Source organism: Methylobacter sp. sgz302048, assembly GCF_052162025.1.
In the GTDB taxonomy this organism is placed as follows: Bacteria; Pseudomonadota; Gammaproteobacteria; order Methylococcales; family Methylomonadaceae; genus Methylobacter.
The window spans coordinates 904,097-1,019,439 of record NZ_CP197401.1 but is presented as its reverse complement, the minus strand read 5'-3'; the positions used below and the strand labels follow the sequence as shown (position 1 = coordinate 1,019,439).

At 49.6% G+C, this 115,343-nt stretch carries 107 protein-coding genes, 1 tRNA gene and 1 other annotated feature (1 of these 109 cut by a window edge); of the genes, 17 read left to right on the top strand and 91 right to left on the bottom strand.

Annotated features, from left to right (window positions below; translation table 11 throughout):
* From eno to ACTNE6_RS04940, 13 genes are all read right to left on the bottom strand, one after another.
* Window positions 1-463: the 5' end (the start) of a phosphopyruvate hydratase gene (gene eno, locus ACTNE6_RS05000; RefSeq protein WP_442498824.1), read on the bottom strand. The gene continues 818 nt to the left of window position 1, outside the view; the window shows 463 of its 1,281 coding nt (coding positions 1-463); its start codon is at window positions 461-463; its stop codon lies beyond the left edge, outside the window.
* 19 nt (window positions 464-482) lie between these two features.
* A complete protein-coding gene (kdsA, locus tag ACTNE6_RS04995) occupies window positions 483-1,316 on the bottom strand; it encodes a 3-deoxy-8-phosphooctulonate synthase (protein ID WP_442498823.1) in 834 nt (277 codons plus the stop codon).
* A complete protein-coding gene (locus ACTNE6_RS04990; protein ID WP_442498822.1) occupies window positions 1,316-2,947 on the bottom strand; it encodes a CTP synthase in 1,632 nt (543 codons plus the stop codon). Before ACTNE6_RS04990 ends, kdsA begins: the two co-directional genes overlap by 1 nt.
* Before the next feature lie 137 nt (window positions 2,948-3,084).
* Window positions 3,085-4,404 (bottom strand): tRNA lysidine(34) synthetase TilS, encoded by a 1,320-nt coding sequence (tilS, locus tag ACTNE6_RS04985; protein ID WP_442498821.1) that lies wholly within the window; start codon window positions 4,402-4,404, stop codon window positions 3,085-3,087.
* 68 nt (window positions 4,405-4,472) lie between these two features.
* Window positions 4,473-5,441, bottom strand: a complete 969-nt coding sequence (gene accA / locus ACTNE6_RS04980) for an acetyl-CoA carboxylase carboxyl transferase subunit alpha (RefSeq protein ID WP_194969346.1) — start codon at window positions 5,439-5,441, stop codon at window positions 4,473-4,475.
* Window positions 5,442-5,996: 555 nt separating this feature from the next.
* Window positions 5,997-7,301 (bottom strand): replication-associated recombination protein A, encoded by a 1,305-nt coding sequence (locus tag ACTNE6_RS04975; protein ID WP_194969020.1) that lies wholly within the window; start codon window positions 7,299-7,301, stop codon window positions 5,997-5,999.
* Between the two features lie 57 nt (window positions 7,302-7,358).
* Complete coding sequence (gene lolA, locus ACTNE6_RS04970) at window positions 7,359-7,988, bottom strand: outer membrane lipoprotein chaperone LolA (RefSeq protein WP_194969021.1); 630 nt, start codon at window positions 7,986-7,988, stop codon at window positions 7,359-7,361.
* A gap of 12 nt (window positions 7,989-8,000) precedes the next feature.
* On the bottom strand, window positions 8,001-10,337 hold the full coding sequence (gene mrcB / locus ACTNE6_RS04965) for a penicillin-binding protein 1B (protein ID WP_442498820.1): 2,337 nt from the start codon (window positions 10,335-10,337) through the stop codon (window positions 8,001-8,003).
* 158 nt (window positions 10,338-10,495) lie between these two features.
* Window positions 10,496-12,238, bottom strand: a complete 1,743-nt coding sequence (locus tag ACTNE6_RS04960; protein ID WP_442498819.1) for a putative bifunctional diguanylate cyclase/phosphodiesterase — start codon at window positions 12,236-12,238, stop codon at window positions 10,496-10,498.
* Window positions 12,239-12,585: 347 nt separating this feature from the next.
* On the bottom strand, window positions 12,586-13,578 hold the full coding sequence (locus tag ACTNE6_RS04955) for a zinc-dependent alcohol dehydrogenase family protein (protein WP_442498818.1): 993 nt from the start codon (window positions 13,576-13,578) through the stop codon (window positions 12,586-12,588).
* Window positions 13,579-13,668: 90 nt separating this feature from the next.
* Complete coding sequence (locus tag ACTNE6_RS04950) at window positions 13,669-14,823, bottom strand: carboxynorspermidine decarboxylase (RefSeq protein ID WP_442498817.1); 1,155 nt, start codon at window positions 14,821-14,823, stop codon at window positions 13,669-13,671.
* Entirely contained in the window at window positions 14,823-15,455 is a 633-nt protein-coding gene (locus ACTNE6_RS04945) for a 5-formyltetrahydrofolate cyclo-ligase (protein ID WP_442498816.1), read from the bottom strand. Before ACTNE6_RS04945 ends, ACTNE6_RS04950 begins: the two co-directional genes overlap by 1 nt.
* Window positions 15,456-15,481: 26 nt before the next feature.
* Entirely contained in the window at window positions 15,482-16,492 is a 1,011-nt protein-coding gene (locus ACTNE6_RS04940) for an isocitrate/isopropylmalate dehydrogenase family protein (protein WP_442498815.1), read from the bottom strand.
* A 135-nt stretch (window positions 16,493-16,627) separates the two neighbouring features.
* Here ACTNE6_RS04940 and ACTNE6_RS04935 point away from each other — a divergent pair, with 135 nt between their 5' ends.
* Both ACTNE6_RS04935 and ACTNE6_RS04930 read left to right on the top strand, forming a co-directional pair.
* Complete coding sequence (locus ACTNE6_RS04935) at window positions 16,628-17,536, top strand: NAD(P)-dependent methylenetetrahydromethanopterin dehydrogenase (protein ID WP_442498814.1); 909 nt, start codon at window positions 16,628-16,630, stop codon at window positions 17,534-17,536.
* A 54-nt stretch (window positions 17,537-17,590) separates the two neighbouring features.
* Window positions 17,591-18,496 carry an NAD(P)-dependent methylenetetrahydromethanopterin dehydrogenase gene (locus tag ACTNE6_RS04930; protein WP_434484168.1) on the top strand — a complete coding sequence of 302 codons (906 nt, stop codon included), beginning with the start codon at window positions 17,591-17,593 and terminating at the stop codon, window positions 18,494-18,496.
* A 50-nt stretch (window positions 18,497-18,546) separates the two neighbouring features.
* On the opposite strand, the gene ACTNE6_RS04925 is transcribed toward ACTNE6_RS04930, so the two are convergent.
* Window positions 18,547-19,191 carry a response regulator gene (locus tag ACTNE6_RS04925; RefSeq protein ID WP_194969030.1) on the bottom strand — a complete coding sequence of 215 codons (645 nt, stop codon included), beginning with the start codon at window positions 19,189-19,191 and terminating at the stop codon, window positions 18,547-18,549.
* 869 nt (window positions 19,192-20,060) lie between these two features.
* Between ACTNE6_RS04925 and ACTNE6_RS04920 the strand changes: the two genes are divergently transcribed.
* Window positions 20,061-20,456, top strand: a complete 396-nt coding sequence (locus tag ACTNE6_RS04920; protein WP_194969031.1) for a cupin domain-containing protein — start codon at window positions 20,061-20,063, stop codon at window positions 20,454-20,456.
* Between the two features lie 64 nt (window positions 20,457-20,520).
* Here the strand turns inward: ACTNE6_RS04920 and ACTNE6_RS04915 are convergent, their stop codons facing one another.
* The 6 genes from ACTNE6_RS04915 to ACTNE6_RS04890 form a co-directional block, all read right to left on the bottom strand.
* Window positions 20,521-21,744, bottom strand: coding sequence for an aminotransferase class I/II-fold pyridoxal phosphate-dependent enzyme (locus tag ACTNE6_RS04915; protein WP_442498813.1), 1,224 nt, complete (start codon window positions 21,742-21,744; stop codon window positions 20,521-20,523).
* 10 nt (window positions 21,745-21,754) lie between these two features.
* The gene (locus ACTNE6_RS04910; RefSeq protein WP_442498812.1) at window positions 21,755-22,711 is read right to left on the bottom strand and encodes an NAD-dependent epimerase/dehydratase family protein; all 957 of its coding nucleotides are present in this window, start codon (window positions 22,709-22,711) and stop codon (window positions 21,755-21,757) included.
* A gap of 98 nt (window positions 22,712-22,809) precedes the next feature.
* Window positions 22,810-23,979, bottom strand: a complete 1,170-nt coding sequence (locus ACTNE6_RS04905; protein ID WP_442498811.1) for a lipocalin-like domain-containing protein — start codon at window positions 23,977-23,979, stop codon at window positions 22,810-22,812.
* Entirely contained in the window at window positions 23,976-26,498 is a 2,523-nt protein-coding gene (locus tag ACTNE6_RS04900) for an FtsX-like permease family protein (RefSeq protein ID WP_442498810.1), read from the bottom strand. The genes ACTNE6_RS04905 and ACTNE6_RS04900 overlap by 4 nt, the downstream gene beginning before the upstream one ends.
* Complete coding sequence (locus tag ACTNE6_RS04895; RefSeq protein ID WP_442498809.1) at window positions 26,482-27,180, bottom strand: ABC transporter ATP-binding protein; 699 nt, start codon at window positions 27,178-27,180, stop codon at window positions 26,482-26,484. Before ACTNE6_RS04895 ends, ACTNE6_RS04900 begins: the two co-directional genes overlap by 17 nt.
* Before the next feature lie 29 nt (window positions 27,181-27,209).
* Window positions 27,210-27,401, bottom strand: a complete 192-nt coding sequence (locus tag ACTNE6_RS04890) for a hypothetical protein (RefSeq protein WP_194969037.1) — start codon at window positions 27,399-27,401, stop codon at window positions 27,210-27,212.
* A gap of 484 nt (window positions 27,402-27,885) precedes the next feature.
* Here ACTNE6_RS04890 and ACTNE6_RS04885 point away from each other — a divergent pair, with 484 nt between their 5' ends.
* The gene (locus ACTNE6_RS04885) at window positions 27,886-28,911 is read left to right on the top strand and encodes a hypothetical protein (RefSeq protein ID WP_442498808.1); all 1,026 of its coding nucleotides are present in this window, start codon (window positions 27,886-27,888) and stop codon (window positions 28,909-28,911) included.
* A 235-nt stretch (window positions 28,912-29,146) separates the two neighbouring features.
* Window positions 29,147-29,788: a hypothetical protein gene (locus ACTNE6_RS04880; protein ID WP_442498807.1), complete on the top strand. Its 642-nt coding sequence runs from the start codon at window positions 29,147-29,149 to the stop codon at window positions 29,786-29,788.
* Window positions 29,789-30,153: 365 nt separating this feature from the next.
* Here the strand turns inward: ACTNE6_RS04880 and ACTNE6_RS04875 are convergent, their stop codons facing one another.
* The 22 genes from ACTNE6_RS04875 to ACTNE6_RS04770 all read right to left on the bottom strand — a co-directional run bounded on the left by ACTNE6_RS04875 (window position 30,154) and on the right by ACTNE6_RS04770 (window position 48,579).
* Window positions 30,154-30,555, bottom strand: a complete 402-nt coding sequence (locus ACTNE6_RS04875; RefSeq protein ID WP_442498806.1) for a hypothetical protein — start codon at window positions 30,553-30,555, stop codon at window positions 30,154-30,156.
* Window positions 30,552-31,034, bottom strand: a complete 483-nt coding sequence (locus ACTNE6_RS04870) for a hypothetical protein (protein WP_442498805.1) — start codon at window positions 31,032-31,034, stop codon at window positions 30,552-30,554. The genes ACTNE6_RS04875 and ACTNE6_RS04870 overlap by 4 nt, the downstream gene beginning before the upstream one ends.
* Window positions 31,035-31,673: 639 nt before the next feature.
* Window positions 31,674-32,015 carry a hypothetical protein gene (locus tag ACTNE6_RS04865; protein WP_442498804.1) on the bottom strand — a complete coding sequence of 114 codons (342 nt, stop codon included), beginning with the start codon at window positions 32,013-32,015 and terminating at the stop codon, window positions 31,674-31,676.
* Complete coding sequence (locus ACTNE6_RS04860; protein ID WP_442498803.1) at window positions 32,005-32,223, bottom strand: hypothetical protein; 219 nt, start codon at window positions 32,221-32,223, stop codon at window positions 32,005-32,007. The genes ACTNE6_RS04865 and ACTNE6_RS04860 overlap by 11 nt, the downstream gene beginning before the upstream one ends.
* A 19-nt stretch (window positions 32,224-32,242) precedes the next feature.
* A complete protein-coding gene (locus tag ACTNE6_RS04855; RefSeq protein ID WP_442498802.1) occupies window positions 32,243-34,063 on the bottom strand; it encodes a lytic transglycosylase domain-containing protein in 1,821 nt (606 codons plus the stop codon).
* The gene (locus ACTNE6_RS04850) at window positions 34,063-35,304 is read right to left on the bottom strand and encodes a hypothetical protein (protein ID WP_442498801.1); all 1,242 of its coding nucleotides are present in this window, start codon (window positions 35,302-35,304) and stop codon (window positions 34,063-34,065) included. Before ACTNE6_RS04850 ends, ACTNE6_RS04855 begins: the two co-directional genes overlap by 1 nt.
* A 12-nt stretch (window positions 35,305-35,316) precedes the next feature.
* Window positions 35,317-35,766 (bottom strand): hypothetical protein, encoded by a 450-nt coding sequence (locus ACTNE6_RS04845; RefSeq protein ID WP_442498800.1) that lies wholly within the window; start codon window positions 35,764-35,766, stop codon window positions 35,317-35,319.
* Between the two features lie 15 nt (window positions 35,767-35,781).
* Window positions 35,782-36,849: a hypothetical protein gene (locus ACTNE6_RS04840; protein WP_442498799.1), complete on the bottom strand. Its 1,068-nt coding sequence runs from the start codon at window positions 36,847-36,849 to the stop codon at window positions 35,782-35,784.
* A gap of 98 nt (window positions 36,850-36,947) precedes the next feature.
* Window positions 36,948-38,093: a hypothetical protein gene (locus ACTNE6_RS04835; RefSeq protein WP_442498798.1), complete on the bottom strand. Its 1,146-nt coding sequence runs from the start codon at window positions 38,091-38,093 to the stop codon at window positions 36,948-36,950.
* Window positions 38,094-38,219: 126 nt separating this feature from the next.
* A complete protein-coding gene (locus tag ACTNE6_RS04830) occupies window positions 38,220-38,648 on the bottom strand; it encodes a hypothetical protein (RefSeq protein WP_442498797.1) in 429 nt (142 codons plus the stop codon).
* 12 nt (window positions 38,649-38,660) lie between these two features.
* Window positions 38,661-39,797, bottom strand: coding sequence for a gp53-like domain-containing protein (locus tag ACTNE6_RS04825; RefSeq protein ID WP_442498796.1), 1,137 nt, complete (start codon window positions 39,795-39,797; stop codon window positions 38,661-38,663).
* Window positions 39,798-41,393 (bottom strand): hypothetical protein, encoded by a 1,596-nt coding sequence (locus ACTNE6_RS04820; RefSeq protein ID WP_442498795.1) that lies wholly within the window; start codon window positions 41,391-41,393, stop codon window positions 39,798-39,800.
* Complete coding sequence (locus ACTNE6_RS04815) at window positions 41,374-41,721, bottom strand: hypothetical protein (RefSeq protein ID WP_442498794.1); 348 nt, start codon at window positions 41,719-41,721, stop codon at window positions 41,374-41,376. The genes ACTNE6_RS04820 and ACTNE6_RS04815 overlap by 20 nt, the downstream gene beginning before the upstream one ends.
* The gene (locus ACTNE6_RS04810) at window positions 41,721-42,869 is read right to left on the bottom strand and encodes a hypothetical protein (protein ID WP_442498793.1); all 1,149 of its coding nucleotides are present in this window, start codon (window positions 42,867-42,869) and stop codon (window positions 41,721-41,723) included. The genes ACTNE6_RS04815 and ACTNE6_RS04810 overlap by 1 nt, the downstream gene beginning before the upstream one ends.
* A gap of 9 nt (window positions 42,870-42,878) precedes the next feature.
* Window positions 42,879-43,502 (bottom strand): phage adaptor protein, encoded by a 624-nt coding sequence (locus ACTNE6_RS04805; RefSeq protein WP_442498792.1) that lies wholly within the window; start codon window positions 43,500-43,502, stop codon window positions 42,879-42,881.
* A gap of 18 nt (window positions 43,503-43,520) precedes the next feature.
* Entirely contained in the window at window positions 43,521-43,850 is a 330-nt protein-coding gene (locus ACTNE6_RS04800) for a hypothetical protein (RefSeq protein WP_442498791.1), read from the bottom strand.
* 6 nt (window positions 43,851-43,856) lie between these two features.
* Window positions 43,857-44,159, bottom strand: a complete 303-nt coding sequence (locus ACTNE6_RS04795; RefSeq protein WP_442498790.1) for a hypothetical protein — start codon at window positions 44,157-44,159, stop codon at window positions 43,857-43,859.
* Window positions 44,160-44,246: 87 nt separating this feature from the next.
* Complete coding sequence (locus ACTNE6_RS04790; RefSeq protein ID WP_442498789.1) at window positions 44,247-45,218, bottom strand: DUF5309 domain-containing protein; 972 nt, start codon at window positions 45,216-45,218, stop codon at window positions 44,247-44,249.
* Window positions 45,219-45,442: 224 nt separating this feature from the next.
* Complete coding sequence (locus ACTNE6_RS04785; protein ID WP_442498788.1) at window positions 45,443-45,784, bottom strand: hypothetical protein; 342 nt, start codon at window positions 45,782-45,784, stop codon at window positions 45,443-45,445.
* Window positions 45,781-47,003 (bottom strand): IS3 family transposase gene (locus tag ACTNE6_RS04780; RefSeq protein WP_442498787.1). Its coding sequence is split into 2 segments (ribosomal slippage): window positions 45,781-46,712 and window positions 46,712-47,003, totalling 1,224 coding nucleotides; the frame shifts between segments, so codons are not numbered across the junction. Before ACTNE6_RS04780 ends, ACTNE6_RS04785 begins: the two co-directional genes overlap by 4 nt.
* Window positions 46,603-46,719: a sequence feature (AL1L pseudoknot), on the bottom strand. Its footprint overlaps the gene before it by 117 nt.
* A complete protein-coding gene (locus ACTNE6_RS04775) occupies window positions 46,960-47,493 on the bottom strand; it encodes a hypothetical protein (protein ID WP_442498786.1) in 534 nt (177 codons plus the stop codon). Before ACTNE6_RS04775 ends, ACTNE6_RS04780 begins: the two co-directional genes overlap by 44 nt.
* Window positions 47,494-47,553: 60 nt before the next feature.
* Window positions 47,554-48,579, bottom strand: a complete 1,026-nt coding sequence (locus ACTNE6_RS04770) for a tyrosine-type recombinase/integrase (protein ID WP_442498785.1) — start codon at window positions 48,577-48,579, stop codon at window positions 47,554-47,556.
* 325 nt (window positions 48,580-48,904) lie between these two features.
* Between ACTNE6_RS04770 and ACTNE6_RS04765 the strand changes: the two genes are divergently transcribed.
* A complete protein-coding gene (locus ACTNE6_RS04765) occupies window positions 48,905-49,483 on the top strand; it encodes a hypothetical protein (RefSeq protein ID WP_194969038.1) in 579 nt (192 codons plus the stop codon).
* Between the two features lie 30 nt (window positions 49,484-49,513).
* On the opposite strand, the gene ACTNE6_RS04760 is transcribed toward ACTNE6_RS04765, so the two are convergent.
* Window positions 49,514-49,900 carry a hypothetical protein gene (locus ACTNE6_RS04760; protein ID WP_442498784.1) on the bottom strand — a complete coding sequence of 129 codons (387 nt, stop codon included), beginning with the start codon at window positions 49,898-49,900 and terminating at the stop codon, window positions 49,514-49,516.
* Between the two features lie 773 nt (window positions 49,901-50,673).
* Between ACTNE6_RS04760 and ACTNE6_RS04755 the strand changes: the two genes are divergently transcribed.
* The 3 genes from ACTNE6_RS04755 (at window position 50,674) to ACTNE6_RS04745 (ending at window position 53,753) form a co-directional block, all read left to right on the top strand.
* Entirely contained in the window at window positions 50,674-51,195 is a 522-nt protein-coding gene (locus ACTNE6_RS04755) for a DUF1264 domain-containing protein (RefSeq protein WP_442498783.1), read from the top strand.
* Between the two features lie 313 nt (window positions 51,196-51,508).
* Window positions 51,509-51,964: a pilin gene (locus ACTNE6_RS04750; RefSeq protein ID WP_442498782.1), complete on the top strand. Its 456-nt coding sequence runs from the start codon at window positions 51,509-51,511 to the stop codon at window positions 51,962-51,964.
* Window positions 51,965-52,244: 280 nt separating this feature from the next.
* On the top strand, window positions 52,245-53,753 hold the full coding sequence (locus ACTNE6_RS04745; RefSeq protein ID WP_442498781.1) for a hypothetical protein: 1,509 nt from the start codon (window positions 52,245-52,247) through the stop codon (window positions 53,751-53,753).
* A gap of 38 nt (window positions 53,754-53,791) precedes the next feature.
* Here ACTNE6_RS04745 and ACTNE6_RS04740 read toward each other — a convergent pair whose 3' ends face one another.
* Window positions 53,792-54,295 carry a CinA family protein gene (locus ACTNE6_RS04740; RefSeq protein ID WP_442498780.1) on the bottom strand — a complete coding sequence of 168 codons (504 nt, stop codon included), beginning with the start codon at window positions 54,293-54,295 and terminating at the stop codon, window positions 53,792-53,794.
* 38 nt (window positions 54,296-54,333) lie between these two features.
* Here ACTNE6_RS04740 and mutS point away from each other — a divergent pair, with 38 nt between their 5' ends.
* Window positions 54,334-56,901 carry a DNA mismatch repair protein MutS gene (gene mutS / locus ACTNE6_RS04735; protein ID WP_442498779.1) on the top strand — a complete coding sequence of 856 codons (2,568 nt, stop codon included), beginning with the start codon at window positions 54,334-54,336 and terminating at the stop codon, window positions 56,899-56,901.
* Window positions 56,902-57,120: 219 nt separating this feature from the next.
* Here the strand turns inward: mutS and ACTNE6_RS04730 are convergent, their stop codons facing one another.
* The 9 genes from ACTNE6_RS04730 to rpsB all read right to left on the bottom strand — a co-directional run bounded on the left by ACTNE6_RS04730 (window position 57,121) and on the right by rpsB (window position 65,301).
* Window positions 57,121-57,843: a DsbC family protein gene (locus ACTNE6_RS04730; protein WP_442498778.1), complete on the bottom strand. Its 723-nt coding sequence runs from the start codon at window positions 57,841-57,843 to the stop codon at window positions 57,121-57,123.
* A 151-nt stretch (window positions 57,844-57,994) separates the two neighbouring features.
* Entirely contained in the window at window positions 57,995-59,347 is a 1,353-nt protein-coding gene (gene rseP, locus ACTNE6_RS04725; RefSeq protein ID WP_442498777.1) for an RIP metalloprotease RseP, read from the bottom strand.
* Between the two features lie 8 nt (window positions 59,348-59,355).
* Window positions 59,356-60,543 (bottom strand): 1-deoxy-D-xylulose-5-phosphate reductoisomerase, encoded by a 1,188-nt coding sequence (gene ispC, locus ACTNE6_RS04720; RefSeq protein WP_194969046.1) that lies wholly within the window; start codon window positions 60,541-60,543, stop codon window positions 59,356-59,358.
* Entirely contained in the window at window positions 60,540-61,412 is an 873-nt protein-coding gene (locus ACTNE6_RS04715) for a phosphatidate cytidylyltransferase (RefSeq protein WP_194969047.1), read from the bottom strand. The genes ispC and ACTNE6_RS04715 overlap by 4 nt, the downstream gene beginning before the upstream one ends.
* Before the next feature lie 27 nt (window positions 61,413-61,439).
* Window positions 61,440-62,207, bottom strand: coding sequence for an isoprenyl transferase (locus tag ACTNE6_RS04710; protein WP_442498776.1), 768 nt, complete (start codon window positions 62,205-62,207; stop codon window positions 61,440-61,442).
* Window positions 62,208-62,220: 13 nt separating this feature from the next.
* Window positions 62,221-62,778 (bottom strand): ribosome recycling factor, encoded by a 558-nt coding sequence (gene frr, locus ACTNE6_RS04705; RefSeq protein ID WP_442498775.1) that lies wholly within the window; start codon window positions 62,776-62,778, stop codon window positions 62,221-62,223.
* A gap of 10 nt (window positions 62,779-62,788) precedes the next feature.
* The gene (pyrH, locus tag ACTNE6_RS04700) at window positions 62,789-63,502 is read right to left on the bottom strand and encodes a UMP kinase (protein ID WP_194969050.1); all 714 of its coding nucleotides are present in this window, start codon (window positions 63,500-63,502) and stop codon (window positions 62,789-62,791) included.
* 63 nt (window positions 63,503-63,565) lie between these two features.
* Window positions 63,566-64,447 carry a translation elongation factor Ts gene (gene tsf / locus ACTNE6_RS04695; RefSeq protein WP_442498774.1) on the bottom strand — a complete coding sequence of 294 codons (882 nt, stop codon included), beginning with the start codon at window positions 64,445-64,447 and terminating at the stop codon, window positions 63,566-63,568.
* A gap of 110 nt (window positions 64,448-64,557) precedes the next feature.
* Window positions 64,558-65,301 carry a 30S ribosomal protein S2 gene (rpsB, locus tag ACTNE6_RS04690; RefSeq protein ID WP_194969052.1) on the bottom strand — a complete coding sequence of 248 codons (744 nt, stop codon included), beginning with the start codon at window positions 65,299-65,301 and terminating at the stop codon, window positions 64,558-64,560.
* A 299-nt stretch (window positions 65,302-65,600) separates the two neighbouring features.
* On the opposite strand from rpsB, the gene map reads away from it, so the two are divergent.
* Window positions 65,601-66,365 carry a type I methionyl aminopeptidase gene (map, locus tag ACTNE6_RS04685; RefSeq protein ID WP_442498773.1) on the top strand — a complete coding sequence of 255 codons (765 nt, stop codon included), beginning with the start codon at window positions 65,601-65,603 and terminating at the stop codon, window positions 66,363-66,365.
* On the top strand, window positions 66,362-69,001 hold the full coding sequence (gene glnD, locus ACTNE6_RS04680; protein ID WP_442498772.1) for a [protein-PII] uridylyltransferase: 2,640 nt from the start codon (window positions 66,362-66,364) through the stop codon (window positions 68,999-69,001). The genes map and glnD overlap by 4 nt, the downstream gene beginning before the upstream one ends.
* Before the next feature lie 16 nt (window positions 69,002-69,017).
* Here glnD and ACTNE6_RS04675 read toward each other — a convergent pair whose 3' ends face one another.
* Complete coding sequence (locus ACTNE6_RS04675) at window positions 69,018-69,410, bottom strand: PilZ domain-containing protein (protein WP_434483769.1); 393 nt, start codon at window positions 69,408-69,410, stop codon at window positions 69,018-69,020.
* A 498-nt stretch (window positions 69,411-69,908) separates the two neighbouring features.
* Entirely contained in the window at window positions 69,909-71,135 is a 1,227-nt protein-coding gene (locus tag ACTNE6_RS04670; protein WP_442498771.1) for an FAD-dependent monooxygenase, read from the bottom strand.
* Between the two features lie 243 nt (window positions 71,136-71,378).
* On the opposite strand from ACTNE6_RS04670, the gene ACTNE6_RS04665 reads away from it, so the two are divergent.
* Both ACTNE6_RS04665 and ACTNE6_RS04660 read left to right on the top strand, forming a co-directional pair.
* Window positions 71,379-76,862 carry a glutamate synthase-related protein gene (locus ACTNE6_RS04665; RefSeq protein ID WP_442498770.1) on the top strand — a complete coding sequence of 1,828 codons (5,484 nt, stop codon included), beginning with the start codon at window positions 71,379-71,381 and terminating at the stop codon, window positions 76,860-76,862.
* Between the two features lie 80 nt (window positions 76,863-76,942).
* A complete protein-coding gene (locus ACTNE6_RS04660) occupies window positions 76,943-78,688 on the top strand; it encodes a sulfite reductase subunit alpha (protein WP_442498769.1) in 1,746 nt (581 codons plus the stop codon).
* Window positions 78,689-78,764: 76 nt separating this feature from the next.
* On the opposite strand, the gene zapE is transcribed toward ACTNE6_RS04660, so the two are convergent.
* The 21 genes from zapE to nrdR all read right to left on the bottom strand — a co-directional run bounded on the left by zapE (window position 78,765) and on the right by nrdR (window position 98,635).
* Window positions 78,765-79,925 (bottom strand): cell division protein ZapE, encoded by a 1,161-nt coding sequence (gene zapE, locus ACTNE6_RS04655; protein WP_442498768.1) that lies wholly within the window; start codon window positions 79,923-79,925, stop codon window positions 78,765-78,767.
* A 240-nt stretch (window positions 79,926-80,165) separates the two neighbouring features.
* Entirely contained in the window at window positions 80,166-80,771 is a 606-nt protein-coding gene (locus ACTNE6_RS04650) for a TetR/AcrR family transcriptional regulator (RefSeq protein ID WP_194969059.1), read from the bottom strand.
* A gap of 80 nt (window positions 80,772-80,851) precedes the next feature.
* Window positions 80,852-81,409, bottom strand: coding sequence for a CDP-diacylglycerol--glycerol-3-phosphate 3-phosphatidyltransferase (gene pgsA / locus ACTNE6_RS04645; protein WP_194969060.1), 558 nt, complete (start codon window positions 81,407-81,409; stop codon window positions 80,852-80,854).
* Complete coding sequence (gene uvrC / locus ACTNE6_RS04640) at window positions 81,399-83,240, bottom strand: excinuclease ABC subunit UvrC (RefSeq protein ID WP_442498767.1); 1,842 nt, start codon at window positions 83,238-83,240, stop codon at window positions 81,399-81,401. Before uvrC ends, pgsA begins: the two co-directional genes overlap by 11 nt.
* Window positions 83,237-83,881: a uracil-DNA glycosylase gene (locus ACTNE6_RS04635; RefSeq protein ID WP_442498766.1), complete on the bottom strand. Its 645-nt coding sequence runs from the start codon at window positions 83,879-83,881 to the stop codon at window positions 83,237-83,239. The genes uvrC and ACTNE6_RS04635 overlap by 4 nt, the downstream gene beginning before the upstream one ends.
* Window positions 83,882-83,933: 52 nt before the next feature.
* Window positions 83,934-86,009, bottom strand: a complete 2,076-nt coding sequence (gene pnp, locus ACTNE6_RS04630; protein WP_442498765.1) for a polyribonucleotide nucleotidyltransferase — start codon at window positions 86,007-86,009, stop codon at window positions 83,934-83,936.
* Between the two features lie 100 nt (window positions 86,010-86,109).
* On the bottom strand, window positions 86,110-86,379 hold the full coding sequence (gene rpsO, locus ACTNE6_RS04625) for a 30S ribosomal protein S15 (protein ID WP_194969064.1): 270 nt from the start codon (window positions 86,377-86,379) through the stop codon (window positions 86,110-86,112).
* Window positions 86,380-86,503: 124 nt separating this feature from the next.
* The gene (gene truB / locus ACTNE6_RS04620) at window positions 86,504-87,415 is read right to left on the bottom strand and encodes a tRNA pseudouridine(55) synthase TruB (RefSeq protein WP_442498764.1); all 912 of its coding nucleotides are present in this window, start codon (window positions 87,413-87,415) and stop codon (window positions 86,504-86,506) included.
* Window positions 87,416-87,421: 6 nt separating this feature from the next.
* Window positions 87,422-87,784, bottom strand: a complete 363-nt coding sequence (gene rbfA, locus ACTNE6_RS04615) for a 30S ribosome-binding factor RbfA (RefSeq protein WP_194969066.1) — start codon at window positions 87,782-87,784, stop codon at window positions 87,422-87,424.
* Between the two features lie 5 nt (window positions 87,785-87,789).
* Entirely contained in the window at window positions 87,790-90,501 is a 2,712-nt protein-coding gene (infB, locus tag ACTNE6_RS04610; RefSeq protein ID WP_442498763.1) for a translation initiation factor IF-2, read from the bottom strand.
* Between the two features lie 10 nt (window positions 90,502-90,511).
* A complete protein-coding gene (nusA, locus tag ACTNE6_RS04605) occupies window positions 90,512-92,029 on the bottom strand; it encodes a transcription termination factor NusA (protein WP_194969068.1) in 1,518 nt (505 codons plus the stop codon).
* Entirely contained in the window at window positions 92,019-92,504 is a 486-nt protein-coding gene (gene rimP / locus ACTNE6_RS04600; RefSeq protein WP_194969101.1) for a ribosome maturation factor RimP, read from the bottom strand. The genes nusA and rimP overlap by 11 nt, the downstream gene beginning before the upstream one ends.
* Before the next feature lie 127 nt (window positions 92,505-92,631).
* Window positions 92,632-92,708 (bottom strand) — tRNA-Met (locus ACTNE6_RS04595).
* A 91-nt stretch (window positions 92,709-92,799) separates the two neighbouring features.
* A complete protein-coding gene (locus tag ACTNE6_RS04590) occupies window positions 92,800-93,312 on the bottom strand; it encodes a phosphatidylglycerophosphatase A family protein (RefSeq protein ID WP_442498762.1) in 513 nt (170 codons plus the stop codon).
* On the bottom strand, window positions 93,296-94,231 hold the full coding sequence (gene thiL, locus ACTNE6_RS04585; protein WP_442498761.1) for a thiamine-phosphate kinase: 936 nt from the start codon (window positions 94,229-94,231) through the stop codon (window positions 93,296-93,298). Before thiL ends, ACTNE6_RS04590 begins: the two co-directional genes overlap by 17 nt.
* Before the next feature lie 98 nt (window positions 94,232-94,329).
* Window positions 94,330-94,773 carry a transcription antitermination factor NusB gene (gene nusB / locus ACTNE6_RS04580; protein ID WP_194969071.1) on the bottom strand — a complete coding sequence of 148 codons (444 nt, stop codon included), beginning with the start codon at window positions 94,771-94,773 and terminating at the stop codon, window positions 94,330-94,332.
* Entirely contained in the window at window positions 94,773-95,249 is a 477-nt protein-coding gene (gene ribH, locus ACTNE6_RS04575) for a 6,7-dimethyl-8-ribityllumazine synthase (RefSeq protein ID WP_442498760.1), read from the bottom strand. Before ribH ends, nusB begins: the two co-directional genes overlap by 1 nt.
* A gap of 8 nt (window positions 95,250-95,257) precedes the next feature.
* Window positions 95,258-96,412, bottom strand: coding sequence for a bifunctional 3,4-dihydroxy-2-butanone-4-phosphate synthase/GTP cyclohydrolase II (gene ribBA / locus ACTNE6_RS04570; RefSeq protein ID WP_442498759.1), 1,155 nt, complete (start codon window positions 96,410-96,412; stop codon window positions 95,258-95,260).
* Window positions 96,413-96,420: 8 nt separating this feature from the next.
* On the bottom strand, window positions 96,421-97,077 hold the full coding sequence (locus tag ACTNE6_RS04565; RefSeq protein WP_442498758.1) for a riboflavin synthase: 657 nt from the start codon (window positions 97,075-97,077) through the stop codon (window positions 96,421-96,423).
* 13 nt (window positions 97,078-97,090) lie between these two features.
* Entirely contained in the window at window positions 97,091-98,182 is a 1,092-nt protein-coding gene (ribD, locus tag ACTNE6_RS04560; RefSeq protein WP_442498757.1) for a bifunctional diaminohydroxyphosphoribosylaminopyrimidine deaminase/5-amino-6-(5-phosphoribosylamino)uracil reductase RibD, read from the bottom strand.
* Complete coding sequence (nrdR, locus tag ACTNE6_RS04555) at window positions 98,183-98,635, bottom strand: transcriptional regulator NrdR (protein WP_194969076.1); 453 nt, start codon at window positions 98,633-98,635, stop codon at window positions 98,183-98,185. It lies immediately after the preceding gene.
* A gap of 177 nt (window positions 98,636-98,812) precedes the next feature.
* Here nrdR and ACTNE6_RS04550 point away from each other — a divergent pair, with 177 nt between their 5' ends.
* From ACTNE6_RS04550 to ACTNE6_RS04540, 3 genes are all read left to right on the top strand, one after another.
* A complete protein-coding gene (locus ACTNE6_RS04550; protein ID WP_442498756.1) occupies window positions 98,813-99,463 on the top strand; it encodes a class II aldolase/adducin family protein in 651 nt (216 codons plus the stop codon).
* Between the two features lie 35 nt (window positions 99,464-99,498).
* The gene (grxC, locus tag ACTNE6_RS04545) at window positions 99,499-99,759 is read left to right on the top strand and encodes a glutaredoxin 3 (protein ID WP_442498755.1); all 261 of its coding nucleotides are present in this window, start codon (window positions 99,499-99,501) and stop codon (window positions 99,757-99,759) included.
* Window positions 99,760-99,861: 102 nt separating this feature from the next.
* Window positions 99,862-100,248, top strand: coding sequence for an acyl-CoA thioesterase (locus tag ACTNE6_RS04540; protein ID WP_194969079.1), 387 nt, complete (start codon window positions 99,862-99,864; stop codon window positions 100,246-100,248).
* 68 nt (window positions 100,249-100,316) lie between these two features.
* Here ACTNE6_RS04540 and ACTNE6_RS04535 read toward each other — a convergent pair whose 3' ends face one another.
* The 15 genes from ACTNE6_RS04535 to ACTNE6_RS04465 all read right to left on the bottom strand — a co-directional run bounded on the left by ACTNE6_RS04535 (window position 100,317) and on the right by ACTNE6_RS04465 (window position 115,340).
* Window positions 100,317-101,504, bottom strand: coding sequence for an O-succinylhomoserine sulfhydrylase (locus tag ACTNE6_RS04535; protein WP_194969080.1), 1,188 nt, complete (start codon window positions 101,502-101,504; stop codon window positions 100,317-100,319).
* A gap of 59 nt (window positions 101,505-101,563) precedes the next feature.
* A complete protein-coding gene (gene purF, locus ACTNE6_RS04530; protein WP_194969081.1) occupies window positions 101,564-103,072 on the bottom strand; it encodes an amidophosphoribosyltransferase in 1,509 nt (502 codons plus the stop codon).
* 27 nt (window positions 103,073-103,099) lie between these two features.
* Entirely contained in the window at window positions 103,100-103,594 is a 495-nt protein-coding gene (locus ACTNE6_RS04525; protein WP_442498754.1) for a CvpA family protein, read from the bottom strand.
* A 40-nt stretch (window positions 103,595-103,634) separates the two neighbouring features.
* Complete coding sequence (locus ACTNE6_RS04520; protein ID WP_442498753.1) at window positions 103,635-104,447, bottom strand: SPOR domain-containing protein; 813 nt, start codon at window positions 104,445-104,447, stop codon at window positions 103,635-103,637.
* A gap of 9 nt (window positions 104,448-104,456) precedes the next feature.
* Window positions 104,457-105,728 (bottom strand): bifunctional tetrahydrofolate synthase/dihydrofolate synthase, encoded by a 1,272-nt coding sequence (gene folC / locus ACTNE6_RS04515; protein ID WP_442498752.1) that lies wholly within the window; start codon window positions 105,726-105,728, stop codon window positions 104,457-104,459.
* Between the two features lie 38 nt (window positions 105,729-105,766).
* Window positions 105,767-106,759: an acetyl-CoA carboxylase, carboxyltransferase subunit beta gene (gene accD, locus ACTNE6_RS04510; protein ID WP_442498751.1), complete on the bottom strand. Its 993-nt coding sequence runs from the start codon at window positions 106,757-106,759 to the stop codon at window positions 105,767-105,769.
* 116 nt (window positions 106,760-106,875) lie between these two features.
* Window positions 106,876-107,679, bottom strand: coding sequence for a tryptophan synthase subunit alpha (gene trpA / locus ACTNE6_RS04505; protein WP_194969086.1), 804 nt, complete (start codon window positions 107,677-107,679; stop codon window positions 106,876-106,878).
* Window positions 107,676-108,878, bottom strand: coding sequence for a tryptophan synthase subunit beta (trpB, locus tag ACTNE6_RS04500; protein WP_442498750.1), 1,203 nt, complete (start codon window positions 108,876-108,878; stop codon window positions 107,676-107,678). The genes trpA and trpB overlap by 4 nt, the downstream gene beginning before the upstream one ends.
* Before the next feature lie 4 nt (window positions 108,879-108,882).
* Window positions 108,883-109,509 carry a phosphoribosylanthranilate isomerase gene (locus ACTNE6_RS04495; protein WP_331818004.1) on the bottom strand — a complete coding sequence of 209 codons (627 nt, stop codon included), beginning with the start codon at window positions 109,507-109,509 and terminating at the stop codon, window positions 108,883-108,885.
* Between the two features lie 161 nt (window positions 109,510-109,670).
* Window positions 109,671-110,552: a DUF2231 domain-containing protein gene (locus ACTNE6_RS04490; protein WP_442498749.1), complete on the bottom strand. Its 882-nt coding sequence runs from the start codon at window positions 110,550-110,552 to the stop codon at window positions 109,671-109,673.
* 88 nt (window positions 110,553-110,640) lie between these two features.
* On the bottom strand, window positions 110,641-111,444 hold the full coding sequence (gene truA / locus ACTNE6_RS04485; RefSeq protein ID WP_442498748.1) for a tRNA pseudouridine(38-40) synthase TruA: 804 nt from the start codon (window positions 111,442-111,444) through the stop codon (window positions 110,641-110,643).
* Window positions 111,445-111,503: 59 nt separating this feature from the next.
* Window positions 111,504-111,989, bottom strand: a complete 486-nt coding sequence (locus tag ACTNE6_RS04480; protein ID WP_194969091.1) for a L,D-transpeptidase — start codon at window positions 111,987-111,989, stop codon at window positions 111,504-111,506.
* 39 nt (window positions 111,990-112,028) lie between these two features.
* Entirely contained in the window at window positions 112,029-113,300 is a 1,272-nt protein-coding gene (locus tag ACTNE6_RS04475; RefSeq protein WP_442498747.1) for an MFS transporter, read from the bottom strand.
* Window positions 113,301-113,412: 112 nt separating this feature from the next.
* The gene (gene rlmD / locus ACTNE6_RS04470; protein WP_442498746.1) at window positions 113,413-114,750 is read right to left on the bottom strand and encodes a 23S rRNA (uracil(1939)-C(5))-methyltransferase RlmD; all 1,338 of its coding nucleotides are present in this window, start codon (window positions 114,748-114,750) and stop codon (window positions 113,413-113,415) included.
* Window positions 114,751-114,752: 2 nt separating this feature from the next.
* On the bottom strand, window positions 114,753-115,340 hold the full coding sequence (locus tag ACTNE6_RS04465; RefSeq protein WP_442498745.1) for a YdbL family protein: 588 nt from the start codon (window positions 115,338-115,340) through the stop codon (window positions 114,753-114,755).
* Window positions 115,341-115,343 lie beyond the last annotated feature (3 nt).

The window sequence follows — 115,343 nt, the reverse complement described above, 5'->3', positions numbered from 1 at the left end:
GCGAGCCGCCATTGATGATGTTCATCATCGGCACCGGCATGATGAACTCGCCGCTCTTATTCAAATGCCGGTATAAAGGCACGCCGGCTTCCTTGGCCGCCGCATGGGCAGCCGCCATAGAGACGGACAAAATGGCGTTGGCGCCTAAACGGCCTTTATTGTCGGTGCCGTCCAGTTCAAGCATTTTTTGATCGATGCCGACTTGGTCGTCCGCATCCATGCCGATAACTGCGGCGCGAATTTCAGTGTTGACGTTGGCTACGGCGTTCAATACGCCTTTGCCCAGATAACGGCTTTTATCGCCGTCGCGCAGTTCTATCGCTTCGCGCTCACCCGTTGATGCGCCGGAAGGCACCATGGCACTGCCTGTCACGCCGGAAGCTAAAACAACCTCCGCTTCGACAGTTGGATTACCTCGCGAATCAAGAATTTCTCTAGCGCGAATATCGACTATTTTGGCCATGCTGATGACTCCTTTATTGTTATAGGGTTGTTTCTATGAGATGAGTGGATTTAACGGCCCGATCGATCGTGGCTAAGGTTTCCAGCAGTTCCTTCATCCTGCGCAGCGGCCAGGAATTCGGGCCATCGCTCAAGGCTTCAGCCGGACTCGGATGCGTCTCCATGAACAGTCCGGCAATGCCGACGGCCATGGCCGCTCTTGCCAGTACCGGCACAAATTCGCGTTGTCCGCCGGAAGACGTGCCCTGCCCGCCCGGCAACTGCACTGAGTGTGTCGCGTCGTAAATGACCGGGCAGCCGGTGTCTCTCATGACCGCCAGTGAGCGCATGTCGGACACCAGATTGTTGTAGCCGAACGATACGCCGCGCTCGCAGACCATAATCTGCTGGTTGCCTGTCGCCTTGGCTTTATTGGCCACATGGATCATATCCCAAGGCGCCAGAAACTGGCCTTTCTTGATATTGACCGGAATGCCCTGCCTGGCTACGTCCTGAATGAAATTGGTCTGCCGGCATAAAAAGGCCGGGGTCTGCATGACGTCGACTACCGAGGCCACCTCCGCCAAGGGCGTGTCTTCATGCACATCGGTCAATACCGGCACATGGATCTGCTGTTTGACCTTTTCCAGGATTTTCAGCCCCCGCTCCACGCCGGGCCCGCGGTAACTTTCATGCGAAGAGCGGTTGGCCTTGTCAAAGGATGACTTGTAAATGAACGGAATGTTCAATGCCGACGTGATTTCCTTGAGATGACCCGCCGTATCCAGCGCCATTTGCTCGCTCTCGATGACACAGGTGCCGGCGATCAGAAAGAAAGGCTGATCGAGGCCGGCTTCAAAATGGCACAGCTTCATTATAGCGTTCCCTTTTTGTGTTTGGATGCGGCAACGACGAATCCGGAAAATAATGGATGACCTTTTCTCGGCGTTGAAGTGAATTCAGGATGGAACTGACAAGCCAGGAACCATGGATGATCAGGGATTTCAATGACTTCCACCAGACGGCCGTCGATCGATTTGCCCGAAAAGCGCATGCCGGCTTTCTCGAGTTTTTCAACATACTGATTGTTAAACTCATAGCGATGACGATGCCTTTCAGTAATGACGTCTTTCTGATAAAGCTGGAAAGCCAGCGAATCAGGCTGCAGCAGACATTGCTGGCCGCCCAGGCGCATGGTGCCGCCTAAATCGGAGTTTTCGTCGCGCGTTTCGATCTCCCCGCTTTCGGCCATCCATTCGGTAATCAGACCGATGACGGGGTGCGGTGATTTCGGCAGGAACTCCGTACTGTGCGCGCCTTCAAGGCCGGCCACGTCACGCGCATACTCGATCACAGCAACCTGCATACCCAGACAAATGCCCAGATAAGGAATCTTGTTCTCACGTGCGAACCTGACTGTGGCGATTTTGCCTTCCACGCCGCGCTCGCCGAAACCGCCCGGCACCAGGATCGCATCGACATTTTTCAAACGCGATACGCCTTCGTCCTCGATGATTTCGGAATCGATGTAATGGATGTTGACTTTATGACGCGTGCGGATGCCGGCATGAATCAAAGCTTCACTCAGCGACTTATAGGCATCGGTATGATCGACATATTTGCCGACGATGGCAATATCGACCTCATCGGTCGGGTGAGTCAACGCGTCAACCACATTTTGCCATTCGGTCAAATCGGCCGGCGGCACATCCAGCCGCAATTTATGCACGACGATGTCGTCCAGGCCTTGATCATGCAGCAGCAGCGGAATGCGATAGATCGAGTCGGCATCGACGGCCGTGATGACCGCTTTTTCCTCGACATTGGTGAACAAGGCGATTTTGCGCCGCTCGCTGATCGGCACCGGCTGTTCAGAACGGCAGATCAGGATATCGGGCTGTATGCCGATAGTACGCAATTCCTTGACCGAATGTTGAGTAGGTTTGGTTTTGATTTCGCCGGCGGAACGGATATACGGAACCAGCGTTAAATGGATGAACAATGATCTGTCGGCGCCCAACTCGACGCGCAACTGACGGATGGCTTCCAGGAAAGGCAGCGACTCGATATCGCCGACCGTGCCGCCGACTTCGATCAGCGCCACATCCATGCCTTCGGCGCTTTGATAAACACGGCGCTTGATTTCATCGGTGATATGCGGAATGACCTGAACCGTCGCGCCCAGGTATTCGCCTTTACGCTCCCGGCGCAGCACGCTTTCGTAGATCTGGCCGGTCGTGAAATTATTTTTCTTGGCCATGGTGGTTTTAAGAAACCGCTCGTAATGACCCAAGTCCAGGTCCGTTTCGGCGCCGTCTTCGGTAACGAACACCTCGCCATGCTGAAAAGGGCTCATGGTGCCCGGATCCACATTGATATAGGGGTCCAGCTTGGTCATGGTGACTTTAAGGCCACGGGCCTCAAGAATAGCCGCCAGCGAAGAAGCCGCAATACCCTTGCCAAGAGATGATACGACGCCGCCGGTAATGAAAATGTATTTTGTCATGTAGAATTTTTAGACTTCAGATGATAACTGATGAAGTTATGGCAATTTGCTCCTGTTGCCCTGTCCTCCCATCCATGGAACCGCAAAACATGCCCATTTTAATCGACAATGCGAAATTCGTCATGGTCTTTCAAGCTTTATTCCTGTCCTTGCCTGCACAGCCTGATGCAGGCATCTGTTTTTTCAGCGTAAAATTCGGCACTGATCCATTTATCGCCGACAGCCGCGAGCTTGTCATCCAAATAAATCAGCGGCATGACCTCTCGTTCCCATGGTGGAATGCCTGCCTCCTGGAACAGATTTTTAAGGACGTGGCGACCTTTACGGCCCGGCAATGAAATTTTTTCGCCGCCGCGTCGAAATCTGACGACCACGTTGGCATTCAGCCAGCGCTCGCGCAATATGCCGGTCGATGAAGGCAAACAAAGCCAAACCTGATCATCGGTCACTCTTAATGAGGCTTGCCCGGCAGACCAGCTGACATCCTGCAACGCCTGCTTTGGCGACTGCTTCAGGCAATACAGCTTATCCCGGTAGCGCCGCACATCGTATCCCCGGCCGGACAGCACGGGATCACTCCCGACTCTTGCCGCAACAATCTGGCTCAGAATCCGTTCAACAAAATCCTGGGCCGGCATTTTCAAGCCCAGCGTCTGGAACCAATGCCTGATGACCAACTGCTGTCTGGGCTTGTTTAATAGCTGCAAGCTGCTGATCGACAATGTTTTGTCGGCTTCATTGAAAACGGCATGAAACAAATCGCCGGCAATGACCGAGATCAACGCCTGCGCCTCGGCGCAATGTCTGGCCGAACGGGCAACCGTTTTGTCGCATGCCGGCCAGCGCTGTTTGATCAGCGGCACGATGATGTTGCGCAGGAAATTGCGGTCGTAATCGATATGCAGATTGCTGGGGTCTTCCACCCAGCTCAGCTTGTGCGCCTCTGCATAGTGCCTTATCGCTTGCCTGGACACATTTAGCAATGGCCTGAGCATCAAGCCCCGGCCAAAAACCATGTGCTCGGGCATGCCGGACAATCCGCGCAGGCCGCTGCCGCGGAACAGCTGCAGCAGCACCGTCTCCAGCTGATCATCCCTGTGCTGTGCCACCAGCAGCACATCGTCTGCATCCATCAAAGCCTTTAACGCGCTATATCGGGCGTTTCTTGCCGCTTCCTCGGGACTTTCTCCGGGCGCGGCAACGGCATTGACATAGAGCGCCTTAAAACTAACACCGAGCGCTCCGGCCGCATTCCTGCAATGCTCAGCCCAGGCATCGGCTTCCGCCTGCAGGCCATGATGGACATAGACCGCCGTTATTCTACCGGCGAGTCCCGGCATGGAGGCGCATAGATGCAGCAAAACATGCGAATCGACGCCGCCGCTATAGGCTACATAAAGATGCGCGCCCGGTTTAACCTGATCCAGCGCCGATTCTATGACTGATGATGACAGCATGCCGTATAGCCTGAAAAAACAAAAGGCCGGCAAAAGCCGGCCTGAAGATCGGACCGATAAGCCGGAATTTAACGGCCCTCCTCGACGATAAAGGAACCGAAGCTCATAAGCCGCTGATAACGTTTTTCCAGCATTTTCTCAACGGATTGCTGCTTTAATTCATCCATATGGCGGATCAGCGCTTCCCTTAAATTCAAGGCAGTCGCCTGGAAATTTCTGTGCCCGCCGCCCAATGGCTCTCTGACCACTTCGTCCAGCAAGCCTTGCTCGCGGATACGATCGGAGGTAATGCCCATCGCTTCCGCCGCCAACTGCGATTTATCGGCGCTTTTCCATAGAATGGATGCGCAGCCTTCCGGCGAAATAACAGAATACGTGCTGTACTCGAGCATGATCAACCGATCGCCGACGCCGATGGCCAAGGCCCCGCCGGAACCGCCTTCGCCGATAATCGTACAGATAATGGGCGTTCTCAGCTTCGCCATTTCGAACAGGTTTCTGGCGATCGCCTCGCTTTGGCCGCGCTCCTCGGCGCCGATGCCCGGATAAGCGCCCGGTGTGTCGATCAGGCAGATAATCGGCATTTTAAAGCGCTCGGCCATCTTCATGATCCGCAGCGCCTTGCGGTAACCTTCGGGGCGCGGCATGCCGAAATTGCGATAGATCTTTTCCTTCGTATCGCGGCCTTTCTGATGGCCGATAACCATTACCGGCTGGCCTTCCAGCCTGGCCAGGCCGCAAACGATAGCAGGATCGTCGGCATACGTGCGATCGCCGTGCAACTCGTGGAAATCGGTAAACATATGCTCGATATAATCCAGCGTGTATGGACGACCGGGATGTCTGGATAATTGGGAAATTTGCCAGTCGGAAAGATCGGAAAAAATCGACTCGGTCAATGCGAGACTTTTTTCTTCGAGATGCTTAATCGCTTCTGAGATATTAATATTGTTATCAAACTCCACATTGCGGAGTTCTTCAATTTTCGCTTCTAGCTCAGCGATGGGTTGTTCAAAATCGAGGAATTTTAGATCCATGGAGACTTGGCTGTTAAATATTGCTGAAAAGGGGATTTTATAGAAAAACCGTTTTTAATTCTAAAAAATTTCCTGTTTGTTTAAGTACATCTGATATTTTCATTCAATAAAAGCAGCTGATGTTACGCAGTAAGTTGAATTCAGATCAGTTTAGTAAAGTGTCGCTGGCGCGACGGATTATTTTAATCGGGTTCTCGCACCCGAAGGCGAGTTCCTTTTCTTTGCGCGGCCCCGGCAACTGCTCCTGCGTTGCTCTAACTCCTGCATCCATGCAGTCGAAAGAAAAGGAACCAAAAGAAAGGCCGCCCGGTTGCCGCTTGGCTCACTCGGCACATCCATGTACCTCGCCCTTCGGGTGCAAAGCATGCAAATCGGCTATCCTGCCGATTTGTCCTGCGCTCCTCGCTTTCGACGAGGGTTGCCAGAAGGGCCATCCTTGGCCCTCTGGCAACGCGCTGCATCCATGCAACGCCCCTGCGGGCTGTTCTCGCCGAAAGCTGCGGTACTCGGCGCGGCAAACGGGAAAGGGTGCCTATCGTAACATCAGAAAGCAGGTTACTTTACGCGCTTATCCAACTCTTTCAAATGCCTGAGCTTTTCCTTGATTTTAATCTCCAGCCCCCTGTCGACCGGTTGGTAATACTGAGTCCCTGCCAGCTCATCGGGAAAGTAGTTTTCGCCGGCCGCATAGGCTTCCGGTTCATCATGCGCGTAACGGTATTCCTTGCCGTAATCGAGCGACTTCATCAATTTGGTCGGCGCGTTGCGCAGATGCACCGGCACGCTCAGGCTGCCGCTTTGTTTGGCGTCACGCATGGCCGCGTTATAGGCCATGTAAACGGCATTGCTCTTAGGCGCGCAGGCCAGATAAACGACGGCCTGAGCCAATGCCAGCTCGCCTTCGGGGCTGCCTAGCCGCTCCTGCGTTTCCCAGGCATTGACGGCTATCTGCAAGGCCCGAGGGTCGGCATTGCCGATATCTTCCGAAGCCATTCTAACGATGCGCCTGGCCAGATAGGTCAAGTCGCAGCCGGCGTCGATCATGCGGCAGAGCCAATAAAGCGAGGCATCGGGTGAACTTCCGCGCACCGACTTGTGCAAGGCTGAAATCTGATTGTAAAACTCCTCGCCCTGATTATCGAACCGCCGTACGCCGCCGGTCAGCACTTCCTTGGCCGTTTTTTCATCAATTACGCGACTGCCATTGGCTGCGGCAAGCTCCACGGCGATTTCGAGCAGATTCAACAACCTTCTGGCATCGCCATCGGCCGCTTCGGCAAATTGCCGTTTAACGTCCTCTGCCATTTCGACATTCAGGCTGCCCAATCCCCGCTCCGTGTCGGTTAATGCCTTGTTCAACACGCCCAGCAGGTCTTCGGGCGTCAATGCGTTGAGTACATAAACGCGAGCCCGCGACAATAACGCATTGTTGAGCGCGAAAGACGGATTTTCAGTCGTCGCGCCGACGAAATAGACGGTGCCGTCTTCCACATGCGGCAGGAAAGCGTCCTGTTGCGATTTATTGAAGCGGTGCACTTCATCGACGAATAAAATAGTCCGCCGATGCTGTTGCTGCTGAATTCTTTGCGCTTCGCCAACGGCCGCGCGGATTTCCTTGACGCCGGCCAAGACCGCGGAAATAGGCATAAATTCGGCATCGGAATGATGGGCGATAAGCCGAGCCAGCGTTGTTTTGCCTGTGCCAGGCGGCCCCCAGAAAATCATCGAATGCAGCTTGCCTGAAGCGATGGCTTCATACAAGGGCTTGCCAGGCTTCAAAACATGCTGCTGGCCGACATAGTCTTCTAACGACCTTGGCCGCATCCTGTCGGCCAAGGGTTTGGTCAAGTCTTCAAACATATAAAGGCGGAGAAAGATGAAGGGCTCAAGCTGCCTGTCATGCGCCGGTCTTCCTGATTATTCGGAGAAGACATCGGCGCCTTTAGGCGCATTGAATTGAAACAGATCCGGCTTGACTTCACGATTGGTCACCACATTGGAAAAATAAATGCGCGTCAGCTGGCCAAAATTGTCGCTTAATTCCATGCCGCCCAGTGTGCCGCCACTCAGGCCGATCAGCACATATTTAAAACCGCTTTCCTCGTGTTTGGGCAGCAATTTTACCCAGAGCAGGCCTTCGTCTTCGCCCTGTTTCTCCATCGTAAAGTTATCCTCCAGGGATACCTCGCCGCTTAACAGTAGAGCCGGCGTGGAGCCCACCGACTCATCGAGTTTTTTAACCGTGACCTGTTCCAGGTCCGGATCATAAAACCAGACTTTTCCGGCATTGGATATAATTTGCTGCTGAATGGGCTTTTTATAATCCCAGCGAAACTTGCCGGGCCGCTGCAGATAAAACTCTCCGAAACTGGTTTGTACCGGATCGCCGGCTTCATTGATCAGCACCTGTTTAAAATCGGCCGTCAATGTCCTTGTGGCGCTCAGAAATGCTTTCAGTTCCCGGACCGGTCTGTCTTCCGCATAGCCGGCACCGCTAATAAAGACCAATACCAGCAAGATCAGACGAAAATAATTAATTTTATTCATAAATGCCCTAACTTATTGCGGAAAAAGATTGTTGAAAAAGGTGTTAACCCCATCGGCCGGCGCGGTTTCCGCACAGGCCGCATACTCAATCGGAGCAGAACCGGCAATGTAAGGATATTCCCGCGCGCCCTCGCAGGTTTCATTCGCCAGCAAACCGCTATAAGGATCAACCCAGGCCATTTTGATATTGTCCGGCGGAACCAAATTCACCGGCTGCGTCGAAATCTGCCGCATCAGCGATATCCAGACTTGCAGGGCACCGGTCGAACCGGTCAGGCCGATAGGTTTATTATCGTCGCGGCCCACCCAGACCACCGATAAATAATCACCGGTGTAGCCGGCAAACCAGCTGTCTTTCGAATCATTGGTCGTGCCAGTCTTGCCGACCAGGCCATAATCATACGGGAACACCGAATAGGCGGCGCGCCCCGTACCTTCGCGCATGACTTCCTGCAACATTGTGTTGACGATATAGGTAGCGGCGGGGTCGACTGCCTGCCTGACCGTAAACGGATAACTTTGCAGGCGTTCGCCATTGGCCGCGACTACGGCCCTGATGCCCCGCAACGGCGTTGAAAAACCGTCGCCGGCCAGCGTCTGGTACATCTGAGTGACTTCCATCGGCGTCAATTCCGCAGCCCCCAGCAAAAACGAAGGAAACAGATCGACAGGCCGCGTCACGCCCATATTTCTTAAAGTCTTGACTGTTCTGGCAATCCCGACATCCATACCGATGCGCACCGTTGCCAAATTGTAGGAATGCGCCAGAGCAGTATGCAATCCGACGTTGCCGTGCTCCCTGTGATCGTAGTTTTTCGGCTCCCAGATCTTGTCTCCGCTTTTGATATGGATGGCCGTGTCGCTGATCGGCGTCGTGATTGTATATTTGTCCGGATACTCCAGCGCCGTCAAATAAACGACCGGCTTGATCAAAGAACCGATCGGCCGGACCGCATCCAGTGCGCGGTTAAATCCAGCCGCCGAGTTTTCCCGCCCGCCGGTCAGCGCGGCAATTTCGCCGCTATCCCTGCGGGTCACGACGACCGCCGTTTCAAGATCATTGGCTTTGGGCAGTTTCTCCAGCTGGTCCAATTTAGTGGCGACGGATTTCTCCAGCGCGTCCTGAACCACGGTATCCAGCGTCGTAAAAATAGCCAGACCTTCGGATGTTAAATCTTCCTCGCGGTATTCCTGTCTCAACTGCCGTTTAACCAGGTCAAGAAAGGCTGGATAGCGGTTTGCCGAGCGATGCGTCCGATCAACCACATTCAGCGGCTTTGCCTTCGCCGCAGCCGCCTGCTCAGGCGTAATGTAAGCTTCCGCCGCCATCTCATCCAGAACCAGATTGCGCCGTTGCAGGGCGCGCTCGGGATAACGCCGTGGATCATAATAAGAAGGCCCGCGAACCAGGGCAACCAGCGAAGCTACCTGTTCCAACGGCAAGTCCTTTAAACTGCTGCCGAAATAAAATTCACTGGCCAGCGCAAAACCATGAACAGCGCTGCCGCCGTCCTGGCCGAGGAAAACCTCATTCAAATAAGCTTCAAGAATCGCATTCTTGCTGAAGCGGGCTTCCAGTATCAGCGACATGAAAACTTCATTGACTTTACGCCACAGGCTGCGTTCAGACGTCAGGTAAAAATTCTTGACCAGCTGCTGCGTGATGGTGCTGCCGCCCTGCACGATGCCGCCGGCTCGGACGTTAGCCCACATGGCGCGGGCGATGCCTTTCAGTGAAATGCCGAAATGGTCGTAGAAATCCCGATCTTCAGTCGCCAAGAGGCCTTTAATCAGCGTCTCGGGCGCATCCTGCCATTTGATCAGGATACGGTCTTCCTTAATGGTGGGATAAAAACTGCCGATCTGCACCGGATCCATGCGCACGATGGCCACTTCTTTCGATTGGGCCAGATCGACGATATTGGCTATGCTGGAATCGGTAAAGCCCACGCGCAAAAGGCTGGATGACTGCTGCTGATCCCAAAAGGTAAAACTGCGGGTCTTCAGGCTGACATAGGGGCCCTGTCTGAAATAAGTGCCTTCCGATGATAACCGGGCATCCTTGCGATAATGCAGCGTCTGTAATAAATCTTCAAATTTTGCCGCGGAAAGGCCATAGCCGGCATAGAGCTCAACCGGGCTGGCGTAGACACGGGCGGGGATGGCCCAGCGGTTCCCTTCAAACTGCTTGCGTACGTTGTAATCCAGATATCCCAGATAGCTCAGCAGAACAAACGTGAATCCGGCAATAAAGGCCCAGATCGACTTTCTAAACCAATGAGAAGCCGGCCTGTTCACCTTTTTTTTCTGGACATATCGAACCCCGCGCTTTTTCGTTTTTTCTACCATAGCCTCTTACAATATTCATTTTCATAATTATCATCCTGACAGCATTTCTTATTATACATAAATAGGATTGCCTGAATCAGCAACCCTCAATCTATCTGTATAAAATGAACGATAAATGAATAATACAGGCTGGCTTTTAAAAAACGATTAAATCAGGCTCAGCTGGCACAGCGGGACTTAGTCAAACCGTGCCTTCGAAAAGCGCTTCGGGACGAGAGCTGCTCGTTGGGCTTGCCGAAAATGTGGCCTTGACCATAATTGATCCCGATTTCCTTCAGAATTTTGATCGTTCGGGGGCATTCGACATACTCGGCAATGGTTTTCTTGCCCAGCTTTCTGGCTATCTGCTGCATTGAGCGGACCAGTATCTGGTCGGTTTCATCATTGACCAGATTCTGTATAAATTGGCCGTCGATTTTCACATACTCAACGGGGAATATTTTCAGATAATTAAACGAGCAAAAGCCGGCGCCGAAATCATCCAGGGCAATCTGGCAGCCCAATGCACGGATCTGATTGATCATGGACAGGGTCTGTTCAAAATTACCCACTGCCGCCGTCTCAGTGATTTCGAAGGTGAGACGGTCGCCGCCGACCCAGGACGTATCCAGTTTCTGCTGAATGAAGGCGGCGATCGAATCATCCTGAAAGGCCATGCAGGACAGGTTGATCGCCAGCTTTACATGCGACAATTCCTGTGGCAGCGAAGCCAAAAAGTCTATGGCTTTATCGACCACCCAGGCATCGATGCTGTAGATAAGCCCCATCCTTTCCGCAACCGGGATGAACTCGCCCGGGTCAATCACATGTTCGTCGCTGCCTCTCATTCTGATCAAGACCTCATAATGGGAGATTTCGCCGTCGGATAAACCCACCACTGGCTGAAAAACAAGAAAGAATCTGTCATTCAACAGCGCATCCCGGATTAAGGACATCCAGTGGATATCACGCTGCCTTTCCTTGAAAGCCTGATCGTCTTCGCAATACAGCCATACTCTGTTGCGGCCTTTGTTTTTGGCTATCGAGCAGGCCTGATGCGCTCTGGATATCAGCTCTCCGGGATACTTGACAATTTTGGAAGATTTTAAAGAAGCGATGCCGATAGAGGCCGTGATGTGGTAACAGGCATTGTCTATGGTAAAGCGAAATTCATCCAGTCTTTTACAAATACGCTCCGCAATAACCATCGCATTATCGAGGGTCGAATTTTCCAGATACAGACATAACTCGTCCGATCCGACCCGGGCGAACAGGCCTTTTGCCTGAATCGCCTTTTTAATAACGGCCACTACTTCAACCAGCAATCCGTCAGCGGCCGCAAACCCTTCCAAATCATTGATCAATCCGAATCTGTCCAGATCGATAAACAATAACACGCCATTTTGCCGGGATTTGGCATGTTCATGCAGCTCCAGATAAAGATGCTGCTCAAGATTGCGCCGGTTCAGCAAGCCGGTGAGATCATCATGGATAACCAGATATTCTAATTTCGCATTAAGCAATTTGCGTGCAGCCAACTGGGAAATCAGTTCTTCTTTCTGCTTATAGCGCAGAAAACGCTCGTCCTTCAAGACTAAAAGAAACTCAACCAGCATGAGCAATTCGGTAGCAAGGTACGGACGAACCAGCTCATAAAACTGGCATTTGCCTCCTAATGCCAGAGTCTTGTTCTTCGGCGGCTCATCAACAAGCACAATGAAGGGCAGGAAAATCCCTTCATCCTCATGCGGCAAGACTTGGCACAATCCCTCAATCTGACAGTGGGGCAATTTCTCATCAATGATAACCGCCCCCAATAGCTCCGGTTCATGTTGATAGGCGCGCAATATTTCATGGATCTGATCGCCATCGGCGGCAATAGCCACGTTATTGAATCCCCGCGCTTGCAGAAATTCTATCATTTCAATTCTTGAGGCAGGATCTGCATCAGCAACAATAATTTTTCTTTGTTTTTGTAAACTGCTCAACATCTTTGACCTGCCTTAACACGGCGTTAACTTTTCTGATATTTAAAAACATTTCATACACTGCCTGACAAAGTCAAGGCGGATTGAAATAATTGAAAAGCTTAACTATCGTTAATGTAACACTTGAAAAATCAATAACATTTTTCAGTATAAATAAGAAACCTTAAATTCCCATGATTTTTCTCAGTTACAACCTTATAACTGGTGTGCCCACGCTGGCTGACGATGCCCACTATGCAAATCTGTTCAGCTTTAATCCTTATCAAACAGGGTTGGCCGGTTTATATTTCGAGCACAACCTTTCCGGTCATGTGCCCTTCCCCTAATAGCTTATGCGCATCGGCTGCTTGATCGAGTTTCAATACATGGCTGACGCGCGTCTTTAGATCCCCGCGGTCAATCAGTTCGGCGCATTGCTTTAAAATCTCCACATGCTTTTCGCGCGCAGCATCAAGCTCTCTCAGCATGGGCGTCAACATCAATTCAAAACCGATCTTCAAATTGCGCATGCGGGCCTCCGCCAGGCTGATCATGCCGGGGTCCAGCAACGTCACGATACTGCCGAAATGAGCCGTAGCTTCTATACTGGCTATAAAGACCTCAGGGCCGACCGTATCGAAAACCAGATCGGCGCCTTTTCCTTCGGTCAAGCTGTTGATGCGATCCTGCAGATTCTCATCCCGGTAAAAAATAACGTCATCAGCGCCCAAATCGCGCACAAAATCGGCTTTTTCCCGGGAACTGACCGTCGTAATGACACGGGCGCCTTTTTGTTTTGCCAACTGTATGGCCACATGCCCTACGCCGCCGGCGCCGGCGTGGATCAGAACCGTTTGTCCTGGCTGCAGACCGCCTCGCTCGAACAGGGCGCCCCATGCCGTAATCAAGACCAGCGGCAGGGCCGCCGCTTCGGTAAACGAAATGGTTTTGGGTTTCAAAGCTACCCAGCGGCTGTCGACCACCGTATATTCGGCATAATTGCCCTGCTCTTTCCCCAGGCCGCCATTGCAAAACCATACCTCATCGCCGATCTTATAATTTGTCACGCCATCGCCTACGGCAACGATGGTGCCGGCGCCATCGCAACCCAGCACGGCCGGCAGCGCATCCTTATAGAAGAGCCCGTTGGCCCGCACCTTGGTGTCGATGGGATTGATGCCGGCTGCCTTAAGGCGGACTTTTACCTGAGCCGGATGAGTTATTTCCGGTTCCGCTATGTCCTGTAACTGCAGAACTTCCGGACCGCCTTTTTCAGTCATTAATACTGCTTTCATCGTCATAACTCCATTGCTTAATTTGAACTTTAAAAACTGTTACCGTGTGCCTGTTTCGGTTACTGACACTGATTTCTTCCAACAAGTTGCCTAGGATACAGTCCCATTCCTCATCCACTGGCTGCGGTAATCCGCATAGTCATAGCGCTTTAATAAAGTGACTTTTTCTGACGATGCCTCATAGACATCAGGCAGATTGTGGCCGTTAAACCGGTTGGCCTTGATCAGGCTGTAGGCTCCAACATGTTTGAAAACCACGCGGTCGCCCATCTTCAACGGTTTATTGAACCGATATTCGCCGAATATATCGCCGGCCAGACAGGTGCAGCCCGCCAGAACGGCCGCATACGCGCCTTCCGGCTCATGCTCGTGCAGTTCGGGCTGGCGCTGATATTCGAACACTTCCGGATTATGATTGATTGATGTATCAAGTACGGCAATGGCTTTGCCGTCGCTGGCAAACGTATCGATCACGGTAGCAATCAAATGCCCTGCCTGCCCAACCACGGCCTTGCCCGGCTCGATATAGATATCGATGCCGAAATCGTTTTTCAGCCGGCGCACCAGATCAATAAAGCGGCTGTGATCTTCGATCCGGTTAAACAGATAGCCGCCGCCCAGATTCAACCATTTCAGGTGTGTGAATCCTGCCCCCAAATGAGACTGAAGTTTTTCTATCGTTTTAATTAGCGGCGTGAAATCCGTTGCTGAAAAAACGGTATGGAAATGCAGTCCACTGATCTGGTCAAGAAAGTTCGAACGGCACAATTCATCGATATCGACGCCCAGTTTCGAAAACGGCCGGCACGGATCGAAGCGATCATCATCAAGGAAGGACAACTTGGGATTCAGCCTCAAGCCGACCGAAGATTCAGCCCTGGCCGCCTCGCCAAAGCGCTGATACTGATTTAAAGAATTGAAGCTGATGTGCGTGCACAGGCTTGCAATGTCATCGATCTCATCGGGCCTGATGCCGGGAGTCGTTAAATGTATGCTACCCTGTCCTGTCAGAATTTCATCAGCCAGCCGCGCTTCAAACAGAGAACTGACCGAGAAGCCGTCGACAAAAGGTCTTGCCAACTCAAGCACAGAGGAAAAAGGCAGCGCCTTGATCGAATACAACACTTTGCAGCCGCACTGATTGCGTAGCGTATCCAACACTTTCAAAGTATTTACGATCTCGGCGGCATCCAGAACAAAAGCCGGCGAGGAAGCAACGCTGTTTTTTAGCGCCTGAAAATCCATTAGCCTGCAAGCGGCCGGCCAGGGCCTGCATAAATCGCTTTTTCCGTCATCACAAAATCCATGGCCACATCATGAGATGCCATGGCGATCCGATCCAGTAATTGGGATTCATAGCACACGCCGATCAACACGGCATCGGCCCTGACGCACCGCAATAAACGGTCATAGTAGCCGGCGCCGTTGCCAAGGCGCCCGCCGCGCCGGTCAAAAGCCACGCCCGGCACAATAATGCAGTCGAGCTGTTCCGGTGCAATTTCCTTGCCGGCCTCGCCCCAGCATTCCTTTGGCGGTTCCAGAATCCCCCACATGCCGGGCGCTAATTCGGCAAAGTCTTCCAGCCACCATAGACCTAATTTGTTACGGCCTTGCTCATCTTTGGTACAGTAGGGAATGATGATACGTTTGTCGGTCGAAATTTCGTGCCTTAGCGTCGGCTCGGTTCTGACTTCCGAGCGGCAGTGGATGTACCACATCACGGTTTTGGCTTGCTGATAGGCCGGATGCGCTGTAATTTGATTGCAAATGACCCGGCTGGCCGCCTCTTTATCCGCTTGTGCGTTGCGGGCATCATAAGCTTTGCGGCGCTGCCGGGCTTTCAGATCATTCATCATGAGGATAGCAGGGACGACCATCAGGCCGCCCCGCATTAATGACAGTTTTATCGCATGGCCGCAATAATGGCATCGCGCATTTCGGTAGTGCCGGCCTTTGAATTCCGGTTCAAATCCGGCGTGACCAACTCGCCATCGCCGATGACTTTTTCAGTCGCGGCCTTGATGCGATTCGCAGCCTCATGCTCGCCCAGATAATTCAGCATCATGACGCCTGCCATGATAACAGCCGTCGGGTTGGCGATATTTTTGCCGGCGATATCCGGCGCGCTGCCATGCACCGCTTCAAACAGTGCCGCATCGCTGCCGATATTGGCGCCCGGAATCAATCCCAGGCCGCCGACCAGGCCGGCCGTCAAATCGGAGAGAATGTCGCCGAACATATTGGTCGTCACGACTACGTCGAACTGAGTTGGGTCCATGACCATATGCATGCAGATGGCGTCAACAATTTTTTCGTCGCACTCGATGTCCGGATAGCGCGCAGCCACTTCTCTGGCAACATCCAGAAACAAGCCCGACGTGTACTTCAGAATATTAGCTTTATGGCAGATCGTGACTTTTTTGCGGCCGTTTTCACGCGCGTATTTAAAAGCATACTCAACGATGCGTTCCGAGCCCTGGCGCGTCACGACAGCCAGACTTTCGGCGATATCCTTTTTAGGGGTCAGAAAGTGTTCCAAACCGGCATACAAGCCTTCCGTATTTTCCCTGACGACAACGATGTCGACATTGTCGAAGCGGGTCCGCGCACCTTTCCAGGTTTTGGCCGGGCGGACATTGGCGTAAAGATCATATTGCTGACGCAAGGCGACATTGATGCTTCTGAAACCTTTGCCGACCGGCGTCGTCAGAGGGCCCTTGAAAGCCACGCGGTTTTTTTCTATCGAGGCCAGGGTTGCATCAGGAATCGGCGTGCCGTGTTTTTCAAACGCGGCCATGCCCGCGTCGGCTTCTTCCCAGTTTATCTTGGCGCCGGACGCATCGATAATCTTGACCGCAGCCTCCATAATGGAAGGACCGATACCATCGCCTTTAATCAACGTAACGTTGTGCATTCATTTCTCCGAAAAATAAAAATGCCTTGATAATACAAGATTCACCATTTTTTTAAAAATCCAAAAAGCCCATGACGGTGTTATTCTGCCATTTTTTCTTTTATACTTGCCTGCTCAACACATCAAGGGGATATCATGGAAAAACCATTCATTTTACACATGCTGACCACTGCAAAAAACCTCAGCCCGTTTGACGTCAACATGGCGATGGATGCCGGTTGGGTTTCAGCAGTCCCGTATATCAATGTCGAGCCCAGCGAAGTTCAGGGACTGGTGCAGGACGCCATTTTCTCGCGTAGCCAGAAAAACCTGAAAAGAACCGCCATCTTCATCGGCGGCCGCGATACCAAGCAAGCGATGGACATGCTGAGAGCAGCCAAACACGCCATGGTGCCTCCCTTTGAAGTCTCCGTTTTCGCTGACCCCAGCGGCGCATTCACGACCGCAGCCGGCATGGTTGCAACCGTCGAGCGCGAATTAGCCACCAAATTCAACACCACACTGGCAGGCAAAAACATTCTGGCATTGGGCGGAACCGGCCCGGTCGGTCAGGCAGCTGCCGTGATTGCGGCGCAGGCAGGCGCCCATGTAAGGATTATCGGCCGCCAACTGGAAAGAGCACAAAGCATAGCCGACATGTGCAGCAATGAGTTCGGCGACGGCAAAATCACCATTGAAGCCGGCGCCGATGCCGACAAGGCCGAATACATCAAAACGGCCGACGTAGTCTTTGCAACAGGCGCTGCCGGTATTGAGTTGCTTAGCGCAGAGCTGGTTGCGTCAGCGCCTCAACTGAAAGTGGCCGCCGATGTCAACGCCGTGCCGCCATCAGGCATTGCCGGCGTCGATGCCTTCCATGACGGTACACCGATTCAAGGCTCGAAAAGCGGCGCTGTCGGCATAGGCGCATTGGCTATAGGTAATATCAAATACCAGGCTCAAAACCGCTTGCTGAAAAAAATGATTGCTACCGATAAACCTGTTTACCTGCATTTCGAGCACGCTTTCGAAGTTGCAAGGGATTACATTAAATCAAAAGCTTAATTTACAAGCGGGTTTCATTTCAGTTTAACCCGCCTTAATGAAAGAGGATCTCTAATGCAGAAACGCAGCATTATTCACATGCTGGACCCCATGCCGAACAACAGCCCGTTCGATGTCAACATGGCAATGGATGCGGGCTTTGATGTGCTCGTGCCTTACAGTAACGTCAAGCTGGACAAGGTTTATGGCCTGACTCAGGACGCCATATTCTCTCGCGGTCCGTCCGGGGTTAAACGCACCGGCATTTTTATCGGCGGGCGCGACCTAGGCCTGGCCATGGACATGCTGGATACTTGCAAACAGGCTATGGTTCCCCCTTTTGAAGTCTCTGTTCTTGCCGACCCCAGCGGCGCTTTCACGACAGCGGCCGCATTGGTAGCCTGCGTGGAAAAAGAGCTGAAAGCAAAGCACGGCAAGGAACTGAAAGACTGCAATGCCGTCGTCTTTGGCGGAACCGGCCCTGTCGGCGTCGCTACAGGCGTCATCGCATCCCTGGCCGGCGCAGACACGGCATTGGTCGACCATTTGTCAATCGATACCGCCCTGGATATGGCCAAGGAATACAATCGCCGTTTTGGCTGCAACCTCAGAGGCACGTACGCCAGTTCCGAAGCCGATAAAGCCCGTCTGGTCGCCAATGCCGACATCATCTTTTGCACAGCAAGAGCCGGCATTCAGGTTTTGAGCGCCGATGTTCTGAACGAAGCGAAACGCTTGAAAGTAGCGGGTGATGTGAATGCGGTTCCGCCATTGGGAATCGAAGGCATCAAGCTCAAAGACATGGGCGCGCCATTAACCCATGCCGTCAATGCACCGGGTGCGGTGGGCGTAGGCGCTTTGGCTGTCGGCAATGTTAAATACCAGCTGCAGCATGAATTGCTGAAATCCATGCTGGAAACCGATAAGCCATTGTATCTTGATTTTAGAGACGCCTTTAACAAGGCCCGGGAGCTGTTATAAGCGACCGGAGGAGGGGCGCATCCTGGCGCCCCTCCATTTGAACAGGCCTGCTAAATCAAAGCAGAGTCGATATGACCGAATTTAACCGCCAGGCGCGTTAATTCAACATCATTTTTTATGTGAAGTTTGTCATAGAGGCGATAGCGGTAGGTATTAACGGTTTTATCGCTCAATATCAGCATATCCGCCATTTCCTTGATAGTTTTTCCCTGAAGAATTAAAGTCACCACTTCGGCCTCTCTCTGAGATAGCTTTGAAAATGGCGATTCACTATTGCCGGACAACCCTTGAAAGGCTAAATTATTGGCCACTTCCGCGCACAGATAGCGCTTGCCTTCCATCACCTTACGGATTGCGCTCACCATTTCTTCGGCCGAAGAGCCCTTGGAAATAAACCCCAGGACGCCCAGCTTGAGCAATTGACGTGGAATAGGTCCATCATTATGGACTGATAGCGCAATTATTTTTACTTTAGAATCATGCTGTAAAATTCTACGACATGCCTCTACGCCGCCAATGCCGGGCATATTCACGTCCATCAGCACCACATCCGGCGACAGATTAACAACTGCATCGACAGCTTCTTCTCCAGACTTGGCCACACCGACAACTTTAATATCTTCAGCAGCGTTCAACAATGCTTCGATACCGGTCCGGACAAGTTCATGATCATCAACAAGCAAAACACTAATCATACATTTTTTGTTGTTTTTTAATTAGTTACAAACCAATTATTTGAATAGGAATTACTGTCAACACTCTTTTAACAGTCTTTCTATTATAGCGTGACATATAAGCTATTATACATACGTAGCTTTACTTATGTTCGATAATATACGTCATATTCAATCTCCACCCAGATTCTCACTAATCAATATTTGCACGATTATAAGGTTACATTACCATCTTAAGATAAAGCATTAATAAATCGATAAAATATTTTACAAAACAATAAATTACCGTTTTACTCCAGGGATTTTACCGCTCATCTTCATCATAAGTCTTACGGCGCGACTTTCTTTCTCGATCATCGTTTATGAAAGTGTTTAAATCGATAGCTGTGTTTTCTCTAAATATTAAACCTGAATTTTTACAAAAAAGTGAATAGCATGCCTGCAAAAGCGCGGATGTAACCATAAAAGCTATCAAACATATAAGACGATCATAATAATAAAAACCCTCACTCAGATTGGATCACTCAGATTGGATATAAAGTTACCTTAAAATTTATAATAAAATTTTATCCATATTTTTTAATAAGCCTATTGATTTATGTCAAAATAAGGCAAATGTTATCGCCATACGCACTTGATACACTGCGCAAAGGCCCGGCAAGCGAATCTGTAATTGGCTATACCGGAAGCGACCTGTTTGTATTGGTCTCTTTCATCCAACCCATTAACAATACGGCGCTGAATACCGAAGATAGCCTGTCTAAACCGATTATAGCCGGGCAAACTCAAACAGATGCCGAAATAACTGGAAACTTGTAGCAGCAAACCGATCCAAATCCGCTTCAACCTGCAAAACTGATTCCATAACACATAAAAAACGAGGCAAGCACATGATCAAAATTCAGACTATTACCCCCGCTGGACTAACCTTGATGTCACTGACGGCACTATTCGCCGGGCACATGAACACGGCCTCGGCGGAAGAAAAGCCGGCATTAGGCAGAACCGTGCTATTGGAAAACAAGGTGGAACTACCCAGCAAAAACATCAATGCCAGGACAATACGAGTCACTTTCCCTCCCGCTTCTAAAACGCCCGAACATACGCATGAAGGCCCAGGCCCCCGCTATGTAACCAAGGGCAGGCTGAAAGTGATCGAGGGCGGCAAAACCCATATTTATTCTGCTGGTGACGTGTTCTGGGAATCCGGCGAATTAATGTCGGTAGAGAACGTAGGAAAAGTGCCAGCCGAAGTGATCATTTTTGAAATGGTGCCGACCGAATAAAAGCCAGCAAGCGCGACTTTAGCCGCCCTTCCCCAAATAGAAAAGCCGTACCTGCATTGGAGCGCTATTGCTTAAACTCGGCCAGCACAGCCAATAAATAATCCATATCCTTTTCGGTATGATCAGCCGATACCTGCAGCCTGATTTCCTGCTCGCCTTTCGGCACGACCGGATAATTGAGCCCCGTAGCCAGAATCTGATGCGTGAACAAGTGTTCCACCAAAGCCGTGGTTTTTTCCGTATCTCTGATCAGAATGGGCACGATAGGATGCTCGTCGGGCAAGGTTTCAAAGCCCAGCCGTATCAGTCCGGCCCTGAGCCGCGCGCTCAGGCTGCGCAATTTCTCCAGCAGATGCATACCTTCCGGACTGTCTGCAATGTCTAGCGCCGCCATGGCCGCAGCCGCCTCGGCCGGCGTGATCGGATTCGAATAGATATATAAAGGAGCTGTTTCGCGCAGATAGGCAATGACGGCCGAGCTCGCCACCACATAGCCGCCGTTCACGCCGAAAGCCTTGCCGAGCGTGGCAATCAGGATATCGGCCTTGCCGCCGGTATATTCTTCGGTGCCGCGCCCGGTCCGGCCGAAAGCGCCGACCCCGTGCGAATCATCGACAACGGTGATAATGCCCTCGTCATAGCCGGCTTCATGGCGCCGGCAGCAGGCGCTGATCCGGTCAAGCGCCGCATGATCGCCGCGCATGCTGAAAATGCCGTCCGTCACGACGCAGACGCGCCTGATCTGGCCTTTATTGGCATCCAGAATGCGCTCCAGCGCATCAACATCGGCATGCGCATAAACTTCTTTCCTGACCGGATGCGACAGGCGAATCGCATTGATGATGCAGTTGTGGTTCAGCGCATCGCTGACAATCAGCGTCTCGTCAGAGATAAACTGCGGCAGCACGCCGATCATGGTCGCATAGGCCGCGCTCATGATCATGGCGGCCTCGCGGCCGTGAAATTCGGCCAGCTTTTTCTCCAGTTCGACATGCGGCCGGTAAGTGCCGCTGATGAAGCGCACCGCACCGGGCCCCGTACCGAATTTTTCCGCCGCTTCAGCTTCTGCCTTAATTAACCCAGAATGCCCTGTCAAGCCCAGATAGGAATTGGAATTCATACGCAAAAACGCCTGATCCACGCAGCCTTCCAGAAAATAGCGCGAACCGAAACCGTCCGTTGGAGCCCGCCTGCCGGTAATGATTTTCTCGTTACCCTTGCTTATGCCCTGCTGTTGCAACTGTGTTAATTTCGCATTGAATAACTGCTCGACTTTTGTCAGCGACATAAATACCTCCTTAGCCTTTACCCAGTTTGACCGCTATTTTCTCCAGCATATCCTCGACCATATTCGGCAGATCGAAACGCGGCTGCCAGCCCCATTCCGCTCTTGCAGCACTGTCGTCCATATGTCGGGGCCAGGAATCGGCGATCGCCTGACGCACCGGGTCGATACGGTAACCGATCGCAAATCCCGGCAGATGCTTTTGTATTTCCGCCGCCAGCTGCCGGGGCGTAAAACTCATGGCCGTGATATTGAAGGCATTGCGATGGCGCAGCTTTCGGCCGTCCGCCATCATTAACCGAATCGCGGCATCGATCGCATCGGGCATATACATCATGTCCAGTTGCGTGTCGGCCTCAAGAAAACAATCGTAATGCCCGTTTTTGACGGCCTCATAAAAAATATCCACGGCATAATCCGTCGTGCCGCCGCCCGGCAATGCAACATTCGAGATCAGCCCAGGATAGCGCAAGCCGCGCGTGTCGACGCCGAAACGGCGATAATAATAATCGCACAGCAGTTCCCCTGAGACCTTGGTAATGCCGTATAAAGTGGCAGGGCGCTGAATCGTGTCCTGCGGCGTATCGACAGCGGGCGTGCCGGCCCCGAAAGCGCCGATGGAACTGGGAAAAAATACGGCGCAGCCATGCACGCGCGCCGCCTCCAGCACGTTGAACAGACCGTTCATGTTGATATCCCAGGCCAGCTGCGGCTTTTCTTCCCCGACCGCGGACAACAACGATGCCAGGTGAAAAACCGTATCGATTTGATAATCTTCGACGACCTGACGCAATGTCGGAGCATCGCGCACATCGAAACTGCAATAAGGCCCAGTCTGCTGCAACTCGCTGAGCGGCGGCCTGCCATGCCCGGCCGCCACGACATTATCCGCGCCGAATCGATCGCGCAGAGCCATTGTCAATTCGGAGCCTATCTGGCCTGTAGCCCCCGTAACCAAGATCTTTTTCATAGCCATCCTCGCTTTTTTATGTTTTTTGTTCATTAGCGGTCAGGCTGGGTTGATAAACCCGGCGTTTCGGAATTACCCATACCCACACGCAATGCGTATCAATACCCTGTCAACTCAACATAGCCCTGGCCTGAAACCGGCCTGCCGTTTTTTGTCCCCTTGACGCTGACCGCGCCTTCCCAATACCGGACGCTGACATTGAGTTCCTGATCGTTTATCAGCGGCACGACATCAAGCTCAAGCCGCTGGCCGGGCACGCTCAAGCGCCACAATGACGGATAGCGGATCTTCGAATGCGGGCTCGTCCAGGTAGCCAAAACTTCGATCGCCGCATCCTGCGCCGTAAGCGGCACTTTGACATTGTCGGCCAGCACGATGGAACCGGAACTGTTGCGGTCAACCCTACCATCCTTGCGTCTGAGCTGGTAAAACATCAATTCGCTGCCATCGGAGAGCTGCAACGCGAACCAATCCCATCCGGCCTGCTCCTTAGACAATGAACTCGTGCTCCATTCCCTGTCCATCCAACTATTGCCAATCACCGAAAACAGAGTGTCGCCGATGCGCACGCTGCCCTCGGTCGCCAGCCGGGTATAGGAATAATAATACGAGGCGTTGCCGGGTTCATCACTTTTCCGGCTCAGGCCGTGCTCGCCCTGAAAAATCGGCCCCTTCATTGGCGTCAGCATAAAATCGATGGCGAATTCATCGCTTTTTGCGGACAGACGCAACGGAAAATCCGGGCCGTCCCGGGCAGAAGCCGACCAGTCATAAAGCCAGACCCGATACTGTTTATCAGAGGCGCCGGCCAAGCCATTGGCGGCGCGGCTGAAGCGCTCGTCGGTATAAAAACGGTCTTTTTCGGCATCGGTCAGGGTCAAATGAGCCATGTATACTTGATTGCTTCGCCAGGCTGACTTCGATACTAGCGCGTCAGGACTCAATGCAAAGCGGAAAAACGTCAGCTCATAGCCGAATCTACGGCCCTCGGCACTGCTCAGATTGCCGGTGAAGTACCACCATTCGGTCCGGTATTGATCGTGCGCGCCATGATCGAGAGGAAACGAGAACTTACGCGGCTTTAGAGCCCTTGCAAAGCCTTTGTCGCTTTCGGACAATACATTACTGAAGGCATCGTCTTTTTTCGACAAAGTTTTACCGAAAGACTTGTCAGGAAGCGGCTTGAGATCAAACGGGAATTTGACAGGCAGCCACCAGAGGACCGCCAGCACTATGAGCAAACCAAAAAAAATCAGTTTTTTCATCATTCGTTACGCAACGCTTCGGCCGGCCGGGTCCGCGCCATTTTCAGCGCCGGCAGGACGCCCGCCAGCAAAGCGGCGCCAAACGCCAGCGCCAGCCCTTGATAAACAACGGCCGCATTGGAATAAAACGCCATTGTCCAGCCGAACGAACGCAGGTAAATGACGAAAATCAGCACATACGCGACAACATAGCCGACCGGCACGGCAAACAGGCCGGCCACCAGCCCCATCAGTCCCGTTTCGCCGATGATCAGCGCCGTCAGCTGCGCCGGCGTGACGCCTATGGCCCGCAGCACGCCCAATTGCCGCGTCCGCTCGAACTGTAAGGCCATCAGGGCGCTGAAAACGCCGACAAACGCGATAATGGCCGACAGCCAGCGCAAGGTTTCCGTAATCGTGAACGTCTGCTCGAACAAACCCATCGATGCCTCATAAATCGCCCGGTTCGACTGTATCGACTGCGGCGGCTTAAGCCACTGACCCAGCTGGTCTTCCAACCGTTTCAAGTCCACGCCGGGTTTGGCGTAAATGCCGATGCCCGAATACCCCAGATCGGGCCAGTAGCGTCCATAATTGCGCCGGCTCATCACCAGATGCCCCTGGTCGCTGTAGTCGGCTTCAACCGCGATCACCTCAAAAGGCTGCTGACCTTTTTCCGTGCGCATCATGATCGTCTGGCCGACTTTGACATCATGATGATACGCATAAGGTTCCGTGACAATAACCGTCTGTTCGCGCTCGAACCGGTCCCAGACTGCACTGGCCGCCTGCTTGAAAACAAAGCCGCGTCTGGCCTGGGGATTCAGCTCATACACCGACACTCTGGTAAGCGCATCATTGGCGATCAGGTTCACAGCCAGCAAACTGCTCAGCATTTGCACATCGGCATGCGCGGCCAGTTTTGCTTTCAGGCGATGCGCTTCGGATGCGGAAGCCGGCGTCTTCTCGGCCGGCAACGCTACATACAGATCGGCGCGCAGCGCGCCTTGCAGCCATTCCTGCACCGTGTGCCGAAAACTGCCTATCATCAGATCCATGCCGATCGTCGCCGCAACAGCCATCATCAGCGCCGCAATAGCGATGCCGGTCCGGCTGATCTCGGCCGATACCATGCGCGCCGGCAAGCGCCCCAAAACGCCTGAAATACGCCCGAACACGCGCTCGACCAATTTCATGACCATCAGCGTGAAAACCGGCGTCAGCAAGGCGAAGCCGAACAGCAACAGAAAAATGCCGACCAGCCCCAACGAAATGCTTTTACCGGACCACAGCGCCAGCGCCAGGCCAATCGCTATGAACAGGCCGCCCGCCATGCCCGTCACTTTGATCAACCGGCGCACGCCCGATTCCAGCTGCGACCTGATCAACACCGTCGTTGGCGGCAAGCGCGTCGCTTCCAAAGCGGGCGGCAACACGGCCAGCAAGGTCGCACCGAGCCCCAGCAGGATGCCTTTGCCCAATTGCATGGGCGTGATCATTAAAGAAGCCGCGTCGAGACGGAAATAAACCGCGTTGATGGTGCCCGAGATCAGATGCAGCAAGCCCTGCGCCAGCAGGATGCCAAGCGCGATGCCGATCGCCGTGCCGGCTACCGCCAGCCAGAAGGTCTCATTGATAATGAGCTGAAAGATCTGCCGCCGCGTGACGCCCAGGGCGCGCAAACTGCCGATGAGGCGCCGGCGCTGCACGACCAGAAACGTCATCGTGTTATAGATCAGGAACAGCCCGACCAGCAGCGACAGCAGCCCCAAGGCCTTCAGGTTGATCGAAAACGCGCGCGTCATCTCGCGCATGGCTTGCGACTGGTCGTCTGCCGAAAGCAATAAAGCATTGGTCGGCAACGCCTTGCGTATCCGGGCCAGCGTATCGGATACGTCTTTATCGATCAACGCATCGATGTAACTGAGCCTGCCATACAGGCCCAGCACCTCCTGCGCCGTGGCGATGTCGGTTATGATCAATCCCGACAGCGCCTGTTCGGAGATGGCATGGGATGGCGACAACAGGGCGATGATTTTTAACCGGCGCTCGCCGTTACCGGTCTCGACCGTGATTTCGTCACTAACTTTCAGATGCAGGCGCGCTGCCGTCTGCCCGCTGACCAGCGCCGTGCCGGGCTCGGCGATCAGGCGGGCAAGAAAGCCGACATCGCCGTACTGTTTTTGCCAGGCCGACTGAAAGGATTTCTCAACGAACGGATCGATGCCGATCAGCCTGAAGCTGTCATCGGACCGCCGCACATAACCGCTTACGATCGGCGACAACTGCTGTATGCCCTGCTCCACGCGCAGCCGCGTGTAGAATTTTTCATCGAGGCCGCCGTCGCCGGCCACGATACGATGCGTTGCCGCCCCCGAAAAAGCCTTGCGCGTCTGGTCGAAGGACGCCAGCGCGCTTTCCATCGCCAGTTCGATAGAAACCACGACCGCGACGCCTAGGGCGATACCCAGAAGCGCCAGGACTAGCTGCCAGGGATGCCGCCATAGAAAATTGCGGCTGGCCCGGTTAAGGACAGATCTCATCAACCGGAACCAGTGATTGATCGCGGATTGAAACAATGCGGTCGGCCTGACCGATGACTTCGCGGCTGTGCGTCGCCATGACCAGAGTCTTGCCGGCTTTTTTAACCAGCGTATCGAGCAGCGCCAGAACTTGGCTGCCGGTTTCCAGATCCAGATTGCCGGTCGGCTCGTCGGCGAGAATCAGGTCCGGATCGTGAATCAGTGCTCTAGCGATGGCGACGCGCTGTTGCTCGCCGCCTGACAGGCGGTCGGGATAAGTATCATGACGGTCGGCAAGGCCAAGCTTGTCCAGCAGCGCCGCGACTTTATCGCGGTCCACCCGTGCCAGGGGCCTGATCAGTTCCAGCGGCAACAGCAGGTTTTCAGCCACGGTCAGGGTGGGAATCAGATTATAAGACTGGAAGATAAAACCCAGATGATGGCGGCGGAACAGCGTGCGTCCGTGCTCGGAAAGCGCCGTGATATCGGTGCCGTTGATGATGACGTTGCCGGCATCGGGAGGGTCGATGCCGCTGATCAGATTCAGCAAGGTCGATTTACCGGAGCCGCTGCGGCCGAGCAGCACGATAAACTCGCCACGGCTCACCTCCAGGGTCAGATCAGTGAAAATGCTATGCCGCTTGCCTGATTCCTCATAGCTTTTGCTCAGCTTTTGTATCGATATGGCCGCTTCTGTTGGCATAAAGGTAGCGCCTTGAATTCCCTCCGGCGCTAGGCCAGAAAATTGTCATCCCTTTTGGCAAGCTCGGCCTGTTCTTTCTTCTGGGTCCTGTGCATCAGGACAACGAAATAAAGCGCCAGCCCGCAAAGAATCCAGGCTTTGAGACGAAAAAGGAACATCATCTCGGCGAGCAGTGTCGGATGACTGTGCAGATAAAGATTAATTGAATCGAAGATTTCCATTAAACCCTCCTATGCAAATCTCGTTAAAGCCTTAATAGAACTGATTTTGATCAAAGAATTCAAGATTAATTTCATAAGCTCATTAACACCTGATAAATCAACGAGTTAAAACGCTTTTAGTGGGGGTGGTGGGGATTTTTTACAGATTCTAACTTTTTTGAAAAATCCTAAGAAAACAATCAATTACCTATGACAGTTTTTGATTTGAATCTGACATAATTGAAAACAAACTCAGACTTATGCTGACATTAAAAGATGAATATCTGCTGTCGGCAAAATTTACCATTCAGAGTTAATGCTAAGTTAGCTTCTGATGTTATCCCGAAACTGTCTTTTGTGCCTATTGAGCTTGTGGTCCAGCTAAGATAATTGGATTTGAAAGATTATTTTATCTGATCAGGTTAAGATAGAATGTATATTATTTAAATTATAATTTTTTAGCTTGATGGAAATTCTTTTCTCTTTCCCTAGGCTCGACGACTTCATGATAGTTGAGCAGATGCTTATCACCGATGACATCCTGTTAAATGCATCAGATTTGGATGGTGAGCAACAATATCGATTGGTGAACTACCAACTCCATGATTTTGAGAAAATCGCTTGTCTACTCGATCGCAATATCGTTACCGATCTCGTGAAGCTCATCAGGGGAGCCCACATCCCTGACGGTGCAGCAGGCCAAAGCTTAAGAGTCGTCGCTGGATTGCAGGCATTTCTAAATGCAGCCGATATTCTATCTGATCCTGGCCTGGCTTATAATGAATTCATGGATTCTGCAGGGCTTTCGACTGCGGATACTGAACTGGCGTTGTTTCGAAGTGCAGATAATCTTGACGCTAATATCTATCTCGATATAGCTCTTGGCCTAAGATCATCAGTCCCACCGGGAGCGGTTCCACATTTTGAATCAGGGGAGCTTCAATCAAAGACAATACCACCAAAGCTCAAGCCATTCGAAAGAAATATTGTCACAATCAAAAAAGCTTTAGCTATCAAGGCATCTGAAGTAACAGATTATCAGGTAATGCTGCAGCTCACGGATTGGCTATTTGAAAAATACATGTTCACGCCTCCGGCGTTCTTCTTTTTATGTCTGTATTTAAGTAACGGACGTATCAGTCGTATGCTCAAATCACATGAGTTGAAAGACGTTCGGAATGCAGCATGGGATCTTTGCTTCTTGCAGCATTGGTACGATTTGATAAAGAGGGACCAAAATATTCAATGGCTCGCCGCAACTCGAGACCGTGCTATTCGAGAAGTCGCGAGGATAATGTTCATCAAAAACAGTGAGTCAGAAGCAGAATATTTTGAACGTCTAAGCAATGTATTCAAGCTCTTTTGGGGAGTCAAGAACCGCAATGGTATGGAACTGTTGGAACGGATTAAAAGCTTCCAATCGCGAATAGATCACCCTCAACGGAGCATAGTGTGTGCGGACTCGCACTATATTGAACAACTCAGTAAGGAAGTTGATGATGAATATAGCGCCATTTGTACTCGAAGTTAAGCAGTAAAAGTCTGGACTTAATCTGACAATAATTAGCATTATAGTGGTCATTTGTAGAACTGCTTGGACAAGTCAGTTGTAAACATAAGTATTGAATTTATCTGGATCTGTTTGTAGTGAAAATTAAGCATGTTATTCCGTTTAACACTACAATGTTTTCAGAAAAACTGTTCTAATGCCGTGGTCCAGTAAGTAAAATATGTAGATCTAGAGAATCACTTATTAGCGATTAATCATGAAAGACCTACTCAGTTTCCTGCAGGATTGGCTTCCGATTTTGAAGGACTTTATTCTTACCGGAGCAGCAATAGTTGGTGGCTATGTTGGATGGAATGGACTTAATACATGGCGGAGGCAATTGAAAGGCAACACAGAATATGAGTTAGCCAAGAAGCTACTACGCTCGATATATGAGTTGCGCGAGGCTATTGCGAGTGTAAGGCATCCTTTCATGCAATACTCTCAAGAGCCTGAAATGCCACAGGAGAAGCTAAAGGAACTGTCAGGAAAAGAAAAGCAGTGGCATGCAATGGCTCAGGCATATCAAAAAAGGTGGGAGTCCGTTCCAAAATCAAAATTATCACTTGATACTGCTCTGCTTGAGGCGGAGGTGGTCTGGGGTCAAAGAATAGTTGAAATCACTTCTCCTTTAAACGGATTGATTGGAGAGCTACTGTGGGCAATCGAGGATCACCTGGAGGCAATGAATCCGAATAGCCACTACGAGAACCCTGGAGCAGAGGAGATTAAGAAACGAAAGCGTATAATGTATGCACGTGGAGCGTCTGATCAAGATGAATATAAAAAACGCCTTGAAGATATTATCAAGTCAATTGAGAATGAGCTTAAACCGCATATTGAGCAATATCACCGCTAACGTGGTACTACAACTGACATCGGCGCTATCTCCCCTTCTTGATTGATCGCGGCGTTACGAAAGAATTGCTTGCCGATGTTAACCAGCCAGTCATCTGATATCTATGATCGTCCATTCATAGCCGATAGCGGCTACTCATGTTCATTTTTTTTAAATACTGTTAGCATAAGTTTGAATTTGATTTCTTTTATATCAAATCAGATCCAGAATTTTACAGGGAGGGAGCTTTCTTCCATGCTATTGAAATGTAAAACGCCGTTAGCTTTTAGTTGATTTGACCATTCAGGCTAAGCTCAATGGTGATGGTGGTTCTCTTTTCTCTATTAAAGAAAAGGGCCTTTTTACAGGCCCTTTTCGAACAGTTGCTACTCTATCAGTTCCTCAGCACTTGACCATTCATAATACCCACGGTCAGACATTACAGTTTTTATCCTGTACTTTCCACCTTCCCACAAGTTTTCGACTATCAATTTGCCGGCTGGACTAAAAACAGCAGCTTGATAAGTCTTTGGTTCAGTATCACCTATAGGCAAGTAGGTACAATAAACAACACTATATCTATTACCTCTTTGAGACACCTTGGTCTCACCCCAAATCTGCTGCACCAAAATGGTCAAATCTCGATTCATATCTGCCAGCAACTCTTCACGAGTCATTTTTGGTGCGAATGAATTTGGGTCCGCTATCTGCTCTTTACCTTCGAGCCCTTCAAAGCTTTGTTGAAATCTGTTCTTTAATTGGGCTAGTGTGGTTTTATTGGCGCTCATACAGCACCTCCAACAAATGAAGGTGTTATGACGAACTGTCTTTCAATGCTACCTAACTTGGTGTCCATTGCGCCAACAGGCGATAAGACAATTTTTTGTATTCTTACGTTATCAGGTAGTTCCCAATCAAATTTGAGCAATTTGTTGCATATTTTTCCAAACTTACCGATTTCATGTAAATGCTCAATGATGTCGAGCTGAGGCTCATAATCATCCACGGGTACTCTTAATACTCCGAATATAGATTCGCATTCTTCCTCCGTATCAGCGAATTCAACAAACACTTCAAACGGTATGTGGACCCCTGCATCAAACTCATCATCATTAATATAGGCTTCCAGATATCCAAAATCAGCAAATTCCAGCAATTGGATTTTGTGCTTTTTACTGAAAGTGTAGATTGAAACAGTGTCAGGAGTTGTTTCTGGCATGTTTTGGAGGTTATGAGATTGATGGGTGTGTTTTTGAAATTTAGTCATTTTGAGACTCCTTAATAAAAATTAAAATTTTTAACCATTGTTCGCATCGGAACCTTTCGGTGTCCGAGTATGTAAGGCACTAAAAAATTAGTGCTTAGGTGCCAGCAACCAACCCAATGATTGACTGACAACAACAATGTGGAGCTGGTAGTTAGTGAAATGACTAACGGGTCTTAACCCCCTGTACTGTGCTAAGCAGCTATCTCTACATTGCCGAGCATGAGCTCGATGTGGCAAAGATTAGCAGAAATTTTTAAAATGTCAATAAAAAATTAATTCTATGGCACTGATATTTTACATTACGAAATAATCATCCTAGAAACTATATTTTTCAGTAGAAAAATAAGTATAACCTATTTTTCAACTCAATAAATTGTAACTATTTGATAAAACAAATAATTTAAATAAAAGTTGGAATATTTGCCTTTCAAAAAAATTCCAGATGGTTAAATTAGCAAGGCAATGATTGCGTCAAATTCGCCTCTCAGTGATGCATGAGACTCACAAATCTAAAAAAAGCCCTACCTATTGGCTCAGATTTGTATATCCGCAGACGAGATTTTTTATATTCAATAAATTTTTAAAGCCTTAGACCAATTCTGAGGTTATGCCTAAAACTCTGTAAGTTATCTGCCCCAATCAGCTCGCTATAAGGGGCAATACTTTTGAAGCAACAGCCCACAAAGCAGCCAATATTGCACCTAATACCATTCCGCCAATGGTGATGGTTTTCCAAGCTGTTTTAACTGTTGTTTCAAATGTTTCAAATTTGGATACAGCTGAATCCAGAGACACACACAATTTTTCAAAGGCTACATCTACTTTTTGCTCGTGTTTTTCTTGACGTTCTATTAAGTTGACTGAAGCCTGTTCCATTGTCTCCATCTTGTTTTCTAATACTGTTATACGTTTGTCCGTTATATGGTGCTGCTCCCAACAATCATGATTGTTGGGGTTAAAGTCTTCTACTCTACTTTTCATCTGGTATTCCTTTGGTTTTTGACCAAACAATTGGCTGTTTGGTTATAGTTCGCAACCAGATATTTATGACCCCTAAAGCTTGAGCTTGTAGAGCTTCATCAACCACGAATCCATATTTCCGCTGAATGATAAAGCCACCAATAGCGACAATGTTGACCCAAAATGTTCTACTCGTAAAAATATCCTTGAAATCCTTTTCTTCTGACATATGCAAATTCCTTTTTTATTTAATTGTTAGCGGTCGCTTTGTTGTAAATCCATCCTCCAGCAGTTCCGATACCCAACAGCTTCAATATATCAAAGGCTCTCTCACCTAATTCCTTGGTCTTGCCTCTAGCATAATTGACAGCAGTTTTATTGCCGGATACATCTTTGAAATATTGAATCAACCGTTCTTTATCTTCTTGAGGTAAATGCTTACCGTCTTTTAATAGCCAATTCTTTGCGTAATGGGCAAATTTCTGTGGATCAAACCTTGCTTCGTTATCAACGTAGTTGAATGATTTGTCATACAAACTTTTCAAATCGTCGAATGAATGCAGCTTAGCGTAATTGGCTTTTGTCTCTTTCCATGCGTCAGTTACATTGGAACGATTGTTGAAGGTTCCGTAATTATCAATATCTTGCTCTAAAGCTTTCTTGATATTGTTCCAATAAGCCACATCCTTGCCTTCTGTTTTCAATGAACGGATTTTTTCATTAATGTCTTTATACAGGTTCAATGAATCATCAAAAGACGTGGTGTTCTTTAATCCTTCAGCAAATTGGCTTAATTCACTTTTCGCCTCAGCACTAGGCAATCTCGATAAACCCGAACTACGCTTGTTTAATAAATCCGCAACTGCCCGTTGAGTATTGCCCACAATAACTTGAGGTTCAGCTTGGTTGGGATTTGAAAATAACCGTTGAAGATTGGCATTCATGTTATTTTCAGTAACACTTCTGTATTCCGTATTTGTCAGCTTTTTGGCTTGGTCTTTTATAACATCCAATCTATTTGCCGTCGTTGCGCCTGACGTATCGATTTTCGGACGCCAAGATGAAGGCAGCATGCTTTCAATAACATCATTAGCCTTTTCAGTAATGATGTTATTTTGCTTATTAGGTGTTAATGCTTGGTAAGCCTTACCTAATCCATTACCAACTGCACCAAGACCACCACCCATCACTGTGCCAATCAAAGCGTCTTTTGGCATGTCTTCGACTTCTTTAGCATTACCAGCACCATAGATAGCTCCCGATAAAGCCCCCTGCTTTACCAAGCCAGCGCCTTTGGCAACTTTGTTAATTGGACTAAGAACGCCACCAGCAACAGCACCTGTACCATAAGCAACAGGATGTTCATTCCAAGCTGATTCGGTACGATCTCTATAAGCATCTCTAGCCATCTTATAGTTTTCATCCCAGCCGTTTTTTCTCAGGTCTTCGTTCAATAACATCCCGATACCAGCATTTAATCCGCCGACTATTTCATCGGCAAAATTGCCAGTACCCCAGTTAGCCGCACCTTGAGCTAAAGCTTCAATAGCGGATGTTTCGTTCTTTTTAGGTTTTGACTCATCATCCCAAACAATCTGACTGGTTTGTTGAACCGGTTCTTTAGGCTGTTCATCATCCCAGGTAATAGCTTCTGGCTTAGGTGATTGATATGGAGTTTCATCGGCACTAGCCGGTGAAATGATAAAGTCAGCAAATTTGTTAACGTACTTTTTAGTCTCAGACGGCAACATATCCCAATTACGAGTAGTTACCGCTTTGTTGTTTGGTCCAGCGTTATAGCCAGCAATAGCCTGGGCGTAATCGCCACCAAACTTGTCTAAATTACGTTTTAAATAGCGGGCTCCACCTTCAATGTTTTGATAGGGGTCTTGTGGATCAACGCCTAGTTCTTTAGCTGTATCAGGCATCAATTGAGTCAGGCCAATAGCACCTCGTTTTGAAACTGCTTCGTGATTCCCACTGCTTTCTACTTCTATCAATTTTTGCAACACGCCAGGTTTTAACTGATATTGCTGCTCCATCCTTGTTATAAAATTAGATAAATCCATTAATCTAATACCTCAATCTGATTCGCACCAACAACACGTATCCGCTTACCACCCATCATCCCTGTGGAACCGATGGCTTTGCCGTTTGTGGGTATCGATATAATATTGTTTTTAGACTTGGAATTACCTTTCGGTAATTCAAGACCTAACATATCGTAGTTATAGTTGCGTTTGGTTTGATATTGTTGGTCTGCCAATTCAGCTTTCTTGCGTAAACTTTGAATAGCTTCCAACTTCGTTTCATAAGGTGTTTTCGGATCAAGAATCGTTGAATTCAGAGCTTCCCTTTCAGCATTACTATCAAATATCTTGCTTGAGCCCCCTGCTTGCGCCATTTGTCTTATTAAATCGAATACCTGAGCGTTAATATCGCGCTTTAGCAACCCGTTATTTTTATCTTCGGTAACATTCGAACGAATAGTGTTGGTAATACTGTTGTCAGGCAAATTGCCCCATAGCCAATCATTCTTTCTGAAGTTTTCATCACCTTTTAAGTGCGATTCCATTTGATCTAAGGCATCAAAAATTTGCTGTCTGTTGGAATCATAATTCTGATCATTTGCGACGAACTCTTGAGCAGTACTTCGTTGTTTAGCCAGATTATCAACATCAGCCTTTACCTGAGCTTCTTGGTATAGCTGTTTTGTTTTAGGCGACATACCGGAAACATCAAATAGGTTTCTTGGTCGAGCGACACCTGGATTTACGGATGCAGTTGGAGTTGTAACATTTGAATATGGTGTAGGAACTTCTGTAGCAACAGGCGCAATTTCGCCAGTGCTGGGATTGAATTTAACGAATCCGCCATTCACTTGATCATTTTTCAATTCCCACTGCTTATCGCCATTCAGTTTTCCAGATAATACGGAACTGATCGCACTAGGGTCATATTGAGCAACCAATTTCATCATGTTTGATTGCTTTCCATCTAATCCCAACGCATCAATAACGCTGTTTATCTGATCACGTTGTTTGGCTGTTTGCTCATCATCAATTTGCTTTTTGTATTCATACAAGGCCTTTTGATTGGATAAAGCATCTTGCAACTGTTGTTGCCGTCTTTTCTCAATGAGTGCTTCATTCTGACGGTTACTGATGTCATCAATAGCCACTTGAGAAGCCAATTGCATTCCGTTACCAACAGAACGACCAAATGTAGGTTGATTCATCATGCCAGCGCCTAGAGCCAGCATGTATTTCTGAATCATTGGGTTTTCAAAAAATTTAGATAATCCGTCCATGGATAATTTTCCTTATTTTGATAAATTTGAACTGCCTAAAACAGCTTGTAATGTAGCTAATATTTCGGGTGAAGCACTTTGTGGTCCACTAAACATCCCGCCTTTATATTGTGGCGCGTATTGTGGAGTGATAAGTCCTGGCCCTACTGGTGGGCTATAATCATTTATAACGCCCCAGTTAGCTTGCGGCCCTGATGGTGCTACAAATGCGTTATTGCCTTGCGTAATCAATTTTTGAATATCAGGTAACGAGGCCAGAATCTCCTCATTAGTCATTTTGTTGGTATTCTTGGATAAAGCAGGCTCCAAGGATTTAAGGTAATCCGCTGCCGAAATATAACGTGCATCCTGCGTTGGTTCATAAGAAGGTTGACTTGAGCCTCCACCTCCAGAACTACCACCCATATACAATGGGAACACATGCGGAAAATAGGTCTTTAAAAAACGTTTTAGAAATTTCATGTATTAATCCTTTAATTAACTTTGTGATAATCCACCCATTAAACCACCAGCAACCGCGCCAATAGCAGTACCCCAAGGGCCAAACATGCTACCCATACTTGCACCAGCAGCCGCGCCGCCCAATGCCCCACCCATCGCATTGCCTTTAGTGGGTGTTGCTGTGCTTTTGCCAATCGTATTGGTAGTGCCCCATGAAGGATCGGGATTGATAAGGTTGCGGTACTTAACCAGATTGTCGTAAGCGGCATTCTGATTGAAGTTCCATCTGTTAGTCGCATCATTAAGCTGAGCTTGAGTATAATTTTGCTGAACACCACCCATTTGATTAAGCGCCCCCAATAAGGTCAGCGGTGTATTGATTACCGGACTATAGTTGCTTAATCCCATTGATTTGGATGTGGTATCGAAGTTGGCGTTATTGTTTAACAAGCTGCCGATAATATTCATTTGCGATTGCTTGTTGTTGTTTGCCAAATTGACAGCATTCAATCTATTCGCATTTTGATTGATGTACGCATCGCTCAGCATGTTTGTTGCTGAGTTAGCCATATTTATTGAATGAGATTGATCAGCGATTTTTTGACCAAAGCCGCCTTGGTTTTGAATCATCCCGGCCAACTTGTCATAAACACCATTAGCTTGTTCAGTTGCACCCGTTACATTATTTATTAACGATGGATCGCGAGTATCTTGATATAAAAATCGATTAATACCTTGTGAAGGATCGTTGACATTGTTGCTAGATAAGTATCCTGCAAGATTGCTCTGACCCTTGTTAGAAAGCGCTGTATATGGATTATTTACGCCGTTTAATAACCGCTGCACGGTATTCGACGCACCATTCATATAAGCTTGAGTGCCTGAAGCGTTTACATAGCTATTGGTTGAATCAATCGCAGCATTTTGATCACCGTTTAATTGAGCCACTTGCGACCAAGGTGTGTATTGAGCCGGACCTTGTGAATATAGACGAGCAGCATCCCTATAGCCATTGATGATATACGGTTGAGCCGCTGCCCAAGGTTCATTACGACTTTGGGCATTTGTATCCTGAGAGCTGCTACCACTTGAACCACCACTCATACGTACCCCCAAGAGCTAATGTCCGTATACAGGGGGAAATCTGTTTTGAAAGTCTGTTTTATTTTCATTAATCAATTCCTTTTGATTCTGTTTATTGGTTAGAACTTAACCATACTGCCCAAGTTATTTAGGCTGGTATTGTTCATGTTGATGCCGTTCACCGTACCACCACCAGAACTAAATAAATTACCTACTCCACCTCCTTTTAACTGGCCGTATAAGGCTCCAGCTTGTAACAATCCACCAAGGACATTGCCCGCAGTATTTGAAGAATGAGTTGGATTGGTAACATTGTTCGAACCCGATGTTGAACCACCATAGCTGGCTGTTGGATCAATCAATTGTTTGAATTTAGTTAAGTTGTCCCAGGCATTATTCTGGTTAAAATTCCAACGATTAGTCGCATCATTAAGCTGATTTTGTGTCTGGGTGTATTTCTGATTACCCACTTGCATTAACTGATCAATCATCGTTAATGGCATACCCATTGTGCTGGTGTAATTGCCTAAACCGGTTTGAATGTTATTCAGGTATTGTTGAGCACCTTGACCAATTAAGTTGTTTTGGAATTGGGCTTGGTTATTGAGGTAATCGCTGGCTTGCCCTAATGCGTTCAGACGATTACTTTCTTGCGTGTTGTAATCGTTTTGATACATCTGAGCTGAAGTTTGCTGTAACTGATTATCCAGACCCGCCAAGGCTTGCCCTTCCATCATTTCATTTCGGCTTGAGCCATAACTACCATCACCGATAGCTTGTCTTCTTAATCCAGGTAATGTATTGGTTAGAAAATTGTTGGATAAGGTTTGTAACGCGCCATTAACTTGAGTTTTTAGATACGGATTGGTGTTATCACCATAAGCCATCTGGTTGACAGCATTTCCTGTGTCCATTAGGTTGTTATTTGAAACATATCCTGCTAATCGGTTAGCTCCATACTGCGCCATATCGGATACGCCATTTTGACCATTCATTAAACCTTGAGCTGTATTGGATGCTTTGTTCATGAAGTTTTGCGTACCAGGAGAATTGATATAACTGGTTATGCCGTTCATCGCATTGTTTTGAAGTGGGCTAAACTCTGCCACCTGTGACCAAGGCGTGTACTGAGCTGGACCTTGTGAATATAACTTAGCCGCATCTTGCATCCCTCGTTCAAGGTAAGGCATAGATGGTGCCCAAGGTTCTTGTTTGTTTACTGTGCTAGAGTTCTGAGAACCGCCGCCGCTTGAACCACCACTCATAAGCGACCTCCAGAACTAGGGAATAAATTGATTTTTCGATTCATTGTTCATCCTTGAAACGTATATTTAATATTTATCGATTTATGTAACCATAGGGATATCCTTGGTTAGTGAAGTGATGATTTTTTATAGGGCTAAAGTAACGGCCAATTCGAACAGCGCATCCAGTTGTTCAGGTGTTTGACCGATAAGATTTCCCATCTCAATTACCTTCGGATGATTTCTAATGAAGTTTTGCGCGTAATTCCAAGCATCCTTCAAGGCGGTGTCTGTGCTATTAGCCACAGCAGTCTCAACTTGTTCGCGCAATCCTAATTGAGTTAAGGCTTGTCTGATTTGATAAGCGGTACAGCTTAATGGGGCTGGGGTAAGATCAGGAGCTATCAATGTTGGGAGTCCGTTATCATCACCAACAATCCGGTAACCTAAAGTTTGTGCATCCAATAATTCCCAATGCCTTTCACTGGTAATCTCTAACGCATCAGGAGGCAAAACGCATCTGGATAATGAATCATCGTAAAAACCATTAGTTGTTTTTGAGAAAAATATTGCCATGAGTAAATCCTTTTAATAGCCAATAGCCATCCATCTAATAGAGATTCCTGAAAGATAAGAACCAGCACCATTGGATACTGAGAACGTGACAGTGGATGTTGTACTAGCAGATACCAGTACTAAGTAAGCTGCGGCGCTAGTACCAGCGATTACGGCTGTTGCTGAATACAATGCGGTAGATACAGACGTTGGAAGAGTAACAGCACAGTTATTGGCAGCAGTACCTGAAGAAGTTGCTTGGCCCCATTGAATTATTATTCCCGTAGGCAGTTCCTGATATCCGTTAGTGCTGGCTGATTTAGGGAAGTAAGTAGGGAGATTCCCTGAATGAAATATTTCATATTGAACGTTGCCTAAACTCCATCCACCAACACTTAACTTATTGTTGGTGCCTAGCCCAAAATGTACTGCATATGATCCTGGTCTATGAAAACTTATGTAGGAGGCAGACGTAGCGCCACCATCACTTCTAATTTCAAGTCCTTTCGTACCAGACGTGGTGACCGACATCTGCCCTGATGATTCCATCGGGTAAATTACGCTGCCTGTAGTAAGTGTTCCTCCAACATAAATATTTCCAGAGAGAGTTAAATTACCATCTGAGTAATTATCAATTCTAAATGTGTAATCAGCAGTACTTGCATCAGTACTATGAAAATCAATATACCGGCCAATTTCCATAACACCATTAGATGCATTAATGACAGGATAACCACCTGAAAACCAATTACCGGATGCTGGAGAGGTAGGTTTACCCGTAACATTCGACCAAGCAGGAGTAAGTAAATTAGTGGTAGCACTGTTCCCGCAATCGGCTAAATCTATGTAACACCCCCTAGTACTACCGCCGCCTTCAAAAATTCTAAGATTGGTGCCCAATATATCTATTATCGTGTCGTATGAGAGGCCACCAGAAGCTGCTTTTGCTAAATGAATTTCACCGCCTTCTGAACCAGTTACACCACCAGCAAAGGTGGGAACCGCATCAGTGCGAGCAGCATTAGTGATGCCATAACCCTGTACGGTGGTTGGTGTGCCAGAAGTGATTTTTGACCAATCAAAGTCAGCATTGGATATGTTGTTTAGTTCTAGCGATAAGTAGCTTGATAGCTGGTTAATATCTTGAGGTATTAAGTTTGGGGTATACATTTACCATCTTCCTTTTTCGATGAATTCCACATCGAAATTTTCCATGGACCAATCACAATCCGTGTTGGTTAAAAACTTTAAGCTGACGTACCTACCGGTAGCCATTAAATCCACTTTATGGTCAGTTTCCATATTGAACTGATACGGACCTTGCCAAGATACAGACTGGCCTAAGGACATTTGAGCACCGACATAGATATTCAGTACTTTGTTGACCGAAGAACCCGCTACCGTGGTCTTGGGATAGATGCGTTTGATCGTTTTTATAGTCTGGTCAGCACCAATAGGTAAGTTTTGGCGCTCAACAAAACAGATCATTTCAGTACCATTTTCGGTAGTTACTGATTGATCCATTAAATACAGTTTGGAGTTGTTTTTATCGGCGACTATTAACGACCAAGCCGTTTTGTTGTATTTGCTGTAATCAAATGGAAATGTGGCGTCCGCGAAAAGTGTTGATGAATAGCTATCTATGGTTCCTACCGTAGCAATATCGACAAAGCTTTCGTTTATGCAAGGTGTATCAGAGGGCAATACTCTACGAGTCCAGGTATTTTCTTCGTAGTTGTATACCAAGGCTTGATCAGGGAAAGTTGATACCCCCGTAGCAAAGCAAATCCATATTTCAGAACGGGCATAGTTAGGCACCACGAATGTTCTTTGCAAGGCACTTGAATTTATAGAGGTAAACAAGAAACGCTTATTTTTATTGTCTATAATCGACTGGTAAGTAAATCCATCATGGATAATTACATCATCGTTGGTAACAACAAAATGTTTGCCTTTGAAATGAGTTGCGCAGTTCTTAGCCAGCATCCCGATATTGGGGAAGGCTTTTACGATACTGAATATTTTTGTTCCGCCTACATAGGACATAACATAGGTGGAGGTACTCTTGTAAATGACATTGACATCCTTTAACGGAAGCATGTCGATAATGTCACCTTCAGTATCAGATAAATCTTGATAACCTGCATCTTTGGTAGTATCAGTTTCATCCCATGAGGTAGGCAATGCTCCAGGCAAGGCAGATGCTGACCACATTACCCTAGAGCCTAAATGCTGTGGTGTTGCTGTAGTTACATCAGCAGCCACCAAATAGGCTTTGAATGAACGAATAACTCTAGCGGTATAGTTAGTTTTCCAACCAGACAGGTTAGCCATTCGCGTTGATTGGTTAACGGCCCAGGATTGAGGCGCATCAACACCGTTATTGAATACCGGCAGGCCGTTTAATAAGGTGTAAGTCCATAACCGATCATTGTTGCAGTTATAGTTAACATCAACACCCGCTGATTGTCTGGTTATGTTGTAATGACTGCCCGAATAGTAGCAGTACATTTTATTCAACCCACCATAAACATAAAAACTGCTGGAGTCTTTTTGTATGCGGGTATAGAAATAAGGAGCGATAGTTGATGAGGTATCAATTAACGTTTCGCAACCGGGCATCTTGACGATTGACCCGCCTTTGAAACGCATATTTTGAGCATCAGTCCAAGCTAAACCTACTTTATTGTCTGCTGGTAAGTTTTCTGATTGAACGTCTTTTATAACTCCAAGTGATGCTATGTTGTTAAATGATGCGATTGTCATAAGTTGGTAGTTCCTTTACCGGTTTATCTTTATTTATCGCGAAATTAACTGCTGTAGCCAATATTTCATTGGTCTGGGCGGCTTGATTGACAGTTTCGTTCCTGAAGCTTTCAATAGCGGCAGTTTGGCCTAGGTTTGTTTTTGCAGTCTCGACTAACATAATGGGCATCCAAGCCAGAGAGCAATTCCATTCCTCTTTGATCAATTCACCCGTTTGCGGGTTAGTTCCACCTAAAGCGGTATACCAAGCACAACGATGAATTTTGTTGTCTTTGACTTCTTCGCAAGTGTGTCCAAGTGGACAGGTATGTACTATTTCAATTGCCATTAGTTTTTAACCGCTAGAATGGCTGTGGCGTACTTTGGCGTGAAGTTCGTACCTGAGTTGTTAGAAACTGTGGTGCTAACAGTGATACCAGTCCCGCTTACACTGGTAACGGCGGCTGCGCTGCTATCATATGGAGCAGTACCACCACTAGCTGGTTTTTGGTTTCCAGCACTATACGCATAAGTGTAACTGTGTGAGTGACCAGGATCGCTAACAGAAGATGATGCGCTGTGGTTGTGGGTTGCAACATATGGGTTATAAACCGGTGTATGAGAACCACCATACCAGTTACCGTATGTAGCTTGCTGGGTTGCGGTGGTAGCACCACCTGTAGCAGTCGATGGGTTTGCAGACCAGATAAATAAAGCTCGTCCATCCAACGAAGTATCCAGTGTCCATCCAGTAGGCGCTGAGTTTTGAGCAAACAGCATACGTGTACCAGAAGGAAAGGTATCAATCGATCCGGCACCAGAAATTGTTGGTTTTGATGCGAATGATGTTGAACCGTTGAATGCGGCTGATCCGTTGAATGTGGCGGTGCTACTCACGCTCGCCGTACCTGTGATAGCTACTCCAGTAGAGGTAACGCGGAATGATGAAGCTCCGTTAGTATTCAGGTAGATGCTTCCGGTTGATGTGTTTTTTATAGTTACATCAGTGCCAGATGCAGGTGTAACGTTAATTTCATTACCTTTAAACCTAGTATTTCCATGTGATAATAACTGGAATGAGGTCCCATCGAATCGAACTGTATAAACACCTCCAGCGATAATAGTCCCAGCTGGGACGGCAGTTCCGTCTTGTCCGACTACTGAAATTGTAGCCAAGCTGTTTACTTTGATTATAGTAGCGCCGGTATTGGAATAAGCGGCTTTAAAGGTAAATCCTTTGCCCGCGCTATAGGCTGTCCAAGCAGGAGAAGGTGTAACCACAATCGCGTTGGCAATACCGGTATCTGCAAGGTAAGTGGTAGAACTCAGGTCATCATGTGATGCTGTGGTAGCACCGGTAACACGAGTAAAAGTATTCTGTATTGTAGATTTCACTAACCTAATGTGATCATCTGCCGTTGATACGAAGTCGATTGATCCATCAGGATTAAGTGGATTTAATTGGTTTATATAGGTAGCTGACTCTAATCCGCTCATTGTATTTCCTTATACTATGTAATCACTAAAGGCTCTCAATGGACTTCCACTAAAGCTTTCCAGTGCGGAGTTTTCCCACATATCATTGATGGCTGCGTCAAATTTTTCCTGATAAAACGCAACCATATCTGGGTCTACTGTGTAAACACAGGCTTCTATTAATGCGCCGTACAAATAAACGTAAGGATATTCAGTCAATATCCAGTTCGTTGGGTTTGTAGAGCTTAATGAAACGACATCCTGATAATAGGTGTAACTAACTGTGTACTCACCATCAGGTATTGGTGAAAATAATATTGAATTACCAGCGATACTATAAAATTGGGGCATACCTGTTGAACCATTGGCGTTGTAAGCCAAAATAGTCTCATCCGGCAATAGCGTTAAAACGCTATTGGGTGAGCCTAATACTTGAATGTTCTTTAATGAAGCGTAATCGGCTGGTAAATCCACAGTAGCAACACCGACAGCTGTAGTTGCGGTTCCTGCTATTTCTAATTCCCTGGCTCTAATGTTATTACTGATCTTTCTTTCAGCCAGATAGATGAACACTGGTATTTGTGTCCCTAAATCTGTTCTGTGTATCCAATCGGCAACAGTATCTTGTAATTCTTGGTAATTGGTTAATGCCATTCCTTGGCCTCATCTTATTTAAAACTTGCCTGAGCAAGTTACAAAACCGCGATTATCTCTATCGCGTAACCACATTTTTAACCGTGGCATATGTTCTGGGTTAAACACATCAATACCATGCTCGGTTAATAATTTTTCTACTGTCACCATATCCAATTCAGCGATATGGCGAAGCCCTCTATCTCTGGTAAATCCGTTATTTTCAGAGTTGCGCAGTTGGAGGTTATGTTCCATTAACCCAGACAAATCAACAGCATTTCTTAAATGCAACGTGCCTGTTGAATAATCATAATGCGCTTCCTCGATAACACCCTCTTGATTTACCGTTCTATCTAACAGCCTAGCCATAAAAAATCACCATTCGATCGGTACGATATTTATTTTGGCTGCGGCTGAACCTTGAATGTGGGCAATATGTGTACAACCATTAACATCCAGTATGAGTTGCTCATTAGCAGTCACAGCAATACAATCTGCGGTTGCTGTTGTTGTTGATGTCCCTGGTTTGATGTATGCGTAGGCACTAGGCACTGGGCAAATAACACGAACAATACGAGCAGTTTTACCTGATGCTGTGTTTGGAATTGCTGTGGCTGCTGACGCGGCACCTGTTGTTACCGTGATACCTGTTGCAGTAATTTTGATTGCTTCTTTCATGATTGATTGTCCTTAACTAATTGATCCTTTTTTAAAGATTCCACTAGAAGCCACAACATGTTGTGGCTTCTAACGATTCTCTTCCCCTTACTGGGTTAAATCCCTAATACTGCCGTGAGCGCTGTTAGCATCAACTTTCAACGCTAATTCGGCCAAGATTTCTTTAGCCTCATAGTCACCGGTAACAGCCAAATCTTTTGTTTGGAAATTACGTAAGTACGCAGAGGCTAAACGACCAGTTTCCATCACATATACAGTGCCTTGGTTGGCAGTATAAGTTGTTGAACCAGAAGTTAAGTCTTGGAAACGGTTGGCAACGATTTTCAATGTACCGAAGTCGGATTCGTAGATTGAAATTGTTGACACCAATGTTTTATCAGCAACGTCTTGAAAACGTGTATTAGATGAACTGAAACCAGAAATAACCTGACGTTGTTTTGGATTGGTCATAATCACATCTGGATCACCACCAGCAGCGTAAACTTGCTGGATCACGTTTTTCAATAACGATTCAGTTAAAGCACGGTTGCCAGCCGCAGTACGGGCTGTATTAGTGCTGTAAGCAGGCATAGTAGCGCCAGCACCAATATCGTAGTTGGAATCAATCCAGCCAGCTAAACCACGAGTTTGACGTGCAGTAGTAGCGTTGCCAGCGTTTTGAACGTCATTGTTAATCAATGCCCATTCGATATCGCGTTTTAATTCTTTGGTTTTTTTGGTTAACTGATAAGCCAACTCGTCTTTGCCACGACCGGCTTTATTGGTTGCTTTAACAGTACCTGATACAGAAGCTGTTTTAGCAAAGATTTGAGTGTAACCACCAACACGAGTAGTGGCGCTAAATACTGCTGAAGGCGCAACATCACCTTCTAATTGAGCATTAGCTGATGGAGCCGCTAATGAATCCATTTGCCATTCAGTATAAGTAGCGTCTGCTTTGTCCTTTCTCAACATTTTGGTGAAAGGGCAATCAGTTGGAGAGATGTTGGCGATAAGATCAGATAAATCTTCTCTTGTACCAATAGTGTTATAGGTATGATCTGCTGCTTGTAAAGCCATATTAAAATCCTTTTAAAAATGGTTGGTATATTAAATTTAGGTTTCTGCGCTTTAATATAACAATCACTACTCGGTGCTAGGGTCCGTTGCTGGTTATCCATCCGTGAGTCTTTGCTTCCCTTCAATTCGGCTTCAACTAATAATCGCGCTACTTTTATCAGTTGGTGTTTCTTGCTTGATTGTCCGTGTTGGGTTCAAACAAGAAACGTAAACTATATTTATATTTATAAGAGTTCAGCCATTAATGCTGCAATTGCTCTATCATCACCACTTCTTATCGCGGCTGATTTGCGTTTGTTGAAATTATCACGTTCAGTGGTTGTTTCATTTTCTGGTTGTAGAACTCTTGGTGGGACGTTTTGAACCTTTTTAGCGGCAACGTTTTGTTTTGCCATTAATTCATCGTACATACGTGCTTTATTTATAACGTGCACATAGGTTGGGTTCAGTAAAACCGCCCGCATGTCTTCTTGTGACAAGTTAAGTGAGTTGGCGTACTTTCCAATATCATCGACCAATGTTCTGAACCGCCCCGGATTTTTCGGAGGCCGATGGTTGTGAGTCATGCCGCCTGAGCAGACTCAGTCAGTCGTTGATAATACTTTTCTTCAGCCTCTGCCGGTGGAATGTTACCGATTGGTTCCAGCAAGCGTCGATGGTTAAACCAATCAACCCAGGCCAGTGTCGCCAGCTCCACGGCTTCCCGGTTTTTCCAGGCCTGTCGATAAATCACCTCGGCTTTATACAAGCCATTAATGGTTTCGGCTAGCGCATTGTCATAGGAATCGCCTACGCTCCCTACTGAGGCTTCGATACCGGCTTCGGCCAAACGCTCGGTATAGCGGATCGACACGTACTGCACGCCTCTGTCGCTATGGTGAATTAAACCACCTGCCGGTCTCCTGGCATAGACCGCTTGTTCGAGTGCATCCAAGACGAAATCAGTGCGAGCGGAAGCGGAAACCTTCCAGCCGACAATAAACCTGGAAAAGACGTCGATCACGAAGGCGACATAGACAAAACCTTGCCAAGTGGAAACATAGGTAAAATCGGCTACCCACAACGCATCCGGACGCTCTGCCTTAAATTGCCGATTGACGCGGTCCAATGGATAAGCCTCATCAGGGCGGCTGATCGTTGTCTTGACTGTTTTGCCGCGCACCACGCCTTGTAACCCTAGCTGGCGCATCAAACGTTCCACTGTACAACGAGCCACGTTTTTCCCTTCACGCTGCAATTGTCGCCAGACCTTACGCGCACCGTACGCTTGGAAATTGTCCTCCCAAATCCGGCGGATCTGATGGCCTAAACTCTCATCCTGTTTAGCACGGGCTGATCGCAGATTAGGATTGGCCTGACACACCGCATGCCGATAATACGTCGACGGGGCAATCGGCAATACTTTGCAGATCGGCTCGACCCCATAGACATCACGGTGATCGTCAATAAAGGCTTTCATCGTTTGAACGGGCGGTCGAGCTCCGCCTGGGCAAAATAAGCGGACGCCTTACGCAGAATTTCATTGGCTTGCCGGAGCTCACGTACTTCGCGTTCCAAGGCTTTCAACCGCTCTCGCTCTGACGTTGTCAGCTGTTCTTGTGCACCACTCGTTTTTTCGGTTTCACGTACCCAGCGACGCAGGGTTTCAGCGGTACAGCCGATTTTAGCGGCAATTGATTGAATGGCGGCCCATTGTGAGGCATATTCGCTTTGATGTTCATGCAGCATTTGAACTGCGCGCTCACGGACTTCCGGTGAAAAGTTGGTGTTGGTTTTCTTGGTCATAGCTCCATTTTCTCATAAGTTGGAGCCTCCGAGAAAATCGGGGCGGTTCAATCTGTTCTTTTGAAAGAGTACATATGCCTTTTTTGGTATTACTAATCTTTGATTTTTGTTCCTGTGACATAGAAATACCCTTATTTGGGGACGTCCTACCTTTGTGTAATTCAGACATCGCTTTGCTTCGTAGTCTACGAAGCCAACCATATATCTTAACTCCTCCTCCAGCACTTCCTAACACGTTACAAGCATGAACGAGCTTCTTGTGTTCTGGATACATTTTAACGAGCAACTGATGTGCTAAATAATGTTCTTCTGGTGTAAGTGCAACTACGAAAGGATTATTACCAAACAAACATTTCGGAAACATGTGATGTTTTTCAACGTATTCGTTCTTTGGTAGTTCTCTATATAATGCTCTGTTTATCAACTTCCAATAATGATTAGCCCATTTCTCTTGATTTTTCGTATTGTACGTATGTGAAATTTTTACCATAAAAAAATACCTCCATATAGGAGGTATTTATGTAAAAAATAACAGATGCTCTCACCAACATTAACTATCCAAAATGTCTCTCACTTTATCCATCACATCATGAGTCGTTAAATGTTGGTAGCGTTGTAAACTTTGTAAGTCGGCATGACCTGATATGGCTTTAATCTGTGCTAGTGAAAGTCCAGCTTGTGTTAACCTGGTTAATTGTGAATGCCTGGTAGTATGAAAAGTTACCCCATCTATACCTGCTCGCTCACAAGCTTTCTTCCACGCTGTTGATGAATAGCCACGTGGAGCTTCTCCTGTTTTGTTGGGAAAAACCCACTCACTGGTTTTGCCTCTGTTAACTAACAATTCATAAACTCGTTTAGACATTGGAAGAACACCAGCTGTAGATGTCTTTGATCTCCATACTGTTATGGTGCGTTTTTCAAAATTAATTTGCTCCCACTTTAAGTTAGCTATTTCGCACCAGCGACATGCAGTATCAATCAGAACTACTGTAAACACATATAGTGTCTCTCTGTTTTTTCTGTGGGATGGCCCTCCCCTGAAGTTTTCATCAGGTCGTAGCTCCTTCAGTAGTCTTTCCTCTTCTTCTTTAGTAAGAACACGAGTTTTAACGTTTTTGACTTTAATGGTAGGGCTTTCAACTTGACATATGTCATATCCAAGTTTTCTCATTAACTTTATAGTACCCGTCAATATCAACAGATTCTTCTTTACAGTAGCTGGCTTAAGACCTCTCGCGAACCTTTTCTCAACAAACGAGTGCAAGAAAGCATTATCGATTTTTGACATTGGCAAACTTGAATTCATATTTTGGTTAATCCAATCAACAACAAAACCAATCTCTCTTTGATATTTTTCGTTGTCTCGTTTTGATTGTTTAAACAGTTCCAATGCGTCTTTGAGGGAAATACTTTTCCCACCTAACTTGGATTGCTCAACAGCTTCATCGTAATACTGACGGTCAATTTTCGCAGCTAATGTTCTATTTTTGGTTTTGGTGCTTTTTACGAATCGTTTGCCGTTGAGAACAAATTCTGAATAAAAGTATTGAGAATTAGGTCTTTTAGTGATCATTGATAGTTTCTCCTTTTTATTATATTTATGGAGACTATCCAGTAATAATCACATGGCAGACAACGAGTTAGACTAAATTCTTTTTAAGTTAAAGTGGGGGTGATTTTATAAAACAGCCTCAAAATACCCACGCCGCATACTATGTGGTGTTGATAGGATAAGTGAAGATTCAACGATTTTAACTTATTGATTTAATTGAAGTAAGCCCTTGGTTTCTGCGGATTATAGGATCGTAAAGGGGTTCTTCAAGATTAATTTCATTGCTGTAATATTTTGACGTTAGAATCAGAAACTTAGCAAAAACCTTGACCCGTCGAAATTGATTATGGAGAAGGAAAAAGAAATAACTTACCTGATGCCGAAAGGTCTCAGAAGATGGCGCCGATACAGCGATTTCTTTGCATACCCTGAAGATCGGGAGCTGGAAGAATTAAGAATCGTGCATTCGCTGAAAGCATCGCTGGAGGTAACGAATGTCGCTTTTTTTGACCAGCCCAGCACGCGGGGCCGAGGCAATGATCCGCCCGATTGCGAAGCCTTGCTGTTCGATGGCAGGCGGCTGGGCGTCGAGGTGACGGAACTGGTCGATCCCGAGGCCATCATGGCTTATAAAAACGGCGTCCTCACACAATGGGCCGAATGGGACGAAGACAAACTGATCAATTCGATCACGCGGCGCCTCAAAGCCAAGGACATCGCCAAAAATATTAAAGGCGGACCTTACGACACCTATATGGTGCTCATCCACACCGACGAGCCTATCCTCAATTTTGATTACACGTTCCCGATCCTGTCGGATCATACGTTCCGCTATTTCTCGGTTATAGACCGGGCCTTCCTGCTGATGTCCTATGACCCGAAATACCGGTGCTGTCCGTATATCGAATTGAATATAGAAAGCTAGGCCGTGTCGTCGCTGACAGCCGGCCGCTGCTTAAGGTTTCAGATTGAAAACAATGCCAGCCCCATCGACGGTTTGCTGTTTCTCGCCTTCCGGGTCGTGCGTCATAACCGCGCCACCGTTCAGTTCCAGTGCCCGCTGCTTTTTTCCGGCTGCAAACAGGCCCTGCGCAGCGGCATTCTGCCCGCCCTTCTGTGCGGCACCCTCGGTCATCTTGAACGGAATGGAAAGATCGAGCGGCTTTTGAAATTCGGTGGCATTGCCTGCATCCACTGCCGGCGCGTCTGTTTTTTGACCGGCTGATTTACTGCGCTCGGCCTGATCCTGTTTCGTGCCAGCCTCGGCAATGGTTTCATAACCATACAAAAAAAAGCAGGCCCCCATCATAAGATTCAATAATGCTATGCGGTAATTTTTCATTGTCTATCACACTCCAGCCATAAAGTCATACCTCAGAATGATTATATTACACTTAATGAACAGCACCTGAATGTGACAATTAACGCCATAAAAAAATCCCAAGCTGAACAATTCGCGGGCTGGGTTGCGGCTTTGCGTAAAACAGCGGCATTAGCCGGCATGATTTCGCCTTTATTTTCGGATACGCCTAAAAATACTCGAAGTGCCAATACCCCAATTCCGTAAGGCTGGAGGATTTATTAGGGCGATCAAATGCATGCCGATTATGAATCTAATCGCATAGGCAAAAATATTTAGCGGGGATAATGAATTACATCAAGGCCTAAAATCTCCGGAGGAGAGATAAGTAAAAAGCATGGGCATAAAAACCAAAACAGCGTAGAGAAGAGCCACGCCACCTATAACCAGTAAAAAACCATATAATTTTTCCATCACCGATTCCACCCCAGTCAGAAAGTCATATCTTTAAGGCAACTATGTCATACCTATTGCCATTAACTATGGACAATTAAAGACATAAAAAGTCCCAGACTAAACGGACATATTATTGGATTAGCTTTGCCTTTATGCCCTGTGGGCCCCCTGGGTAAAGTGCTAGCGCTTAATCATAAGTTACGGTTGCAGCCGTTTGGCACCCGACATTAACTTGAACAAAAATCCCCATCGCCAATCTTATTTTTGTTAACGGCTCAAGCGTTTAATCTCAAGGGAAAGTTTTTTACCTCTTGTTCCTATTAGGTTTTACTAAGCAACCAGCCAAAGAGGAGATACTCATGAAAAAGTGGTTTTTTCTCACGATAACATGCACGGCAACCATCTTCATCCCCAACCTTCTGAATGCCGAAGAGCGGCCGAAAACGCCGGCCGAGGGTTACAATATCCATGTCACCGCGCCGCACCGTCACGAAGACGGCACTGTGCACGGCCCCTATCACCATTATTGCAAATCGATCAAACCCGAAATCCTGCAATGCATGATTTTCCTGTCGGACGATCCCAATGCCGAGCTCGTCGAGATCGAATATTTCGTTGACCAGAAACTCGCGCGTTCCGGCGTGACGCTGGAGCAATGGAACAAGCATTTCCACGACCACAAGGTGGAAATCGCCTCCGGCCGCGTGCAAGTACATGATGTGTCGCCCGAGAAAGCCAAGGAAATCGCCGATGCGGCCGCCAAGACTGACGGTATCATCTTCCATTTATGGCCTGAAGGCGCCAAGTTTCCGAATGGCGAGGTGTCTTTTCCGACCGCCGTTAGCCACAAGCCTGTGGATAAGCTTGAAATACCGAAATAAGCAGACAGGAAACTTCTGCAAGCCTTTTCACAGTGTATGAGGCGGCTTCAGTCGCCTCATAATCCTCAATATTCTATAAAAACTACAAAGAACACGGATGCCCCATGCTTTATTAACTAAACATATCACCGCAAACTGACCATTTTTGTCACAGACTGACAAAGCCTGCCATTTTTAACGGTATTGCCAAATAGCTTTCCGACCTTCGCCTGCCCCTGAAACCCTGCAAAATCACGCTTCGCATATTTTGGCACGGCCTTTGCATTATTACTGACGTAACTCTTACTTTCCATAGCAAAAAAGGAAAAGCACCATGAAAACTCAAATAAGAAAAGTACAACAAGGTTTTACCTTAATCGAATTAATGATCGTCGTTGCGATCATCGGTATTTTGGCGGCGATTGCGATTCCGGCTTATAACGATTATATTGCCAAAGCTCAAGCAGCAGAAGGCCCGACATTGATTGATGGCCTTAAAACCCCAGTGGTTGAATTAGTTTCGAACGAAGGCGTTGCGACTGCATGTACAACCCAGAAAATGCAAGATCAAAAAGCTGTTTTAGCAGGAAAATATGTCAGCGGTGTAACCTTAGCTGCAGCTGATCCTAGCTGTGCAATTACCGCCACATATGCTGCAGGTTTAAACCCAAAAGTAGCTTCAAAAACTGTTACTTATACATATAACAGCACCACTGGCGCATGGACTTGCTCAACAAACATGGTCGCTGAAGTAGCTCCTAAAGGTTGCACTGTTGGTGGCGGCGCTTAATCACCAAACGGGATGGGTAATATCTTTACCTTACGATTAAACGCATAATCTACATTTAATTACAATTAAGCCACCCAGTTCGTTCAGGACTGTGTGGCTTTTTGTTTATGCTCTTCAGACAATTTCTTGAAGCAAAACTACATCGCTTCAAGTATTTATCTTTGATAAAAATTCTACAAATCCCCAGATGCATTCCTAAAGCCTTAAGTACAAAAATGTCATCATGTTAAAGAATGACTATAATTAATCATTCTTTAACATAATTTCCGTTCATAACCTTATGGCTGATCCCTATGCTTTTCCTTTTGCGCTGGATCCTGAGTCTATAAACGACTGGTTGTCTACATTGGAACCCTTATCGGTTAGCGACAAGGTCAATCAGCTCTACACAGTCATAAAAAAACTCAGCAACTCGGCTCTTGAAGCTCCGGTGCTCTATTCAGTCCTGGATCAATTGGCACCGGCCATTTTAATGGCGTCCAATAGCCTTGTGCACATAGCGACCAGCAATAAAGCTGCCCATGTTGCCGATAAAACAAGGAAACTGGTTCATTTTTCCGTCCAGCTTATTAGAACGCTCTGTTTCGCTTACAGCAACATCAGCAATGACAGTGCGCTAACCAAAGCACAGCGGGCTTCGATTATTTATAAGTCCATGCAGCTGGCCTGCCTGCTGGCAAGGCGCAACGCTGTGTTTTACGAGGCGCCTGATACCGCGCTTTGGGCAAAAATCAGCGAGCTTTACCTGAACGCCAAAGCGCTCGATATCCTTGATCTAGATATTCAGGATGCCGCTCCCGGTCTGAACCAGCAACTGACTATCGAAGCAATCCTGAAACAGGCACTGCTGTTTTACATCTGCAACGCCTATGATTTTTCCCCTTCGGAAATTGCCGATATCTTTCACGCAACCGGCAAGCTCTGCCGGTTACTGACGCTGGATTCGAACCCGTCCGAATCTTCATTTTTCTGTTGGCATCCTGATTCGCTTGCAGCCCCGCAGTACACCGATCCCTATAGAACAAATGAAGGAGGCCTGTATATCAATACATCCGGCCTCATTCGCTACTTTGAGTCAAATACGGCCCATCTGCAGCATTACCAAACCTTCCTGTCGACATTGAACCGGCTGACGGCTTATGAGCCGGTCAGGGAATCGGCCGATCCGGCTAGCCCCACTGAATGCGACATAGCCATAGGGACGGCATGGGCGGCTCAATTACTGAAAATGCTGATCAACAGATACCGCATTCTTGAACTGAGCGGGACCCTGGAAGAGCAATCGGAACCCGCCGAGCTGGAACTCGAGCCGATGGAAAACGGGAAAAATACCTTTGGTTTTATCACAACCAAATTTCTGAAAGACGAAAGGCCGGCGTTTATCATCAAAAGCAAGGCCTTTGAAACCAACAGCCCCGGCTTTTATATGGCCAAGGTCAGCCAGAATTGCGCCATCGGCGAACCGCTGGTTTTCATACGGGAGAATAAAAAACCGCTGCTGGCGATTGTCCGCTACCTGCGCATCGAACCCGTGATGAATCTGAAGCACATACTGCTGGAGATACTGCACGGTGATGTTTACCCGATTGAAATCAATGAAGAAGAAGGATTCATTATCGAGCGCGCTGACGGCAAAACCGAATTTCTCCTGTCTCCCAATAACTACAGGACAGGAACTTGCTTTGCCATCGATAAGAGATTGATAAACGGGACTTTTTGCCTGGATAAATTTATTGAGTCCACGCCGCACTTTATGCGTTTTCAGGTTAGCCAGATTGCCGATGACTGATTGGCGATAATTGTCGGATCGGCTCTCGCTGGCCCATACTAATCCCCTGCCGCCAACATCAATTTATAGTCGGCTATTCCCTCGATAGCCGTTTTCACCGTTTGCCGCCTGATTTGATGCCGAGCTCCGGCAAATTGCTTTTTTATCACCTCGCAGCCGCCGTCTTTGTATTGCCAGGCGATAAAAACCGTGCCCACAGGCTTCTCCGGTGAGCCACCATCGGGTCCTGCGATGCCGGTTACGGCGCAGGCGCAGTCCGCATCGCTGTTTGACAGAGCACCCTGCGCCATTTCCATTGCCGTTTCAGCGCTGACGGCCCCGTATTTTTCCAGCGTTTCCTGCCTGACGCCCAGCATCTGCACTTTTGATACATTGCTGTAGGTCACATAGCCCCGGTCAAACCAGGCCGAACTGCCCGGCACTTCGGTGATGGTCTGGGCAATCCAGCCGCCGGTGCAGGATTCGGCCGTGACGATTTTTCTTCCGCCGGCTTTCAGCGAGCGGCCCAGCTGTTCGGCCAGTTCAAATAATTCGTGATCCATGATGGTGACTCCCCTGCGACTTCGGATAAAATAGGCACATGAGTATAAATCAAAATTCCGCTACCCCCCACACTCCCATGATGCAGCAATATCTGCGCATCAAGTCCAATCATCCCGATACGCTGGTTTTTTACCGCATGGGGGATTTTTACGAACTTTTCTATGACGATGCCAAGAAAGCGGCGCAGCTGCTCGATATCACCCTGACCAGCCGCGGGCAATCGGCCGGCACGCCGATCGCCATGGCCGGCATTCCTTATCATGCGGCCGAAGGCTATATCGCCAGACTGCTGCGCAACGGCGAATCGGTCGCGATTTGCGAGCAGATCGGCGATCCCGCGGCTTCGAAAGGCCCTGTCGAGCGCAAGGTGGTGCGTATCGTCACGCCCGGCACGGTCACGGACGAGGCCCTGCTCGAAGACCGCAAGGACAATCTGCTGGTCGCCGTCTGCGTTCTGAATCATCACTTCGGCATCGCCACGCTGGACCTGACCAGCGGCCGTTTTATCCTGCAGCAGGTTGAATCCGAGGATCAGCTGCTCGGCGAAATCGGCCGCCTGAATCCTGCCGAACTGTTGTTCAGCGAGGACTGGCCGTTGCCTGCCGCGATCAAGCAGCGCAGCGGCCTGTGCCGCCGGCCGCCCTGGCATTTCGAAACCGAAAGCGCGCTTCAACTAGTGTTGAAGCAGTTCAACACGCATGATCTGAAAGGTTTCGGCTGCGAGCACATGCCGGCCGCTATCGCCGCCGCCGGCGCCCTGCTGCAATACGTTAAGGACACGCAGCAAGGCGCGCTGCCGCACATTCAGGGCATCCGCATTGAGAACAGCGACGACAGCATCGTGCTCGATGCGGCCAGCCGCCGCAATCTGGAACTGGACTCGCACCCGTCCGGGCAACTGCAATACACACTGTTCGGCGTGCTGGACAAAACCGCTACGGCCATGGGCAGCCGCTGCCTGCGGCGCTGGATAAACCGGCCCCTGCGCAATCATGCCATCCTGAACGACCGCTATGCCTGCGTCGCTACCTTATTGAGCGGCCAACTGTACCGCGATGTGCAAGCCCAGCTTCGGCAAGTCGGCGATATTGAAAGGATCAGCTCGCGCATTGCCCTGAAGTCGGCGCGGCCCCGGGACTTGATCGTATTGCGCAATACGCTGGCGGTGCTGCCTGGCCTGCAGCAAGTGCTTGCCACGAGCGACAATCCACAACTGACGCTGTTAAGGGAAAAAATCGGCGAGCAGCCGGTGATGCTGCAACTGCTGAACAAAGCCGTCATCGATAACCCGCCCGTTCTGATCCGCGACGGCGGCGTAATCGCGCCGGGCTATAGCCGGGAACTCGATGAACTGCGCAACCTGAGCCAGAACGCCGACCAGTTCCTGATTGATATGGAAAACCGGGAGAAAGCCGCGACCGGCATCACGAACCTGAAAGTCAACTATAACCGCGTGCAGGGCTACTATATCGAGATTTCGCGCCTGCATGCCGAAAAAGTACCCGGCCATTATATTCGCAAACAGACACTGAAAGGCGTCGAGCGCTATGTGACGGAAGAGCTGAAAGCGTTTGAGGATAAAGTCCTCAGTGCGCGCGAAAAATCGCTGGCCTTCGAGAAGTCTCTGTACGAGGAACTGCTTTCGATCATCGCCGCCTCCCTGATCCCGCTGCAGGAGTGTGCCGCTGCGCTGGCCGAACTCGATGTGCTGGTCAATTTCGCCGAGCGCGCCGATACGCTGAATCTATCCGAACCGGCACTGGTTGACGAGCCGGGAATCCAGATCGAAGCCGGCCGGCATCTGGTGGTCGAGCAGGTGTCCGATATTCCGTTTGTGCCCAATGACTTGTCGTTCTCCGATCAGCGCCGCATGCTGATCATCACCGGCCCCAACATGGGCGGCAAATCCACTTATATGCGTCAGGCGGCGCTGATCGTCCTGATCGCGCATATCGGCTGTTACGTGCCGGCCAAGGCGCTGACCTGCGGCCCTGTCGACAAGATTTTCACGCGCATAGGCGCTTCCGATGATCTGGCCAGCGGCCGCTCGACGTTTATGGTGGAGATGTCGGAGACGGCCAATATCCTGCATAATGCCACATCGAAAAGCCTGATTTTAATGGACGAAATCGGCCGCGGCACGAGCACGTTCGATGGCCTGTCGCTGGCCTGGGCCTGCGCCGATTATCTGGTCAAGGAAACGAAGGCGTTTACGCTGTTCGCCACGCATTATTTCGAGCTGACAACGCTGGCTGATGAGCAGGAAACCATCCACAATGTGCATCTGGATGCCATGGAGCACGGCGACCGGATTATTTTCCTGCATGCGGTCAAGGAAGGGCCGGCCAATCAGAGTTACGGCCTGCAGGTAGCTTCGCTGGCCGGCGTGCCGCGTTCCGTGATTGATAAGGCCAAAGCCAAATTACAGCATCTGGAAAACAATGCCTATATAGGGCAGCAGGCGGAAACCGGGGTTAATCAGCTGGATCTGTTTTCGGCCAAGGAATGCCATCCTGCCGTGTGTTTGCTGGAGGATATGAATCCTGACGAGTTCAGCCCCCGTCAGGCTTTGGATTTGCTCTACCGGCTCAAGGAAATGGTGTAGGCTGGATTGATAAACCCGGCATTTGCCCCCCAGGCTTTGTAGGGTACGCATCGCGTACCTTTCCGGACTTGCGGTGTGCCGAAAAGCCCTGAACAGGTACGCGATGCGTACCCTACAATGGATTTCGCCTTGATTTTGACAGGGCAGCGGGTAGGCTGGGTTGGTAAACCCAGCACTTCGAAGTCCTTTATGCCGGGCTTACACTAACGGCTGGCCATGCTATTTCGGATTCGCTTCGCTTTCCAGAGCCTCAGCCAATTGCTTAGCCGGCATATAGCCCGGATAGATCGTGCCCTTTTCGGTGACGATCATCGGCGTGCCTCTAGCTTCAAACTCTGCGCCGAGCTGCATGTGTTCGTCGACCGGATTGTCGCAGGTCTTGGCGGCCGGCGTTCCGCCTTTTTTGGCTTCTGTCAGCGCTGCATTGCGGTCTTCAGAACACCAGACGGAAACGGCTTTGTTGTAGGAATCCGAACCCTTGCCGGCTCTCGGGAAAAACAGGTATTGGATCTGGATGCCCTGGGCCATGTACTGATCGATTTCCGAATGCAGTTTGCGGCAATAGCCGCAATCGATGTCGGTAAAAACATAGACTTTGTATTTAGCTATCTTCGGCTTGAACACGATCATTTTATCCTGGCCGAGTTTTTCAAGAGCCTGTTTGCGCGTGTTGCCTAATTTTTCTTCCGTCAGGTCGGTACGCTTCGCTACATCGATTAGATGGCCCTGCAGTAAATATTTGCCGTCATCAGACACATAAAAAATATTCGCGCCGATTGCAACCTCATAGAGGCCTTTTATCTCGGAAGGTTTGACGGAATCGATTTTTACTTCAGGCATGGACGTTGAGAATGCCTGCCGGATGGCATTTTCATCTGCCTGAGCGACAGGCAAGGTCAGGCCGAATAGTGATAGTGCGGCAATCTTGATAACTTTTTTCATGGTCTTCTCGTTTTTTTCCTTTGCATTGTAGGGTACGCATTGCGTACCTCTCTTTTAACGTTCCGGTGAATTATATATAAGGGTATTACGGGGGCGGATATTGGCCGAAGTCAGGTTGCCGCATAACATCAGTTATTAAACAGTAATCTTATTATTGAAACAAACGCCCAATATCCAGAATCATGGCGAATACCATTAGAAAAAACAGCAAGGCCATGCCAATCTGTTGAAAGAAAAGTTGTGCTTTTTCCGGAACAGGACTGCCTTTAATGGCTTCTATGCCGAAAAACATTAAATGCCCGCCATCCAGCACCGGTATAGGCAACAGATTGAGCACGCCGAGACTAACGCTCACCAAGGCAAGGAATTTCAGGAAATGGGTTAGACCCATCGTGGCAGACTGTCCGGCAAACTGGGCAATACTGATAGGGCCGCTTAAATTTTCAACAGAAGCCTTGCCGACCAGCATTTTGCCCATCATTTTCAAGGTTGAGACGGAATAATAATAAGCTTTTTCGAAAGCGGCAGGCACTGCCTGGAGCGGCGATAAGGAATATTCGGCACGCATGGAGTCCGTCAGACCTTCCGGTACCTGAACGGACGCGCCGATTTTTCCTTCGGTTTTCTGTTCGGACATGACGCTCTTAGGCGTCAATATTATCGGCATGCGTCTGTCATCGCGCTCGATAATCACATTGATCGCTGCGCCGGGGTGGCTTTTTACATACTCCACCCACTGCATCCAGTCATTGATTTCAGTACCGTCAGCGCTGATGATCAGGTCGCCTGTCTGCAAGTCGGCTTCAGATGCCGCACCACCGGCGAGCACTTGCCCTATGACCGGCTTCAGTTTTGGCGTCCAGGGTTTAAAACCCAATCGTTTATATAAGACATCAGGATCGTTGCTGTCTTTTTCTGGAATCCTCAAAATTTTGGTGCTTTGCGCATCTTCAAAATTTCTGACTTTGACTTCTACTTGCTCTCCGCTATCAAGTGCGGAAGCGACCAAAACACTCAAGGCCTCGGCCCAGGTCGGCGTCGCTTTGCCATTGACGGAGATGATCTCGTCGCCTTCTGCAAAGCCCGCCTCTGCCGCCAGCGTGCCCTGTTCCACCGGACCGAGCACCGGCTTTATGCCGACTTCGCCGATGACCAATACGCTCCAGAACAAAACGACGGCAAGCATCAGGTTAAACACGGGCCCTGCCGCCACGATGGCTGCTCTTGTCAACACCGGCTGCTGATTAAAGGCATAAGGCAGATCCTCTTTTTTGACCTCGCCCTCGCGTTCATCGACCATTTTGACATAACCGCCCAGAGGAATGGCCGATATGACATACTCTGTTGACTCAGGATCTTTCCGGTAGGACCACAATACTCTGCCGAAACCTACGGAGAACCTGAGCACTTTGACTCCGGCTCTGCGGGCTACCCAAAAGTGCCCAAATTCATGAAATGAAACAAGAATACCGATAGCAATGATGAAATAAAACAGAGTATGCATGAAGTCCTTTAACCAATAAGCTCGTCAATAATTTTATTAGACAACTTTCTGGCTTGTTTATCCACGTCCAGAACAATTTCCAGACTATCGGCCGGTTTGACTTCAAATTGCTGCATACAGCGCTCAATGATGACCGGAATATCGGTAAAGCGCACGCGCTCATTCAAAAAGGCGTCCACCGCTATTTCATTGGCGGCATTCAATACGGTCGGCATGATCCCGCCGGCATTGATGGCCTCATACGCCAGGCGCAGGCAGGGAAAACGCTCCAGATTCGGTTCCTGGAAATCCATGCGGCGGACTTCGAAAATATTAAGCGGCTCCACGCCGGATTCGAACCGTTCCGGCCAAGCCAGGGAGTGGGCGATGGGAACGCGCATGTCCGGGTTGCCCATCTGCGCCAGCACGGTACCATCCACATAATCGACCATCGAATGGATAACGCTTTGCGGATGGATGACCACCTGTATTTGGTCCGGAGTCATATTGAACAGAAGACAGGCTTCGATCATTTCCAGACCTTTGTTCATCATCGTGGCCGAATCGACTGAAATCTTCTTGCCCATGTCCCAATTGGGATGAGCGACTGCTTGAGCTGGCGTCACATGCGGCATTTGCTCCAGCGGCAGTTCGCGAAACGGGCCGCCCGAAGCGGTGAGCAGAATGCGTCTGGCCTGCTTGGCGCGCACGCCGGTTTTATAACCGGCAGGCATACACTGGAATATCGCATTGTGCTCGCTGTCGATCGGCAGCAACTGCGCCCCCGAATCGGCTATGGCCTGCATGAAAATGTCGCCGGACATGACCAGCGCTTCTTTATTAGCCAGCAATACGGTTTTGCCGGCCTTTGCCGCAGCCAGGCTGGGCAGCAGTCCCGCCGCGCCGACGATAGCCGCCATGACCGAATCGACGTTGTCCAACGTGGCAACATGCTCCAGCGCATGGGCGCCGGACAGGACTTTAATGTCTGGGACCGGTGAATTCTTCAGTTTGTCCTTGAATGCCTGAACCTTGGCCTCATCAACAATAACGACGTATTCAGGGCGATGCGCCAGACATTGTTCGTATAAGGTATCGGTATTGGTATTGGCGGTTAAGGCGACGACCTTGTAAAGATGGGCATGCCTGGCCACTACATCCAACGTACTGACGCCGATCGAGCCGGTCGCTCCGAGTATGCAAATGCCTTTCTTCATGCCACTAACCCAGACATCAGGAAAATACCGGCATAGAAAAACGGCGCTGCGGCAATGAGACTGTCGATGCGATCCAAAATGCCGCCATGTCCCGGCAGAATGGAACCGCTGTCTTTTACGCCGCGCTGGCGCTTGGCGAGGCTGAAAAACAAATCGCCATAAATAGAAACCAGGACCGTCAATACGGACAGCAGAACAAAGTCCGATGCGATCATAAAGTTATAACCATAGAACAGGCTTAGAACAACTGCGCAAACCACACCGGCTATTAAAGCGCCATACATGCCCGCTACTGTTTTGCCGGGACTGATTTCAGGCGCCAGCTTGGTTTGCCCGTATTTCTTGCCGATGAAGTAGGCTGCAATATCGGCTGCCCAGATCAGGAGCAGGAAATAAAGCACCATTCCCTCGCCCCATATGGCTCTCAGCCGGCTCAAAAACAACCAGGCCGACAATAAGACGAACCAGCCGATCAGCGCTTTATAACGCGTTCCCAGCTGCAGTTTCAACATCTCCGACGGCCTGCTTCTGATCAGTATCATGGCCAGTATCCAGAACAGTACCGGCGGGATAACCAGCCATTCCAGCGCACCAGAATAACTCCTGACTTCGGGCCAATCGAAGCTTTGCGCAATCAGCTCGAGGAAATAGGTCCAGAAATGAAGGCCCAGCATCGGCAGAACCAGCGCCAGTAACAACAAGCCCCGTTTCAACGGTGAACTGATGCCTGCCAAATCGCTCCATTCCCAGGCGGCAACCAAAATGATCAATCCTAAAACTAATGAAAAATACTCCGAAGGCAACTGGAACACAGCCAGTACGACCAAAAGAGCCAATATTGAGGCGGTTATAATTCGCTGCAGTAACATTTTATTAATTATTGTGATTATTAAGATTTAGAAGGTGACGGCTTTATTAAGCACCTGCTCCCCGGTATGGCCAAACCGCCGCTGCCGGCTTTTAAAGCTCTTAATAGCGTCTTCAATTGAATCCTGGTCGAAATCCGGCCAGAGTGTCGGTGTAAAATACAGCTCCGTATAGGCTAATTGCCACAACAGAAAATTACTGACACGTTGCTCGCCGCCTGTTCTGATAAACAGATCGGGCTCGGGCAGGTCAGCAGTGGATAAATATCGTTCGACCAGCTTTTCATTGATCTCCTGGCTTTCCAGTTCGCCAGCCGCTATTTTTTCAGCCACTTTCCGGAAAGCCTGACACATATCCCAGCGACCTCCGTAGTTTGCCGCCACAACAAGGGTTAAGCCCGTGTTGTCCTTTGTCCTCGCCTCTCCTTCGGCAATTTTAGCCTGTAATTTTTCTGGAAATGCCGTTCTGTCGCCGATAAACCGCAAGCGGATATCGTTACGGTGCAGTTTGTCGATTTCCCGCTGCAGCGTAGTGATAAACAAGCTCATCAGCATGGAAACTTCTTCTTGTGGACGTCGCCAGTTCTCGCTGCTGAAAGCGAACAGGGATAAAACCTCAATCTCCTGTTTGGCGCAGTATTCGACGACTTTTCTGACGGCCTTGACGCCGGCCTGATGCCCCATAGGGCGCGGCATAAATCTTTTCTGTGCCCAGCGGCCATTGCCATCCATAATGATGGCGATATGGCGCGGCTTGTTATTATCTGATTCTAAACTGTTGGAATCATCAGCTGACATTGCTAAATCTCAGTTAAATTGACAGCAGATCTGCCTCTTTGGCTTCCAATAATTTTTCCACTTCCTTGATATATTGATCGGTCAATTTTTGGATTTTCTCTTCAGCAGCGCGCGCTTCATCTTCGGAAATCATTTTTTCCTTCAATGCGTCCTTTATTTCCGAATTGGCATCGCGGCGAATATTTCTGATCGCCACACGGCCATTCTCCGCTTCATGCCTGACCACTTTAACGAGGTCGCGACGACGCTCTTCAGTCAGCGGAGGCAATGGAATGCGGATAGTCATGCCGGCGGTATTCGGGTTTAAACCGAGATCCGACTTCAAAATCGCTTTTTCGATCGCCTGCACCATGGTCTTTTCCCATGGCGTGATAGTTAAAGTACGTGCATCTTCAACAGCAATATTGGCAACCTGCGATAACGAAGATTCTGTACCATAGTAAGAAACAGTTATCTGTTCCAATAGGCTCGGATGCGCCCTACCCGTTCTTATTTTTGAAAATTCATGCCTTAACGCTTCTATGCTTTTGCCCATGCGGGTTGCGGCATTCTGTTGAATATCACTTATCATTATATGTTCCTCATTGAATAAGAGACCCTATCTCTTCACCCATCATCAGTTTCATGACGGCGCCTTTCTCAAACACATTCATGACGCGCATCGGCAGATTATTGTCCCTGCATAATACCAGCGCAGTCGCATCCATGACGTTCAGGCGCTGATCCAGGGCTTCATCATACGTTAATCGAGGATAAAATACGGCATCTTTTACTTTCTCAGGATCTGCCGAATAGACGCCTTTGACCTTAGTCGCTTTAATCATCAGTTGCGCGTTGATTTCAATCGCTCTGAGGCTGGCTGCCGAATCGGTGGTAAAAAAAGGATTGCCCGTGCCGGCTGCAAAAATTACCACGCGGCCTTTTTCCAAATGCCTCACGGCCCGGCGGCGAATATAATCTTCGCATACCTGATTGATTTTCAAGGCTGACATGACTCGAACCTGTTGACCTAAATGCTCGAGCGCATCCTGCATGGCCAATGCATTGATGACTGTGGCCAGCATACCCATCTGATCGCTGGTCACCCGGTCCAGCCCTTCCGAAGCTTTGTCAGCGCCGCGCAGTATATTGCCGCCACCTATGACCAAGCCGACCTGGATACCTACATCACATAAATCTTTAATTTCCGTGGCAAGACGCTTGACAATATCTGAATCGATACTGCCGCCTGTCTCGCTCATCAGCGCCTCACCGCTTAATTTAAGTAAAATTCTCTGGCAAATCAGCTTAGTCATATTCAACCGGGTATTAATAATTTATTAGCACAAAGTCCCCCGGCCGGTAGCCGGGGAATTTTTTTAACTGCCTCTAACTTGAGCCATAACCTCTTCGGCAAAGTTTTCTTCTTTCTTTTCAATGCCTTCGCCTACTTCAAAGCGTGCGAAGCGAATAACGCTGTTGCCTTTTGAGGCAACCAGTTTGCCGACGGTAGTTTTATCGTCTTTAACAAATGGCTGGCCCAGCAAAGTGATTTCGGCCAAAAATTTGCTGATGCGGCCGCCAATCATTTTCTCGATGATTTCTGCCGGCTTTCCGCTTTCTGCCGCTTGAGCCGAGAAAATTTCTTTTTCTTTCTCAATCAGTTCCGCAGGCACTTGATCTTCAGAAACACATTCCGGTTTGCTTGCGGCAATATGCATTGCGATATCTTTGCCTAACTCGCTGTCAGATTTTGCTAATTCAACGATGACGCCGATTTTGCTGCCATGCAGGTAGGATGCAGTACCGCCTTGCTCTGTATGGTACTTTACAAAGCGTCTAATGGTAATATTTTCACCCAATTTTGCAATCAAGCTGCGACGCACGTCATCAACGACGCTGCCGTCGGCCAATTTCATAGACTGCAATTGCTCATCCGTTTCAACATCGGAAGTCAATAAAGCCGCTGTTACATTGTTAACAAAGTTAACAAAATCTTCACCTTTGGCAACGAAATCGGTTTCGCAGTTAACATCCACCATAACCGCTATTTTCGCATCATCGCTGACCTTTATACCGATAACGCCTTCAGCGGCAGTGCGGCCTGATTTTTTATCGGCTTTGGCTAAGCCGGATTTACGCATATTCTCAATGGCCAGTTCCATGTCGCCATTGGCTTCTGTTAACGCTTTTTTGCATTCCATCATGCCGGAACCGGTTCTCTCGCGCAGTTCCTTAACCATTGCTGCAGTAATACTCATTATTTTTCCTCACTGTTCGTACTATAAAAACGCCCCCATAAGGAGGCGTTTTTTCTTGATCTGAACCCTCACTCACACAGGCCATTGCCTGTTATAAATGAGGGAGTGAATTATTCTGTTGCTGAGGCTTCTTCAACGAAGTCATCGGCTTTTGCCGACATATCCAGACTTGCCGCTTTAGCTTCCATTACAGCCGCAGAAACGCTTTGACAGTATAGTGAAACCGCTCGAATTGAATCGTCATTACCAGGAATGACGTAATCGATTCTTTCCGGTGAATTGTTGGAATCAACAACGCCCACTACCGGAATGCCTAATTTCTTCGCTTCGCTGATTGCATTTTTCTCATACCCGACATCCAGTACGAAAATAACATCAGGAATGCCTTTCATGTCTTTGATACCGCCCAGGCTGCGCTCGAGCTTTTCGAGTTCACGCTCCATGCCCAGCGCTTCTTTCTTGCTGAACCGTTGGTAAAGCGTGCCGTCAGTCTTCATCGCTTCCAGTTCTTTCAGGCGATTGATTGATTTCTTGATAGTTTTGAAATTGGTCAGCATGCCGCCTAACCAGCGATGGTTGACATAAGGCATGCCGCAACGTTTTGCTTCTTCCGCAACAACTTTGCGCGCTGCTTTTTTAGTGCCGACAAACAGGATGGTACCTTTGTTTGCGGACATTTGACCCAGATAATTCATGGCGTCATTGAACATCGGAAGCGTTTTTTCCAAATTGATGATATGGATTTTGTTACGTGCTCCGAACAGGTAATTAGCCATTTTCGGGTTCCAGTAACGGGTTTGATGTCCAAAATGAACACCCGCTTCAAGCATTTGACGCATGGATACTGCTGCCATTAATTTCTCCTAAGATCTAAAATCGGACTATTTGTCCGAGTTGGGTTACGCCTCCACTTACCCCGCTTGGCAACCAGCTACAATAACTTGAGCCAGCACCCTGCCAAACGTGACGACAAGTGTGAGTATTAATACAAAAATGAACTTAACTTTATATCATAATTAGCTTTTTACAACAAGCCAATCTCTGTTAAACTCTTCGCATGTCATAATCTGACTAACCTTCAAAACTAGACCTTTATCTTGCCTCATCTGTTATCCGGCACAAACAACCTTAGCAAATACAAGTAATCATCTCCATGAGCATAATCATTAAAACCGAAAGTGAAATTGAAAAAATGCGTATCGCCGGAAGATTGGCCGCTGAAGTTTTGGAAATGATTGCGCCTTATGTTGTCCCGGGAGTCACCACCGATCAACTCGACAAAATCTGCCACGATTATATTGTCGACGTGCAAAAAGCCATACCTGCGCCGCTTAATTATCACGGTTTCCCGAAATCCATTTGCACATCCATTAATCACCAGGTCTGCCACGGCATTCCCAGCGAAAAGAAACTTAAATCGGGCGATATCGTCAACATCGATATTACGGTTATAAAAGATGATTACCACGGCGATACCAGTAAAATGTTCTGTGTAGGGGAAGTCAGCCAACACGCCCGAAGACTGGTGAATGTAACTCGCGAAGCCATGTTTCTGGGCATTGAGCAAGTTAAGCCTGGCGCCACCTTAGGCGATATAGGCCATGCCATACAGAAACACGCGGAAGCCAATCACTTTTCTGTAGTCAGAGAGTTTTGCGGCCACGGCATCGGCAAAAAATTTCATGAAGATCCACAGGTTCTGCATTATGGCAAAGCCGGCACGGGTGAAGTGCTGCAAGCCGGCATGATTTTAACCATTGAGCCCATGCTCAATCTCGGCAAGCGCCATGTCAAAGTATTGGCCGACGGCTGGACTGCAGTCACTAAAGATCGAAGCTTGTCCGCCCAATGGGAACACACCATTCTTGTCACAGCCACCGGTTATGAAATCCTAACTTTGCGCCAGGAAGAAATGTGAATGATTTGACCTTTCCTACACTCTTTACAGAAAAAGACAGCCTGCTTCAGTTCAAACAACTGCTGAAGCAAAAAGACGCTGAACTGAGGCAAAAATTCGATCCGCACAGTTCGGTTGCCGCGCTGCTTAAAGAAAAATCCGATTTCATCGACAAAATCCTGAGCCTGTGCTGGCAACATTACCTCGGCGATTACGCCCAATCGCTGAGTTTGATCGCCGTAGGCGGTTATGGCCGCCGGGAATTATTCCCCTATTCGGACATTGACATCGTTGTTTTGCTCGAGTCGGAAGACACTTCGCCTTATCAGGAAGCATTGGCAAACTTCTTTACTTTCCTGTGGGATATCGGCTTAAAACCCGGGCAAAGCGTGCGCACGATCGAGGAATGCATTAAAGCCGCACAGGATGATCAGACGATCATGACCAGCCTGATGGAAATGCGCCTGCTCATCGGCAATATCGCCCTTTACGAAACGCTTAGAGAAGCCACTACGCCCGACAAAATATGGCCCTCGGATCAGTTTTTCATTGCCAAGATGGAAGAACAGCGGCAGCGCAATGCCAAATTCCACTGTACCGCCTATAACCTCGAACCGAACATCAAGGAGGGCCCGGGCGGATTGCGCGACATGCAGATTATCGCCTGGGTATTCAAGCGTCATTACAATTCGGCCACACTCAAGGAACTGGTCAAATACGGCTTCCTGCCGGAATCCGAATATTCGGAACTGGTTGCCGCCCTCGATATACTCTGGCGCATCCGCTATGCACTGCATCTGCTGACCAATCGCGGCGAGGACCGGCTGATTTTTGATTATCAACGCGACCTTGCCAAGCAATTCGGCTTTAGCTCGGAAGACCGGACCTACAATCAGGATGTCGAACAGTTTATGCAGTTTTATTTCAAAACGGTACTCGGGCTCGAGCGGCTGAATGAAATGTTGCTGCAACTGTTTAACGAACGCTTCGTTTGCGGAGAAGCCGTCTATAGGCCACTGCCTTTTAATGCCAAATTTTCCGTTATCAATGGCTATCTTGAAGCGACCGAAGACACTATTTTTGAGCAAGAGCCGACGTCTCTGCTGGAAATTTTTCTGATTCTGCAGCAGAACTCCTCACTTAAAGGCATCAGGGCGACCACCATCCGCCTGATCCGCAAGAACTTGTACCTGATTGACGAGGCGTTTCGCAAGAATAAAACAGCCAACCGTCTGTTCATGGAAATATTTCGCCAACCGCGCGGCATTACCCATCAATTAAGACGAATGAACCGCTACGGGGTATTAGGCGCCTATGTACCCGGCTTTGCCAATATCGTCGCGCGCATGCAATATGACTTGTTTCACATCTATACAGTGGATGAGCATACGATTTTCGTAATAAGCAACTTGCGCCGGTTTGCATTGGAAAAACACATTGACGAACTCCCTTTTTGCAACGACATCTTTCTTCTGATTTCCAAGCCGGAAATTCTGTATATTGCCGCCTTGTTCCATGACATCGCTAAAGGCCGAAATGGCGATCATTCCATGATAGGAGAAGAAATCGCCAGGCAATTCTGCATCCAGCACGACCTCTCACAGCATGACACCAAGCTGATCACCTGGCTGGTCCGCAACCATTTGATCATGTCGATGACCGCCCAGCGCAAAGACATCGGCGACCCCGATATCATCCACGAATTCGCTCAGCAAGTGGGCAGCATCGAATATCTGAATTACTTGTATTTACTGACCGTGGCAGATATTCGCGCCACCAACCCGGAACTGTGGAACTCTTGGAAAGATGCTTTGCTTCAGGAGCTTTATTCGGTAACGCACAGCGCCTTGCAAAGAGGACTGGAAAACCCGGTTGCACTGGAAGACCGGCTGCTCGAAAACAAAAAAGAAGCCAAAGACGAACTGATCAAGCTCGGCATACCGGAACCGGTTATTTACAAATCCTGGAAGCATGCCAGCGACGATTATTTCCTGAGATATTCGGCGGATGAGATAGCCTGGCATACTATAGCCATCGCTTCATCCAACGAAGACGAACTGCCTTTGGTGCTGCTGCGCCCGCAAACCCAGCGAGGCAGCGCGGAAGTCTTCATTTATACGAAAAATGAAGAGGCCGTTTTTTCAATAAGCACGGCAACATTGGACCAACTGGGACTTACGATTCTGGATGCCAGAATCATGACCACATCGGACAATTATGTACTCAACAGTTTCCAGGTACTGGAGCAGTCAGGAGAACCTATTGACGAACCGTTCAGGGAAGTCCATATCTGCACGGCACTGCGCCACAACCTGCTGCACCGGGAAGTCAAAAAGCACAAGAATATCCGTCGCCAGTCAAGGCAGGCCAAGCACTTCCCTATCCAGACTAGCATTCGGTTTCATGCAGACCCTTTAAACAGGCACACCATCATAGAACTGATAACGACTGACCGTGCCGGTCTCTTATCAAAAATAGGCCAGGCTTTTATACAGCAGCGCATCCATCTGTACAGCGCAAAAATAACCACGATCGGCAGCCGCGCCGAGGACATGTTTTATATAACCGACCAGCAATTACAGCCTATCACCGACCCATCCAAGCAGGAGCAAATACGCAGGGAAATTCTTAAAATGCTGGAAACCGGCAGCGATTAAAAACAGCCCAAACCGATCAATAGGCAAAGCCATTACTGGAAGCCAGCGTTTTTTCGATAAATTGGATCAGCCGGTTATAGTCATTCTTTCCCATATCGACATAGCGCATGCCGATCTTGCAGAGATCCCTGGAAACCCGCCGCGAATAGGCAATATGGCAACGCGCCGCTATAGGCGACATCTGCCCGTTCTCATCGGGCAGTTCCAGACTAATGGATAGTTCCACCGGCCTGCCGCCGCGCACATAACTGCCGCCCGGCGTCATGACATTACGCTGCCTGATGTCACACTGAATAGAGATCTCCGCGCTACTGGTGTCCAGCGCCAAAACGTTTAAATGCACGCCATCCTCATTGGCGACAATCACTGAAAGCGGCTTTGAAATTTTGGGATAAATTTTTTTACGCATTGCTTCGGTACTCAATAAATTGATTGGTAAATTCTAGCCTAAAACAACGCAAGAACCAGATGGAGCGGCCGCTTAATTACTTTTTTTATCAACAACATGAACTGCATCACATTAATTCGCGAATTGATGCAACAGCCAAGTCGAAAGGATTTTTTGAGAGAAAATCTTATGAAACCTGTCATTTCCATAAAACGGAAGTCGATAACACAACACGAGCTCCATCACAAAACGAAAAAATGTTCGTCAAGCCTGTCTGCAATTAGTGTTCAGGACCGCCAAGGTCGCATCCAAGTATGTGACAGTGCGCCGCAAAACGCATGAGCCATCAAAATGTGTCGCTTAACCCGTGATTTATAGCAGGACATGCAAAGGGTTGTGAAATAGACAAGAATGGCGCCAATGGCTACTGATCAGCGCCTATTCAATTCCTGTGTACACGGCAGGCTCAAGCCAATGAAATGGCGCAACCGTTTTCTGAAAATAATAAAATCCGACAACTCAAACGATTGACTGCCCCTTGGCGAGCTTGGGAAGATTGCCATCCAAGCCCATGGCCATGCGCATGACTTTGTTTTTTGCCGGCGAAAGTCGCTCGGCCAGCCCCAGCCCCAGGTTCCGCAAGAACTTGACCGGCAATATCTCGTTACTGAACACGCGATAAAAAACCTCCATGACTGTCATCATTCTCAGGTTTTCGTTGCGCCGCAACTTTTCGTAGCGCTTTAGAACGGCTATATCATCAATAGCCTGCCCCTGCTTCTGCGCCTCAATCAAAACCTCGCCCAACGTGGCCGCATCCAATAGGCCTATGTTCACCCCTTGCCCAGCCAGCGGATTGATCATATGCGCCGCATCGCCGACCAGAACAACGCCGGGCTTGACGTAGTCCTGCGCATGCTGCCGTTTTAAAGGAAAACTGGCTGTGCCGAGAACCCCTCTAACCTTACCGAGGCATTCAGGAAACGCAGCCGCCAGCTCGGCCATCAGTTCCTCATGAGGCAATGCTTTTAATCGGACCACTTCATCCGGCGAGTTGTACCAGACTATGGAGCCATAATGCCCCGTCAACGGCAAAAATGCCTGCGGCCCGCTAGGTACAAAACGCTGCCAGGTGATATCCTGCTGCCCATAATCCGTCTCAATATAAATGACCAGGGCGTGCTGTTTATAATCCCAGCTTGTTACCCCCAAGCCCACAGCCTGCCTGACTCTGGATTGCCCTCCGTCTGCCGCAACCAGCACTTTTGCCGACAACAGGCGCCCATCAGCCAATTCCAGTTCGGAATGATCATTTTGACTTTCGGCTGAATAACTGATTCGGTTAATCGTGGCAGGACAGATCAGTTCGATGTTATCGAAATCGCGCAAGCGGTCCAATAAAGCCAGCTGCGTCACACGATTTTCAACAATATAGCCCAGCTCCGAATGACCGATATCATCGCTGCAAAATTCCGTATCGCCGGCAGTCTCCCAGACACGCATGCGCCGGAACGGGCAAAGCCTGCGGCTGGTGATACCCCGCCAGGCGTCGACCGTTTCAAGGATGTTTTTCGACGCAATACTGAGTGCCGAAACCCTCAAGTCATGCGGCTGATCGGCAGAAAACTCCTGCGGCAGCGAATTTTCTATTACAGCCACCTTCAATAAGCTGCCGCCCAAGCTACAAGCTAAGGCCGCACCTACCATGCCGCCGCCTACGATTACAACATCAAAACGCTCTTTCATATCAATTAATATATTAAGACAACCTGAACTTCCACAATTCGACAAAAATAGAGTACTAGCATGTACAATCTTTCGTGATACAATTAAAAGGTTTCACTAGATGAAATTCATCTAAAAAGATTTCGTAGTATCTCAATGTGTCTGCCTGAATTAAAATTTAATTCCTTGACTCTAACACGCATTGAAACAAAAAACGAACTATAAACGCTGTCTTTTGACAGCACGATTAGAACGGGCCGAAAAATGACTGAAAATTCCCGATTAGGTAGTAAAGAACAGATGCTGTATAACGATGAATTGTCGCAGGACAGCTGCGGCGTGGGTTTTATTACTCACAAAAAGAGCGTACAAACTCATGATCTGCTGATTAAATCACACGAAGCGCTTTGCACTATTCCACATCGCGGCGGCATGAGTGCAGAAGGAATTGGCGATGGTGCTGGCGTTAACATTGATTTATCGCTTAAGTTCTTTCGCAAGATCACCGGCATCGAAAATCTGGAACTCGGTCAGTTTGGCGTAGCCAACTTCTTTTTTCCGGAAGATCATGATCACTATGACTCAGCGGCAAGAGAACTTGTTAACCGCCACTTCGAGGCATTTGATCTGCCAATTATTCAATGGCGAGACGTCCCGGTTGATAATGCCGTGCTCAATTCCGCTTCGGTCAAAGCACAGCTGCCTATCAAGCAGGTGATTTTCGACCGCCCGAAGCATTTAAAAACGGCTACGCATGATCAGTTTGAAAAGCATATTCAGACCACCTTGCTGGCTATTGAAGTTGAAGGCTTCTCGCGCCCTGAATTGAACGGCTTTTATCCTTTATCCATGAGTTCGCGTACACAGGTTTACAAAGGCCGGCTCAACTCTTTTGAAGTCATTCCGTACTTTATAGATCTGCGCGACAAGGATCACGAGATCAACACACTGTTTTTCCATACCCGTTTTTCAACCAACACAGCTCCGGCCGCACTGATGGCTCAGCCATTCCGTTACATGGCCCATAACGGCGAGCTGAACACCGACAAGAAAAACCGCTTGAGCGAAAACGCCATCGCGCGCCAGCACAACAAGCACATCGTGTTCCCGTGCGGCCAGTCAGACTCCGGCCGTCTGGACCAAACCCTGACGCGCCGCATCAACGAAGACAATCTAAATATCGTCACAGCAGTGCTGGCGATGATGCCGCCAGCCTGGGAAAACGATACAACACTGTCGCCGCAAGTACGCGCCATGCTGGAATATTTCAGCTTGTACGAAGAAAAGAACGACGGTCCGGCGGCATTGATTTTCAGCGACGGCATACGTGTTGGCGCACGCCTGGACCGTCTCGGCCTGCGCCCCTTACGCTCGGTTGAAACCGAAAACTATCTGGCTGTCATGTCAGAAGCCGGGCAAATTGATTTCCCTCCGAAGGAAGTCTTAAAACGCGGACGCATTGAAGCCGGCGGCATGATCTGCTTCGACCACAGCACCGGCGAAGCTTACAACACCCACCAGATTATGGAGCGCCTGGCCCAGGAGCAAGACTACCAGGCGTTACTGGCGCAACGCTGCATCCATATGCCGGAACTGCCGAAAGTTGAGCTGTCCGAGATTAATGACGCGTATTCCTTCACGATAGACCAGCGGCACACCGCTTACTCGCTCAACCAGGAAAGCTTCAGATTCCTGCTTGACCCGATGCTGGCTACCGGCATGGAAAAAATATCGGCCATGGGCTACGGTATCGCGCCTAACGCGCTGTCGGGCACGGAAGGGGGCATGTCGCGCTATTTCAGCCAGCGCTTCGCACAGGTCACCAATCCGCCGCTCGATTCGCTCAGAGAGAGCGACGGCATGACCTTGCGCGTGGCCTTGGGCGCCAAACCGACTTTTTCCGATGAGTACAGCAAACAGCTCGTTATCGACTCGCCGATTCTGCTGCGCACTCAACTGGAACAGATCCGCAGACAAGCAGCGGTCAGCGTCGTCACGCTGGACATGCTGTATACGCCTGACTTCAATGACGCGAAGTGCAACGAAGAGTCTTTGGAAGCGGCGTTACTAGCCGTCTGCGAGCAGGTTGAGAGTGCCGCGCGAAAAAACACCGGCATCATCATCCTGAGCGACGCCAACATCGATAAAGACAAAGCCGCCATTCCGGCCCTGCTGATGATTGCGGCCGCCAACCAGCATCTGGTTAAACACGGCCTGCGCTTTAATTCATCGTTGATCGCGGAAACCGGACAGGCAGCCAGCTCGCATGATATCGCCACGATCCTAGGTTTCGGCGCTTCGGCGGTCTGCCCTATCAGCGTGCATAACCGCGTGCTCAGCCATTATGCAGCGGATGAACGGCAAAAAGCGCTGTACAATTTCCAGAAAGCCGCTGAAAAATCGCTCATGAAAACCATGGGCAAATTTGGCCTATGCACCGTGGAAAGCTATATTGGCGGGGAATTCTTCGAATCCAACTATCTGGATACCAATGAGCCCAAGCTGCGCCCTTACTTTCCAAACATCCATGCAGCAGTCGGAGGGGCGCGTTATGCCGATATCGCGGCCAGCGCGACAGAATGGCATCAAAAAGCACTGTCTGTGCACGAGGAAAAAGACATCCCATTCCTCGGACTATTCAAGGAGCGCCAGGACGGCGCCGGCCACAGTTTCGGCAATACTGCGGTCCGGGAATATATCAACATGACCGATGAGGAGATTCTGTATATCCCTCAGGATAAATCGCCCGTCGCCAGCGACACGGCCTACACCGATTTCGGCTATAACAAGCGTACCCCGGGGCAAATCGACGCCTTCGGCATCACGCCGGCTTATCGCAGCTTTACCAAAAACCTGTATCTTGAGCGCGAATCCAGGCCGGCCGCCTTGCGCGACATCATGGATTTTCCGGCTGACGTCAGCACGGCCGAAACCGTTGCCGATTTCAACCGCATTCTCGGCAGGCAGAGTTTGTACGGCAATATCAACTATTTAATCCGCGGTCTGAAGGTCGACCAAGCCGACAACGCTTCTTTCAGCATCAGCTTCACTGAAAATTCATCCGAAGCGCGTTTGGAGCAACTGTCGCAGCACTTTAAAAAACGCTTCGCCGATACTGAATTCAGTGCGGCAGCCATAGGCAGTACGCTAAATATCAAAGTAGCCGACACTGATAGCCTTCTGACTAACTATTTATCGTCCATCCAGAGCGCTCGCGATCCGATTGCCTTGACCGATGTACAACCGGCCCATGAAATCACCGCAACCCTGGCCTCCGGCGCGATGAGTCACGGCGCTTTGCTGGCAGAAGCACACGAAGCGGTCGCCCAGGGCACGAACATTGTCGGTGCGCTCAGCAACTCCGGCGAAGGCGGCGAGCATTCCAGCCGTTTCAACACGCTGCGTTCGAGCAAAATCAAACAATTCGCGTCAGGCCGTTTTGGCGTCTGGGCCGGCTATCTGGCCGACCCCAATATCCAGGAGATTGAAATCAAGATCGGCCAGGGCGCAAAACCGGGCGAAGGCGGTCAGCTGCCTGCGCCCAAAGTCTCGGTCGAAATTGCCGCTCTGCGCGGCGGCACGCCCAAAGTGGAACTGGTCAGCCCGCCGCCGCATCACGATACCTACTCTATCGAAGATTTGGGGCAATTGATTCATGACGCCAAAGCTGCGCGCGTAAAAGTCGGCGTCAAGCTGGTGTCATCAGAAGGCATCGGCACAATTGCCGTCGGCGTCGCCAAAGCCGGAGCCGACGTGATCAACGTAGCCGGCAATACCGGCGGTACCGGCGCGGCAGCCGTAACCAGCCTGAAAAACACCGGCCGCTCGCCTGAAATCGGTATCGCCGAAGTGCATCAGGCACTGGCCGTCAACGGTCTGCGCGACAAAGTCGTATTGCGTTGCAGCGCCGCCCATCAAAGCGGATTGGACGTCGTTAAATCGGCTATTTTAGGCGCCGACTCCTTTGAATTCGGCACCACAGCATTAATGATGCTGCGCTGCGTCATGGCCAAGAACTGTAACATCAAATGCCCGGCCGGCCTGACCACCGAGCATGAAGAGTTCAAAGGCGATGCGCGCGTACTGGCCCAATACTTCATGAATCTGGCTCACGAAGTCAGGGAAATACTGGCCGTATTAGGCTACCGAAGCCTGCGCGAACTGCGCGGCAAAACCGAGCTATTGCACCTGATCAATCACGAAGCCATGATCGGCCAGCTGGATCTGACCCGCCTGCTTGCGCAAGCGAACGAGGTAAAAATTGAAAACCCGATCTACCTGGAAGCGGACTTCAGCGTTGATGACGCCATTATCAAACGGTTTAAAACCGACATTATTGACGGCAATAAACAGCAACTCATTATCGAAGGCGCCGATTTCAAACTGAACAACCGCAACAAAACGGTGGGCGGACAGGCAGCGATCGACATCGAGCGCATGCTGGCCTATGAACTCAGCGATGAGCAGGTTTCCCGCTCCAAGATCATTTACACCAACCAGCACGGCCGCCGCTATCTGGCGCCGGACAGCGTGATCATCCGCACGCACGGCTCAGCCGGGCAAAGCTATGCTGCCTTCATGAATGACGGCATGCGCATGGAGCACACCGGCACCTGCAACGACGGCGTCGGCAAATCGGCTTGCGGCGGCATACTGGTCGTCGAATCGCCGGGCGGCGGCATTAAAACACCGGGCAATAACGTGCTGATCGGCAACTTTGCCCTGTTTGGCGCCAGCGGCGGCAAGGCCTTTGTCAACGGCGAAGCCGGCGACCGGTTTGCGGTCCGAAACTCGGGCGCCATGGCGGTCGTCGAAGGTGTGGGCGATTTCGCCTGCGAATACATGATCAACGGCGCCGTATTGAATATAGGCGGGTTCGGCAAAGGTTTCTGCAACGGCATGTCCGGCGGCAATGCCTATCAGTATGATCCGGAAGACCGGCTAGAAAGCTTGTACGACAGCTCGTCCGTGGAGCTGCACCGCCTGACCGAGGATACCGATACGGCCCGAGCTCATGAACAGTTCATTCTGTCTATGCTCGAGCAGCATGCCAGCTATGCCAACTCAAGCAGGGCCAGATGGTTGCTCGATAACTGGGCTACCGAACGCGCGCATTTCAAATTTACGCTGCCGTTATGGCTCTATAAAACCCAGACAGCCAAATACTTGCAGCAATCGCTGGATCGCAAGGAAATGATCGAGGAATTGTCGCTGGCACTGGCGGCTGAACAGGTTGAGCAGGTCAGACGGGCGTACCAGACAACACAACCGTTGTTTGGCGGCGCGATTCCGGATTACGGCACAACCGATACAGCATTGATGTTCAAGCTGGTAAACAGTTTCTCCGTGTTTGAGAAAGCCCAGTCTTACGCCCGCGACATGCTGAAGCATCTGCCTGAAGCGTTGCAGACTCAAAGCCAGATAGAGCAGGCTGCGCGCAAACTGATCATGGAGCGTCCGCGCAAACTGCAGGAAGCATTGGTCAAGAACACTCGCGAAGCTTACAGCAATTACAGTGATGACCAACTTGCCTGCCTGCTGGCAGCCAAACGTCTGAATGATTACAAGAAGACACTAATCCTGCGTGATGTACAGAGTATTTATTCGATAGGCTCCACTGCCTGGATTATTGAACAGGACAAAATCAACAGAGAGGCGTTGGCCGGCATTCCTTGTATCGAAGAATATCTGGCCGGACTCGTCGGATTAAGCATCGTCCAGGACATGATGAGCGCACAACCCGCTTAAATCCATTCTTTTTACAACACATCGGCCTCCCCTCTAAAAAGGGAGGCCGATCTACAGACAGTGATTTGTTAGTAACTCAAATGAAAACACCTCATATCCCACTCGACGCTCCCTACAGCGATAGTCAGCGCGCATGGCTTAGCGGCTTTTTTGCCGGCATGCATACACATATGATCCAAAGCGCCGGCACTGCTAACCAAGCCGATGCCCGCATCATCAACATTTTGTACGGCAGCCAGACCGGCAATGCCGAATCGATCGCGCATGATGCCGCCAATGTTGCGAAAACACATGGCTTGAAACCTCTGATAAAAAGCATGGATGAGGTTGAAATTAGTCAGCTCGCTTCCATGGAATACCTGCTGATCGTGACCAGCACTTACGGCGAAGGCGAAATGCCCGACAACGCCCAAATGCTGTGGCAGGCTGTTTCCACCGATTCAGCACCGGCTCTTAACAACATGAAATTTTCAGTGCTGGCACTGGGCGACACCAGTTACGACTTATTCTGTAAAGCGGGCATAGACTGGGATAGAAGATTGGCCGAACTGGGCGCAACGCGCATTTATGACCGCACTGACTGTGACGTCGATTTTGAAGAACCGGCATCGAACTGGATCAGCGCCGTTATTCCACACATGGCTGAAGGGGCGGCATCGCCTACGGTGATTGTCGATGTCGAAGCAGCTCATGCAGAAAAGCCTCAATACAACCGAAAAAATCCGTTCCCGGCCAGAATGCTTGTTAACCGGCTTCTGACGGCCGAGTCGTCATCAAAAGAAACACGGCATTACGAGATTTCCATTATCGGTTCCGGGTTAAGCTATGAAGCCGGCGATGCCTTATGCGTGGCACCGACCAACTGCCCCAAACTGGTCGCCGACATCCTTACTGCGCTCGGCTGCAAGGGTGATGAAGACGAACCGGTCAACGGTGAATCCATCGCTTTGCATGAAGCATTACGCACGCAATTCGAAATCAAACTGCCCAGCAAGGAATTCATTGAAGAGATTGCCAGCCGTTCAGGCGATCAGGAACTCAACGGCATTCTGGAATCGGGCGACAAGGACAAACTGGCCGATTATTTATGGGGCCGTGACATACTGGACCTGCTGTTGCAATTCCCGCAAGTGGAATTCTCGGCCGCCGAATTCATAAGCCTGCTGAAACCGTTGCAGCATCGCGCCTACTCGATCTCCTCCAGCGGCAAAATGCATCCTGACACCGTGCATTTGACTGTGGCCAGCGTGCGCTATGAAAGTTATGACCGCCAGCATAAAGGCGTCTGCTCAACTTTTCTGGCTGATCTGGTCGATGACGAAACCGAAGTGCGAGTCTTCTTTACCCCTAACAAGGTCTTTAGAGTGCCTGACGACAACAGCCTGCCGATGATCATGGTCGGCCCCGGCACCGGCATCGCGCCATTCCGGGCCTTCCTGCAGGAACGCGAGTACAGAAATGCGCCCGGCAAAAACTGGCTGTTCTTCGGCGATCGCAATTCCGCAACCGATTTTATCTACCGTGAAGAACTGGAAGCCATGCAGCAAAAAGGCTTACTGACCCGATTGGATCTGGCATTCTCCAGGGATCAGAAGGAAAAAGTTTATGTGCAGGACCGCATGCGTGAAAACGGCGCCGAACTGTTCGCCTGGCTGGAACAGGGCGGTTATTTCTTCGTCTGCGGCGATGCCTACCACATGGCCAAGGATGTCGATAAAGCGCTGCATGACGTGATTGCCGAGCACGGCAAAATGTCGGAACAGCAGGCCATCGATTATGTCAATCAACTGAAAAAAGACAAACGTTACGTCAGAGACGTTTATTAACTCTTATTGGAAAAAGCATCCAGGAGTGACCAACCAGTCGCTCCTGGCATCCGTACTTCCGTTCTGAATACCAGCCTTAGGCAGGCATCCGCCCTTCGCTCAGATACCTTTCCGTTTGCATCTCGACCAGCCTTGATTGGGTTCGCTTGAATTCAAAAGCCCCGTGATCTGTACAAAGCTGATCAACAGATGCCGCGGCAGTACAGATCAGTTTCACGTTATGTTCGTAGAGTACATCGATCAGGATCACGAAGCGTTTCGCTTCGTCCTTGTTTTCCAAGGAAAATCTGGGGATATCCGAAATCAGCAAAGTATTGAATTCCCGGGCAATCGCCAGATAATCGGCTGCGCCTAGCGGTCTGCTGCAAAGCTCTCTGAAAGAGGTAAACAGAATATCGCCATGCGCCGCCGCAAAATGAACCTTTCGGCCCTGCACTTGCAAAACTAAGGGTTCCGTTGCAGCGCTATTGGTCAGGTGGTTGTAGCTTTGCCGCAGAAACGCATTTCCTGACTCGCCAAGCGAGGCATGGAAAGTCGTCGATAACGCCTTGAGGTGCGTCAAACGGTAATCTTCTTTAGCTACCAGCTCCAGAATTTCAGCGGATTGCTTAAGCAAGGCAATAAACGGCAGGAACAGCTCCCGTTGCAGGCCGTCTTTATAAAGCGCATCGGGATGGTAATTGGATGTAGCGACCATAATGACGCCTTTTTTAAACAACTGTTTAAATAAGCGCGCCAGCATCATGGCATCGGCGATATCATTGACAGTAAACTCATCGAAACATAACAGCAGCGTAGATTTTCGAATATGTCTGGCCAATGCGGGAATCGGATCGCCATCGTGGGATTGTCGCCATTGATGGATAAGATGGTGAACTTCCTGCATAAAGGCATGAAAGTGAACACGCCGCTTCTGTTTGATCGGACAGGCTTGAAAAAAGAAATCCATCAGCATGGATTTACCCCTGCCGACGTCGCCGAATATGTAAAGGCTCTTGCCTTGCTCAGGCTTGGCTGAAAGCAGTTTCCCCAGCGTCAGTTTGCTGTCGTAATCGGCTTTTTCCAAGAGGGTGTCCAGCAACTGCTGCAAATGGCCCAAGACTTCCACTTGAGCATCATCATTCTGGATATGACGTTTAACAACCAGTTCCTGGTAATGTTTTTCCAGAATCCCATTATCCGAGGCGGCATAATGGGGCGCTAAACAGTCATATTGTCGCAATAAAGGTTTGAACATGAAAAGGTTAGTCGTAGGAGAACTCAAAGCGCTTCGGACTTGATTTTTGCGCACCGCTTGCATCGGTAAACAGTGACCAGCTTTCCCTGCTTGACATCAAACTGTTTTTCATTGATTACTTCCCATTTATGAAAGCCGCTGCGGCATAAGGTGTTGCCTTTATGCAGTAGCGATACTTTCGGCCGTTTAAACTGAACAACATCACCCATCTTTATGCTGAAAAGAGTAACAGAATTCGGCTCATTTCTTGGCGATCGCGTTCCAGGCTGCCAGCCATGTCTGCGATTGGTAGACTTCGGGCTTCTTGTCCAGGGCGCCGGTCAACAGCAGACGCAAAGTCTGGTTGATGATGCCGAAAAAAAATGCATACCCGAGAACCGGATCCATATTACGTATTTCCCCGGCCTTGATACCGGCCTGGATGATCTTGATAATCTTTGAGAAAGGCGCCGTTTCCAGCAAGGGCTTTTCTTCCGGCAAGAACTCATGGATTTTCAAAACCAGCAAGAATTGCACCACATCGGGCGCTTCAGTAGTCAGCCTGAACATTAAATCAACAATTTCGCGCAATTGCTCCGATGATTTTTTATTTCTGCGCCGGATATCGTCGATGGATATGTTCAAGCTATCGAAGATATTGGCATACAACGCCGAGGCAATCGTCTGTTTGTTTTTAAAATGCTGATAAATGCCGCTCGTGGTTTTTATTCCCGCCGCATCTTTAATGTCTGTCAACGAAGTATTGAAATAACCTTTTTCGGCAAATAGTTTCAAAGCCGCCAGTAATATTTCATCCTGTGTTTCAGACTTTAGCTGTATGTTTTCTTTTTCTTTTTCCTTATCCATTTTCTTCTTTCACAGCGAATTCAATGTGCTGTATCTCATATGTTAAATAATCCAAGGATTTACCCGGACTCGCAGCATAGCTACTGCTCCGCGATAGCTGTCAACGCAGCCCTTAAGTAATTAACCATAGACCACAGTGTTAATAATACGGCAATATACAGGAGAACATACCCTACAATGTTTACTGGAATGCCGGCCAGATCCTCATGATACAACAATAAAGTAATGGCCAACATTTGCGCAGTTGTTTTCCATTTGCCTAGTTGGGAAACCTTGACTTTTGCACGCTTGCCGATTTCCGCCATCCATTCTCTCAATGAAGCAATCGTTATTTCCCTGCCGATGATAACGGCGGCGGCAATAGCCATGTAGGGATTTGGCTGCTGCTGAACAATCAGCACCAGGACAATAGCCACCATCAGCTTATCGGCCACCGGATCCAAGAAAGCGCCGAAGGGCGTTTCTTGCGCCATTTTTCTGGCCAGATAACCATCCAGCCAGTCCGTAACGCCCGCAACAATAAAAATCAACGTACAGGCCAAGTTGGAGTATTGCCAGGGCAGATAAAAAATAACTGCTAACAAAGGAATTAATATAATTCTTAACAGGGTAAGCGCTGTCGGTAAGTTAAATATCATCTTGATGATGGAATAGTTCGTAAATTCGTTGTGCTAATTGCTGGCTTATGCCATCTATGCTGCAAAGTGCATCCACGCCCGCTCGTGAAATGCCTTGCAGCCCCCCAAATTGTTTCAATAAAATCTGCCGCCGCTTAGGCCCCAATCCTGGAATAGTTTCCAATACCGACTGTTTTTTTGCTTTACCTCGACGCTGCCTGTGTCCTGTTATCGCAAACCGGTGCGCTTCATCGCGGATATGTTGAATCAATAATAAACCGCTAGCGCCAGGCGTCATATCAATGGGCTGATCCTGATCAACCAGAATCAGTTTTTCCATGCCGGGTTTTCTGTCCGGTCCTTTCGAAATACCCACTATCATAACATTGTTTATGTCTAATTCCGCTAATGCCTTTTGGGCGGCATGCACCTGTCCTTTGCCGCCGTCGATAAATAATATGTCGGGCGCCATATGCTCCCCTTGCTTCAGTCGTTTAAAGCGTCTGAATACGGCCTGATGAATAGCGGCATAATCATCGCCCCCGGCTATCCCTTCGATATTGAAACGGCGGTACGCTGATTTTACCGGACCTTCCCTATCAAAAACAACGCAGGATGCAACCGTCTGTTCGCCCTGGGTATGACTGATATCAAAGCACTCCAGACGTCTGGGCAACTCCGTGCAGCCAAGCTCTTCCTGCAGGCTGAGAAACCGGGCGTAAAGCCCCTGTTTATCCGACAGCTTGCTCAGCAATGCATTTTCTGCATTCGCGCAGGCCATTTGCAGCCATTTTAAACGCTCTCCTCTGACTCTGGGAGAAATATTGACGGCATGCTTGGCTTGGCCGGCCAACACTTCCGTCAACAGATCGGTTTCTTCCAGCTCATGGCTGACGATCAATTCATAAGGCGCTTGCCTCTCCAGATAATATTGCGGAATAAACGCCTGCAGAATGCTGGCCGGGTCATGTTCATCGGTTATTTTCGGGAAAAACAGCTTATTGCCCAGATGCTGCCCGTTACGGATAAAAAATACCTGGATGCAGGCCACGCCTGCCTTGCTGGCACAGGCGATGATATCGACATCGCCGCGCTCGCCATGGACGAAGTTCTTTTCCAGCACGGAGCGCAATTTCAAAATCTGGTCTCTGTAGATGGTAGCCTGCTCATAATCAAGCTCTGCAGCCGCCTTCTCCATCTTGGCAACCAACTGGTCGATCAGCAAACTACCCTTGCCCTCCAGAAACAGGATCGTGCTGTCTACATCCTGGGCGTAGGCCGATTTGTCAATCAACCCCACGCACGGCCCGGTACAGCGCTCTATTTGATACTGCAGGCAAGGCCGAATCCGGTTGTTATAAACGGAGTCCTCACATTGCCGAACAGGAAATATCTTTTGCAGCAGCTTCAGCGTTTCCCTGACGGCACCGGCGCTGGGATAAGGGCCGAAATAGCGGCCACGCTTGTTCTTTGCGCCGCGATGCAAGGTGATGCGCGGAAAATCCTGCTCAGTGGACAGAAAAATATAAGGATAGGATTTATCGTCCCTTAAACAGATATTATAGCGAGGCTTATACCGTTTGATCTGCTGGCATTCCAGCAATAAAGCCTCGCCTTCGGTATGCGTGACAGTCACTTCGATGGCGGCCACTCTGGCGACCATCGCCTGCTGCTTGGGCGAGGCCGTTTGCGGCTTGAAGTAACTGGAAACGCGGTTTTTCAGGTTTTTAGCCTTGCCGATATAAATAATCTCGCCTTCCTTATTGAGCATTTTGTAAATGCCAGGACGCGTGGTCAGGCTTTTTAAAAACGCTTTTACATCAAAAGCATTTTCAGAAATCTCAACATTCACTCTCTATCCAATAATGTCCCAATCGTACGAAAAATATCGGCAAACATCGCTTTTGTCAGCCTGTTGGTCTGCACGTTATAGCGACTGGTATGGTATGAATCGATCATCATTCGCCCACCCGGCAATTCGTGCAATATATTATGACCAAATTTCGAGCTATTCAGTTTCAATTCATAGGCTTTCAATACCGCCTGATGCGCTATAGTCCCCAGCGCCAGTATGACAGCGCCTTGCGGCAATGTTTTTAACTCGGCGGCCAGAAAATTGTTGCATAGCGCTATTTCCGCACTCGTCGGCTTGTTTTGCGGAGGCAGGCATTTCACGGCATTGGTTATGCGGCAATTTTTGAGCGCCAGGCCATCGGCCAGTGATTCGGATATGGGCTGATTGCTGTAACCGAATTCATACAATGCCTCATACAACAGCAGCCCCGCATAATCGCCCGTAAACGGCCGCCCCGTTGCATTGGCGCCATGCATGCCGGGCGCTAGGCCGACAATCAGCAGCCGGGCATCGGGATCGCCAAACGGCGCCACCGGGCGGGCGTGATAGCTTGGATAGTTCTGCTTAACTTCCAGCAGAAATTCGTCCAGCCTTTTACACTGCCGGCACTCTTGATCGAATATTTTTGTTAATTTCATGCTTACAAAAAAGGGCCTTAACGGCCCTTTCTCTCTTATAGCAGCGAATATATTATTCTTTGTCCGCTTCTTTCATACTGAGTCTGACTCTGCCTTGACGGTCGATTTCGAGCACTTTCACTCTGACCACATCGCCCTCAGACAATCTGTCGCTGACTTTATCAACATGCTCGTCCGAAATTTGCGAGATGTGCACCAGGCCGTCCTTACCGGGCAGTATCGTTACGAAAGCGCCGAAATCCATCAAGCGGGCGACTTTGCCTTCATAAACTTTGCCTACTTCCACTTCAGCCGTGATTTCCTCGATCAGATGGCGCGCTTCTTCGCCGGCCGCCTTATCAACTGAAGCAATCTTGACGAGGCCGTCATCGGTCAAATCGATGCTTGCCCCGGTTTGTTCGGTAATGCCGCGAATCGTCGCGCCGCCCTTACCGATCACTTCACGGATCTTGCTAGGATCAATTTTGAAGGTAATGATGCGTGGCGCATAATCGGACATCTGCTCGCGCGTCGTAGACAGCGCCTTGTTCATTTCGCCCAGAATATGCAAGCGGCCGCGTTTTGCCTGTTCCAGAGCCGTCTTCATGATTTCGGCGGTAATACCGTCGATTTTGATATCCATTTGCAATGCAGTAATGCCGCTCTCGGAACCGGCCACTTTGAAATCCATGTCGCCCAGGTGATCTTCATCGCCCATGATATCGGATAACACTGCAAAGCTGTCGCCTTCCTTGATCAGGCCCATGGCAATACCGGCTACCGGTGATGCAATAGGCACACCCGCATCCATTAATGCCAGACTGCTGCCGCAGACGGAAGCCATGGAACTTGAACCGTTTGACTCGGTGATTTCGGAAACGACGCGAATCACGTATGGGAATTCATCCATATTAGGCAAAACTGCCTGAACGCCACGCTTCGCTAAACGGCCATGGCCGATCTCGCGGCGTTTTGGCGAGCCGACAAAACCGGTTTCTCCGACGCTGAACGGAGGAAAGTTGTAATGCAGCATGAACTGCTCTTTGTATTCGCCGGACAGCGCATCGATAATTTGCGCGTCGCGTTGAGTACCCAGGGTCGCGACCACCAAAGCCTGCGTTTCGCCGCGCGTAAACAAGGCGGAACCATGGGTTCTGGGCAGTACGCCGGTTCTGATCGTGATCGGCCGAATTGAATCCAGAGCGCGTCCATCGATACGTTTGCCTTCCAAAGTGGAATTGCGGACTATCTTTTTTTCCAGATGCTCGATAATGGCGCGGATATCCTGTTCTGCGTATTGCCCTTCGACTGTCAGTTTTTCTACAGCCGCATTTCTGATCTCTTTCAGCTGTTCTTGTCTGACCAGCTTTTCAGGCACTTGGTAAGCGGCTTTAATACCGGCTTCCACTTCCGCGGTTACCAGTTTTACTAGCTCAGCATCGGCTTCAGGAGCCGTAAAATCAACAGTTGCCGCACCGGCGAGTTGGGCGAATTCGTTAATGGCATTGATGGCTGTCTGCATTTGTTCGTGACCGAACAAAACCGCGCCCAGCATGACTTCTTCAGATAAGTTGCGAGCTTCTGATTCAACCATCAAAACGGCTTTCGCAGTACCGGCGACGACCAGTTCCAGTTCGGAATCTTTCAATGCCGCAGGGGATGGATTCAATAAATAACTGCCGTCTTTGTAGCCGACGCAAGCAGCGCCTACCGGGCCGTTAAAGGGCAATCCTGAAACAGCCAATGCGGCCGAAGCCCCCAGTAAAGCTGGAATGTCAGGATCAACTTCCGGGTTCAATGACACGACAGTAGCGATAATTTGAACTTCGTTCGTATAACCATCCGGAAAAAGAGGACGGAGCGGTCTATCGATTAAACGAGACGTTAAAGTCTCTTTTTCACTAGGACGTCCTTCTCTCTTGAAGAAACCGCCTGGGATTTTGCCAGCGGCGTATGTTTTTTCCTGATAATTAACAGTCAGTGGGAAAAAATCGCCACCATTAGCTTCTTTTTTACCAACGACTGTGACCAGCAATGAGGTGCCATCGACATCGATCATAACAGCGCCGTCTGCTTGACGAGCTATTTCACCGGTTTCTAATGTTACGAGCTGATCGCCGTACTGAAATTCTTTCCTAATAGGATTCACTATAAGGTTCCTTTGTATAAAGGTTATTTGAAGATTTATTCAATCCATGACTTGCTAAAGCAGAAACGGCACCTTATGTGCCGTTTCTTTTTTGCTTTTTTTATTTGCGTAAGCCTAGACGCTCAATTAATGAACGATAACGATTACCGTCTTTATTTTTCAAATAATCCAGCAACTTGCGACGCTGATTAACCATGCGCAGCAGACCGCGACGAGAATGGTTGTCTTTTTTGTGGGTTGCAAAGTGCGGTGTTAAATGAGTAATGTGTGCGGTCAACAAGGCAATTTGCACTTCGGGTGAACCGGTATCGTTTTCTGACAGTCGATAAGCTTCTACGACTGCTTTTTTCTGTTCTGCAGTGAATGGCATTTATAATCCCTATTAAGATTAAAAAATTAAAAATAAAGTTGCCTGTTATGACAACTAATGAATACCCTGTCTCCACGATAGGGGGTAGAAACAGGTGTAATTTTTAGCCTGAGAACCATTCGATTCAGGCAGGCTCGTCGTTCAGATTGAACAATTTTTTCGGCGCTAGTTTACCATCCAATAGCATTTCTCCCAAGCCCAAAAAAACCTTGGTATGGTACATACGCACCATGCCGGGCAAGACTTCTTTAATCTTGAGCGCTTGCCCTTGCTTTATACGGATAGCCTCGCTCTCGGACAGCTGCACAGCAGGTATGAACTCTAAAGGCTTATCGACATCAATCAGGCATTGCTGCAGTTCCTGCTCATCCATTTCGGCCAACTGCTCCAGGGTCTTGGCATTTTCAATACTGAACCGGCCGGCTTCCAGCCGACGCAGCTCTTTTACCGTTCCACCGCAGCCGAGTTCGTGGCCGATATCTTCCGCCAATGAACGGATATAGGTGCCTTTCGAACAGCGAACGTCCAGTCTCAACTGATCTTTCGAAAAATCCAGCAATTGCAAGTCATATATTGTGATGCGCCTGGCTTTCCGATCCACGGTTTCACCGGCCCGGGCCAATTCATAGAGCTTTTTGCCATTGTGCTTTAAAGCCGAATACATCGGAGGCACCTGATCGATTTCACCGGTGAACTTTTTCAGACAGGCGTTGATGGCATCAACAGTCAGTTCGGGCACCGGCCTGGTCTCAAGAACCTGACCTTCCGCGTCACCCGTATCGGTCATGACGCCAAGCTGAACCAGCGTCTGGTAACGTTTGTCATCATCGAGCATTAGCGCCGAAACCTTGGTCGCCTCGCCGAAGCACAGAGGCAACAAGCCTGTTGCCAATGGGTCCAGACTGCCGGTATGCCCGGCTTTGTTGGCGTCAAACAAACGCCTGACTTCCTGCAAGGCTTTGTTTGAAGAAACCCCCAGGCGTTTGTCCAGCAACAGGATGCCGTGGACATTGCGCCCGGATTTGCGTTTACTCATTCCCGGCTAATCCTTGTCTTTCTTATCCAGATCGCTTAAAAGCTCGGCAACGCGCATGCCGGTATCGAACGAATCATCGTAATAGAAACGCAATTCGGACATATGCCTTAAACGCATCCTCTTGGCCAGCTCATGCCGGATAACAGGCGCCATCTCGTTCAGCCACTTGACATTGTTGCGCTTGCCCTGCTCGTCGGCATTCAGGACCGTAACGTAAACCTTTGCCACGGCCAGATCCTTGCTGACTTCAACTTCATTAATAGTAATAAAGCCCAACCTGGGGTCATCAATATCTCGTTGCAGAATCAATGAAAGCTCTTTCTGCATCTGCGATGAAACGCGCGCGCTACGACCGAATTCTTTTGCCATAAGGGTTACAGTTCCCGTTTAACTTCTATACGTTCAAACACCTCGATCTGATCGCCGACTCTGACATCGTTGTAGTTTTTCACACCGATACCGCACTCCATGCCCATCTTGACTTCAGTCGCATCTTCCTTGAAGCGGCGCAACGATTCCAGTTGCCCTTCGTAGATAACCACATTGTTGCGCAGCACGCGTATCGGCAGATTTCTCTTAACATAGCCGTCGATAACCATACAGCCGGCGATAGCGCCGAACTTAGGCGACCGGAAGACATCGCGAACTTCAGCAAGACCGACAATCTGTTCCTTGATTTCAGGCGCCAGCATGCCGCTAATGGATTTTTTGACTTCATCAATCGCATCATAGATGACGCTGTAATAATGCAGGTCAACGCCTTTCTCTTCGATCAGTTTCCGGGCCGTCGCATCGGCACGAACGTTAAAGCCCATCAGAATCGCCCCCGAAGCCAGCGCCAGGTTGACGTCGCCTTCATTGATACCGCCGACGCCGCCATAAACGACCTTTACCTCGACCTCTTCCGTTGACAGACTAATCAAGGATTCGCGCAACGCCTCCAGGCTTCCCTGAACGTCAGTCTTGATAACCAGATTCAAGCTCGCGGTTTCTCCGCTGGCCATCTTCGAGAAGACTTCATCCAGTTTCGATGCCTGCTGAGCGGCATGGCGGCTGGTCTTGCTCCTGTCTTCACGGTGTTCGGCCAATTCTCTGGCAATTCGTTCATTTTGCACGACTAAAAATTCATCGCCGGCATTCGGTGTGCCCGATAAGCCGAGAATTTCCACCGGAGCACTCGGAAGGGCTTCTTTAATAGCTTTGCCGTTCTCATTGAACATGGCCCTGACGCGGCCGAATTCATGGCCGCACAGAACGATCTGGCCTTTTTCCAGCGTGCCTTTTTGTACCAGCACCGTTGCCACGGCACCACGACCTTTATCGAGCCTTGATTCAATGACAATACCGGATGCCGCACCTTCAACCGGTGCGGTCAATTCCAGAATTTCCGCCTGCACGATCAAGGCTTCGATCAAATCGTCAATGCCTTCACCCGTTTTAGCCGAGATTTTCAGGAATTGCACATCACCGCCCCATTCTTCGGGCACGACATTGATAGCTGACAACTCCTGCATAACCTTATCAGGGTTGGCATCAGGCTTATCGATTTTATTGATCGCAACGATAATCGGCACATTGGCTGCTCTGGCATGCTCAACCGCTTCTTTTGTCTGCGGCATCACACCGTCATCAGCAGCTACGACGACAATAACAACGTCGGTCACATCGGCGCCACGCGCACGCATGGCCGTGAATGCGGCATGGCCCGGTGTATCCAAAAAGGTGACTGAGCCATGATCGGTTTTCACCTGATACGCACCGATATGCTGAGTAATACCGCCTGCCTCACCGGCAGCTACGCGAGTCTTGCGGATATAATCCAGCAACGATGTCTTACCATGATCGACGTGCCCCATAATCGTTACGATAGGCGCCCGTGGTAGCGCAACGCGGTTATCCTCGGCTGTGACTTCAGCCAGCATTTCCCGCTCAAGATCATCTTCGCTTTGCATGATGGCTTTATGGCCCATTTCTTCAACCAGAATGGCCGCTGTTTCCTGATCTATACTCTGGTTGATCGTCGCCATCATGCCTAGCTTCATCAACTGTTTGATCACTTCGGCCGCCTTCACGCTCATTTTCTGGGCGAGGTCGGAAACGATAATAGATTCAGGTATTGTGACGTCTTTCACGATAGGCGCAACCGGCATCTCGAACTGATGCCTGATTTCAGGCGTAGCCGCACGTTCGAATTTGCCGCCTTTTTTCTTGCCGCGTTTGCCTTCCTTACCGCCGGCGCGAGCACCCTCTTCCTGTATTTTCTTCCGTTGCAGCATTTCCTGTTTCGCTGCGGCCTGTTGCCTTACCTTTTCTGCATTTCTTTTAATAGATTCCTCAAGACGACGCTCCTTTTCTTCCTGTTTTTTCCGGATATCTTCGGCTTCTTTTGTTTTGCCGGGTTTTTCGTGCTTATTCTTCTTTTCTTCTTTGAATTTTAAAGCATCATATTCAATCTCGAACTCTGCTTCAGGCTCGGCCTCTGGCTCAACTTCAGCCTTGGCTTCAACTTCCGGCTTAACTTCAGCCTCGGCTTCAACTTCCGGCTCAATTGCAGCCTTTTCAGCTTCTGCCTTTTGAGGCGCTTCGGCCTCCGCTTTCGTCTGTTCTTCACGCAGACGGACTTCTTCGGCCTGCCTTAATGCTTCCTCTTGCTTCAGACGCTCCTCCTGCTTCCGGCGCGCTTCTTCCTCGCGCTCGAGCTGTCTTTGCTGCTCTTCCTGCGCCTGCCTAGCCAGCTCCAGTTCTTTTTGCTCATCAGCTTCGCTAACTTCGGTGCGCTTGATATACGTCTTCTTTTTACGTACTTCAACACTGATTGTCTTGGTCGCACTACCCGGCACACTCGCCTGTTTAAGCTCACTGACTTTTCTGCGCTTCAAAGTCACGCGTTTAGGCGTTCCCTCATCGGAGCCGTCAGACTTGCCATGCCGCTTACGCAAATGCGCCAGCAACTGCATTTTTTCATCATCACTAATGACATCATCAGGGGCGCTAGCGGATAATCCTGCTTCTTTCAGCTGCTCTAATAATCGTTCCAAAGGTATTTTTACTACCTCAGCCAAATGCCGTACTGTTTTATCGCTCATTTCCTACCCCTTACTTACTCGCCTTTTCCTCGGCAAACCAAGGCTCACGTGCCTTCATAATCAATTTTGCCGCCCGATCTTTATCTATTCCGGAAAACTTCAGCAAATCGTCCACCGATTGTTCCGCCAAGTCATCCATCGTAATAATGCCCTGACTGGCCATTTCATAGGCCAGATCTCTATTCATGCCTTCCATTTCCAGCAGATCCTGTGCCGGTTCAGCTGTTTCCAGTTTTTCTTCTGAAGCAATGGCGCTAATCAGTAAAGCATCTTTAGCCCGGCTTCTGAGCTCATTGACGAGCTCTTCATCAAACCCTTCAATTTCCAGCATTTCACTGACTGGAACATAGGCCACCTCTTCAATCGTATTAAAGCCTTCTTCAACCAGGATGGCTGCTATCTCTTCATCGATATCGAGCTGCTCAATAAACAGACGTTTTATTTCCCCTGCTTCGGCTTCATTTTTTTCTTCAGCTTTGGATGCATCGATAACGTTTAACTCCCATCCGGTTAACTGGGTCGCCAACCGGACATTTTGCCCGCCTCGGCCGATAGCCTGGGACAGATTGTCCGAGCTGACAGCCAGATCCATGCTGTGCTTGTCTTCATCAATGACGATGGATTGAATTTCAGCTGGCGACATGGCATTAATGACATATTGGGCGTCACTTTGATTCCAAAGGATGATATCAACGCGCTCTCCGGCCAACTCATTGGAAACCGCCTGCACCCTGGAACCCCGCATGCCCACACATGCGCCAACCGGATCCAGGCGCGGGTCGTTGCTTTTTACCGCCACTTTAGCCCTGGAACCTGGATCGCGCGCGGCCGCCAGAATTTCAATCAGGCCTTCGCCGGCTTCGGGCACTTCAAGCCGGAATAATGCGATAAGCAATTCCGGTGCGGTCCGGCTGACGAATAATTGTGGCCCCCGAGGCTCTGAACGCACATCTTTCAGATAACCTCTAATCCTGTCGCCGATGCGCACGGATTCGCGCGGAATCATGTCTTCCTTGGCAATATAAGCTTCTATATGCCCGCCCAGATCCAGATAAACACTGCCTTTTTCAATGCGCTTTACAACACCGGTAATCAATTCACCAACACGACTTTTATAGGCTTCGACAATTTTCCGACGCTCGGCTTCTCTGACCTTATGGATGATAACCTGCTTGGCCGTCTGTGCGGCAATGCGCCCGAAATCAACTGACTCAATTTCCTCTTCAATAATATCGCCTACCTGCACGTCAGGATTATCCAGCCGTGCGACTTCCAAAGGAATCTGGGTTTCCGGAAACTCCACATCACCATTAATGTTAGGATTGACATCGACGACTTCCCAGCCGCGATATGTGACATAATCGCCGGTTTTCCGGTCGATCACGACACGGGCTTTGATCTGATTTGCATGACGCTTGATAGTGGCCGCTTCCAATGCTGATTCTATAGCTTGGAAAACAATCTCTTTTTCAATATCCCTTTCATTAGAAAAAACATCTACTACTAACAAAATTTCTTTATTTGCCACTGCGCCCTCCTTTTTCAATTAAATACTCAGGAACCAAACGCGCTTTACTCATTGCGCTAAATGGCACCTCAAAAACCTGATCACCTTCCTGAAGCGTAACAATATCGTCTGTGACTTTTTCAATCCGACCTGTAATTTTTCTACGCCCAGCCAAAGGTTTAAATAAATTTACCAATACCGTGCTGCCGATATATCGTTCGAACTGACTTATTTTAAAAAATGGTCTGTCCTCTCCCGGCGAAGAAATTTCCAATTGATAATTACCTTGAATGGGATCCTCGACATCAAGGACACCGCTGATTTGATGACTGACGCGCGTGCAGTCGTCAAGCAGAATGCCGTTCTCGCTATCAATATAAATTCTTAACAGGCCATGTTTAGGGTGCGGATTATATTCAATGCCCACACATTCATAGCCTAAACCTTCAACAATTGGCTCGATTAGATTAACCAAATGCTCAGGAGCCTGTTTCATTTTTGCCTCGCTTATTTTCGCACATAAAAAAAGAGCCAGAGGCTCTTCCATAAACAATCAATAGCGGACTTTTAAATTATCAAAGCCCAGAAAATAAAAAACCCCATAAATGGGGTTCCTAAAAAAGTGGTAGCGGGGGCAGGATTTGAACCTACGACCTTCGGGTTATGAGCCCGACGAGCTACCAAGCTGCTCCACCCCGCGATTGATAATTGTATTATAAAGACTTTTTCGGATTTGGCAACCTATTTTTTATATTTTACAGCGTTATAGGTCAATTTGCTGATTCCCATGCTTAAATCCAACCTCCATGTGCGATCAGGAATAAAGTTACAGCGGCAAATGCGCCCGCTAATACATCGTCCAGCATGATGCCCAAACCGCCACTTATGTGTCGGTCGACCCAGCTGATAGGCCATGGCTTGAGTATGTCAAATAGTCTGAACAGGACAAAACCCGCCGCCAGCGTTTGCCATGTCAAAGGGACCAGCCACATGGTAATCAAATAACCGGCCACTTCGTCCCAGACTATGCCACCGAAGTCGTGCTCACCCAGTTTTTCCGCTGCCCGGCCGCATATGCTTATGCCGGCAATAGTCACGACCAGTGTTAATAAGCTGTAAACGACAATATCAGCCTGGGCAAATAACCAATAAACAGGCACAGCCGCCAAAGTACCTAAAGTCCCGGGCGCTTTTCTTGCCAATCCCGAACCGAAGCCGAAAGCCAAAAATAAAATCGGGTCCGATAAAACCTGTTTCGGCGTCAGTTTGTTTTTGCCGAGTTGCGTATTAAGAAAAATGCTCAAACCCTTTTACCCGCAATGCTTGAATGTTACCCGATTTGTTAAGCCGCAACCCAGGCTGAGACTCAATCACGCCGATTTTCCTGCAACCGATAGGCAGCAGCCCTGCGTTATCAGGGGATACAGTGAAACACAACTCATAGTCATCCCCTGCAGAAAGAGGCATCTGCCAGTCACCTGTATCGCGTATGTAGCTCAGTACGGCCGGCGACAGCGGCAAGTCATCCCAATCCAGACAAGCCCCCACATTGCTTTGCTCCAGAATGTGCCCCAAGTCCCCAGCCAAACCGTCTGACAAGTCAATGCACGAATTGGCTATGCCGATCAAAGCCTGGCCAAGCTCACAAGCGGGATCCGGCTTATTGAACCGTTTTAAAGCCTCGTCAGGGTTTGCACAGTCATAGCCTTGCTTTATTTTCAGCCCCAAGCCTGCGTCGCCCAGGCGGCCGGTCATGTAGATGAAATCCCCCGGTTTGGCCAGCGAGCGCGTTAACGCCTGCCCCCGAGGAACCAGCCCCATGGCCTGCACGGTTAGCGTTAAGGGACCGGATGTCGTATCGCCGCCGATCAGATCCACCGAATAACGCTCGGCCAATGCCAAAAAGCCTTTGGCAAAAGCCGCCAGCCAGTCTTCATCGACTTTTGGTAGGGTCAATGCCAGCGTCACGGAAACAGGCCGCGCGCCCATGCTGGCCAGATCGCTCAAATTAACAGCCAGCAATTTATGGCCGAGCTGTTCGGGATCGGTTCCGGCAAAGAAATGCACATTTTCGACCATTGTATCGGTCGTGATGGCCAACTCATAACCTTCAGGAATAGCCATCAATGCGCAGTCGTCGCCCACTCCCAAACGCGTAGTCGGGTTTTTTACCGGCTGGTCAGTGAAAAACCGCCGAATCAGGGCAAACTCTGACGACTGCATGGCCGGTCAGTGCTCCATACCAGACCGGCATTTCCGCCATCCCTGGCGGTCAGATGCAGGGGGTAGAACAATGTCTGGAACGATTGTCGAAACAGGCACTATGGTTTTTTACCTTCTGATTTGGCTTTAATCTCAAGCGGCCTTTGCTTTTGAGCCACTTTATCGAGGATGCCGTTAACGTATCTATGGCTGCCGTCGGCGCCAAAATCCTTGGCCAGATTGATGCCTTCATTCAGAACGACCCTGTACGGCATATCCAGCCGAAACATCAATTCATAAGCACCGATGCGCAAAATAGCTCTTTCGACCGGATCAATCTTGTCGACCGGACGGTCGACAAATTCAGACAAAGCCTGATCAATGGCAGTCAGATTTTTAGGAACGCCGAAGAATAGCTCGGTGAAATAGCTTTTTTGTGCATTTTTCAGCCGCTCTTCCTCCAGGAACTGACGCTCGATTTCACTGAGATTCTGTCCCGTCATCTGCCATTGATACAATGCCTGAACAGCACTTCTGCGGGCGTTGGTACGCGCTTGACTCATCAGATTTCCAGGTTCTTGAACAGACTGACCATTTCGATTGCAGACAGGGCGGCTTCCGCGCCTTTATTGCCCGCCTTCGTACCTGCACGCTCTATCGCCTGCTCTATCGTATCGACAGTCAGCACACCAAAACTGACTGGTATATCATATTGCAGCGAAACATTGGCCAACCCCTTGACGCACTCGCCGGCCACATATTCAAAATGCGGCGTACCGCCGCGAATTACTGCACCTATGGCAATAATCGCGTCATATTTCTTGGCGGCCGCTACACGCTGAACCACCATGGGCAATTCAAATGCGCCGGGCGCCTTGACCAGATCAATATCGGCCTTAGCCGCACCGTGGCGTACCAGCGCATCAATAGCGCCGGCTTCTAACTGCTCAACGATAAAACTGTTAAAACGGGATGCCACGATACAAAATTTGCCGCCTTGGGCGGATAAATTGCCTTCATAAGTCTTTATTGCCGACATTTTGTTTCTCAATCTAAATTATTAACATTATTTTCTGAAACGACGCCTTCGCAGGCATCGATACCGACATGCTCGGCCACTTCCAGATCAAATCCGGACAGCCCGACATATCTTTTTTGCGTCCCTAACACTTTCAATTTGCGCACGCCCAGATCCGCCAATATCCGCGAACCCGTGCCTGTCGTGCGCCAATCCACAGCATCCGCAACCAGTCCGGCATTGGCAATGCCGTGATCTTCCAATTGATAACGGTGAATCAGCTCCACCAGGGATTTATTGTCTTCGCTCTGCCTGACGACCACCAGCACGCCGCGCCCTTCCTCGGCTATTTTTTGCATGGCTTCGCGGATTGAAACACTGCCGCCGCTGCGCTTAGACGCAAATAAATCATCGAGCAAATTGCGCGCATGAACCCTGACTAGAACGGGCTCGTCACCCGAAACCTGTCCCATCACCAACGCCAAGTGCACATTGTTGTCATTGCGATCCTGATAAGCGTAAAGCCTGAAATCCCCGAATTCTGTGGGAAAAGCACATTCACTGATGCGCTCCAGTGTGTTTTCATGCTGGATGCGATAATGGATCAGATCGGCAATGGTGCCGATCTTGAGATTATGCTGTTTCGCAAAAATCTCCAGATCCGGCCGTCTGGCCATCGAGCCGTCTTCATTGAGGATTTCGACGATAACGGCCGCCGGCTCCACACCGGCCAAGCGCGCCAGATCACAGCCCGCTTCGGTATGTCCTGCTCGGTTCAATACGCCGCCGGGCTTGGCCATTAATGGGAAAATATGGCCGGGCTGCACCAGATCTTCAGCTTTCGCATCGACAGCGACCGCGCATTGCACGGTACGCGCCCGGTCGGCCGCGGAAATGCCTGTGGTCACGCCCGTTGCCGCCTCGATAGACACCGTAAAATTGGTCGAATGCGAAGTTTTATTTTCATTGACCATCAGCGGCAGGCGCAGCTGCTGGCAGCGCTCGCTGGTTAAAGTCAAGCAGATCAAGCCACGGCCATAGCGGGCCATGAAGTTGATATCTTCCGGACGCGTGAATGCCGCCGCCATGAGCAGATCGCCTTCATTCTCACGGTCCTCATCATCCATAATGATGACCATTTTGCCCAAACGCAGGTCTTCTATAATTTCTTCAATCGTGTTCACTAATGCCTCTAGCCCAAAAAGCCCGCCTGCTGCAACAATGCTTCTGTCACGCCGCCTTGGGCAGCTGCCGCCGAATCGCCCTGCATCAAGCGCTCCATATAGCGTGCCAGCAAATCGACTTCCAGATTGACCCGGGTTCCCGGCACAGCCTCGCCCAGCGTCGTTTCCTTCAGCGTGTGCGGCACGATATTGACGCCAAACATGGCGCCATCCACATCATTGACTGTCAGGCTGATGCCGTTGATGCAAATGGAACCCTTCTCGGCGATATATTTGGCCAGATTATCAGGCGCCTTGAACTTGAACCGGAAAGATCGTCCGTCCGGCTTTTTTTCCATGACCCTACCAATGCCATCGACGTGCCCGCTGACGATGTGTCCGCCCATGCGCGTTGAAGGTGTCAAGGCCAGTTCCAGATTAACCGATGCGCCGAGCGTGGCTTCGCCCAATAATGTTCTGGACAGCGTTTCGTTAGATACGTCGGCGCAAAAATAATCCTTGCCCAGTTCAATGACTGTCAAGCACACCCCGTTAACGGCGATGCTGTCGCCCAGCGCGACGCCATCAAGCGGCAATTTTCCAGTGTTGATCTTGAACCGACAATCACGGGCCCGATGTTCGATGACCGCTATTTTTCCGATGGCTAATATGATGCCTGTAAACATGGAATACCCCTGATTACTGCGATATAAGTGTTAATTTTAAATCCGGGCCTACCTGTCTGACATCGCGCAGATGAAAATTCTTCTTGTCACTCATCTGCTGCATACCCGGCACGGTAAATAATCCGCGGCCTTGATCGCCCAGAACACACGGCGCCATATAAACGATCCATTCGTCGACCAGGTTTTCAGCCAGCAAAGCCCCATTCAGAACGGAGCCCGCTTCTACCAATACTTCATTAATCTGCTGACCTGCCAGAAAATCCAGAACTGCATTCAGATAAAGCCGCCCTTTATTCTCAGTCAAGCCATAAACTTCGAAGCCGGCCTGCTGCAATGTCTGCCGCCGCTGTTCATCTTGCGAGCAGGTTAAAATCAGACTGCGCCCCGGCAGGCTCGCCATGCGTGCTGCCGCCGGCATCTTCAACTGCGAATCCAATATAACTCTGACAGGCTGCACGACTTCGTCGTCCACGCGCGCATTCAAAGCGGGATCATCGGCCAGCACAGTACTGATGCCGGTCAGAATCGCCGAGCTTTGCGCCCTTAATTTATGTACGTCAGATCTAGCCTCGGCCGAGGTAATCCACTTGCTTTCGCCCGATGCCATAGCGGTCCGGCCGTCCAGGCTCATCGCCAGCTTGCTGCGCACAAACGGGCGATTTTCAGTCATTCTTTTGATGAAGCCGCGATTCAACGCCTGCGCATCCTGCTCCAATACGCCGCAACTGACTTCAATGCCGGCCGCTTTCAGCCTTTCCAGGCCGCGCCCGGCCACCAATGGGTTCGGGTCCTGCATGGCCGCCACGACTCGACTGACGCCGGCTTTGATCAGCGCATCGCAGCAAGGCGGTGTTCTGCCGTGATGACTGCAGGGCTCCAGCGTCACATAAGCACTCGCACCTCTGGCATCGGACGCTGCCTTTAACGCTTCGACTTCCGCATGGCCTTGGCCTGCTTTAGCGTGCCAACCTTCGCCTATGACGACGTTATCTTTAACCAAAACGCAGCCGACGCGCGGATTCGGATCGGTCGTATAAAGCCCTTTTTTAGCCAGACCGATGGCTCGTGCCATATACATGGCGTCCTGCTGTGCTGACCGAATCATTTATTTTTTCTGTAGATGCTCAATCATGTCAGTAAATTCACTGACATCCTGGAAACTGCGATAAACGGAGGCAAAACGCACGAAAGCGACGTGATCAAGGCTGCTTAATTCTTTCATGACCTTCTCGCCGAGTTCCTGCGCCGTTATTTCGCGCTCGCCTTTAGCCATCAATTCTCTTTTGATGCGGTTGATGGCGGCCTCGATATCATCGCTGCCGACCGGACGTTTTTCCAGTGCGCGAAGCATGCCCGAACGCAGTTTATTTTCCTCGAACGGCTCGCGAATGCCATTGCGCTTCACAATACGCGGCAACGTCAACTCGGCCGCCTCATAGGTCGTGAATCTTTCTTTACAGGCGATACATTCGCGCCGACGACGAACCTGATCGCCTTCATTCGCTAATCGGGAGTCTATAACACGCGTATCTTGTGCCCCGCAGAACGGACATCGCATAATTTAAGCCACTAATCATGAGCGCCAGAAACCCGGCCTTCAAATTCAAAACTGGTAATTTTATAACACAATGTCCTGTCTCCGTATTTTATTTTCTAATATACGCAGCAGTCCTATTCAAATAATGGCCTCGAATGTATATAGTGTCATGATTCGAATAACCACCATTCCGCCAAGATGAAAGAACAGGAAGGCGTCATCAAATATCGGCTCAGCCATATGCAACAGCCGATCGATCCTGCGTTGTCATTAACCGAAATCAATGCCTGGCGTACTGTGCTTTTCCGGCTCGGGCTTATCGGGCAATGCGCCGATAGATATGACAACATCGGATTCGGCAATATTAGCCGGCGACTGGAGCCTGGCAGTAGCCAATTCATTATCAGCGGCACTCAAACCGGACACATCGAATTTTTAAAGTCTAAGCACTATTGCCTTGTCACTGAAGCGGAACCTAAAAGAAATTGGCTCCAGTCTAGCGGACTTTGCCAGCCATCTTCCGAATCGCTGACGCACGCCAGCGTCTACACCCAAGATCCTGCCATACAAGCAGTCATACACGTACACAGTCCCGAAATCTGGCGCCACACCAAATCACTTGACCTGCCTCATACTTCGGCCGATATCGCTTACGGCACGGTTGAAATGACGGTGGCTGTCGAGCAATTATTCCGCTCAAACAGCTTGCGGCAGGCTTCGCTGTTTACCATGCTCGGCCATGAAGACGGCGTTATTGCATTCGGCAATACGCTTCAAGCGGCGGCCCTAGAACTGATTAAACAGTTATCATTGGCGCTCGGCATTGAACAACAAGCCAATTATGAATAGAATAGCACACTATATTAGCAATTATTAATAAACATATGCCTGAAATACTGATTTATACCTCTACCTTTTGTCCCTACTGCGTTATGGCCAAGCGCCTGCTCGATAAAAAAGGGGTTCGCTATACTGAGCTTAATGTCGATAGACAGTCTGGACTAAGAGAGGAAATGATGCGTAGAACCCAGCGGCGGACCGTGCCTCAAATTTATATTGGCGACTATCATGTCGGCGGTTTTGACGATCTTTATACCTTGGAACAGCAAAAGAAACTGGATGCCTTGCTGTCAGATGAGCCTTAAGGACATTATTTTCTCGCATTAAACGCCGTCCTTTGTAAAATAGTCTTCCATAATGAAGAGAAAGCCATTCTTTCAGACATTCTTACAAACACGAGGCGTACGATGGATCATTACAAACTAGTCTTACCGGAACATCTGAATCATTACGGCTATTTATTCGGCGGCAATCTGCTGCATTGGATTGATGAAATCGGCTATATCGCGGCCAATCTCCAGTTTCCTGGCCATGAGTTTGTCACCATCGGACTTGATAATGTGGTGTTCAAACAGAGCATCAAGCTCGGCTCCATTCTGAAGTTCGAGACCAACCTGACCAGGCGCGGCAAGACATCCGCAACGTACAATGTCAAAGTGTCGTGTGAAGATATTGATACCGGCAACATTGCCCAGGTTTTTGAAACCAATATCACCTTTGTCAGCATCGACAAGACCGGCAAGAAAAAGCCGATCAACGAGAGCGATGCCGATCAAGGCAGCATCATACCCTGATCCGTTACAAGCCAAGATAACGGATCAGGGCCTGCTCGGCCATATGTCTGAATATGACCTTATCTTGCCTAGCCTTCCAGTCCTCTTGACAGGTCGTTTTTAATATCATCAATATTTTCAAGGCCTACGGAGACCCTGACCAACCCATCCTTAATGCCGGCCGCGGCGCGAACTTCCGGCGCCAAGCGGCCGTGAGTGGTCGAGGCAGGGTGCGTGATTGTGGTTTTGACATCACCCAGATTGGCGGTAATCGACAGCATTTGAGTGGAATCGATCAACCGCCAGGCTTGGTCCTTGCCGCCGTTCAGCTCAAAACTGACCACGGCCCCGAAGTGCGCCTGCTGACGCTTGGCCAATTCATGCTGGGCGTGGGATGCCAGTCCGGGATAATGGACTTTGGCGACGGCCGGCTGCTGTTCCAGCCATTTGGCCAGTTCGAAAGCGTTGTCGCAATGCGCTTTCATTCTGACCGCCAGCGTTTCCAGGCCCGATAAAAACACCCAGGCATTGAACGGACTCATGGTCGAGCCGCCTGTGCGCAAGTACGGATAAATATGCTTTTCGATCAATTCCTCGCTGGCCACGACGGCGCCACCGACGCAACGCCCCTGTCCGTCTATGTATTTGGTGGCCGAGTGCACGACAATATCGGCACCCAATGTCAGCGGTTTTTGCAGCACGGGCGTACAGAATACATTATCAACCACCAGCAAACAGCCATGGTTGTGCGCGATTGCAGCGATGCGTTCGATATCGGCGATTTCGATCAGCGGATTGGATGGCGTTTCCAGAAACAGGAAGCGCGTATTCGGCTTGATGGCCGACTCCCAGGCCGACAGATCAGTCAATTCGACAAAGTCAGTCTCGACGCCGAATTTGCCGAAATAATTCTGGAACATCAGCACAGTATTGCCGAAAACGCTGCGCGAACAAACCACATGATCGCCGGCTTTCAGCAAGCCCATGCCGACCGCCATGATGGCCGCCATGCCCGATGCGAAAGCCAGGCAGCGCTCACCTTTCTCCATCAATGCAAGCCGTTCCTGAAAGGCACTGACGGTCGGATTGGTGAAGCGTGAATAGATATTGCCGGCTTTCTGGCCTGTGAAACGCAAAGCCGCTTCTTCGGCGCTGTCAAAGACATAACTGGACGTGGCAAAAATCGGCATACTATGCTCATCTTCAGAAGTCCGCTTATGCCCCGCTCTTATGGCCTGGGTTTCCAGAGAATAGTCGTTCCAGTCAATGTCTTTCATCGTTTTTAGTTTTTTATAAAGAAGAAAAAAGAGAGCTCTAGTAATGAGAGTTCCGTATCTTAACCGCAGTTCTGCATTTCGATGATGAAATTATGCGAATTCCTTTCTGTCTGCGCACTATCGTTGCGCATTGCTTCAATGCGCTCCAGATACGCCTCATCAATATCGCCGGTAATGTATTCATTGCTGAAACATGAGGTGTCGAAATGCTTGATGTTCGGATTCCCCTTGCGGACGGCATCGATCAAATCATCCAGATCCTGATAAATCATACGGTCGGCCCCGATCGCTGCGCAGACCTCATCTTCGGTGCGATTGTGCGCAATCAGCTCGTGAGCGGCCGGCATATCGATGCCGTAGACATTCGGATAACGGACAGGCGGCGCCGCAGAGGCAAAATAAACTTTTCTGGCGCCGGCATCGCGGGCCATCTGAATAATCTGCTCGGAAGTCGTGCCCCTAACGACAGAATCATCGACCAGCAAGACATTCTTGCCTTCGAATTCCAGACCGATGGCGTTTAACTTTTGCCTGACTGATTTTTTCCGCATCTTCTGCCCGGGCATGATAAAAGTCCGGCCGATATAGCGGTTCTTCATGAAGCCTTCGCGGAACTTGACACCGAGCACATTGGCCATCTGCAAAGCGGCTGTGCGGCTGGTATCGGGAATCGGAATGACGACATCGATATCGTGATCCGGCCATTCGCGCAGTACTTTCGCAGCCAGTTTCTCACCCATACGCAAACGGGCTTTATACACGGAAATATCATCAATGATGGAATCGGGGCGGGCGAAATAAACATACTCAAAAATGCAAGGGCAGTGATCGACCTTATCAGCGCACTGTTTGGTATGCAGGATGCCCGACTCCTCGATAAATACGGCTTCACCGGGCTCAAGATCTCTGATCAGATCAAAACCGAGCACATCCAGCGCTACGCTCTCCGAAGCGATCATAAATTCCGGCCCCTGGTCGGATTGTCTTTCGCCGAATACCACCGGCCGGATGCCATGCGGATCTCTGAACCCCAGTACCCCGAAGCCGGCGATCATAATGACAACCGCATAAGCGCCGCGGCAGCGCCGGTGTACGCCCGATACGGCCGCAAACACATCATCCACGGTTAATTGCAATTTGCCCAGCGTCTGTAACTCATGAGCAAAAACGTTCAGCAGAACCTCGGAGTCGGAGTCGGTATTGATATGGCGCTGGTCTTCGACAAACAAGGCTTTTTTCAACTCTTCGGTATTAGTCAGATTGCCGTTGTGTGCCAACGTCAAACCGAAAGGAGAATTCACATAGAAAGGCTGCGCTTCAGCGGAGCTAGTGCAACCGGCTGTAGGATAACGCACATGAGCAATGCCCATATTGCCCCTCAGCTTCATCATCTGGTCATTGTTAAAAACATCCCGCGCCAACCCATTCTCTTTGCGCAAATGCAGCCGCCCCTTCTCGCAAGTGACGATTCCTGCGGCATCCTGGCCTCGATGTTGCAGAACTGTTAAAGCATCATATAGCTCCTGATTAACAGTTTGATGTGAAACGATTGCAGCAATACCACACATTCTTTTTTAACCTGATCCTTACAAAATTTAGCGATAATTAATGAAACCCGCCATGCCTGACGGGTTATGATCTCGCAGCCAAAGCGCGAGTGACTGAAAAGGCGGAATAAACCGGGATTCTTTCCACCAGGGATCTTCCGGCAGCGCTGTTAACCCTGCCAGCATGATCATGACCTCAACGACGACCAATCCTCGGACACAGCCAAAAATCATGCCGAGAAATCGATCACTAAAGGCCAATCCTGTCTGATTAACCAGCTCTTCTCCCAATAAAAAACCAATTAGACCACCGAGAACCAGTGTGATCACCAATAGGCATGCAAACGATGCGGCAATTCTGGCTAATGGATAGCTGACGGCCGGCTCCAGGAAACGCGAAAACTCACGACTGAAATTCAAGCCCACCCAGATAGCCAGAATCCAGAACACCAATGAAAATGTTTCCCTGCCAAAACCGCGCATTACTCCTATAACCAGATAGATAAAAACGAGGCCAATAATGACAAAGTCTACCCAGATCATGTGCTTGCCCGATTTATCAAATACCGCGCTTCAATCAGTCTCACTCCGAGACCAGAATGGATTTGATCTTATTTTGCTTATTCAATTTTTCCTGCATGGCTATAGCGCGTTTTTGATCCAGTTCAGGACCCACTTTGAGACGGTATAAGGTTTTCCCGTTGACCTGAGCCGTTTCCAGAGATACCGGAAAACCTTGCTTGCGCAGTTCAGACCACAGTGCCGTGGCGTTTTCCTCACGACTGAAACTGCCCGCGCGTATGTACCAGCGTGACAAGCCGGAGCCTGATTTCGCCGGCGCAGTTTTTTGCTGCTCAGCAGGTTTCTTGGCTTCTATCGATTTCTCATGGACAGATTCTTCCGATACTGGCTTTGCAGCAACCGTCTTTGGCTCTCTCACAGGCTTTTTAGCCACGGCCTGCGCTTTAACATCAGCCGGCTTTTCGGGGCGAATTTTTTCGGGCATGATTTGCGGCTGCGCTACGACAGGCTCTTCCTCGATGACTTGCGCGACATCTTCAACTATTTCAACATCCTGCGCACCTTCAGTATCGGCAGGACCAGGGTAATTCAACTCTTCCTGACTCAATTCGGCCTGGGCAATTTCCGCTTCATTAAGCGGCTTGTCAGGATAAGCGCCTACAGGCTCGCCCTTCTCCGCATCCAGAACCTGCGCGGCATTGGCGGGCAGCCTATCCACATTGTCTTCGACAATCGGCGCCTCGGGAATAATCAATTCGCTGACGACTTGACCGCTATTATCGACAGGATCATCAAACAGCATAGGAATAAAAATGGCAGCCAGCGCCGTTACAACTACCGCACCGATTAATCGTTGTTTTAACTCTTGATCCATTTTATCAACTCACCTTTTTTCAAATTCAGCCAGGCAATCAGATACCAGAAAGAACGACCCGAAAACCAGCAGCAGATCGCTTTCCTGTGACCGGTTTTTTGCAGCAGCGAATGCATCGGAAAAACCATTAAAACCAAAAAACACATTGGACGCCGAGCTTTGCGCAAAAATCTCGCGCATCAGCGGTTCCATAGCCGCCCGTGGATTGGCCAAGGGCGCAAAAAACCAGTCAAAGACCACCGGATGCATGATTTCAATCACACCGGCGATGTCTTTATCCTTCATCATGGAAAAAACAGCATGTATGCGCCTGCCGGGAAACGCCTCTGTCACATAATCAACCAGCGTTCTTACTGCCTGAGGATTGTGTCCCACATCCAGCAGCACGGGAATTTCATCATTGATCAACTGAAAGCGCCCAGCCAACTGAACTTTCTCCAATCCCTGCCGGATTGACGCTTCGCTGACAGGCAAAGTTTCAGCCATTTCGGCTATTGCCAAAATAACCGATGACGCATTACGAAACTGATGCTCGCCTTTTAAGCCTGGCTCGGGTAATCGGTTCAGTTGCCGGTCGCCTGCAAACCAGTCCCATCCGCTTGCCTGTTTTTTATAACCGAAATCCTTGCCCAGGCAATAGAGCCGCGCCTGCTTGTCGGCAGCCACCTGCATCAAAGAGGCGGGCGGTTCGGGATCACCGACTATGGCGGGCGTAACAGAGCGGAAAATGCCGGCTTTTTCCCTGCCGATAGCTTCGCGGGTTTCGCCGAGCCAATCGATATGATCTATGCAGATGCTTGTTATCAGCGCCACATCGGGATTGACAATATTGACCGCATCCAGGCGCCCGCCAAGACCGACTTCAAGCAATTGAATATCCAGATTGGAACGCCGGAATATATCCAGCGCCGCTAAGGTGCCGAACTCAAAATAACTTAATGAAATATCTCCGCGAACCGATTCAATCCGGGAAAAGGCCTCACAAATCAACTCATCCGATACTGGTTTGCCGTCTATCTTGATTCTTTCGTTATACTTCAGAATGTGCGGCGAAGTATAAGCACCGACGCGATATCCCTGTGCTCTGTAGATGGCTTCAAGATAAGCGATGCACGAGCCTTTGCCGTTAGTGCCGGCGACTGTAATAGTCGGCGGCTTGACACCATCGGGATTAAGCGCGCGAAAAACCTGCGCAGCCCGTTCCAACCCTAAGTCTATTGTCAGCGGATGTAAGCTTTCTTGCCAGGTCAGCCAACCCTGGAGCGAATCAAAATGCATCATTAACCGACAATGCCTGAATACCGATAGGCATAAGGGAATTACGCACCCAGCTCGGTTTGATGGCTATCGGCAAACACTTCAACTTCGGCAATGGCTGCTTCCGGCTCAACCTGGATAAACGCATCTACCTCTGGCGCCACCGGCTCAACCGCCGGCACCTCCGTTTCCGCCTCTGCCCTGCTTGTTATCAGCATCGATAAAATGCTGGCGATCTTATCGCGCATCTCACGTCTGTCGACGATCATATCGATGGCACCGTGCTCCTGTAAAAACTCACTGCGCTGGAAACCTTCGGGCAATTTTTCACGGACAGTCTGCTCGATGACGCGAGGCCCTGCGAAACCGATCAGCGCCTTGGGCTCGGCTATGTTAATATCGCCCAGCATGGCCAAACTGGCCGATACACCGCCCATGGTGGGATCAGTCATAAAGGAAATATAGGGAATGCCGCCTTCAGACAACTTGGTTAATGCGGCGCTTGTTTTTGCCATCTGGAACAATGAAAACAATGATTCCTGCATTCGGGCGCCGCCACTGGCGGTAAAAACTACAAAAGGTGCGCCCAGCGCAAGACTCGTGTTGACGCCTCGGACAAACCGCTCACCCACTACGGAGCCCATCGATCCGCCCATGAAATTAAAGTCGAAAGCGGCAACAACAATGTCTCTGCCTTTCAGCTTGCCTTTCATGACCACCAGCGCATCACTTTCCTTGGTCTGTTTTTGCGCTTGCGCGATCCGGTCCTTATATTTCTTGCTGTCTTTGAACTTTAGGGGATCGGTAGGTTTCACGTTCTTGCCGATCTCTTCACGCCCTTCCTCATCCAGGAACATATTCAGTCGCGCTCTGGCCGAAATGCGCAGATGATGCTCGCATTTCGGACAGACACTGAAATTTTTCTCCAGCTCAACATTGTAAAGAATCGCATTGCAACTGGGGCACTTGTTCCACAAGCCTTCCGGCACGGAATTTCTTTTGTTCGATCCATCTGTTCTGATTGTCGAAGGAACTAATTTCTTAAACCAACTCATTACTTTACGCTCCGTAGCGCTTCATCATATGCTTACAATGGTAAACCGGCTCGTGGTAAACCATAACATCCGGTTATAAGCAGGCAACCGGATGTAACTGCGTTTTATACTATGCCTTAACTATCCATCGCCTGGCGCATGGCCGACAATAATTCAACAATTTCCTGTTTGGCCCGTTCAGGGTCCTGCAGATTTGCTTCAATTTTGCTGATCAGCGTGCTGCCGATGACCACGCCGTCACCTATCCCTGCGATAGTTTTCGCTGTTTCGGCATCCTTGACGCCGAAACCGATGCCGACCGGCAAGCGGGTATTTGCCCTGATCTGTTTCAGTTTGTTTTCAACATCGGCTGTATTCAAATGGCCCGCGCCCGTAACGCCCTTCAAAGAAACGTAGTAAAGATATCCGCTGCCCAGCTTATCCATCTTCCTGATGCGTTCTTCGTTGCTGTTGGGGGCGAGCAGGAAAATCGGATCAATGCTGCGCGTCTTGAGCAATCCCGTGCATTCTTCGCCTTCTTCCGGCGGCAGATCAACGGTCAACACGCCGTCAATCTGGGCCTCCTGCGCGGCATTGGCGAAATTCTCATAGCCCATAGCTTCGATTGGATTTAAATAGCCCATCAATACCAAAGGTGTAGTTGTATCAGTTTTCCTGAATTCCTTAGCCAGCGCCAACGTCTTGCGCAAGCTCATTTTGTGTTCCAGCGCACGCTCACTGGCGCGCTGAATCACAGGACCATCGGCCATCGGATCAGAGAACGGCACGCCCAGCTCGATAACATCGGCGCCGGCCTTGACCATCGCATGCATCATGGGCACAGTAAAGTCAGGATGCGGATCGCCGGCCGTAATGAACGGAATCAGAGCCTTGCGGCCCGCTTTGGAAAGTTCTTCAAATTTAGCGGCTAATCGGCTCACAGTACTATGCCCTCGCGTTGTGCCATTGTATGCATGTCTTTATCGCCACGACCGGACAGACTCACAATGATGATTTCGTCCTTTTTCATGGTCGGGGCCAGCTTCATGGTATAGGCCATGGCATGACTGGACTCCAGCGCCGGAATAATGCCTTCCATGCGGGTCAGGGCATGGAATCCTTCCAAAGCTTCATTATCGGTAATATTGACGTACTGCGCCCGGCCGGTATCCTTGAGCCAGGCATGTTCTGGGCCTACGCCCGGATAATCCAGACCTGCTGAAATCGAATGCGTTTCGATGATTTCACCGTCGTCATCTTCCATCAGATACGTGCGATTGCCGTGCAGTACACCTGGGCGGCCTGCACATAGCGGCGCGGAATGGCGGCCTGTCTCGATGCCGTCGCCGGCCGCTTCAACGCCGTACATTTTGACCGAAGCATCGTCGATAAACGGATAAAACAGACCGATAGCATTAGAACCTCCGCCTACGCAGGCAACCAGCGCATCGGGCAGGCGTCCGGTCATCTCCTGGCATTGCTGTTTCGCTTCACGGCCGATAATGGCCTGGAAATCCCGGACCATAGCCGGGTAAGGATGGGGACCTGCTGCGGTGCCGATGATATAAAAAGTATTGTCGACATTGGTAACCCAGTCTCTGAGCGCTTCATTCAGCGCATCTTTCAGGGTTTTGGAACCGGACTCGACCGCGACGACCTTGGCGCCCAAAAGCTTCATGCGGTAAACGTTCAACGCCTGGCGCGCCACATCGACAGCGCCCATGTAAACCACGCACTCGAGCCCCAGCCTTGCTGCAACCGTAGCTGTCGCGACGCCATGCTGACCGGCGCCGGTCTCGGCGATGATGCGCGTCTTGCCCATGCGTTTGGCCAGCAATGCCTGGCCGATCGTATTGTTGACCTTATGCGCGCCGGTATGATTGAGATCTTCGCGTTTCAAATAGATCTGCGCGCCGCCCAGTTCGCGGCTCCAGCGTTCGGCATGGTACAAAGGCGAAGGACGGCCGACATAATATTTCAGATCGGCGTCCAGCTCGGCGATAAAATCCGGGTCTGTTAAATACCGCTGATAGGCTTCATTCAATTCCTGAATAGGTGGTATCAAGGTCTCTGCTACAAACATTCCGCCGTAAGGGCCAAAATGTCCCCGCTCATCGGGCATATTATATTTTTTTGTCATGTTATTAACTTTTGTCACCCTCATTAACTGCTCTTAAAAATGCCGCCATTTTCAGCGCATCCTTAATCCCTTTCTCCGCCTCTACGCCACTGCTGACATCGAGCGCATACGGCCTTACTGCCTGTACAGCCTGCTTTGCATTCTCCGCCGCCAAGCCACCCGCCAATATAATCGGCAAAGCGCACTGCCTTGGAATCAATTCCCAGTCAAACTGACTGCCTGTCCCGCCTTTGGCGTCCGGATGCCAGGCATCCAGCAGCAATCCCGCCGCATCGTGATAGTGCTGCGCCAGAGCCGGGATATCGACATCCTGCCGCATACTAACCGCTTTCATATAACGTTTACCATAGATCCGGCAGTCCTCGGCCGGCTCATCGCCATGAAACTGGATACAATCAACCGGCACCCGTTCCAGGACCTCACGTATCCGAGCTTCCTGCTCATCGACAAACAAAGCCACGACGGAGACAAATGTCGGCAAGGCACTAACGATTTTAACTGCCTGCTCGATATCAACATTTCTTGGACTGGGCGGATAAAAAACCAGGCCAATCGCATCCACACCCAACTGAGCGGCACACACGGCATCCTCAACACGGGTAAAGCCGCAAATTTTAACGCGAGTTCGCATAAAGTGATATGAGAATTTATTCAAAAACCAGCCGACTAGAATAACATAAAACCGCGCTGGTGGCGTCTGCAATATATAAAAAATTCGTTATTAAACAATCGCGAGCCCAATAAAAAAGGCTGACACAAGTCAGCCTCGCGATTATTAAAGCTGGTTTGGGCTCAATGCGCGTGAGTGTGCGTATGATTACCGGATGGATGCGTGTGAGTATGCGTATGACCATCGGATGCATGTGTGTGGCTGTGTGTATGACCGTCAGATGCATGGTCATGCGTGTGGCTGTCCACCACAGGCTCTTGGTCGTGCGCATGTTCTTCATCCGCCGCATACTCGTGATCGTGTGCATGGTCGCCCTCTGCGTGTTCATAAGCGGCCGCATGATCATGCTCTAAGCTCTGTTGGTCATGTTCATCCTCCGCATTCTGATGAGAATGCACATGACCATCCTCCGGCTGTTTGACTGCTTGAACGCCTATGCCGTATTTATAAACCATCAACCCGCCCAAATCGGAGCCCCAAACCATCAAGCCACAAAGCAGCACAGTCAACGTCAGAAAAAAACCGTTTGCCGCTCCTTGAATCAAACCTCCGCTTGCAATGCGCCAGATCGAAAGCAACACAGCAATGATCAGCACAACAATCCCAATTTGTTCAAGACGCTCCATAAGATCATGTACATTATCCCCATGCGCTACGGAATCAGCGGCCATAAAGCCGGAAATCACTGTAAGCACAGTAGCGACAGTACCAAAATAAAGAAGCCAACTAGCGGCGGCGCGCCATTGCGCTTTTTTTGCCAGCGTGCCAACTAGATCCAGAGCAAAAAATGCCGATAAAAATGCAATAGGAAAATGCACCAATAGCGGATGAATATTATCCAAACTCGCTAAGCCGGGCATGAGAGCTGGAAAAAGATCAGCCGGTTCTTTGCTTAAAAGCCCTTCAATAAAGCTGAGAAAACTGGCTACACTATTCGCAACGCCGCCGCCATGGTCACCGCCACCGTGAATCTGGAAAGATAAAAAGTTACTCACATTGATCATACTTTTAATTCATATAGTAAGAGAAAAACACTAACCCGAAATATTGATAATTGCAAATTAGACAAAAAACCTTAATCTGATCATCAGATCAGTCAAAACGCTTAGCATCAGCCGGCAATTTATCAAACACAGGATGTTTGGCAATGCCATAATGCTCAGGATAATAAACCCCACCCAAATAAAGCCCGTCAGGAGGCGCTGTTATGCCGCCCAGTTTACGGCTTTTCACCTCAAGCAGCTCCCGGGTCCAGTCCACAGGCTGCTTGCCCATGCCGATAGCCATCAATACACCGGCGATATTCCTGACCATGTGGTGCAAAAAGGCATTGGCGGAAATATCCATGATCACTTGATCTTCATGCCGATAGACGTCAATAAAATGCATGATGCGCCACGGGCTTTTTGATTGGCAGCCCTGCGCCCTGAACGAGGAAAAATCATGATTGCCGATCAGATATTGCGCCGCCTGATGCATCTTGCCGGCATCCAGCGGGTTGTAACACCAGGTGACCCGACCATGCTGCAAGGCCGGTTTAGCCGGACGATTCAGTATGATATAGCGATAAAAACGCGCAATCGCGCTGTATCGGGCATGGAAATCATTCACAGCTGCTTTTACCCAGGTAATTTTGACGTCATCGGGCAAATTGCTGTTGCCACCCAGCATCCAGGCGTGCAATTCCCTTTCTGCATCGACATCAAAATGCGCGACTTGTTCAAAAGCATGCACACCGGCATCGGTCCTGCCTGCGCATGTCACGGTAACAGGCTGATCCGCGACTTTCGACAAAGCCTGCTCCAGCGTTTGCTGAATACTGCGCTTTTCAGGCTGCCACTGCCATCCTGAAAAGCCGCTGCCATCGTATTCCACGCCTAAAATGATACGCGTCATCTTAGATCCCTGCGCTCAATCAGCCCACTACAAAACAACATTAAACGACTCTCTTACCATTAGTGAATATAAACAGGCATCCCGGCCGCCACCCGATCAAATAAATCCAGCACATCGGCATTTTTCATGCGGATACAGCCATGCGATTCAGGCTTGCCGTTCATTAATTCATCGGGACAACCGTGGATGTAAATATACCGCCAGGCCGTATCGACTTCGCCGTAGCGATTTTTTCCCGGCTCCAGTCCGCCCAGCCATAAAATCCTGGTTAATATCCAGTCCCGCTGCGGATACTGCTTGCCCAGCTCCATGCTATAGATTTCGCCGGTCGGCCGCCTGCCGACAAAAACCGCATGCAGCGGCTGACCGGTTCCGATTTTCGCCCTGATTTTGTGCCAGCCGGTCGGCGTGCATTCGCTGCCTCGGCGTTCGCCTGCGCCATTTTTGGCCGTAGATACGGCATAGCTTCGCAGGATCTGTCCGTTACCTATAATGCTCAACTGTTGTTGGCTAATCGAAATATCCAGAAATAAATCGGTTTTCATAAACGCATTTGGATTTTTACCTTAAGTCGTAGCATTCGTTCATTGCGCCCTGGTCTCACCGATGCGCCATACAGCCAAGAAGCTGATGGCCGCAGCGGCCGAAACATAGCCGCCCACCCAGGCCAAGCCGCCCTGATTGACCAGCAACTGCGAAATATACGGCGCACACGATGCCCCTAAAATACCGCCGAGATTATAGGCCGCACCTGCGCCTGTATAGCGCACCGCCACCGGAAACAATTCAGGCAGCAAAGCGCCCATCGGCGCAAAGGTCGCGCCCATCAGGAATAGCGACAATGACAAAAACAGCGTGATTTGCAGCATTGATCCACTGCTCAACATCGGAGCAAGCGTAAAACCCGCCAGAACGGCGACAAAACCGCTGATCAACAGCACGGGGCTGCGGCCAAATTTATCGCTGGCCCAAGCTGACAAGGGCGTCGCGAGCGCCATGAACACGATAGCCACGCACAGCATGCCTAAAAATTGCTGCCGTGGAATCGACAGTGTGTTCGTCCCGTAACTCAGGCAGAATACCGTCGCCGTATAAAACAACGTGTAGCAGACCACCATCGCCAGCCCCCCCAGCAATACGGCGCGCAGATGCTGCCGCAGCAAAACCGCCAGCGGCATTTTCAAAGGCGGCTCCCGCTCCAGCAGCGCCGAAAACTCGGGCGTCTCGGCAAGCTTCATACGCACATACAAGCCCACCGCAACCAGTAAGCCGCTGGCCAAAAAAGGCAGACGCCAGCCCCAAGCCTGGAAGTCGGCATCGCTCAAACCGACCGCCAGCAGCCAGAAACTCAGTGTCGCCAGCAGAAACCCTACAGACGGCCCTAACTGCGGAAACATACCGTACCAGGCCCGACGGCCGGCTGGCGCGTACTCCGTGGCCAGCAGCACCGCCCCGCCCCATTCGCCGCCCAGGCCCAGACCTTGCCCGAAGCGCAGCAGGCAAAGCGCAACCGGCGCCCATGTGCCCAGCGTGTCATAGCCGGGCAAGCAGCCGATCAGGAGCGTAGACAGCCCCATTACCAACAGTGAAGCCGCCAATGTCGCCTTGCGTCCGATCCGGTCGCCGAAATGGCCGAACAGCACTGCTCCCAAGGGCCGCGCGATAAAGGCAATGCCAAAGGTCAGAAATGCGCTCAATGCCTGGACCGCCGGCTCGCTCTGCGGAAAAAACACGCGCCCGATCACCAGCGCCGAAGCCGTCGCATAGATATAGAAATCGTAGAATTCAATCGCTGTGCCGATAAAGCTGGCAAAGGCGATATGGCTGATGGAAGGCGTCTTGTTATAGGTCGTCATGGCTTATTCTAACTGTTGTATGCGGAAATCACAGGCGCTGAAAAACCATGAAATTGGATGCATAGCTGAATTCTGCGGGCGGCACTGTTCCGGCCGCCCCTTCCTGTAAACACTATTTTTTCTCAAACAAAGCGATCGATTCCACATGACCGGTCTGCGGAAACATATCCATGACACCGGCCTTGATCAGCTTGTAGCCCAGCTCATTGACCAGGATGCCGGCATCGCGGGCCAGCGTCGACGGATTGCAGGACACATAGACGATCTGCTCGGGGCTCCATTTCTTGAAATGCGGCAGCACTTCCGAGGCGCCGGCCCTGGACGGGTCCAGCATGATCTTGTTGTATTTGCGGTTGGCCCAGGGCTGATCGCTGATGTCCTTGCTTAAATCGGCGGCATAAAATTCCACATTCTCTATGCCGTTATGGCGCGCGTTTTCGCGGGCGTGCCTGACCAGCGGCAGATCGCCTTCGACGCCGACAACGCGGCCGGCTTTTCTGGCCATCGGCAGCGTAAAATTGCCGAGACCGCAGAACAGGTCCAGCACACTATCGTTTTCATTGAGATCCAGCGTGTCCAGCACGCGGTTGATCATTTTCCGGTTGATCTCGTAATTGACCTGCGTGAACATGGCCGGCCTGAATTTGAATTCCACGGACTGATCCGGCAACGCATAAGTCGGTATGACTTCCGGCTCGCCGTCCAGCGGCTCGATCGTGTCGGGGCCTTTCGGCTGCAGACAGATACTCATGCGGTGCTCGCGTCCGAACGCACGCATGCGCTCCTTGTCGGCCTCGGTCGGCGGCTCCAGCACGCGGATAGCCAGCACACAGTCGTCATCGCCGATCGCCACTTCGATCTGCGGGATTTTATCCTTGACCGTCAAATCGGCGATCATCTCGCCTAACGCAATCAGCCGCTTGCCCACGATCGGATGCATGACCATGCAACTGTCGATCTCGGCCAGATACGGATGGCGTCTTTCCCTGAAGCCGACCAGCACGCGGTTTTTCTTGGCGACGTATTTGACGCCCATGCGTGCCTTGCGGCGGTAACCCCAATGAGGCCCTTCCAGCGGCTCCCATAACTGCGGAATTTCCACTTTGCCGATGCGCTTGAATTGCTCGACCAGCAAATCCTGCTTGATGCGGATCTGGGCGTTTGAATCGACATGCTGGAAACTGCAGCCGCCGCAGACGCCGTAATGCGCGCACGCCGCCTCAACGCGGTCCATAGCGCGGCTCAATAGGTTGACGACCTTGCCTTCGGCATAATCCCGGCGGCTTTCGGTATAGACGAACTCGACCTCCTCGCCCGGCAAAGACTCGTCTATAAAGACGACCTTGCCGTCCACATGCGCGACGCCGCGCCCGTCATGCGCCAGCGATTCTATGGTGACTCTGACCGGCGTTTCCGGCAGCTGCTTTTTTCTCGATCTGTTACGTGACATGCTTACTTCTGCTTCCAACTTCCGTTAGATGATTGATACCACCAGCCCCGCTGAGCGTTATTGATCCAGCGGGTGGCAAAGGTTGATTTGATTTGAGCGACCCATTCGGGATGACCGTTGGCTTTGGCGATGGCCTGGTAAAGATGCTCGCGGTCGGCATTTTCGGCCGCCACCAGTTTGTTGACTTTATTTCTGTCCTGCAGAGGCACGTTGCCGGCATCTCTGACCGTCAACAACCCGTCCGTCTGTATGCCGATATAACCGGCGTCATAAAAGCGCTTCAACGCTGGGAAACGGCTCTGCATAACTGAGCGCGCCTGTCTGATTTCCGGGCTGTCAATGGCTAAATCAGCCTCCTCGGCCTGCGCCGGCGAAACCAGGACATTGATGGCGCTATCCAGCGACCGGAAAACGGCAACCTGCCAATCGGGGCGGCTGGACCTGGGCTCGGTCTTTTCCGGTGCTTCCTCTTTCTGGATGCCTTTGATGATTTCATCGGCAGCCTTTTCCGCGGCTGCGGCAGGAAAATAAATATTGATCGTCACACACGCGGTCAACAACAATGTGCCGAATACGGCTACTTTTCTCATGAT

Excerpts from the sequence above, each read along its gene's own strand:
- kdsA (WP_442498823.1), bottom strand. The coding sequence starts at position 1,316 with ATGAAGCTGTGCCATTTTGAAGCCGGCCTCGATCAGCCTTTCTTTCTG.
- ACTNE6_RS04990 (WP_442498822.1), bottom strand. The coding sequence starts at position 2,947 with ATGACAAAATACATTTTCATTACCGGCGGCGTCGTATCATCTCTTGGC.
- tilS (WP_442498821.1), bottom strand. The coding sequence starts at position 4,404 with ATGCTGTCATCATCAGTCATAGAATCGGCGCTGGATCAGGTTAAACCG.
- accA (WP_194969346.1), bottom strand. The coding sequence starts at position 5,441 with ATGGATCTAAAATTCCTCGATTTTGAACAACCCATCGCTGAGCTAGAA.
- ACTNE6_RS04975 (WP_194969020.1), bottom strand. The coding sequence starts at position 7,301 with ATGTTTGAAGACTTGACCAAACCCTTGGCCGACAGGATGCGGCCAAGG.
- lolA (WP_194969021.1), bottom strand. The coding sequence starts at position 7,988 with ATGAATAAAATTAATTATTTTCGTCTGATCTTGCTGGTATTGGTCTTT.
- mrcB (WP_442498820.1), bottom strand. The coding sequence starts at position 10,337 with ATGGTAGAAAAAACGAAAAAGCGCGGGGTTCGATATGTCCAGAAAAAA.
- ACTNE6_RS04960 (WP_442498819.1), bottom strand. The coding sequence starts at position 12,238 with ATGATAGAATTTCTGCAAGCGCGGGGATTCAATAACGTGGCTATTGCC.
- ACTNE6_RS04955 (WP_442498818.1), bottom strand. The coding sequence starts at position 13,578 with ATGAAAGCAGTATTAATGACTGAAAAAGGCGGTCCGGAAGTTCTGCAG.
- ACTNE6_RS04950 (WP_442498817.1), bottom strand. The coding sequence starts at position 14,823 with ATGGATTTTCAGGCGCTAAAAAACAGCGTTGCTTCCTCGCCGGCTTTT.
- ACTNE6_RS04945 (WP_442498816.1), bottom strand. The coding sequence starts at position 15,455 with ATGGTCGTCCCTGCTATCCTCATGATGAATGATCTGAAAGCCCGGCAG.
- ACTNE6_RS04940 (WP_442498815.1), bottom strand. The coding sequence starts at position 16,492 with ATGCACAACGTTACGTTGATTAAAGGCGATGGTATCGGTCCTTCCATT.
- ACTNE6_RS04935 (WP_442498814.1), top strand. The coding sequence starts at position 16,628 with ATGGAAAAACCATTCATTTTACACATGCTGACCACTGCAAAAAACCTC.
- ACTNE6_RS04930 (WP_434484168.1), top strand. The coding sequence starts at position 17,591 with ATGCAGAAACGCAGCATTATTCACATGCTGGACCCCATGCCGAACAAC.
- ACTNE6_RS04925 (WP_194969030.1), bottom strand. The coding sequence starts at position 19,191 with ATGATTAGTGTTTTGCTTGTTGATGATCATGAACTTGTCCGGACCGGT.
- ACTNE6_RS04920 (WP_194969031.1), top strand. The coding sequence starts at position 20,061 with ATGATCAAAATTCAGACTATTACCCCCGCTGGACTAACCTTGATGTCA.
- ACTNE6_RS04915 (WP_442498813.1), bottom strand. The coding sequence starts at position 21,744 with ATGTCGCTGACAAAAGTCGAGCAGTTATTCAATGCGAAATTAACACAG.
- ACTNE6_RS04910 (WP_442498812.1), bottom strand. The coding sequence starts at position 22,711 with ATGAAAAAGATCTTGGTTACGGGGGCTACAGGCCAGATAGGCTCCGAA.
- ACTNE6_RS04905 (WP_442498811.1), bottom strand. The coding sequence starts at position 23,979 with ATGATGAAAAAACTGATTTTTTTTGGTTTGCTCATAGTGCTGGCGGTC.
- ACTNE6_RS04900 (WP_442498810.1), bottom strand. The coding sequence starts at position 26,498 with ATGAGATCTGTCCTTAACCGGGCCAGCCGCAATTTTCTATGGCGGCAT.
- ACTNE6_RS04895 (WP_442498809.1), bottom strand. The coding sequence starts at position 27,180 with ATGCCAACAGAAGCGGCCATATCGATACAAAAGCTGAGCAAAAGCTAT.
- ACTNE6_RS04890 (WP_194969037.1), bottom strand. The coding sequence starts at position 27,401 with ATGGAAATCTTCGATTCAATTAATCTTTATCTGCACAGTCATCCGACA.
- ACTNE6_RS04885 (WP_442498808.1), top strand. The coding sequence starts at position 27,886 with ATGATAGTTGAGCAGATGCTTATCACCGATGACATCCTGTTAAATGCA.
- ACTNE6_RS04880 (WP_442498807.1), top strand. The coding sequence starts at position 29,147 with ATGAAAGACCTACTCAGTTTCCTGCAGGATTGGCTTCCGATTTTGAAG.
- ACTNE6_RS04875 (WP_442498806.1), bottom strand. The coding sequence starts at position 30,555 with ATGAGCGCCAATAAAACCACACTAGCCCAATTAAAGAACAGATTTCAA.
- ACTNE6_RS04870 (WP_442498805.1), bottom strand. The coding sequence starts at position 31,034 with ATGACTAAATTTCAAAAACACACCCATCAATCTCATAACCTCCAAAAC.
- ACTNE6_RS04865 (WP_442498804.1), bottom strand. The coding sequence starts at position 32,015 with ATGAAAAGTAGAGTAGAAGACTTTAACCCCAACAATCATGATTGTTGG.
- ACTNE6_RS04860 (WP_442498803.1), bottom strand. The coding sequence starts at position 32,223 with ATGTCAGAAGAAAAGGATTTCAAGGATATTTTTACGAGTAGAACATTT.
- ACTNE6_RS04855 (WP_442498802.1), bottom strand. The coding sequence starts at position 34,063 with ATGGATTTATCTAATTTTATAACAAGGATGGAGCAGCAATATCAGTTA.
- ACTNE6_RS04850 (WP_442498801.1), bottom strand. The coding sequence starts at position 35,304 with ATGGACGGATTATCTAAATTTTTTGAAAACCCAATGATTCAGAAATAC.
- ACTNE6_RS04845 (WP_442498800.1), bottom strand. The coding sequence starts at position 35,766 with ATGAAATTTCTAAAACGTTTTTTAAAGACCTATTTTCCGCATGTGTTC.
- ACTNE6_RS04840 (WP_442498799.1), bottom strand. The coding sequence starts at position 36,849 with ATGAGTGGTGGTTCAAGTGGTAGCAGCTCTCAGGATACAAATGCCCAA.
- ACTNE6_RS04835 (WP_442498798.1), bottom strand. The coding sequence starts at position 38,093 with ATGAGTGGTGGTTCAAGCGGCGGCGGTTCTCAGAACTCTAGCACAGTA.
- ACTNE6_RS04830 (WP_442498797.1), bottom strand. The coding sequence starts at position 38,648 with ATGGCAATATTTTTCTCAAAAACAACTAATGGTTTTTACGATGATTCA.
- ACTNE6_RS04825 (WP_442498796.1), bottom strand. The coding sequence starts at position 39,797 with ATGTATACCCCAAACTTAATACCTCAAGATATTAACCAGCTATCAAGC.
- ACTNE6_RS04820 (WP_442498795.1), bottom strand. The coding sequence starts at position 41,393 with ATGACAATCGCATCATTTAACAACATAGCATCACTTGGAGTTATAAAA.
- ACTNE6_RS04815 (WP_442498794.1), bottom strand. The coding sequence starts at position 41,721 with ATGGCAATTGAAATAGTACATACCTGTCCACTTGGACACACTTGCGAA.
- ACTNE6_RS04810 (WP_442498793.1), bottom strand. The coding sequence starts at position 42,869 with ATGAGCGGATTAGAGTCAGCTACCTATATAAACCAATTAAATCCACTT.
- ACTNE6_RS04805 (WP_442498792.1), bottom strand. The coding sequence starts at position 43,502 with ATGGCATTAACCAATTACCAAGAATTACAAGATACTGTTGCCGATTGG.
- ACTNE6_RS04800 (WP_442498791.1), bottom strand. The coding sequence starts at position 43,850 with ATGGCTAGGCTGTTAGATAGAACGGTAAATCAAGAGGGTGTTATCGAG.
- ACTNE6_RS04795 (WP_442498790.1), bottom strand. The coding sequence starts at position 44,159 with ATGAAAGAAGCAATCAAAATTACTGCAACAGGTATCACGGTAACAACA.
- ACTNE6_RS04790 (WP_442498789.1), bottom strand. The coding sequence starts at position 45,218 with ATGGCTTTACAAGCAGCAGATCATACCTATAACACTATTGGTACAAGA.
- ACTNE6_RS04785 (WP_442498788.1), bottom strand. The coding sequence starts at position 45,784 with ATGACTCACAACCATCGGCCTCCGAAAAATCCGGGGCGGTTCAGAACA.
- ACTNE6_RS04775 (WP_442498786.1), bottom strand. The coding sequence starts at position 47,493 with ATGGTAAAAATTTCACATACGTACAATACGAAAAATCAAGAGAAATGG.
- ACTNE6_RS04770 (WP_442498785.1), bottom strand. The coding sequence starts at position 48,579 with ATGATCACTAAAAGACCTAATTCTCAATACTTTTATTCAGAATTTGTT.
- ACTNE6_RS04765 (WP_194969038.1), top strand. The coding sequence starts at position 48,905 with ATGGAGAAGGAAAAAGAAATAACTTACCTGATGCCGAAAGGTCTCAGA.
- ACTNE6_RS04760 (WP_442498784.1), bottom strand. The coding sequence starts at position 49,900 with ATGAAAAATTACCGCATAGCATTATTGAATCTTATGATGGGGGCCTGC.
- ACTNE6_RS04755 (WP_442498783.1), top strand. The coding sequence starts at position 50,674 with ATGAAAAAGTGGTTTTTTCTCACGATAACATGCACGGCAACCATCTTC.
- ACTNE6_RS04750 (WP_442498782.1), top strand. The coding sequence starts at position 51,509 with ATGAAAACTCAAATAAGAAAAGTACAACAAGGTTTTACCTTAATCGAA.
- ACTNE6_RS04745 (WP_442498781.1), top strand. The coding sequence starts at position 52,245 with ATGGCTGATCCCTATGCTTTTCCTTTTGCGCTGGATCCTGAGTCTATA.
- ACTNE6_RS04740 (WP_442498780.1), bottom strand. The coding sequence starts at position 54,295 with ATGGATCACGAATTATTTGAACTGGCCGAACAGCTGGGCCGCTCGCTG.
- mutS (WP_442498779.1), top strand. The coding sequence starts at position 54,334 with ATGAGTATAAATCAAAATTCCGCTACCCCCCACACTCCCATGATGCAG.
- ACTNE6_RS04730 (WP_442498778.1), bottom strand. The coding sequence starts at position 57,843 with ATGAAAAAAGTTATCAAGATTGCCGCACTATCACTATTCGGCCTGACC.
- rseP (WP_442498777.1), bottom strand. The coding sequence starts at position 59,347 with ATGCATACTCTGTTTTATTTCATCATTGCTATCGGTATTCTTGTTTCA.
- ispC (WP_194969046.1), bottom strand. The coding sequence starts at position 60,543 with ATGAAGAAAGGCATTTGCATACTCGGAGCGACCGGCTCGATCGGCGTC.
- ACTNE6_RS04715 (WP_194969047.1), bottom strand. The coding sequence starts at position 61,412 with ATGTTACTGCAGCGAATTATAACCGCCTCAATATTGGCTCTTTTGGTC.
- ACTNE6_RS04710 (WP_442498776.1), bottom strand. The coding sequence starts at position 62,207 with ATGTCAGCTGATGATTCCAACAGTTTAGAATCAGATAATAACAAGCCG.
- frr (WP_442498775.1), bottom strand. The coding sequence starts at position 62,778 with ATGATAAGTGATATTCAACAGAATGCCGCAACCCGCATGGGCAAAAGC.
- pyrH (WP_194969050.1), bottom strand. The coding sequence starts at position 63,502 with ATGACTAAGCTGATTTGCCAGAGAATTTTACTTAAATTAAGCGGTGAG.
- tsf (WP_442498774.1), bottom strand. The coding sequence starts at position 64,447 with ATGAGTATTACTGCAGCAATGGTTAAGGAACTGCGCGAGAGAACCGGT.
- rpsB (WP_194969052.1), bottom strand. The coding sequence starts at position 65,301 with ATGGCAGCAGTATCCATGCGTCAAATGCTTGAAGCGGGTGTTCATTTT.
- map (WP_442498773.1), top strand. The coding sequence starts at position 65,601 with ATGAGCATAATCATTAAAACCGAAAGTGAAATTGAAAAAATGCGTATC.
- ACTNE6_RS04675 (WP_434483769.1), bottom strand. The coding sequence starts at position 69,410 with ATGCGTAAAAAAATTTATCCCAAAATTTCAAAGCCGCTTTCAGTGATT.
- ACTNE6_RS04670 (WP_442498771.1), bottom strand. The coding sequence starts at position 71,135 with ATGAAAGAGCGTTTTGATGTTGTAATCGTAGGCGGCGGCATGGTAGGT.
- ACTNE6_RS04665 (WP_442498770.1), top strand. The coding sequence starts at position 71,379 with ATGACTGAAAATTCCCGATTAGGTAGTAAAGAACAGATGCTGTATAAC.
- ACTNE6_RS04660 (WP_442498769.1), top strand. The coding sequence starts at position 76,943 with ATGAAAACACCTCATATCCCACTCGACGCTCCCTACAGCGATAGTCAG.
- zapE (WP_442498768.1), bottom strand. The coding sequence starts at position 79,925 with ATGTTCAAACCTTTATTGCGACAATATGACTGTTTAGCGCCCCATTAT.
- ACTNE6_RS04650 (WP_194969059.1), bottom strand. The coding sequence starts at position 80,771 with ATGGATAAGGAAAAAGAAAAAGAAAACATACAGCTAAAGTCTGAAACA.
- pgsA (WP_194969060.1), bottom strand. The coding sequence starts at position 81,409 with ATGATATTTAACTTACCGACAGCGCTTACCCTGTTAAGAATTATATTA.
- ACTNE6_RS04635 (WP_442498766.1), bottom strand. The coding sequence starts at position 83,881 with ATGAAATTAACAAAAATATTCGATCAAGAGTGCCGGCAGTGTAAAAGG.
- rpsO (WP_194969064.1), bottom strand. The coding sequence starts at position 86,379 with ATGCCATTCACTGCAGAACAGAAAAAAGCAGTCGTAGAAGCTTATCGA.
- truB (WP_442498764.1), bottom strand. The coding sequence starts at position 87,415 with ATGAGTAAACGCAAATCCGGGCGCAATGTCCACGGCATCCTGTTGCTG.
- rbfA (WP_194969066.1), bottom strand. The coding sequence starts at position 87,784 with ATGGCAAAAGAATTCGGTCGTAGCGCGCGCGTTTCATCGCAGATGCAG.
- infB (WP_442498763.1), bottom strand. The coding sequence starts at position 90,501 with ATGAGCGATAAAACAGTACGGCATTTGGCTGAGGTAGTAAAAATACCT.
- rimP (WP_194969101.1), bottom strand. The coding sequence starts at position 92,504 with ATGAAACAGGCTCCTGAGCATTTGGTTAATCTAATCGAGCCAATTGTT.
- thiL (WP_442498761.1), bottom strand. The coding sequence starts at position 94,231 with ATGCAGTCGTCAGAGTTTGCCCTGATTCGGCGGTTTTTCACTGACCAG.
- nusB (WP_194969071.1), bottom strand. The coding sequence starts at position 94,773 with ATGAGTCAAGCGCGTACCAACGCCCGCAGAAGTGCTGTTCAGGCATTG.
- ribH (WP_442498760.1), bottom strand. The coding sequence starts at position 95,249 with ATGTCGGCAATAAAGACTTATGAAGGCAATTTATCCGCCCAAGGCGGC.
- ACTNE6_RS04565 (WP_442498758.1), bottom strand. The coding sequence starts at position 97,077 with ATGTTTACAGGCATCATATTAGCCATCGGAAAAATAGCGGTCATCGAA.
- ribD (WP_442498757.1), bottom strand. The coding sequence starts at position 98,182 with ATGATTCGGTCAGCACAGCAGGACGCCATGTATATGGCACGAGCCATC.
- nrdR (WP_194969076.1), bottom strand. The coding sequence starts at position 98,635 with ATGCGATGTCCGTTCTGCGGGGCACAAGATACGCGTGTTATAGACTCC.
- ACTNE6_RS04550 (WP_442498756.1), top strand. The coding sequence starts at position 98,813 with ATGAAAGAACAGGAAGGCGTCATCAAATATCGGCTCAGCCATATGCAA.
- grxC (WP_442498755.1), top strand. The coding sequence starts at position 99,499 with ATGCCTGAAATACTGATTTATACCTCTACCTTTTGTCCCTACTGCGTT.
- ACTNE6_RS04540 (WP_194969079.1), top strand. The coding sequence starts at position 99,862 with ATGGATCATTACAAACTAGTCTTACCGGAACATCTGAATCATTACGGC.
- ACTNE6_RS04535 (WP_194969080.1), bottom strand. The coding sequence starts at position 101,504 with ATGAAAGACATTGACTGGAACGACTATTCTCTGGAAACCCAGGCCATA.
- purF (WP_194969081.1), bottom strand. The coding sequence starts at position 103,072 with ATGTGTGGTATTGCTGCAATCGTTTCACATCAAACTGTTAATCAGGAG.
- ACTNE6_RS04525 (WP_442498754.1), bottom strand. The coding sequence starts at position 103,594 with ATGATCTGGGTAGACTTTGTCATTATTGGCCTCGTTTTTATCTATCTG.
- ACTNE6_RS04520 (WP_442498753.1), bottom strand. The coding sequence starts at position 104,447 with ATGGATCAAGAGTTAAAACAACGATTAATCGGTGCGGTAGTTGTAACG.
- folC (WP_442498752.1), bottom strand. The coding sequence starts at position 105,728 with ATGATGCATTTTGATTCGCTCCAGGGTTGGCTGACCTGGCAAGAAAGC.
- accD (WP_442498751.1), bottom strand. The coding sequence starts at position 106,759 with ATGAGTTGGTTTAAGAAATTAGTTCCTTCGACAATCAGAACAGATGGA.
- trpB (WP_442498750.1), bottom strand. The coding sequence starts at position 108,878 with ATGACAAAAAAATATAATATGCCCGATGAGCGGGGACATTTTGGCCCT.
- ACTNE6_RS04495 (WP_331818004.1), bottom strand. The coding sequence starts at position 109,509 with ATGCGAACTCGCGTTAAAATTTGCGGCTTTACCCGTGTTGAGGATGCC.
- ACTNE6_RS04490 (WP_442498749.1), bottom strand. The coding sequence starts at position 110,552 with ATGATCAATGTGAGTAACTTTTTATCTTTCCAGATTCACGGTGGCGGT.
- truA (WP_442498748.1), bottom strand. The coding sequence starts at position 111,444 with ATGACGCGTATCATTTTAGGCGTGGAATACGATGGCAGCGGCTTTTCA.
- ACTNE6_RS04480 (WP_194969091.1), bottom strand. The coding sequence starts at position 111,989 with ATGAAAACCGATTTATTTCTGGATATTTCGATTAGCCAACAACAGTTG.
- ACTNE6_RS04475 (WP_442498747.1), bottom strand. The coding sequence starts at position 113,300 with ATGACGACCTATAACAAGACGCCTTCCATCAGCCATATCGCCTTTGCC.
- rlmD (WP_442498746.1), bottom strand. The coding sequence starts at position 114,750 with ATGTCACGTAACAGATCGAGAAAAAAGCAGCTGCCGGAAACGCCGGTC.
- ACTNE6_RS04465 (WP_442498745.1), bottom strand. The coding sequence starts at position 115,340 with ATGAGAAAAGTAGCCGTATTCGGCACATTGTTGTTGACCGCGTGTGTG.